Genomic DNA, 111,488 nt, shown 5'->3' on the forward strand with positions numbered 1-111,488 from the left:
TCATCGTGGTCAATATGGCCTTCGGCGCGGCGCGGGCGAACTTCACCGGCTATCTGGCGGGTTGCGCCCTGGGCGTGCTGCCGAAGACGGCGCTGGTGGCCTTCTTCGGCGGATCGGTGATGGCGGCGGTGTCGGGCGACGGGGTCTGGACCTCGCTGATCCTGGCCGGCGTGGCCGTGGTCTGGCTGGGGCTGATGCTGGTCGTGCGGGAATGGGTGAAGCGGCGCGAGGCGGCCAGGGGCGACTGAATTTCCCGTGGTGAGCGAACGGCGTCGGAGCGGTCACCCCCTCGTGATCGTCGGGTGAGGGCAAGGCCGGATCGGGGCTTGTAATCGCCTCATCTTGCGGGCAAACGGGCCACGGCCAGTCAGGCGTGGACGATCAGGATGCGGTGCGTATGGGGATGCGCGCAGCGGGGCGTCGCCCGTCGGACCCAGGACTGAACGGACGCCCTTCGCAACGCGACTTACGGTAACGAACCCCCCATGAGCTTTTCCCTCTTCGGCGCCATTTCCAACGACATCGCGATGGATCTGGGGACCGCCAACACCCTGATCTACATGAAGGGCAAGGGCATCGTCCTGAACGAGCCCTCGGTGGTGGCGCTGAGAAACGTCGGCGGCCGCAAGATCGTCCATGCCGTGGGCATCGAGGCCAAGCAGATGCTGGGCCGCACGCCGGGCCACATGGAAGCCATCCGCCCGATGCGCGACGGGGTCATCGCCGACTTCGAAGTCGCCGAGGAGATGATCAAGCACTTCATCCGCAAGGTTCACAACCGCAAGGGCTTCGTGAACCCCAAGATCATCGTCTGCGTGCCGTCGGGCGCCACGGCGGTGGAGCGCCGCGCGATCAATGATTCCTGCCTGAACGCCTCGGCCCGGCGCGTCGGCCTGATCGATGAGCCGATGGCCGCCGCGATCGGCGCCGGCCTGCCGATCCACGAGCCGACCGGCTCGATGGTCGTCGACATCGGCGGCGGCACCACCGAGGTGGCCGTGCTGTCGCTGTCGGGCATCGTCTATTCGCGTTCGGTCCGCGTCGGCGGCGACAAGATGGACGAGGCGATCATCAGCTACATGCGCCGCAACCATAATCTGCTGATCGGCGAGACCACCGCCGAGCGCATCAAGAAGGACATCGGCACCGCCCGCATGCCGTCGGACGGCGAGGGCCTGGGCATCGAGGTCAAGGGCCGCGACCTGATGCAGGGCGTGCCGCGCGAGGTGCGGATCTCCGAGCGTCAGGCGGCGGAAGCCCTGGCCGAGCCCGTCAGCCAGATCGTCGACGCCGTGAAGGTGGCCCTGGAGGCGACCCCGCCGGAACTGGCCGCAGACATCGCCGACAAGGGCATCATGCTGACCGGCGGCGGCGCCCTGCTGCGCGGCCTGGATGCGGAAATCCGCGACCACACCGGCCTGCCGGTGTCGGTGGCCGATGATCCGCTGTCGTGCGTCGCCATCGGCTGCGGCCGGGTGCTGGAGCATCCGCGCTGGATGAAGGGCGTGCTCGACTCGGCGCTGTAAGCGGCGACGTCGACTCTCTCGAAGCTCGGCCGCAAATCCTTGTGACAGCGGCCGAATCGTCAGTTTCCTTATGGCCCGGATTTTGCGATAGCCTGCCGATCCGGCGGCCGTTGCGAGCCGTCTCCGTTCCTCATTCCTGGAAAGATCGCCGTGGCGTTTCGCGACGGACCGTTCGAGAACATCAAGGTGCCGCTGGTCTGGACGGCTGCGGTGGTCGCGGTCGTGGGCGTGGTGGCCGCCTTGCTGCTGATCTTCAGCGATCGGCGCGATCCGGGCGCGCCTGACGCCTATGCGCCTGTGCGATCGGGCTTCAACGCCGCGGCCGGGCCGGCGGCGGGAGTGCTGGCGGCGCCCGTGCGTTGGGCCGGCGCCCTGAGCGATGGGGTCAAGAGCTACTTCTTCGCCGTATCGGAGAACCGCCGTCTGCGCGCCGAGGTGGCCTCGCTGCAGCCTTGGCGCGACCAGGCGATCGCCCTGAAGAACGTCAACGCCCGCTATGAGATGATGCTGGGTCTTCGGACTGAGCCTGCGGTGGCGATGGTGACGGCCCGATCGGTTTCGGACTCTCGCGGCCCGTTCGTCAACGCCCGACTGATCGACGCCGGGACCTCCAGGGGGATCAAGGTCGGCAACCCCGCGATCAACGAGCATGGACTGGTCGGCCGCATCGCCGGGGTCAGCGGCGGGGTCAGCCGCATGCTGCTGGTCACCGACGTCGCCAGCCGCATTCCGGTGCTGATCGATCGCACCGACGCCCGCGCGGTGATGACCGGCGACGGCAGCGGCAATCCGCGGCTGGAGTACAATGTGCAAGGCCCCGGCGCGATTCAGGCCGGCGATCGGGTGCTGACGTCCGGCGACGGCGGGGGCCTGCCCCGCGGCGTGCCGATCGGCGTTGCGGCCAAGGGGATCGACGGCACCTGGCGGGTCAAACTGTTCAGCGATCGCGGCGCGATCGACTATGTGCGGGTGCTGCTGTTCGAGGATTTCGGCCAGTCGGTCGATCCCGACAGCCTGAACGCGCCGCCGCTGGCGGGCATGCCGGCGGCGCGAACGCCGGCCTCGCCCTCTGCGGCGCCCCCCGGTCCGGCGACGCCGGTCCCCAGTCGGACGGTCGTCCCGGCCGTGCGTGTGCCGGGATGAAGCGGCCGGTCGCCGTAAGGGTCGTCGGCCCGCTGCACTGGATCGTCATTCCCAGCCTGATCGTCCTCGCCGTCACCTTCCTGCTCGCCACGCCGTTCCAGTTGTTCGGCTTCCGCCTGCCGGAGCCCGCGGCCCCGATGGTCCTGGCCTTCGCATGGCCGCTGATCCGGCCGTCGATGATCGCACCGGTGGTCCTGTTCGGCCTGGGGCTGTTCCTGGACCTGCTGTGGGGCGGCATGCTGGGCGTCTGGGCCCTGTCGTTCCTGGCGGTCTATGTCCTGGTGCTCCTGTCGCGGAACCTGCTGGCGGGGCAGGAAGGGGTCATCCACATGGTCTGGTACGGGTGCTGCACCCTGATGGCCTTTATGATCGCGTTTCTGGTGGTGGCCTTTGACGCCCACAACGCGCCCAGCCTGTTCGGCCTGATCGGACAGATCGTGCCGACGCTGCTGCTGTGGCCGGCCGCAGCCTGGATGATCGAGCGGTTCGACGACGGCGACGTGCGGTTCCGATGAGCAGCGAACCGTCCATCTATTTCACCGACGCGAATGAGCGGCAGGGCTCGTTCCTGAGGCGCACCTTCGTCCTGGGCGGGGCGACGGCTCTCGGCGTGACGGCGCTGATGCTGCGGCTGGGCCAGCTTCAGGTCGTACAGGCGAACGAATACGCCACCCTGGCCACGAACAACCAGTTCAACTTCCGTCTGACGCCGCCGCCGCGCGGGCGGATCCTGGATCGCAACGGCGTGGTCATCGCCGGCAACCGGCCCAGCTTCCGCGTGCTGGTGGTGCGGGACGAGACAAAGGACCTGGACCAGACCCTCGACCTGCTGGGCCAGTTGCTGCCCGACACGCTGAACCGCCGCCGGGCCATCATCCGCGACGTCAACGCCGCCCGACCGTTCAGTCCGGTGCCGGTGAAGTCGGACCTGAACTGGGAGGAGTTTTCGCGCGTCAATCTGTACGCCAACGAGCTGCCGGGCGTGATGGCGGACATGAACCAGGCGCGGTTCTATCCCTATGGCGGCGCCTTCGCCCATGTCATCGGCTATGTGGCCAAGGTCGCGGACCGGGACATCAAGGCGATCCGCGACCGGGGCGAGGAGCCCCAGCCGATCCTCTACAATCCCGGCTATCGCATCGGGCGGTCAGGCATCGAGAGGTCGCTGGACAAGGACCTGCAGGGCGTCGCCGGCGGCACGCGGGTCGAGGTGGACGCGCGCGGTCGCGTCGTGGCCGAGGACGTCGGCGGCTCGCGGCCCGCCGTCAATGGCAAGGACGTGGTCCTGACGCTGGACGCCGATGTGCAGAACCGGGCGCTGGAGGTGTTCGACATCGAGAGCGGCTCGGCCGTCGTCATGGACATCCGCAACGGCGACATCCTCTGCATGGTCTCGGCGCCGTCGTTCGACCCCAACCTGTTCGTCGGCGGCGTGCCGACGCCGATCTATCGCGCCCTCGCCGACTATGAGCGCAAGCCCCTGCTCGACAAGGCCATCGGCGGCACCTTTCCGCCGGGGTCCACGTTCAAGCCGACCACAGCCCTGGCGCTGCTCCAGGCCGGGGTTGACCCGTCCATCACCGTCACCTGTCGCGGCAGTTGGCGGACCGGCAACCGCACACAGCGGTGCTGGGGCGTGCACGGCGTGCAGAACATGCACGATGCGATCAAGAACTCCTGCGACGTCTATTTCTACGCCCTGTGCAACCGGGCGGGTGTGGACGTCATCCGCGACACGGCGCGCGAGCTTGGGTTCGAGCAGGTGTTTGACATCGGCGTCGGCAATCAGAAGCGCGGCCTGCTGCCCAGCACCGAGTGGAAGCGCCGGACCTTCCCGCGCGATCCGGTCTGGCATCCGGGGGAGACGACGTCGGTCGCCATCGGCCAGGGCGCGGTGACGGTCAACTGTCTGCAACTGGCGGTCATGACGGCCCGGCTGGCCAATGGGCGCAAGGCCCTCAAACCACGGCTGATCAAGTCGATCGGCGGGGTCGAGCAGCCCAGCGGCGCGGCCGTGCCCGACCTGCCGTTCCCGCGTGACCACATCGAGCTGGTCCGTCAGGGCATGATCGCCGTGGCCAATGACCGGTCCGGCACCGCCTATCGCCAGAGCCAGCTGGGCCTGGGCGACATTCAGATGGCCGGCAAGACCGGGACGGCCCAGTCGCGGGACTATGGCTCCGGTCCCCGGAAGTCCGATATCTGGGCGCTGAAGGACCACAACCTGTTCGTCGCCTTCGCTCCGGTGGACGCGCCCCGCTATGCGGTCGCCGTCATCGTCGAACATGGCGGCAAGGGCGGCGCCACGGCCGGCGCCCCGCGCGCGCGCGAAATCATGCGAACGGCCCTGCTGAAGGATCCGGAGATGCTGGAGCGCATCCAGCGTCCGCCCCCGCCCGAACCGGTCGGCGACGCCACCGGGGACGACGCCGACTTCGGCGCCGCGCCGGAGCAGGCGCAGTCCACTCCGGCGGATCGCAGCGGCTCGACCGTGCCGACGCCGGAGCTGTTGCGGCCTGATGACGGAGGCCCGCAATGACCGCCTCGGCCCTGACCCGTCCCGGCGAGCGTGAACGCCTGTCGACCAAGATTTCCGAGATCGACTGGCGGTTGGTGACGCTGATCTGCGTCATCGCCGGCGTCGGCATCGCCATGCTCTATTCGATCGCCGGCGGCCAGTGGCGTCCCTGGGCATTGAATCAGCTGATCCGCTTTGTCGGGCTGGTGGGCGTCATGCTGTGCCTGGCCCTGGTCCATCCGCGCTGGTGGTTCCGCGCGGCCTACCCGGCGTATGCGGTGCTGCTGGTGCTGGTGCTGATGGTCGAGTTCACGCCTTTGGGCCACAAGGCCGGGGGCGCCGAGAACTGGCTGAACCTGGGCGTCATCCGCATTCAGCCGGCCGAGTTCGTCAAGCTGGGGCTCGTTCTGGCTCTGGCCCGCTGGTATCACACCCACAGCGCCGAAGAGGCGCGATGGTCGTGGAAGCTTCTGATTCCGGCCGCCATCGTCGGCGCGCCGTTTGTCCTGATCGCCAAACAGCCGGACCTGGGTTCGGCCATGATCGTCGGTTTGACGGGCGCGGTCATCATGTTCATGGCGGGCCTGAGCTGGCGCATCATCGCCGCCGCCGCCATCGCCGTGATGGCCATCGTGCCGCCCTTCGTCATGTTCGGCATGCACGACTATCAGCGCAATCGCGTGCTGACCTTCCTGAACCCCGAGAGCGACCCCTCCGGCACAGGCTACAACATCATCCAGTCCAAGATCGCGCTGGGCTCCGGCGGCCTGCTGGGCAAGGGCTACGGCCTGGGCAGTCAGAGCCAGCTGGAGTTCCTGCCGGAGAGGCAGACCGACTTCATCTTCTCCACCGTGGCCGAAGAGTTCGGCTTTGTCGGCTCGTGCTTCCTTCTGGCCTGCTATCTCGGGGTGATCCTGATCTCGCTGCGGATCGCCTCCCTGGCCCACAGCCATTTCGGCCGCGTCGGCGCGGCGGGAATGACCGCCTTCTTCGCCCTGTTCGTCATGATCAACGGGGCGATGGTGATGGGTCTGGCGCCCGTCGTGGGCGTGCCCATGCCCCTGCTGTCCTACGGCGGATCGTCGATGATGACCCTGATGATCGCCTTCGGTTTCATCCTGTCGATGCGCGTTCACCGCTACACCGAACTGCCGAAGGGGCAGGGGCTGTTCTAGGCTTCTGGGTCCCTGAACCGTTGACCGGTCCGGGGACCCGCCGTTCAGTCAAAGAGCGGCCGCCCAATCCGTCGCGCGGACCAGGCTGTCGATGATGCCCGGCTCTGACGAAGCGTGGCCGGCGTCGGGGATGACGTCCAGCTTCGCTTCGGGCCAGGCGCGATGCAGGTCCCAAGCGCTGGTCATGGGCGTCACCACGTCGAACCGCCCCTGGGCGATCCAGCCGGGGATGTGGCGGATGCGGCCGACGTTCTCGAGGATCCAGTTCTCGGACGGGAAGAAGCCGTCGTTGGTGAAATACCAGCACTCGATCCGGGCGAAGGCCAGGGCGAAGGCCGGATCGGCGAACTTCTCGGGTCGGGCCGATGGGCCCTCAACGCTGACGGTCTCACCTTCCCAGCTGGACCAGGCCACGGCGCACCGTTCCCGCTCGGCGCGATCCGGCCCGGTCAGGCGACGATAGTAGGCGCCCATCAGGTCGTTGCGTTCGGCTTCGGGTATGGGCGCCAGATACCGTTCCCAGGCGTCGGGATAGAGCTGCGACGCGCCCTCCTGATAGAACCAGCGGACTTCGGATTTCCGCAGCAGGAAGATGCCGCGCAGCAACAGCGCCGAAACCCGCTCCGGATGGGTGATGGCGTAGGCCAGCGACAGGGTCGATCCCCACGAACCGCCGAACACCGCCCATTTGTCGACGCCGCAACGCTCGCGCAGGCGTTCGATGTCCTCGATCAGGGTCCAGGTGGTGTTGTCCGACAGATCGGTGTCCGCCGCGTTCGGCGTCGACTGTCCGCAGCCACGCTGGTCGAACAGGATGACGCGCCAGCGAGACGGATCGAAATAGCGTCGCATGCCGGGATTGACGGCGCCGCCGGGACCGCCGTGCAGGACGACCACGGGCCGACCCTGCGGATTGCCGCATTCCTCGTAATAGATGCGGTTGCCATCGCCGGTCTCCATCCACCCGGACGCGAAGGGCTCGATCTCGGGATAGAGCTCACGGCGGGGCGTTTCGGGCGCGGTGAAGGCCATGCGGTCGAGGTCTCGAATCAAGGCTACAGGATCAGCGGACGCCCGCCTTGCCCCGGAATGCGGCAAGGGCGAGCAAAAGCCAAGCGCCGATCATCAGCACGCCGCCGATCGGGGCCACGGCGCCGAAGGCCGGCGTCGAGGTCCAGCCGATCAGGGCCAGAGCCAGGCAGAAGACCCAGCCGCCCAGCAACGCGAGCGCGCCCGCGATCTCGACCAGGCGGGACCGGCCGGGCCACGCGGCGCAGGCCAGGCCCAGCAGGGCGTGAACCATCAGATAATGGCCGCCGGTGTTGAGCAGGGTCTTCACCGCCGGCCCGGCCCCGTGGGCGGCGAAGGCGCCGATGAGGACGGCCAGGGCGCCGGACAGGGCGGCCACGACGGCCAGAGGGCGATGCAGGGTCATGGCGGGAAACTAGCGCACGATGCGGTCGCCGTCTGCTATCTGGCCGCATGACCTCCTCCCGCCGCATGGCGCTGCAGTATGTCCTGCTGTTCGGGGCCAACGGCGTGATCCTGCCGTTCGCCGGCCTGTGGTTCCATGCGCAAGGGTTGGACGGCGCGCGCATCGGAGTCCTGCTGTCCGCGCCCATGCTGGGGCGGCTGGTGACCGGCCCCCTCATCGCCGTGTGGGCGGACGGCTTCCGCCGACGTCGCACGGCTCTAGCTTTTCTGGCGGCGACAGCGGCCGCCGCCTATGGCCTCACCGGATGGGTCGAAGGCTTCGCCGCCTGGACCGCTCTGTGGTTCGTCGCCGCCACCTGTTCCGCCGCCCTGATCCCGCTCAGCGACGCCCTGACGGTCCGGCTGTCTCAGAAAGAAGGCTTCTCCTTCGCCTTCCCGCGAGGATGCGGCTCCGCGGCCTTCATCGGCGCGAATGTGGTCATGGGCGCGGTCCTGACCCGCACCGGGGTCGACGCGATCCTGATCTGGATCGTCCTGGCCAATCTGCTGATGGCCGCGTCGGCCCGGTACGTCCTTCCGCCGGAGCCGGTGTCGGACGGCCCGCCGACGCGCAAGCGCGATCGGTTCCGGGGCATGGGCCAACTGGCCCGCGACCCGGTGTTCATGGGCGCGATCCTGGCGGTGGGCTGCGTCCAGTCCAGCCACGCCCTCTACTACGGCTTTTCGGCCATCGTCTGGAAGGCGCAGGGAATCGGCGAAAACCTCATCGGCCTGCTGTGGGCCTTTTCGGTGGTCGTCGAGGTGGGTCTGATGTGGTGGGGCGAGCCTTGGCGACGCGCCAGGGGCGTCGGTCCCCTGACCCTTCTGGCGGTCGGCGCAGGGGCAGGGATCGTGCGCTGGGTCGCCCTGTCGTTCGCCCCACCGCTCTGGCTTCTTTGGCCGCTCCAGACGTTGCACGCCCTGACGTTCGCCGCGACCTTCCTGGCGGGGGTCGAGCTGGCGGCGCGACTGGCTCCGCCGGATCCGCGCACCGGCGATCGTCAGACGGCCGCCCAGACCCTGGGCTCCATCCTTTCGGCCGGGGTGCTGATGGGCCTGGCGACGCTGGCGGCCGGGCCGCTGTATGACGCGATCGGGGTCCGGGGCTATTGGGCTATGGCGGGGATGGCGGCTTGCGGCGCGATCGGCGCCTTCCTGCTTCGCCGGACCCGTGCGGCGGTCAGCCGGTCCGGCCGCGAGGCAGAGGCGACAGATTTCGCGCGATCGCAGCCGCCGCCGCCTTGACCCCCTTGGCCACAGCCGCGGGCCCGACGTCCATGGGCGCGCGCAACAGGGCGACGGCGCGGGTGTCGGTCTCCTCGCTCAGGCTGTTCAGGACGGAATAAAGCAGAAAGCTGCCGACATCCTCGTCCTCCTCCGAACTGGCGTCGACGGCCAGTCCCGCCTCGCGCATGGCCTGGACCATGTCGGCGACGGGGGCCGTGGTGCGGGCCGTGGCCGGGCCGGTCGGGATCAGACGCGCCGACCCGTCCTCGGTGCGGTTCTCGGCGCGCAGCTGGATGCGGAAACGCTCCGATCGACGTGTGCGGCCGACCAGCAGAATGGCGCGACAGTCGGCGGAGCGCAGGCGCTCGGCCAGGTCGGCCGCCAGGCTGCCGGGCGCATCGGCGGCTACCGGCACGGTGCGCGCGCCGTCCGGGCTCCAGGGCGTGCCCGAGAGATCTTCGGCCAGGTCCCAGCCGTCATCGGCCGCGTCATAGGCGCAGATGACGATCGACGGCCTGCGATCGGGTCGGGTCTCGGTAGAGGAGATCATGAACCCTGCGGTCGTGTGACGGTAATGTGACGAGCGCCGCATAGGTGTCGGCGCCGGAGCCCCTGCGTCAAGCCGAAATCGTCGTTCGAGGTCAGCCCATGTCTCCCACGGCGGCGTCGAGCAGCAGGAAAGCGCGGCCCGCATCGGTGGCGAGCGCCGCCAGGGCCGAGGCGCGATCGCGTCCCTGTTCCTCGATCATCCGGCCGTAAGCGCGGACATAGCGTTCGCAATCAGCGCGCAATTCCGTGTCGGACAGCACGCGGCGGGAGACGCTCCGGACAGCGGCCGGAGCCACGCGGCGCACGATCTGGCGTGCGCGCTCTCCGTCCCGGCCGGCGAGCGCCTCCGCCGCCTCCTCGACGCGGGAGCGCGGCAACAGGGCGTTGGGATCGACCCCCATCCGCCGTATGGCGGCGGTGATCCGATCGGCCATGGCCTCGGCGTCCGCGGCCGAGACGCCGTCTCGGGCAGGACGGGAGGACGGAGGCGGCGCCGCCGGAGCCTCGTCGACCAGATCGTTCCAGTCCATCGCGTCGCCGCGCCCAGGACGTGCGGGCGCGGGGCGGATGTCGAAGGTGTCCGTGGGCTCGAGGCGCAGGCGGCCCCGCAGCGGCGCGGGATCGGCGGGTTCGCCGCCGCGCCCCGGCCGGTCCTCGACGATGCTGAGCGGCGTCGCCTCGCGCCGACGGCCGGGAGACGCGTCTCCGGACACCACCCCCATCAGACGCACCGCCTCGGTCAACATGTCGTAGTTGCGCCGGACGCGCTCCTGGAACGCCAGGTCCAGCGCCTCGGTGTCCTCGGCCGCCTTGCGCGAGGCGGCCGCTAGGGCGGCCAGCCCCTGTTCGACCGTCGATTGCACTTCCTCGGCGCGGCTGCGCGCCTCTTCGGGCAGGCGCGAGGCGCGTTCGTCCATCTGGCTGACGGCGGTCTCGATTTCCGCCAAGGCCTTGGTCATGCGGTCCATGGTGCGTTCCAGGCGCTCCACGGCGGTCTCGCCGGCGGCGTCGACCAGCTCCGCCGTCTGGGAGACGATGCGGCGTGCGCTTTCGACCCGCGCCTCGGCGGCCTGGTCGGCCTTCTGGGCGGCGTCGAACAAGGCTTCGCCGAGGCGATCGGCGCGCAATTGGGCCTGGTTGGCCGCATCGACGGCCTGACCGCGCGCCTCCTCGGCGGTGGCCTGCATGACGGCCAGGGTGCGGCGGGTCTCCTCGACCAGGGTGTCGCGCGCTTCGGCGGCCAGGGCCTCGAACCGGTCCAGCGCCGTCTTGGTGGCGGCGTCGAAGCCGTCGGCCTCGCGCTGGGACATGTCGACCAGGGCGCGGAACTGGTCGGTGGCCGCCTCCACCAGGTCCTTCAGGCTTTCGACCGAACGGCCCGAGGTTTCATCCAGGGCGTTGGCCGCCGAACGGGTCGCGTCCAGTTGAGCGATCAACTGGGCCCGCTGGCTCTCGACCTGGGCGGAGAAGTCCTCCTGATCGGTGCGCAGGGCGTAGGCGGCGGTGACCAGGGCGGCGCGCTGCTGGCCCAGGCCTTCCTCGACCGACTGAATCTGTTCGGCGACGCCTGAGCCGGTGTTTTCGAGGCGCAGCGTCTGGCGGGCCAGGTCGTCGGCCGCCAGACGGGCGGCGTCCTGGGCCTCGCCGGCGGCGGCGGCCATGTCGGCGGCCCGGGCGGCGAGGGCGGCTTCGGCTTCGCGCAATTGGGTCTGGGCCAGGTCGGAAGCGTCCACGATCATGCGGGACTGCCGCTCGACCGCATCCAGCACATTGCCCGACTGGGTGTCGAGGTGCAGGCCCAGCGCCTGCATCTCGTCCCGTTCGACCGCCAGGCTCTCGGTCATCTTGCGGGCGGTGCGGACCGCGGTTTCGGCGGCCTCATTGAGGCGAGCCGTCTCCTCGGCCAGGGCCTGCCGCAGCAGCGTCATGTCGGTGCGGGCCCGCTCGGCCGCCAGGCTGGCCTGGTCGATGTCGGCGCGCAGCGTCTGCAGCACCTGGCCGGTCTCCTGAGCCGCGAGCGCCGTCGGAGCGACCAGGGCCTCGGCCAGACCGCGCGCCCGCCGGGTCTCGGCGGCCAGTCCTGCCCCCTGGCGCACGGCGCTGGCCAGGAGGAAGGCCAGTCCGACCGGCGCCAGCGCCAGCAGGACGTAGACGGCGATACGCAGCGGGTCGGGCGTTCCCCCCGCCGCGCCGATCTCATAGGCCGCCAGCGCCGCGACGCCGCCGACCCAGAGGGCCGAAGCCAGCCCGGCCAAGCCATAGGCGTGCCGCGCCGCGCCGATCAGTTCCGCCTTGCCCTTGATCGTCGGCAGGACCGCCGGCGCTGCGGCCTCGGCCGGGGCGTCCGGCACCGGCGCAGGTTGATACGGAGCCGGGGGCGCGTCGGCGCTTTCGGCGAAACTCGGCGTCACGACCGAAGCCGCCTGTTGAGCGACGGGAGCCGGTTCCATAGGCTCGGCGAACTCCAGCGCGGCGGCGCGCTGCTCAGCCAGGCGCTGCTCCTCCGCCAGTCGCCGCTTCTGACGTTCCGACATCGGTCGTTCCCGCGTCGGCGACACCTTGACGGTGGAGGGCTCGACCGACGCCGAAGGCTCGACCGGCGCCTCTGCGGGTTCCGCCTCGACCCCTGATGCGGCCCCGTCGGAAGCCGCCTCGTCGGCGTCAGCCATCGGCCCGGCGGCTTCCGGTTCAGGATCAGACAGGTTGAGGGGCGGCCGCTGGCGGGATTTCATCAGGCGTCGTCTCGATCACTGGGGCGCCCGGCCGCCACGAGGCGCTCAGGCGGCGAGACCCTAACGGTTCAGGGCGCATCCGCAAACCCGAAGGCGACGATACAGCCGGGGAAATATGACGCGGTCGAGACGCGCGATCAGCAGCTGGGCGCGGCTGCGGGCTCTGAGACCGTCACGGCGCTGGACGGGGGCGGCGGGCAGTCCACGACGCGGTGCACCTCGCGTTCGGCGCGCGGCGCCGAGGTGAAGTCCACGCCGAGCTGGTGCAGGGCCGCCGCAGCCAGCAGAGCGAGGAATCCGACAAGGAGATCGAACAGCGCCTGCATGACAACCCTCCCTGTCCCCGGACCGAATAGATCGGCATTATGCGCGCAAGCGCGGCCGTTTTCAATCGGCCTCGGCGCCGGCCTTATGGCCGGCGGACCGCATCGAGAGTGAATCGGCCCATGCACGATCGTCATCTTCCGACGTCAGAACGGAACCCATGTCGCTGAGCGCGGAATCGCCCCTGCTGGACGCCTATGACGGCAGTCTGCTGACGGCGGACGACACCGTCTGGCGCACGGCCACGGCGGATCGGCTGGCGGTGCTGATGGAGAACGAGGCCTATTTCGAGGCCCTGTCCTCGGCGCTCGACAAGGCGCAGCGGTCGATCGTGGTGCTGGGCTGGCAGTTCGACCCCCGCACGCGGCTGGATCCCGAATCTGCGATGGGCGAGCGCCACAACGAGATCGGACACAAGTTGCGGATGCTGGTCCGGAGCCGGCCCGAGCTGGACGTGCGGCTGCTGATCTGGAAGTCGCCCCTGCTGATCGCAGCGTCCCAGGGCTTTTATCCGCACAAGGCGCAACGCTGGTTCCGCAAGCGGATGGTCGAGTTCCGCATGGATCAACCGGGCATGATCGGCGCCTGCCACCATCAGAAGGTGGTGGTGATCGACGACGCCGTGGCCTTCTGCGGCGGGGGCGACGTCGCCACGGATCGCTGGGACTCCGAGCACCACTATGACGACGATCCGCGTCGGTGCATGCCCTCGGGAGTCATCGCCCCGCCGCGACACGAAACCATGGCGGTGGTGTCCGGTCCGGCGGCGCGCGCTCTGGGAGACCTGGCGCGGGAGCGTTGGTTTCGCGCCACCTGGGAACGGACGTTGCCGGACGACGCCGCGCACGATCCCTGGCCGGACGGCGTCGAGGTGCAGATGCGCGACGTTCCTGTCGGCATCGCCCGCACGGAGCCTCACACAAGAGCGCGGGCCGAGGTGCGCGAGAACGAACGGCTCCATCTCGAAGCCATCCGCCGCGCCAGGCGTCTGATCTATATGGAGAACCAGTATTTCACCAACCCGACCATAGCCGCCTGCCTGGCCCAGAGGCTGAGGGAGCCGGACGGTCCGGAGGTGGTGCTGGTCTCGACAGCGGCCAGCCCAAGCTGGTTCGACAAGATGACGATGGACACGGCGCGGTCGGAGGTCCTGTATCGGCTCGAAAGCGCCGACGAACACAACCGCTTCTTCGCCTTCGCCCCGCGCACGCCGCAGGGCGGACGGATCATCGTCCACGCCAAGGTGACGGTGATCGACGACAAGCTTCTGCGCATCGGCTCGACGAATCTGAACAACCGGTCGATGGGGCTGGACACCGAATGCGACGTGGCGATCGAGCCCGAGTATGACGCCGGACGCCGCGCGATCCGCGACTTCCGGCACCACAGTCTGGGACATTTCATCGGGGTGGACGGCGCGGCCTTCGCCCAGGCCGAGGGCCTGATGAGGTCGGTCGGAAAGGCCATCGAGACGTTCGACACCGGTCGAATGGAAGCTCTCGGCGCGATCCCGCCCTCGTCGATCGAGCGGTTCATCGCCGAATGGCAACTGGGCGATCCGTCCTCGGCCGACAACGCCTGGCGGCCCTGGAAGCGACGCAACCCCTCGCAACGTCAGGCCGGCGGCGAGTTCAGCCAGCTCAGAGGGCGCGACTGACGCGACGACCTCTGGTCCGATCAGGCCGCGGCGTCCTGCTCGATCTCGAAGTCCACGATCAGGGGCAGGTGATCGGACGCTACACGGGCCAGCGGCGACGCCGGAACCTTGGCGCCGGTCACACGGATCTGCGGGCTGACGAAAACGTGGTCGATCCGGATGGCGGGGAAGGACGACGGAAAGGTCTTGAGGCTGGGTTTCAGACCCAGACGCCGCTGGGCGTCGTCCAGCTTCCGCACCAGGGTCTGGTAGGGTCGTGTGATGGAGGTGGCGTTGAAGTCGCCACACAGGATGGTGGGCCCGGCGCCCTGTGGGCCGCCCAGCCAGTCCCGGCTGATCAGGGCCGCCGCCTGAAGTCTCTGTTCGCGCGGCACCAGGCCCAGATGGGTGTTGACGACGTTCAGCCGGGCGCCTCCGATCTCGATCGCCGCCCATACCGCCCCGCGCGGCTCCAGCCCCGGGATGCCCCTTACCGTCGGCAGCGGCCCCTTCTTCACCAGCGTCTCGGGCCAGGGGGTCAGCAGGGCGTCGCCGTACTGTTCGCTCTCCACCGCGATGGCCGGATTGAAGTGGAAGGCCATGGCCAGCCTTTCGGCCAGTTCGGCGCACTGGTCTACATGGCCGGTGCGGGCGCGACGCACGTCGAGCTCCTGCAGGCAGACGATGTCGGGTTCGTGCTCGGCGATGACGGCCGCGATGCGGGCGACATCCAGCCGCTTGTCGACGCCGAGGCAGCGATGGACGTTGTAGGTCAGGAGACGGGGCATGAGGCGCCCGGCTCTGCACCCGGATTGCGACAAGCGAAAGACGCTTGGACGGCGCTCACATCTCCACCAGACGATTGGGCAGTTCGTCGGCGTCGCGGGGACGGGGAGGGAAGTGCGCGGCCAGCACCGCGCCGACCTGGCCGATGGCCGCCTCGAATCCTTCGGCCGGTGCGCCTCGCCTCAGGGCGTGGGTCAGGCGACCGACCGCCTCGGCCCAGACGTCTTCCTCGACCCGGCCGTGAATGCCCTCGTCAGCCACCACCTCGACCTGCCGATCGTCCAGCGCGGCGAAGATCAGGACCCCGGTCCTCGCCTGGGTCAGGTGCAGGCCGTGCGACAGGAATTGCGACATCGCCGCCCGGCGAACCCGCGCGCGACGCAGCGCCGGCGGCGTCAGCAAGCGTTTGACCGCCGGGATCGACGCCAGGGCGAAGGCGCCGCCGAAGATCAGGGCCTGCAGCATGGCGTAGGCGGCCAGGGCCTGTCCGACGACCTGGTCCCGGGCGGCGAGCTGGCCCGCCTCCCAGCTGTCGGCGACGCCCGGCAGCCAGGCCGCGTCGAAGCCGAGCGGGATCAGGGTCAGCGGCGCCAGCAGGGCCGCTCCCGCCGCCCAGCCCAGGGCCACATCATGATACGAGGACACCCGACGCGCCAGGACGCAGAAGATCTCTCCCGAGGTCTCGCGCTCGGCCAGAAGGATGGCGTGCGACACCCGCGCGCTGTCTTCGGCGGTCAGGACCGTCTTCACCATCCGCCGGACGCGCCCCCGCCGCCGAAACTCCCGCCGCCGCCCCGGAATCCCCCGCCGCCTCCGCCGAAACCGCCCCCGCCGAAACCACCGCTTCCGAAACCGCCGCTCCGCCGGCCGCCGTCCTTCATCGCCTCGGCCGCCGCCCAGACGAGGATCGATCCCCAATCGGTCGAACGACGTCGGCGTCGTCCGCCCCCGCGCAAGGCCGACAGCAGGATGGCGACGATGAACAGCAGCACGAGACCCACCAGGATCGCCGGTCCCACCGGGAATCCGGCCCGGGCCGGCGCCAGCTGGGCGGACCGCGCGGCGGCCTCGGCCGGATCCATCTCCAGCTGGGCGATGATGGCGTCCACTCCGGCGGCGATGCCGCGCTCATAGCCGGCGACCCGGAACGCGGGCAGGATTTCAGTCTGGATGATGTGGTTCGACATGACGTCGGTCAGGACCGGCTCCAGGCCATAACCGACCTCGATCCGAACCTTGCGTTCGTTCGGCGCCACGATCAGCAGGGCGCCGTTGTCCTTGTCCGCCTGCCCCAGCCCCCAGGCCCGGCCCAGCTGGTAGCCATAGTCCTCGATCTCGCGGTCCTGCAGCGATGTCAGGGTGACGACGACCAGTTGATCGGTTGTCCGCGCCTCAAGCCCCGCAAGCTTGGCGTCGAGGGCCGTCTCCGCCTCGGCGGAGAGCAGATGGGCTTCATCGACGATCCGCCCGGTCAGGGCCGGAAAATCAGGCTTGGACTGCGCCTGGGCGAACGAGCACAGCAGCAGAACGCCGAGCGCCAAAAGCAGGCCGACGATCCCGCCGACCCCGGCTGTCCGCCTCCAGGACGTGGAAATCATCAACGACCCGGCGCAGCGCCCGGCGTCACCTGGGGCTGGCCGCCGCCCGGTGCGGCCCCGGCCGGCGCTCCGGCCGGCCCGAAGTTGAAGTTCACCGTCGGCGCGGACTGGGCCTCGGCCGAGGCGGTGAACAGCTGCATCTCCTTGTTCCCCGACTGGAATGTCTTGGCCCAGATGATCGAGGGGAAGGTGGCCAGCGTCGTGTTGTAGTCGCGCACGGCTTCGTTGTAGTCGCGCCGCGCGATGGTGATGCGGTTCTCCGTCCCCTCCAGTTGCGACTGCAGGTTCAGAAAGTTCTGGTTCGACTGGATCTGCGGATAGGCCTCAACCGTGGCGAGCAGGCGCGACAGGGCGCCGGTCAGCTGGCCCTGGGCCGCCTGATAGGCCTGGAAGGCGGAGGGGTCGCTGAGGGTCTCCGGGCTGATCTGCACCGACGTCGCCCTGGCGCGCGCCTCGACCACCTCGGTCAGGATGGTTCTTTCGCTGGTCGCGGCGCCCTGGACCGTGGCGACCAGGTTGGGGATCAGATCGGCGCGGCGCTGATACTGGCTCTGGACGTCGGCCCAGGCGGCCTCGGCGCGCTCGCGCTTGGTCGGAATGGTGTTGTAGCCGCATCCGGCGACGGCCGGGGCCAGCACGACCACGGCGGCGACGGCGGCCAGGCGGGAAGGGGCGAGAGCCATGGGCGACTTCCTCCGGCCTTCCCGAGCGGAAGGCGAGTCGGACTATCGGACCGCGTCGGCGCCTCGGCAAGCCATGGAGGAAGGAAAGGCCCTTAGTCCGCCGAAGCCGGGGCCAGATCCTCGGCCGCGACCCCCAGCGTGCGGCAGGCGGCGACATAGGTGTTGGCCAGCAGGCAGGCGATCGTCATGGGCCCGACGCCGCCGGGCACGGGCGTGATCGCGCCGGCGACCCGTGCGGCCTCCGCATAGGCCACGTCGCCGACGAGCCGCGTGCGTCCCTCGGCGGCCTTGACCGGGTCACTCGATGGAACGCGGTTGATCCCGACGTCGATGACGGTCGCGCCCGGCTTGATCCAGTCGCCCCGGATCATCTCCGGACGCCCGACGGCCGCGACCAGAATGTCGGCCTGACGGCACAGGCCGGGCAGGTCGCGGCTGCGCGAATGCGCCACGGTGACGGTGCAGTTCTGCGCCAGCAGCAGCTGGGCCATCGGCTTGCCGACGATGTTGGAGCGGCCGACCACCACCGCATGAAGGCCCGACAGGTCGCCCAGCGCGTCCTTCAGCAGCATGATGGACCCGAGGGGCGTGCAGGGAACCAGGCCCGGTTGCCCGACGGCCAGCCGACCCGCGTTGACCACATGGAAGCCGTCGACGTCCTTGTCCGGCGAAATGGCGTCCAGGACGGCGTTGGCGTCGATGGCGGCCGGCAGCGGCAGTTGGACCAGGATCCCGTGAATCCCGGTGTCGGCGTTCAGTTCGGCGATGAGGGCCAGCAGTTCCGCCTGGGTCGTGGATTCCGGCAGGCGGTGGGTGTCCGACCGCATGCCGGCGGCCAGGGTGCGTTCGCCCTTGTTGCGGACATAGACCTGACTGGCCGGATCCTCGCCGACGATCACCACCGCCAGTCCCGGAACGATCCCGTGGGCGGCCTTCATCCGGGCGACGGCGGCGGTGACACGGTCGATCAGACCCTGGGCGAAGGCCTTGCCGTCGATGGGGCGCGCGGCGGCGTGCGTGTCCGACATGGGTCGGGCCTTTCGTCAGGTTTCGTGCAATGGGCGGCGATTTACAGACGTCACGGATCGGCGTCTATGTTGGCAAGCTGTGCATCAGGAAAGTTCCATGACCCGTCTTCACCTCGCCGCCTCCATCAGCACCCTCGCCCTGTTCTCGGCGACCCTTGGTGCGGCGACTTTCGGCGTGGCGAGCGCAGCCGTCGCCCAGACCACGCCGATCGGCGTCGGCGACCGGGTGACGGGCGTGCTGGACGCCTCGGACGCCGTCGAAGGCGGAACCGAGGACGGCTATCGGTATGAGGACTACGCCTTCACCGCCCGCGCCGGCCAGCGGCTGGAGGCGGTGCTGACTTCGGACGCGTTCGACGCCTATCTCGAGGTCTTCGGGCCAGGTGAAACGGACGAAGCCTTCGCCAGCGACGACGACGGTCTGGGGGAAGGCACCGGATCGCGCCTCCGATTCGTGGCGCCGGAGGCGGGGACCTATCGCCTGAGGGCGCGCCCCCTGAGCGGAACCGACGGCGGGGCCTATGCCCTGAGCCTGATCCAGCGCCCGGCCCCGCCGCGTGCGCCTCGGCCGCAGGGCGTTCGGATCGGCCGCACGGTGTCGGGCGAACTGACGGCGCGGGATCCGGAGACCGACGACGGCGCTCGCTATGACGGCTACGCCCTGCGGCTGAAGGCGGGGGAACGTATTGAGCTGCGCCTCGAGGCCGACGATTTCGATCCGGTGGTCCGCATTGGACGGATGGTCGACGGCGCCTTCGTCGAGTCCGCCTCCAATGACGACGATCCGGCGGGCGGACTGCATTCCCGTCTTGTTTTCACGGCCCCGGCGGACGGCGAGTTCATCATTCGCGCCGAGGGTTTGAACGACTCGGCCGAAGGCGACTATGTGCTGAAGATCGAGCCGGGACCGCCGGGCCTGGCCGCCAAGCCGATCGCACTGGGCGAGGAGGTCGAGGGCGAGCTGAATGACGACGACGGCGCCAACGACGACGGCGAGCGCGCCGACGCCTACGCCTTCACCGCGACGGCCGGCCAAAGGGTCGAGATCACCCTCAACGCCACGGATTTCGACGCCTATCTGGAGTTGTTCGGTCCGAACGGCGTCAGCATCGGCGAAGATGACGACGGCGGAGACGAGGGCACCAATTCGCGTCTGGTCCGCACCCTGGCCGAGGCCGGGACCTACACGATCCAGGCGCGGGCGTTGGACGGCGAAACGGGCGCAGGCCCCTACACGCTGAAGATCGTCGAGGCCGCCGCACCCCCCGCGCCCACGTCCCTGGCGTTCGGCCAGACGGTGCAGGGCGAAGTCTTGGCCGACGGGCCGCGCGACAACGAAGGGCGCACCTATGTCGCCTATCGGTTCCAGGGCACGGAAGGCAGCCGTGTCCAGGCCATCGTCCGGTCCGGCGATTTCGACGCCTATGTGCAGCTGGGCCGCGCGGGTTCCGAAGACGATTGGGAATCCCTGGCCAGCGACGACGACGGTCTGGGCGAGGGCACGGATGCGCGTCTGACCTTCAAGCTCCCCGACAGCGGCGAGTACGAGCTGCGCGCCTCGCCCCTGAGCGGCGGTGAGAAGGGGCTTTTTTCGATCGAACTGCTGGACAAGGGCCCCCAGCCGCTGCCGGGCTCGATCCTCGTCGGCGCCTCGGCGCGCGGAGCCCTGTCGGACAACGACGCCATTGATAACGAGGGCGTGTTCTTCGACGCTTATCGGGTGACCGTCGCCGCAGGCGACAAGGTCAATCTCACCATGGTTTCCAATGATTTCGACGCCTATCTTGAGATTGGTCGAGAGAAAGCGGACGGATCGTGGGAGACGGTGGCCAGCGACGACGACAGCCTGTCGGACACCCATGCCCGGATCGAATGGACGGTCGAACGCGCCGGACAGTACGTGATCCGCGCCCGGTCCTTCGGTCCCGGCTCCACCGGCGCCTACACCCTGACGGTCGAACGCAAGCCCTGAGGTCAGTTTCCGTCACGCCGCGATCCTGCCCGTCGTTGCTAGGATGCGCTTGCAACGACGGAGGCGACGATGCGTGCGACGGTCTTGCTGGCGACACTGACGGCCCTTGCGGCGGCTGACGCCCGGGCGCAGGCGGTGTCCTTGCCGCGTGGCGACGACCGCGTGGCGGCCCTCGGCGAACGCTCGCCCCAGCGGAACGGAGCGCCCTATCTGTGCTTCAACCTACTGCCGCCGGGCCGGACGCGCGTCGTGGTCAGCGGGGCCTTTCCTGTGCGCCTCGATCTCTACGAGACCGCCGATTGCTCAGGCACGCCACGTCTCAGTCGTGCGGGCCGCGTCAAGGATGACGCGGTCTGGGCGGAGGCGGATACGGGGGTCTACCAGAGGCGCTCGGTGGGCATCAGCAGTGCGGACGCGACGCGCGGCATCTTCGTATTGAAGTCCGATGTCGGCGGCGGACGTGTCGGCGCTGCCTCGGAAGTCGGCGTCGTGACGGCGGACGATCGCCAGGCGACGCGTGTGGGCAGCCTGTCATCGCCGCTGCCGCCCGGACCCGTTCACCGCGCGCCGGGGTTCGAGTCCACAAACGAATATTGCCGGGCGGCGCATGGCGCCATCGCTGCCTATCGCGACAGTCGCTCGGCCCAGCGCATACCTCTGTCCAACCTTTCGGCCGCGGAACACCGGCGCCGACGGAACCTGTTTCGGGTCGAGGGAGAAACGGCGCGTATGCTGGCCGACGCGCGTGAGAGCCTGTTCAGTTCCAGTCTGGTCCTTTTCACGACACCCTTCGCCACAAGCGAGGACTCAAAGACGCAGACCACCGGAATAATGCTCACCGCCGCCGCCTGCGATCAGCGCCTCGGCCTGACGCCGATCACGAACGTCGTCAGCCGCTGAACCTCATCGACCGGATGGCAGAAGGTCGCCGACAAAGGGTCGGTAACGGCCGGCCATGACGCCCTGGGCCGCCCGGGTGATGTCGGGCGCGAAATAGTGGTCCTGGGCATAGGCGGCGGCGGCCTCGCGCACGATGGCCCAGACCTGCTCCAACGCGGACGAACTGGTCAGGGGGCGGTGGAACTCTATCCCCTGCGCCGCCGCCAGCAACTCGATCCCTACCACGGTCGCGGTGTTGGCCGCCATGTCCAGCAGACGCCGGGCCCCGTGCGTGGCCATCGAAACGTGGTCTTCCTGGTTGGCGCTGGTCGGCACCGTGTCGATGACGCAGGGATGGGCGACCATGCGGTTCTCGGCCACCAGGGCCGCAGCCGTGACCTGGGCGATCATGAAGCCGGAATTCAGGCCGCTCTCCCGGACCAGGAAGGCGGGCAGGTCGCTCATCTTGGGATCGACGAGGATGGACGTCCGCCGCTCCGAGATATTCCCGATCTCGCACAAGGCCATGGCCAACTGGTCCGCGGCGAACGCCACGGGCTCCGCATGGAAGTTGCCCCCTGACAGGACGTCGCCGTCCTCGAAGAAGACCAGCGGGTTGTCTGTCACGGCGTTGGCCTCCCGCTCCAGCGTCGCCGCGGCCTGGACGATCTGATCCAGCACCGCGCCCATGACCTGGGGCTGACAGCGCAGGGAGTAGGGGTCCTGCACCTTGGCGTCGCCTTCCAGATGCGACGCGCGAATGGCCGATCCCGACATCAGCTCTCGCAGACGGGCGGCGACGGCGATCTGGCCGGGCTGACCGCGCAGGGCGTGGATGCGGGCGTCAAAGGGGGCGTCCGAGCCCTTCAGCGCATCGACCGACAGGGCCCCGGCGGCCAGACCGGCGGCGAAGGCGTCCTCGGTCGCGAACAGGCCGGCCAGCGCCAGAGCGGTCGAACACTGGGTGCCGTTCAGCAGGGCCAGGCCCTCCTTCGGGCCGAGCGTCAGAGGCGCCAGCCCGACCCGGGCCAGGGCTGCGTCCGCCGTCAGGGCCTGGCCGTCATGCCGCGCTTCACCGACGCCCAGCAGGATGCAGGACATGTGCGCCAGCGGCGCCAGGTCTCCGGAGGCGCCGACCGATCCCTTCGACGGTATACAGGGCAGGACGTCGGCGTTCACCAGGGCGATCAGCGCCTCCAGCGTCTGGCGGCGAATGCCTGATGCGCCTTTCGACAGGCTGGCGATCTTCAGCACCATCAGCAGGCGGACCACGGCGTCATCCAGCAGCGGGCCGACGCCGCAGGCGTGGCTCAGGACGAGGTTCTTCTGAAGGGTTTCAAGATCTTCCGCCGCAATGCTGGTGTTGGCCAGCAGGCCGAAGCCAGTGTTGACGCCATAGACGGTGCGCCCCTGGGCGACGATGTCGGCGATGGTCGCGGCGCCCTTTTCGACGTCCGCCCAGGCGCCGTCGGCCAGCGACACCTTCACCGGCGCGGCGAGGACGCTGCGCAGTTGTGCGAGCGTGAGGGGAACGTGGCCGAGTTCGAGGGGCATTGTCGCTTCCGCTGGGTCTTCGACAGGTCGCTCAGGACCTGTCCGCCGTGATTGAGTTCAGTGCGCTCGCCGCCGCGTCACCCAAAGGCCGAACAGGGCGGCGATCGGGAACATCAGCACGCCATAGACGGCGGCCGGCAACGACATGTCGGGTCGCCCCAGCACCCCCTGCGCGATCACGATGGCCAGGGTGGCGTTGTGGATGCCGACCTCGAAGGCGCTGGCGACGGCCTGCGGCTTTTCGATCTTCAGCAGGCGCGGGACGACGTAGCCGACGGCCAGACTCAGTCCGCAGAAGGCGACCGAGACGCCTCCCAGAAGCAGGAAGTTGGACATCAGCAGATCAAAGCTTCCGGCGACCGATCCGGCGATCACCAGAACCAGTATGGCCACGGAGGCGATGCGCACGGGCTTGTCCATCGCCTGGGCGAATCCGGGCCTCAGCGCCCGGACGGTCATCCCCAGGGCGACGGGGGCCAGGACGATCAGGAACACCTCCAGCGTCTTGGCGAACTGCAGGCCGACGCTCAGGTCGCCGGGCTTGAAGATCGCGATCGCCAGATTGGTGAGGACCGGCAGGGTCACGACCGCGATGACCGAGTTGATCGCCGTCAGCGAGATGTTCAGGGCGACATCTCCCCGGAACAGGTGGCTGTAGAGATTTGCCGTGGTTCCGCCCGGCGAGGCCGCCAGCAGCAGCATCCCCACCGCCAGGATCGGCGGCAGCCGGAACAGCAGCACCAGGCCGAAACAGATCGCCGGAAGCAGCAACAGCTGACAGGCGAGGGCGACCGCAGCGGCCTTGGGCTGCCTGGCCACCCGAATGAAATCGGCGGGCGTCAGGTCCAGCCCGAGGCCGAACATGATGATCCCGAGCGCGAGCGGCAGGGCGACGGCGGCGAATTCCATGCGGGGTCCTCAGGCGCGTGACGGATGGGCGGACACTAGGCCAGGCTCGGCAGGTTGAGACCCTGCTCTTTCGCGGCGTCCCTGGCGATGTCGTATCCGGCGTCGGCGTGGCGCATGACGCCCGTGGCCGGGTCGTTCCAGAGCACGCGCTCCAGCCGCTTCGCCGCCTCCGGCGTGCCGTCGGCCACGATGACCACTCCCGAATGCTGGCTGTAGCCCATGCCGACGCCGCCGCCGTGGTGCAGCGACACCCAGCTGGCGCCCGAGGCCGTGTTAAGCAGGGCGTTCAGCAGCGGCCAGTCGGACACCGCGTCCGACCCGTCCATCATGGCCTCGGTTTCGCGGTTGGGGCTGGCGACCGAGCCGCTGTCCAGGTGGTCCCGGCCGATGACGATCGGCGCCGACAGCTCGCCCGAGGCCACCATCTCGTTGAACATCAGGCCCGCACGGTGGCGATCGCCCAGGCCGATCCAGCAGATGCGGGCGGGCAGGCCCTGGAAGGCGATGCGCTCTCCCGCCATGTCCAGCCACCGCAGCAGCCCGGCGTTGTCCGGAAACAGCCGCTTCATCGCCTCGTCGGTCTTGCGGATATCCTCCGGATCGCCGGACAGCGCCGCCCAGCGGAACGGACCGACGCCACGGCAGAACAGCGGGCGGATGTAGGCGGGGACGAAGCCGGGAAAGTCGAAGGCGTTCGCCACGCCCTTGTCGAAGGCGACCTGGCGGATGTTGTTGCCGTAATCGACGGTGGGGACGCCCATCTGCTGAAACGCCAGCATGGCCTGGACGTGATCGACGATCGAGGTCGCGGCGGCCTCGCGCACGGCGGCCGGGTCGGTCTCGCGTTTCGCCTCCCAGTCGGCGACGCTCCAGCCCTTGGGCAGATAGCCGTTGGCCAGGTCGTGGGCGCTGGTCTGGTCCGTGACCAGGTCAGGACGCGCGCCTCGCCGGACCAGTTCCGGCAGGATGTCCGCAGCATTGCCCAACAGGCCGATGGAGATGGGCTTGCCGTCGGCCAGCGAGCGATTCAGAAGCTCCAGCGCCTCGTCGATACTGTTGGCCCGGACGTCCAGATATCGGGTCTTCAACCGCATCTCGATGCGGCTGGCCTGGCATTCGACGGCGATGCACGACGCGCCGGCCATGGTCGCCGCCAGGGTCTGGGCGCCGCCCATGCCGCCAAGGCCGGCGGTCAGAATCCATTTGCCCGACCAGTCGCCGCCATAATGCTGGCGACCCGCCTCCATGAAGGTCTCATAGGTGCCCTGAACGATGCCCTGGGTGCCGATGTAGATCCACGATCCGGCCGTCATCTGGCCGTACATGGCCAGACCCTTCTGATCCAGTTCGTGGAAATGCTCCCACGTCGCCCATTTGGGCACCAGGTTGGAGTTGGCGATCAGCACCCGCGGCGCGTCCTCATGGGTGCGGAACACGCCGACGGGCTTGCCCGACTGGACCAGAAGGGTCTCGTCCTCGCCGAGCGCGCGCAACTGATCGACGATGCGGTCGAAGCTGGCCCAGTCCCGCGCGGCGCGGCCGATGCCGCCATAGACGACCAGGTCTTCGGGCCGCTCGGCGACCTCGGGATCCAGATTGTTCATCAGCATCCGCAGCGCGGCCTCGGCCTGCCAGGTGCGGGCTGTCTTTTCGGGTCCGCGCGGGCTGCGGACCACGCGGCTGTTCAGAGTGCGGTCGATCATCGTGAGGCTCGCTGGGCGTGGGCGAAATCAAGACAGGCGGTCAGGACGGCGGACAGGGTCGGCTGCAGGCGGGCGGCCTGTTCGGGACGCCACGGCGCCGGCCAGTTTGTCGTGTCCAGGGGACCGGCGGGGTCGTCCATATAGCCGCGATCCGCCAGCTCCATCTGGATCGCATGAACCTCGGCGTCCGGCCGGCCATAGTGTCGCGTGGTCCACCCGCCCTTGAACCTGCCGTTGACGACGTGGCCCAGGTCCGAGACGGCGCAGGCGGCTTCCACCGCTCGGGTCAGGGCAGGGGCGCAGGTCGTCCCGCCGTTGTCGCCGATATTGAACTGGGGCAGTTCGCCCTCGAACAGGCGCGGCACCACCGAGCGGATTGAATGGGCGTCATAGAGGACGACGGGGCCGTCCGCTCCCAGTCGTTCCAGCTCCTGCGTCAGGGCGGCGTGGTAGGGGTCGAAGAACAGAACACGGCGGCGGTCGATCTCAGCCTGATCCGGCTCCAGCCCGGGCCGATAGAGGGGCTCGCCGTCGAAGGTCTCCGTGGGGCACAGTCCGGTGGTGGTCATTCCAGGATACAGGGAGGCGCCGGACGGGTCACGATTAACATCGATGACGCTACGACTGATGCTCGTCCGGACCAGCGTCGCGCCCATGTCGGCGGCGAAGGCGTAAAGCCGATCCACCCACCAGTCGGCGTCTTTGCGCGCCAGCCAGGGCGAGATCATTCCGGCCAGGATGTCGTCGGGAATGTCCGTCCCCGTGTGGGGCAGGCCGATCACCAGAGGCGCCTCGCCGCGTTGGACGGTCAGCCAGTCGTGCGTCGCCATTTCCGCCTCCTGCCGTCTGCGCCTCGCCATCGCCACGGTCTGTGGTATGTATAGACATATTGATCCATGGCCTGAGAGGTTGTCCAGTGCCGATGCCGTCAGACACCGCCCACAGCCTGTGGTTCGACCACGCCCTGCTGCCGGACGGCTGGGCGCGCAGGGTGCGGCTGACGATGGCGGACGGCGTGATTTCGGCCGTCGAAGCCGGAACAGAGCGAGGAGCTCATGAGACCGACCACGGCGTGGCCCTGCCCGGCGTGGCCGATCTGCACAGTCATGCCTTCCAGCGCGCCATGGCGGGCCTGACCGAGGGACGCGGGCCGGCGAGCGCGGGCGGCGAGCGCGACGACTTCTGGTCCTGGCGCGCGCTGATGTACCGGTTTCTGGACCGGGGCGGGCCGGAAGAGATCGAGGCCATCACCGCCTACGCCTTTATGGAAATGCTCGAGGGTGGCTTCACCCGCATCGCCGAATTCCACTATCTGCACAACGACATCGACGGTCGGCCCTATGCCGATCCGGCCGAACTGACGGCGCGGATCGTGGCGGCGGCCGAGGCGACGGGGATCGCCCTGACGCTGCTGCCCGTCTTCTACGCCCATGCGACATTCGGCGGCGCCGCGCCCAGCCAGGGGCAGCGGCGATTCATCACCGATCTGGATCAGTTCGCGCAAAGGGTCGAGGCGGGGCGGCGTCTGACCGCGCGCCTGCCGGACGGCGTGGTGGGCGTGGCGCCCCACAGCCTGCGTGCGGTGACGCCGGACGAACTCGCGCACATGCCGGCCCTGGCGGGCAATGGGCCGATCCACATCCACGTGGCGGAGCAGACCAAAGAGGTCGAGGACTGTTTGGCCTGGTCGGGGCGGCGACCGGTCGAATGGCTGCTGGACCATGCGCCGGTCGATCCGCGCTGGTGTCTCATTCACGCCACTCACGTAACGGAGCCGGAGTGGCGCGAGATCGCCCGTCGCGGGGCTGTGGTCGGCCTGTGTCCCATCACCGAGGCGAATCTGGGCGATGGCGTCTTCCCGGCTGCGGCCTATGCTGAGGCCGGAGGACGGTTCGGGATCGGCACCGATTCGAACGTCCAGATCGGCCTGTCCGAGGAACTGCGGATGCTCGAATACAGCCAGCGTCTGAGCCTGCGCGGCCGCGCCGTCATGGCGGACGCCGCCCGCTCGACGGGGCGCGCCCTGTTCGATCGCGCCCATGCAGGCGGCGCCCAGGCCTGCGGCGTGGCGGCGTCCGGTCTGGCGGTCGGCGCCCCGGCGGATGTGCTGGCTCTGGATCATGGCCGCATCGCCTTTGCAGGACGAGACGGAGACGCCCTGCTGGACAGCTGGATCTTCGGCGGCGATCGCTCGGCCTTGCGCTCGGTCTGGCGGCGTGGACGCCAGGTCGTCATCGACGGACGACACATCGCCCGCGACACCATCGAGGCCCGCTTCCGGCGCGCTCTGGCGAGCGTGGTCCAGGCGTGAACGCCCCCTTCACCCTGCATCGGCGGATCTATGCCGATCTCGAGGCGAACATCCTTTCGGGGGACTGGGCGCCGGGCCAGCGCATCCCGTTCGAGCACGAGCTGACGCGCCGATACGGATGCTCGCGGATGACCGTGAACAAGGCGATTTCGGAACTGGCCGATCGCGGCCTGGTCACCCGTCGACGTCGCGCCGGCACCTTCGTGGCCCAGCCTCGCGCCCAGTCCGCGGTTCTGTCGATTCCGGACCTGAAGGCCGAGGCCGAGGCGCGGGGCCAGACCTACGGCTATGAACTGCTGACACGGCGCGTCCGTGAACCGGTCACCGACGAGGAGTTCGATCTCGCCTCCGGCGGACAGGTGCTGGAGCTCAGGTGTCTGCACACCGCCGATGGCATGTCGCTGGCGCTGGAGCGGCGCGTCATCTCCCTGGTCGTGACCCCGGAGGCGGAGACGGCGGATTTCGAAACCCTGCCGCCCGGCGGCTGGCTGCTGGATTTCGCGCCCTGGACGGAGGCTGAGCATCGGATCAGCGCGGTGGCCTGCGGCGGCGCCGACGCGCGTCGGCTGGCGCTGAAACCCGGCGCGCCCTGCCTCTTGCTGGAACGCCGTACCTGGCGCGACGGGCGGCCGGTGACGCGGGTGTCGCAGCTGTTCCCAGGCGATCGCTATGATCTGGTCGCGCGCTTCTCGCCGGCGCGGGGCGAAGGGCGGTGATCGCCGATCGCCTGATCTTCGACTGCCATGTGGCCACCATGGAGGCGGGCGGCGCCGCCTACGGGGCCATCGAGGACGCCGCCATCGTCATTTTCGACGGGCGGATATCCTGGGTGGGGCGTCGATCAGACCTGCCGTCGATGGAGGCGCATCACATCGACCGGCTGGACGGACGCTGGGTGACGCCGGGCCTGATCGATTGCCACACCCATCTGGTGTTCGGCGGGGACCGTTCGGGCGAGTTCGAGCGGCGGCTGGGCGGCGCCACCTATGAGCAGATCGCGCGTGAGGGCGGCGGCATCGTCTCGTCCGTCGCCGCCACCCGTGCAGCGTCCGAGGACGAACTTTACGCCTCCGCCCTGACCAGACTGGAAGGCCTCAAGACCACCGGCGTCACGACGGTGGAGATCAAGTCCGGCTACGGCCTCGACCGCGACAGCGAGCTGAAGATGCTGCGCGTCGCCCGCCGGATCGGCCGGGAGGCCGGCGTTCGGGTCCGGACCTCCTATCTCGGGTTGCATGCCCTGCCGCCGGAGCATCGCGCCGAGGGCGGGCGCGAGGCCTATCTGGATCTGGCCGTCGACGAGATCCTGCCGATGGCTCACGCCGAAGGCCTGGTCGACGCCGTCGACGCCTATTGCGAGCCCATCGCCTTTTCGGTCGGGGAGACGGCGCGGCTTTTCGACAGGGCCCGTGACCTGGGTTTGCCGGTCAAGCTGCACGCTGACCAGTTGTCCGACGGCGGCGGCGCCGCCCTGGCCGCACGTTACGGGGCCCTGTCGGCGGACCACATCGAATATGCGAGCGAGGCGGGCGTGGCCGCCATGGCAGAGGCCGGGGTCGTCGCGGTCCTGCTCCCCGGCGCCTATCTCATGTTGAGGGAGACGACGCCGCCCCCGGTCGATCTTCTGCGCCGGCATGGCGTCGATATGGCGGTGGCGACCGACTGCAATCCCGGCACTTCGCCCGTTGCGTCGATGACGGCGGCTCTCAACCTGGCCTGCGTGCAGTTCCGCCTGACGCCGGAGGAGGCGCTGGCGGGCGCGACGCGCATCGCGGCGCGCGCCCTGGGCCTGTCGGACACGGTCGGCCGCATCGCGCCATGCCTCGCCGCCGACCTGGCGGTCTGGGACGTCTCTCGACCCGCAGAGCTCTGCTACTGGCTCGGCAAGCCCCTGCTGGCGCGACAATATGTGGCTGGAAACCACCTAGGGTAGAAATGCCCCGGTCGATAACGTAGTATGCTGTCTCGTCCGAATCGGAGACGGCCATGCTGCGACATCATGAACTTCACCGATCCAGCGACCTGGCGGAGTGCGCGCTGGTCCTGGCGATGGGTGTTCTTCTTGGGGCTCAGGCCCTGCTTGCCGCACTGGGTGTCGCCGCCCTGATGTGATCGCGGGTTCCGCTTTCTCGAAGACGGCGCTGTGCTACTGACCGGCGGGGCAGGGAGGCGCGGCATGGCGCAGACGCGGACGGACATCGTCATCCTGGGCGGAGGTCACAACGGTCTCGTCTGCGCCTTCTATCTGGCGCGCGCTGGCTTGAAGGTGACCGTGCTGGAACGTCGCAGCGTCGTCGGCGGGGCGGCGGTGACCGAGGAATTCCATCCCGGCTTCCGCAACTCCACCGCCAGCTACACCGTCAGCCTGCTGAACCCGAAGGTCATCGCCGAGATGGATCTGGCGCGGCACGGACTGCGTGTGGTCGAGCGGCGCATGGCCAACTTCCTGCCTCTGCCGGACGGGCGCTATCTGGCGGCGGGCGACGGGCGCACCCGGGCCGAGGTCGCCAAGTTCTCGGCGCGCGACGCCGATCGACTGGACGCCTATGGCGCGAGGTTGGAGGCGGTGGCCGAGGTCTTGCGCGCCGTGGCGCTCGAAGCGCCGCCGAACCTGACCGAGGGCGGCTGGGTGCAGGCCCTGCCGGAACTGTTGAAATCGGCGACGCTGGGACGGCGGCTCGGCGCCCTGGGGCTGACCGGGCGCAGAGACCTCATCGACCTGTTCGCCAAGTCCGCGGGGGACTGGCTGGACGGCTGGTTCGAGAGCGATCCGATCAAGGCCCTGTATGGCTTCGACGGGGTCGTGGGCGCCTATGCCAGCCCCTACACGCCCGGCACCGCCTATGTGCTGCTGCACCATGTCTTCGGCGAGGTGAACGGCAAGAAGGGCGCCTGGGGCCACGCCGTTGGAGGCATGGGCGCCATAACCCAGGCCATGGCCGCCGCCTGCGCCGAGCAGGGCGTCGATATTCGCCTGGACAGCCCCGTCTCCGAGGTCCTGATCGAGAAGGGCAGGGCGGTCGGAGCGGTGACCGAGGCGGGTCAGGTGTTCCGGGCCGATCGCGTGGTGTCGAACCTTCACCCCCGCCTGCTGTTCGACCGCCTTGTCGACCCTGCGGTGCTTCCTGCCGATTTTCGTGAACGGATGAGCCGTTACGCCTCCGGCTCGGGCACCTTCCGCATGAACGTCGCCCTCAGCGAACTGCCGCGCTTCACCGCCCTGCCTGAACCGGGAGATCACCATACGGCGGGCGTCATCATCGCGCCCAGCCTGGCCTATATGGACCGCGCCCATGCCGAGGCGCGCCTGCACGGCTGGTCGCGCGAACCGATCGTCGAGATGCTGATCCCGTCCACCCTCGACGACAGCCTCGCCCCGCCCGGACAGCACGTCGCCAGCCTGTTCTGCCAGCACGTGTCGCCCGATCTGGCGGACCAGGATCGCGACGCGGTGGCGGACCTGATGATCGACACCGTCGATCGCCACGCCCCGGGTTTCAAGGCGTCCGTGCTGGGACGGCTGGCTTTGGGGCCGCGCGATCTGGAGCGGCGCTTCGGCCTGATTGGCGGCGACATCTTCCACGGGCGGCTGACCGTGGATCAGCTGTTCAGCGCACGGCCTGTGCCCGGCCATGCGGACTATCGCATGCCTGTGCCCGGCCTCTACCTGTGCGGCTCCGGCGCCCATCCGGGCGGCGGCGTCACCGGCGCTCCCGGTCGCAACGCGGCGCGCGCCGTGCTGAAGGATGTGGGGAGACTCCGCGGATCAGGCCTTTGAGCCGATGGCCTTGAACAGGGCAGCCTGGACTGCGCTTTCGGTGAACGGCTTCTGCAGGGTGATCCGGCCCTTCCATTCGTCCGGCAGACCGCCCTCGCCATAGCCGGTCGAAAACACGAACGGCAGATTGCGGGCGGCCAGGGCCTCCGCCACCGGAAAGATCTCGACGCCCGCGACGTTCACGTCCAGCAGGCCGCCGTCAAGGTCATCGCGCGCCGCGACGACATCCAGGGCCTCTGCCACGCTGGAAACCGGCCCGACGGTTTCGCACCCCAGGTCGTCCAGGATCGTTTCCAGCAGCATGGCCACCAGCGACTCGTCCTCGACCACCAGGATGCGGCGTCCCTTCAGATCCCCGTCCATCACGCCATTTCCCCCTCAGCCGGCGAACGGTCCAACGAGACCGACATGTTCACGACCAGGCCGCCGGGGGCGTAGTCGGTTTCCAGCGAGCCCGCCAGATCGTGGCGCAGATTTCGCTCGATCAGCCGGGCGCCGAAGCCGCGCCGTTCGGGCGCGCTGACGGTCGGTCCGTCCGCCTCGCGCCACGACAGGGTCAGGCGGCGATCATGCTGATCGGCCACCGACCAGTCGATCATCACCCGCCCCTCGGGCACGGACAGGGCGCCATATTTCGCGGCGTTGGTGGCCAGTTCGTGGAAGATCATCCCCAGGGACAGCGCCTGGGCCGAATCCAGGTGCACGGCGGGTCCGGTCAGGCTGATGCGGCTGGGCCCATAGGCCTCGGTCTCGTGCCGCAGGACGTCGCGCAGTTCCGCGCCTTCCCAGTGCCGACGGGTCAGCAGGTCGTGCGTATGCGACAGCGACATCAGCCGCGCCTGGAAGCTCTGGGCGAAGGCGCGAGGGTCTGCATGCGATCGCGCCGTCTGAATGGCGATCGACTGCACCGTCGCCAGGGTGTTCTTCACCCGGTGGTTCAACTCGTCGATCATCAACTTCTGGCGCTCGGCCGCGCGCACGTCGTTGGTGACGTCATGGCCCTGAACGAAGATGCCGACGACCTTTCCGTCATCGTCCCGGATCGGCTGATAGATGAAGTTCAGGAAGACCTCTTCCAGGGCCGCGCCGGGCACGCGTTGCAACTGGACCCGGCTTTCGCGGCCCTCATACGGTTCGCCCGTCTGGAAGACGTGGTCCAGGAACTCGAAATAACCCTGGCCCTGCAGTTCCGGCATCGCCTCGCGCACCGGCTTGCCCATGATGTCGCGGTGGCCGATCAACTGGCCATAGGCGGGGTTGTGCATCTGGAACACATGGTCCGGTCCATCCAGCACAGCTATGAAGCCCGGCGCCTGCATGAACAGCTCCAGCAGGCGACGCCGCTCGAACTCCAACTCGCGGTTGGCCTGTTGAACCTCTGCGGCGCGGCGCAGCACCGCGCCCCCAACAACGACATCCAGCGCCGAAACCTCTGGTTCCCCGCCGTGCAATGACTCTTGCTCCGCTCTCAAGCGGCGCAACGCCTCCAACTCGGTTACATCGGTCGTGTGCTGCAGCAGATAGACGACCTGCCCTGCCTTGTCTGTGATCGGCGTATGCGTCGCGCTCCACAACCGATCCTCGAACGCCAGTTCGCCGCCGGCCTGCGGACGTTTCATGGCGAACGGAACCAGCGCCAGATGATCCGGCGAGCGTGTGCGGATGGCCCGTTCCATCGATTCGCGAACCTGGCGGACGTTCGCAGGCGCCTCCGCGCTGTCGCCGGCGGTAAAGGCGCCGAAGATGGGTTGTCCGATGATGGCGTCACGCTGGCTGCTGGTCGCGGCGAGATAGGCCTCGTTGCACCCGGCGATATGCAGGTCGGGCGTCAGCAGGACGTAAGGGTTGGGCGAGGCGTCGAACACGGCGGCCAGATCGACCGCCAGTTCGTGCGAAATCACCAGTTCCTTCAAGTCACAAGCCCCCGACGTCTGGGCAGGAACGCGGTATCGCAAAGAGGGTTGCATCGCCGTGCTGAATTTCATCGCCATCCGGCGACAAGGGTTCACAGAACCGGACGGAGCCCTAGTCTGACGTCATGTCCTTCACTGCCCTGATCGCCGCCGCCATGACGATGACCTTGAACACATCGGCGCCTCTCCCGGCGGACGGACCGCCGGTCGCCCGAGTCGGCGAAGGGGTTCTGGTCGGCGCGCGCGACGACGGGATCGAGAATTTCAAGGGCGTGGCCTATGCCGCGCCGCCGGTCGGCGAGTGGCGATGGCGGCCGCCCCGGCCGGCGCCGGCCTGGACCGGGCCGCGCCAGGCGACGGACCTGGGCCCGATCTGCATTCAGCCGCCGTCGAACGGCGACAACGGCGTCGGTCCCCTGCCGATGAGCGAGGACTGCCTGACGCTGAACGTCTGGGCCCCCGAAAGCCGGGATGGACCTCTGCCCGTGATGGTCTGGATCCACGGCGGGGGCTACAACAACGGGTCAGGCACGGCGGCCCTCTATGAGGGCGCAAACCTCGCCCGGCGCGGCGTCGTTGTGGTGACTATCAACTACAGGCTCGGGCGGCTGGGTTTCTTCGACCACCCGGCTCTCGCCGCCGAACGACCGGCGGGCGAGGCGGCCGGGAACTACGGCGTCATGGACATGATCGCGGCCCTGGAATGGGTGCGCGACCACATCGAGGCTTTCGGCGGGGATCCGGGGCAGGTGACGATCTTCGGCGAATCCGCCGGCGGGGTCGCGGTCAGCCAGTTGATGATCTCGCCCCGGGCGAGGGGCCTGTTCCACCGCGCCGCGATCCAGTCCGGCCTGGGACGCCAGGAAGGCGCCGTCCCCGGCGACCTCGACCCGCTCTCGCCGCGCTCGACGCGTGCGAGAGGCGCGGCCTGGGCCGAGGCGGCCGGCGTGACGCCGACGGCCGCCGCTCTCAGGGCGGTCCCGGCGGAACGCCTGCTGGAGCCGGCGCCCAACTTCTTCGGCGGGGATCTGATCCTGACGGACGGCGTCGTGGTCCCAATGGATGTGGAGGCCGCCTTCGCCGCCGGCCGCCAGGCGCCGGTGCCTCTGCTGATCGGGACCAACAGCGCCGAGTTCTGGTGGATGAAACCTTCGGACCTGACGCCTTACGGCGCCTTGGACGACAACCTTTCGGATGCGGCGCGAGCGGCCCTGGTCGAAGCCTATGGCGGGCAGGAGGGCTATGACGCCCATCTCGTCTCGGATCTGGTGTTCAACGAGCCGGCGCGCCGCCTGGCCAGACTGCACGCGGCGGCGGGCCAGCCGACGTTCCTCTATCGCTTCGATGTCGTCTCCCTGGCCATGCCCGAGCCCCATTCCGGCGCCACCCATGCGTCGGAACGCCAGTACGTCTTCGACAATCTGACGGCCTCGCCCTGGGCGACCGACGACATGGACCAGAGGGCGGCCACCCTGATGGCCGACTACTGGGCGGCCTTTGGTCGCACCGGAGACCCGAACGGCGGCGGGCGGCTGATGTGGCCCGACCTGCGGGCCCGTATCGACGAATTGATCGAGTTCGGGAACGCGGGGCCGCGCGTCCTGCCCGTTCCGTTCGCCCGGCGGCTGGACCTTATCGAGGCGCTCTACACGGCGCGATCCGGCGGGGACTGATCGTTTCCACGCCGTGTCCGCATGTGGCCGAAGTGAGGCGCTTGCGAGGCGAATGCGGCTGTGGCATGTAACCGCTTACACGTAACCGATTACATTCGGCGCTGACGGACTTTCGCCAAGGAAGCCGGCACAGCGGACAGCAGGGGAAGACGCCGGCTTGAACCGCCAGGATCGCCACGACCATATCGCCGCGAGGCCGTCATGAAGGCGGCCACGATCCGTGACGTCGCGGCCCATTCCGGCGTTTCGGTCGCCTCGGTGTCGCGCGTGCTGAACGGCGCCGGCCCGGTGACCGAGGCGACCCGCCAGCGTGTGCTCAAGGCGGTCGAGGCGCTCGGCTATGTGCCGCACAGCGGCGCCCGCAGCCTGTCCACCAGCCGAACCGACACCGTCGGCGTGATTCTGCCCGACCTCTTCGGCGAGTTCTTCTCGGAGCTGATCCGCGGTCTCGACCTCGCCGCACGAGGCCACGGGCTGCACCTCATCGTCTCCAGCTCGCACGGCGACGCCGACGAGGCCTCCGCGGCGATCCGCTCGATGCGCGGGCGGGTGGACGGATTGATCGTTCTGTCGCCGCATCTGGACGACTTCGGCCTCTCGGCAACGGCCGGCCGGATGCCCGTCCTGATGATGAACGGCGGACCGGTGGGCGGCCTGCCGTCCATTGCAGTCGACAACCGGGGCGGGGCCATGGCGGCGGTCCAACATCTGGTCGAGATCGGCCGTCGCAAAATCGCCCACGTCTCCGGCCCGGCCGGAAACCTGGAGGCCGAGGCCCGGCTGGCCGGCTATTCCGAGGCCATGGCCGCTGCCGACCTGTCGCCGCGCGTCGTCGACGGCGACTTCACCCAGGCCGCCGGCTATGAGGCCGCCGTCGCGCTTTTCCGGGCCGAAGCCCGTCCCGACGCCCTGTTCGTGGCCAACGACACCATGGCGATCGGCGCCCTGCTGGCGCTTCAGGACCTGGGGCTGCGCTGCCCCGAAGATGTCGCCGTGGTCGGCTTCGACGACGTCCCGGTGGCGGCTCTGGTGCGGCCCGGCCTCACCACCCTGCGCGTGGACATCGCCGGGGTCGGCCGCCGCGCCCTGGATCGCCTCGTCGGTCTGATCCGCCAGCCGGACGCCCCGGGCGCCGAGGCCCAGGAAACCGTCCGCCCCTCTCTCGTCGTGCGGGGCTCCAGCCGCGCCGACGTCTCGCCTAACGCCTCAACCATGACCGGACCGGGCATCGTCCCGGCCGGCGCAACCACGCTTGGGAAAACCTAAGGAAATCCAGGATGAACACCCGTATTCGCACCCTCGGCGCGGTCTCCGCGCTGGCCATGGCGGCCCTGCTGGCAAGCGCCGGCGCGGCGTCTGCGCAGGCCACCAACACCACGCTTCGTGGCTCCGTCTTCGATGGGGCGACGGCCGAGAGCGGGGGCTCGATCACCGCTCGTGACACGGCGACCGGGTTCATCAGCCGCGGCCGCATCGGCGCCGACGGGCGTTATGTCCTGCCCGGCCTTCGGCCAGCGACCTATGAGGTCACTGTTACGACCGACGACGGCCAGACGGCGACGGACCTTGTCACCCTCTCGGTCGGCCAGACTGTCACCCTGGATCTCGATGTTGCAGGCGCCTCCGCGCCGACGGCAGGCGCTGATCAGGTCGCCGACATCGTGGTGACCGGGCGTCGTCTGCTGGAAGTCCGCACCTCGGAAGTCGCCACGACGGTCAGCCAGGCGCAGATCAACAACCTGCCTCAGATCAACCGCAACTTCCTGAACTTCGCGGCCCTGGCCCCTGGCGTCCGGGTGACCGAGGGCGAAAGCGAACGCACGATTTCCGCAGGCGGCCAGACGGCTCAGGCGATCAACGTCTTCATCGATGGCCAGAACCAGAAATCGACGATCATCGACGGCGGCGTGGCGGGACAGGATGACAGCCGCGGCAATCCGTTCCCCCAGGCGGGCGTCCAGGAATTCCGCGTCATCAGCCAGAACTTCAAGGCTGAGTACGAACAAGCTGGCTCATCCATCATCACATCGGTGACCCGGTCCGGAACGAACGAATTCCACGGCGAGATCTTCGCCACCTACCAAAATCAGGACTGGATCGAACAGGACGTCTTTGCTCAGCGTCGCGGCGCCGTTAAGCCGGATCTGACGCGCGAACAGTACGGCTTTGCCCTCGGTGGCCCGATCCTGCGCGATCGGCTGCACTTCTTCGTCACTTACGAGCGCAAGGACGAAGGACGCGCAAACGGCGTGTTCCTCAATCGCACGGAATACAATGCGTTGTTTGCCGATGAACTCGGTAACTTCGCAGCTCCGTTCGAGCAAGACTTGGTCTTCGGCAAGCTTTCCTGGCAAATCAACGATCGGCAACGCCTGGAAGTCAGCGGCACCTATCGCGACGAGGCCGACATTCGCAGCTTTGGCGGCCAGACAAGCTTTGATCGCGCCGAGCAGACGAATACCGACGTTCGTTCGATCGTGACGCGCCATACCTATCAGGGCGATCGGTTCCTGAACGAGTTCAGCTACGATTACTTCTCGTACACCTATAATCCTCGGGCGCTGAACTTCAGCGAATACGGACGGACCTTCGCGCTTTTCCGTGACGCCAACACCAACCTCGCCGGATTCCAGTTCGATGTGAACTCGCGCGAGGCGACCGTCTTCACGACTGGCGGTCGTAGCGACAATCAGGACATCCAGCAGGAAAGCCACACGTTCAAGAACGATCTGACCATCCCCGACCTGCAATGGATGGGCACGCACACGATCAAGGCCGGCGTCAAATATTCGATGCAGACGTATTCGGTGAACAAGCAGTTCGGCCGAAACCCTCAATTCACCTATGACCTCACCGGCATCACGGGCCTTGGCGGCCCGAACATTCCCGTCGCGGTCACCCTCGGCACGTTCGTTGAACCCACCGAGGCCGAGAACAACGTCATCGGCCTGTATCTGCAGGACGACTGGCAGATCACCGACAAACTGGAGTTGAACCTCGGCATTCGGTGGGACTACGAGGACAACGCCTTCAACAACGACTATCGGACGCCCGACAGCATTCGTAATATGCTGGCCGCTATCCAGAATCTGCCGAACTATGACTTCCCGTCGTACTTCGACTACACCAACTATATCTCGGACGGTAAGCGCGACGCCTTCACCGGCGCCTTCCAGCCTCGCATCGGATTCAGCTACGATGTGTTCGGGGACGAAAGTACTGTGGTCTTCGGCGGAGCGGGCCGTTACTACGATCGTCTCGGGTTCAACTTCGCTTTCGACGAGCGGTTCAAGCCGTTCCAGTTCACTCGCCAAGTGTTCTTCTCGCAGACTGGCGGGATGGTCAGCGGGGTCAACACCGTTGCCTGGAACCCGTCTTACCTGACGCCGGCGGGGCTGGACCCGCTGCTCGCAGCGACGCCGGGGGCCGGCGAGGTCTTCCTGGTGAAGAACGACGCCGAACCGCCGGTGACCGATCAGTTCAACTTCGGGCTCCGTCAGCGCCTGGGGATTTTCCAGGCGTCGGCGACGCTGTCGTACACCAAGACGAAGAACCTGTCGGCCTGGTACATCGCCAACGCCGGCGATGAGACGGGCAACCGCTTCGGTGGTCCAAGCCCGACTTCCGTCGGCTTCCCGCAGTTCCGCAACGCGATCTTCTTCCAGAACCAGGACAAGGAGGCCGAATACAAGGCCCTCTACATCACGCTGGACAAGAACTACGATCGGGCGTCGAACTGGGGCTTCAATCTCGCCTACACCCTGTCGGAAGCGACGCAGAACGGCAGCCGCGACAGTGGTACGGCCGGCTTCGACTTCGACTACAACGTCCCGGCCCTGTCGCCTGAGTACCCGTCCAACACCGACGAACGCCATCGTATCGTGGCTTCGGGGATGGTGGGGCTGCCCTATGACTTCATGCTCTCCGGCATTGTCACCCTGGGCTCCGGTCTGCCGTTTAACGTCTTCAACTGCCCAGACGCTACGAACCCCAACATCTGTTGGAATGGCGGACGGCCCGAGAAGCACGCCTTCCTGCCTGGGCTGAACTTCGCTTTCCGCCAGGTGGACCTGCGCCTGACCAAGACCTTCGAAACGTTCGAAGGTCAGGAGCTTCAGCTGATCTTCGACGCCATCAACGTCTTCAACTTCGACAACTATTCCGGCTTTGAAGGCAGCTTCACCAGCCCGCGTTTCGGTCTGCCGAACTCGGTCTTCTTGCCGACCCGCAGCTTCCAGGTCGGCCTGCGCTACACCTTCTGACCGCTCTCTGAGCAACTGGCCGCCTCCGCTCGCGCGGGGGCGGCCTTTTCTTTTTGTATGTTCGATTTCGCTTTAAGAGGTTTCGCCATGGATCGTCGCACCTTCCTGATGGGATCGACTGTGGCGGGCGTGGCCGGCTCGGCCTTCGCCACGACGGCTGCGGCGGCCCAGACGCGGGTTTCGACCGCCCGACCGAGGATCAATCGCCTGGACCCCGAGATCGACGAGCTGCAACGCCGGACCTTCGACTGGTTCGTGAAGGTGACGGATCGCGCCACCGGTCTGACGCCCGACCGCTGGCCGACCAAGAGCTTCTGTTCCGTGGCCGCCGTCGGCTTCGCCCTGGGCTGCTGGCCTGTGGGGGTCGAACGCGGCTGGATGACACGGGCCGAGGCGCGCGAGCGCACCCTGATAACCCTGCGCAACTTCTGGACCCTGCCCCAGGGGGCGGGCGAGACCGGCATCGCGGGCCACAAGGGCTTCTTCTACCACTTCCTGGACATGGAGACCGGTCACCGCTTCGGGCGGACCGAGCTGTCCACTGTCGACACCGCCCTGTTTATCGGCGGCGCCCTGTTCGCCGCGCGCTTCTTCAACGGTCGCCACGCCGACGAGGCCGAGATCCGCGACCTGGCCCAGAAGCTGTACGAGCGGATCGAGTGGGACTGGGCCGTGGTGCGGCCCAACCGCATCTCCATGGGCTGGCACCCAGAGACAGGGCACATCCCCCACGACTGGTGGATCTACAACGAGGGCATGCTGCTGCTGCTGTTGGCGATCGGCAGCCCGACCCATCCGGTTCCGCCGGCCGTCTGGCACGAATGGGCCTTCGCCTATGAGCAGAGCTGGACCGACAAATGGGGCGACTGGCACCTGCAGTTCGCGCCGATCTTCGGCCACCAGTACAGCCATATGTTCATCGACTTCCGGGGCGTTCAGGACGCATGGATGCGCGGCAAGTCGGCCATGGACGGCGTGGCCTATGACTATTTCGAGAACAGCCGCCGCGCGGTCTACGCCCAGCAGAAGTACGCCCACGACAATCCGGGCGGCTGGGCCGGCTACTCCAGCGCCATGTGGGGCCTGACGGCTTGTGACGGGCCGGGCGATTTCAAACAGACGATCGCGGGGCGCGAGCGCGAGTTCTTCTCCTATTCGGCGCGCGGACCCGGCGACCGGGACGACGGCACCATCGCTCCGACGGCGGCGGCGGCCTCGATCGCCTTCGCGCCGGAGATCGTCGTGCCCTGCGTCAAGGCGATGAAGGCCTGGGGCGGCGACGCCCTGTACACCGAGTACGGCTTCCTCGATTCCTTCAACCCGACCCTGACCCAGCGCGACGGTCCGTTGCAGCACGGCCGGATCGTGCCGGGCCTGGGCTGGATCGACGGCGACTATCTGGGCATCGACCAGGGCCCGATCGTCATCATGACCGAGAACCACCGCTCGGGCCTGCTGTGGCGGCATATGCACGGCGAGCCAAATCTGCGGCGTGCGATGCAACTGTCGGGCTTCACCGGCGGGTGGCTGGACGCATGATCAGGACCGGGCCGGATCGCAGACATGCGCTCGGCCTGATCGGCGCCGGGGCGGCGGCCCTTTCGGGGTGCGCCCCGCGTGACCATCGGCCGACGCTGCAGTTCTGGGCGATGGGCAACGAAGGCTCGGCGGTGCCCAAGATCCTGCCCGAGTTCGAGGCCCAGACCGGCGTGCGGGTCGTCGTCCAGCCCCAGCCCTGGACCTCGGCCCACCAGAAACTGCTGACGGCCTACGCCGGCGACTCCCTGCCGGATGTGAGCCAGATCGGCGCCACCTGGATTTCCGAACTGACGGCCATCGGCGCCCTGTCGCCGACCCCGGCCGAGGCGGCGGACCTGCTGACCGACCAGTTTCCGGCGGTTCTGGACACGGCCAATATCGACGGCCGGTCGATGGCCACGCCCTGGTACGTGGACACCCGGCTCATCTACTGCCGGACCGACATCATGGCCCGCGCCGGCTATGACGCCATGCCGACGGACTGGGCCGAATGGAAGCGCTCCATGCATGCCGTCAAGCGCGCGGCGGGGCCGGGAAACTATGCAATCCTGTTGCCGGTCAATGAGTTCGAGCAACTTCTGACCTTCGGCTTGCAAGGCGCCGATCCGTTGCTGCGCGACCATGACAGTCGGGGCAATTTCTCCAGCCCATCGTTCGTCGCGGCCCTGGCCTTCTACAAGAGCCTCTTCGACGAAGGCCTCGCGCCGCTGGCCTCTTCGACCCAGATCTCCAATGTCTGGACCGAATTCGGGCGGGGCTATTTCACCTACTACTTCTCCGGTCCGTGGACGATCGGCGACATGAAGACCCGGCTCGATCCGGCGATCCAGCCGCACTGGACCACGGCCGGCGTGCCGGGTCCCGATGGGCCTGGCGCCTCGGCGCCCGGCGGGTCCGCCCTTGCGGTGTTCAAGTCGAGCCGCAACCCCGAGGCGGCCTGGAAACTGATCCGCTACCTCTCCGACCCTGTGGTCCAGGCGCGCTTCAACGTCCTGACCGGCGACCTGCCGTCGCGCACCTCGGCCTGGAACGCCCCGGCGGTCGCGTCCGACCCCTATATCGCCGCCTTCAAGGGGCAGTTGGCCCGCGCCAAGGCCCTGCCCAAGGCCCCCGAGTGGGAGCGGATTTCGGCCGAGATGCAGATCGTCGCCGAGCGGATGGTTCGCGGCGAGTACACCCCGGAAAGCGCGGGCCGCGAGATCGACCGCCGCGTCGACCGCATCCTCGAGAAACGCCGCTGGATCCTGGACCGGGAGGGCAGGGCATGAGCGTCGCCAGAAACGCCGACGTCGCGCGCCGTGAACGCGCCGCCTGGATGTTCGTCGCCCCGGCCCTGATCGCGGTGGGGGTATTCTTCGCCATTCCGGTCTTCGCCGCCCTGCTGCTCAGCCTGACGGACTTCGACATCTACGCCCTGGCCGATCTGTCGAACCTCCGTTTCGTGGGCCTGCAGAACTATGAGCGGCTGCTGACCAATCCGCTGTTCTGGGGGGCGATGAAGAACACCGGCCTCTTCGCCGTCCTGGGCGTGCCCCTGTCGATCGCCGCATCGCTCGGCGCGGCCGTGATCCTGAACGCGCGCGTCGTGAAGTGGCGGCCCATCTGGCGGGTCGTGTTCTTCGCCCCCTTCGTGACGACGCTCGTCGCCACGGCGGTGCTCTGGAACTATCTGCTGCACACCAGATACGGCGTCATCAACTGGGCCATCGGGGCGTTCGGCATGCCCCCCGTCGATTGGCTGGGCGACCCCTCGACCTCGATCCCCGCCATCCTGATGTTCGTGGTCTGGAAGACCTTCGGCTACAACATGCTGATCTTCCTGGCCGTGCTCCAGACCGTGCCTGACGACCTGTACGAGGCGGCCCGGATCGACGGCGCCGGGCCGTGGACCCAGTTCCGCAACGTCACCCTGCCGGCCATCGCGCCGACCCTTTTGCTGGTGTCGATCATCTCCGTGGCGGGCTTCTTCCAGCTGTTCGCCGAACCCTATGTCATGACCCAGGGCGGCCCGGCCCAGTCGACGGTCACCGTGCTGTATTTCATGTACGAAGAGGGCTTCAAATGGTGGAGCCTCGGCTCGGCCTCCGCCGTGGCCTTCATCCTGTTCCTGTGCATCTTCGCGGTGACCCTGGTGCAGCTGTGGGTGTCGCGACGCCTGGGCGGAGATCACACGTGAAGCCGCGCGCGATCCTGCTGAATCTCCTCGTCGCGGCCATCGCCCTCGTCGTGGTCTTCCCCCTGGCCTGGATGTTGTCGGTCAGCTTCATGTCGACGGGCGAGGCCGCCAACTTCCCGCCGCCGCTGCTGCCGAAGCAATGGACGCTGGAGCACTACCGCGACCTGTTCGTGACCCAGGGCATGGGGCGCTACATGCTGAACAGCCTGGGTCTGGCGACCCTGGCCACCCTGCTGGCGCTGGCCTTCACCGTCCCGGCCGGCTACGCCTTCGCCAAGCTGAGGTTCCGGGGGCGGGACCGCATCTTCCAGCTTCTGATCGGCGCCCTGGTGATCCCGGCCCAGATCGGCACCCTGCCGCTGTTCCTGATGCTGAAATCGGTCGGGCTGGTGAACACCTGGCCGGGCGCCCTGGTGCCGTGGCTGGCCTCGATCTTCGGCATCTTTCTGATCCGGCAGTACGCCCTCTCGATCCCGGAAGAGATGCTGGAGGCCGCGCGCGTCGACGGCGCGACCGAGGGTCAGATCTTCCGCCGCGTCGTGCTGCCGACCATGACGCCGATCCTCGTGACCCTGGCCCTGTTCGTCTTCCTGGGCAGCTGGAATGACTTCCTCTGGCCGTTGATCATTCTGACGGATCAGTCGAACTACACCCTGCCGGTGGCGCTGGCGGCCCTGTCACGCGAACATGTGCAGGACATCGAACTCATGATGGCCGGCGCGGTCGTCACGGTGGCGCCGGTGCTGGTCCTGTTCCTGGCGCTTCAACGGTTCTACATCCGGGGCATGCTGGCCGGCAGCGTGAAGGGATAGAACCCGATGCCGCTCATCCCGGCGAAGGCCGGGATCCAGTGCTTTCGTGAGGCACGGGTGCGCGGGATTGATTTCAGTGGGAGCCGGCCGGCGCCGGTCGCCCAAAGAACTGGGTCCCGGCCTTCGCCGGGATGAGCGGAGTTTTTGATGCGTCTGGTCTCGGTCCTAGCGGCGATCTTCACCCTGTCGGCTGCTCCGGCCCTTGCTCAGGAAACGGCTTCTCCTGCGCCTGTCGATACGACCTCCGCTCTCAATCTCGATCTCCCGGCCGAGCCTGCCCCGCCGCCCGTCACGGTGCTGGACGATTTCGCCGACCTGGCGCCCTGGACCGCCGACGCCTCGACCGATGTGTCGTCCGCCATCACAGCCGTCCCCGGGCCGGACGGCTTGCCGGCCATGCGGCTGACCTACGATTTCAACGGTCGCTCCGGCTACGCCTTCGCCGCGCGCGCCATCCCCCTGACCGTCCCCGAGAACTACGAAATTCGCTTCCGCGTCCGGGGACAGGGGCCTTCAAACACCTTCGAGATCAAGTTCGCCGACGCCTCGGCCGAGAACGTCCACTGGCGTCAGGTGACACGCTACGTCTTCCCTGACGGCTGGACCGAGTTCGTCATCAAGAAGCGTCAGGTCATCTGGGCCTGGGGTCCGAACCCCGACAAGACGTTCCGGGGCGCCGAGCGGATCGAGTTCGTGGTCACGGCCGGGGAGGGCGGAAGGGGCTGGATCGAGGTCGCTGACTTGCGTCTGCGCGAACTGCCGCCTGAACCTTCCACCCCGCCTCAGCCCCTCGCGACGGCCTCGAGCGAGGCGGAGAACGCGCCCGGCGCTCTCGCGGTTGATGGCGACTCCGCGACGGCCTGGCGCACGACGGACGTCGGCGCCCAGACCCTGACGCTGGACCTCGGCTATGAGCGAGAGTTCGGCGGCGTCACGCTGAAGTGGGCCGAAGGCGGCTCGGCCGCGCGCTATCGTCTGTACGGCTCGTCCGACGGCGCGACCTGGAACGAGCTGGTCCGGGTGGATCAGGGGGACGGCGGGACCGACTGGCTGCGTACGCCCGAAGCCTCCGCCCGCTGGGTGAAGCTCGACCTGGAGGCGCCGCCCGCCCGCGCCGCCGGCACGGCCGGGCAGATGGGGGCCGGTCAACGCGGCGACCGCGCCCAGGCCGCCTATGCGTTGAACGAGTTCAGCCTTCAGTCGCTGGCCTTTGGCGAGACCGAGACGAAATTCCTGATGGCTGTGGCGGCCCAGTCGCGCCGCGGCCTCTATCCTCGCGGCTTCCGGGGCGAACAGCCCTACTGGACCCTGGTCGGCGTCGACGGCGGCGGCGAGAGCGGCTTGATCTCCGAGGACGGCGCCATCGAGCTGCGACGGGGCGGACCGTCGATCGAACCCTTCGTGCTGGACAACGGGCGTCTCGTCACCTGGGCCGACGTTCGGATCGAACAGGGACTGGTTCAGGACGATCTGCCGATCCCGACCGTCACCTGGACTCATGAAGGCTGGATGCTCAAGGTCACCGCCATGGCCGAGGGTGATCCGGCGAACGCGCGTCTCTATGGCCGATATGAGCTGACCAACACCTCCCGGCGGCCCCAGACCCTGACCCTGGCGCTGGCCGGGCGGCCGATGCAGGTCAACGGCCCGGTGCAGTTCCTGGCCGTGCCGGGCGGCGCCAGTCCGCTGTCGCAGATCCGTTGGACCGGCTCGGCCTTGCAACTGGGCGATGGAACCGTCTTCACCTCGGCGCGTCCGGATCGCGTGGTCGGAGCGGCCTTCGAGGCGGGCGCCGATCCCCAGTCCCTGCTGGCGGGCGCCGCCGGCCAACCAGGCGAGACGCCGCTGGCGGTCCAGGACGTGGCGAAACTGGCGTCGGCGGCCCTGCTCTATGACCTGACGCTTCAGCCCGGCGAGACACGGACCCTGGGCTTCGTCAGCCCCTTCCGCAACGAGTACGCGGACATGCCGACGATCGACTTCGAAGGTGTCGAGCGTCGTCTGGTGGCGGAATGGCGCGAAAAGCTGGACCGGTTCGACCTGATCCTGCCGCCCCAGGCCCAGCGGATCGAGGACACGATGAAGACCTCGCTGGCGCACATGCTGATGTCGCGCCAGGGGCCGATCCTCCAACCCGGAACCCGCAGCTACAACCGTTCCTGGATCCGCGACGGGGCGATGATGGCCGAGGGTTTGAATCGGCTGGGGCATGCTGACCTGTCGGCCGCCTATCTGCGTTGGTACGCGCCCTACATCTTCGCCAACGGCAAGGTCCCCTGCTGCGTCGACGCACGCGGCGCAGATCCGGTGCCGGAGAACGACAGCCACGGTGAGTTCGTCTTCCTCGCCGCCGAGACCTGGCGCTACACCCGCGATCGCGCCCTGCTGGAAAGCGTCTGGCCCCAGGTCCAGGGCGCGATCACCTATATGGACCAGCTGCGCGCCTCGACCCGGACGGCCGAGAACCGCACCCGCGACAATCGGCACCTGTTCGGCCTTCTGCCGCCGTCGATCAGCCATGAGGGATATTCGGACAAGCCCGCCTGGTCCTACTGGGACGATTTCTGGGGTCTGCTCGGCTACAAGGACGCCGTTTTCATCGCCGAGACCCTGGGGGACCGGGCGGCCGCCACCCGGATCGCGGCCTCGCGGGATCAGTTCTCGCGAGACCTGCGCGCCTCGATCAGCGGCACGGCGGTCCGGCACAGGATCGACTGGATCGCCGGAGCGGCCGACCGGGGCGACTTCGACGCCACCTCGACCACCATCGGCCTTTCGCCGGGCGGGGAGCAGGCCAATCTGCCCCAGGGGCTGCTGCGCCGGACCTTCGAAAAGTACTGGGAGAACTTCATCGCCCGTCAGTCCAATGCGACCGCCTGGAAGGACTATACCCCTTACGAGCTGCGCAACGTCGGCGCCCTGACCCGTCTCGGCCGGCGGGATCGGGCCATCCAGGCTCTCGATTTCTTCTTCGCCGACCGTCGTCCCGCCGCCTGGAACGGCTGGGCGGAGGTGGTCGGTCGCGACCTGCGTGAGCCGCGCTTCATTGGCGACATGCCCCACGCCTGGATCAGCTCGGACTATATCCGCTCGGCCCTCGACCTGTTCGTCTATGAGCGGGACAGCGACCACGCCCTGATCCTCGCCGACGGCGTTCCCCACGACTGGCTGGACGCCGACAGCGGCGTCGGCGTTCGCGACGTGCGCACCGCCTACGGTCCGCTCAGCTATCAGCTGCTGCGCCGGGACGGCGCCATCGTCCTGACGATCATCGACGGCGTTCAGGCGCCGGGCGGCTATGTGCTGCGCTGGCCGCAGGGGACGCCGCTGCCGACCCGAACCCGCATCGACGGACGCAACGGCAAGTGGGACCTTGGCGAGCTGAAAATACCCGCAGGCGCCCGGCGGGTGGAGCTGCGATAGGGCTTCCCGCCTCGACCCGACGACGTGTGAGGGCTACGACGTGCGAGCCGCCCCTCGGGGCCCCAAGCTGAGTGTGTTGCCGATGCGACTGTGGTTCCGTTCCGATCGCGGCCAGCCTGAGCCGTCTCCCGAGGCCGCGCCGCGACCGGACGCCCAGGTCGGGCAGGCCGCCGCCACCTCGCACTGGGACGGCATGTACGAGACCATCACGCGTTCCGCCTGGACCCAGAACCCCATCGTCGGGCGCGCCATCTATGAGCGGATGACGGACGAGGCCGGCTTCTGGCTCGACTGGGTCTTCACCCGCCGGCTCAAGCCGGTCGATCGGCTGCTCGCCATCGGCTGCGGCGACGGCGTGCACGAGCTGTTCCTGGCCCGGGCAGGACACGCAAAGGCCATCGACGCCTTCGATGCCTCGCCGGTCGCCATCGAGCGCGCCGGCGAGACGGCGCGCGCCGAAGGGCTGTCCATCGACTTCTCGGTGCGGCTGTTTGAGGAATTCGCCGCCGCGCCCGGCCCGGACGATGTCTACGACGCCGTTCTGTTCTCAGGTTCGCTGCACCACGTAACCGACATCGAGGGCGTCCTGTCCGCCGTCCGTCGGGTGCTGAAGCCGGGCGGCCGGGTGATCGTCAACGAATACTGCGGGGCCTGCTATCAGCTGTATTCCCGGCGCCAGGTGGACATCGTGGACCGCGTTCTGGCCTCAACGCCGGCCGCCTTTCGGGCGTCCGACCGCCTGGAGATGCCGACCATCGACATGATCATGGCGGGAGATCCGACGGAGGGCGTGCGGGCGTCGCTGATCCCGCTGCTGGTGCCGGCCTATTTCGAGCCGGAGTACGAGCGGTTCCTGGGCGGGGGGCTGCTCCACCCGATCTTCACCTGCCTGAATGCGACCAAGGTCAATGACGGGTCGCCGGAGAGCCAGGCCTATGTCGAAATGCTGGTCCGGATGGACGATGAGCTGACCCGCGCCGGGGCGCTGGGGCACGACTTTATGTTCGGGATCTATCGCAACCGCTGAAAGGCGCGGCCATCGGTGTCGAACAGGTGCGCCTGATCCGACGGGATCGCCAGGCGGATCTCCTGACCGGCCTTCAGCCCGGCGTCGCCCGGCGCCAGCAGCGTCAACGCCGTGCCGGCATAGTCCGCATAGGCATAGGTCGCATGCCCCAGGGTCTCGACGAAGGTGACTGTCGCCGCGGCGCCCTCATCGGTGGTCAGCGACAGGTGTTCCGGCCGAATGCCCAGGGTCACAGGGTCGCCGATCTTGGCTCCGGCGGCGTCGACCGCAACGATGATCTCATTGCCGGCCGCCGTGCGGACGGCGGCGCCGCTCGCCGTCTTCCCGACGACCTCGCCAGGGATCAGGTTCATCTTCGGGCTGCCGATGAAGCCGGCGACGAACAGATTGGCCGGATGCTCATACAACTCCATCGGCGCCCCGACCTGCTCGATGACCCCCGCGTTCAGGACCACGATCCGGTCCGCCAGTGTCATGGCCTCGACCTGATCGTGGGTGACGTAGATCATGGTCGTCTTCAGCCGCTCGTGCAGGGCGGCGAATTCATAGCGCATGCGCACACGCAGGGCGGCGTCGAGATTGGACAGGGGCTCGTCGAACAGGAAGACCTCCGGTTCGCGCACGATGGCGCGGCCGATGGCGACCCGCTGGCGCTGACCTCCGGACAGGGCCTTCGGCTTCCGATCCAGATAGTCGGAGATGTTCAGGGTCTCGGCCGCAGCGGTCACCCGGCGGGCGATCTCGGCCTTGTCGACCTTGGCCAGGGTCAGGGCGAAGGCCATGTTCTGCCGCACCGTCATGTGCGGATAAAGCGCATAGGACTGGAACACCATGGCGATGCCCCGGTCGGACGGGGACAGGTCGTTGACCACCTGGTCGCCGATGGACACGGTCCCGGCTGACAGCTCTTCCAGACCGGCGATGGTCCGCAGCAGGGTGGACTTGCCGCAGCCCGAAGGGCCGACGAAGACGATGAATTCGCCGTCCCGGATATCCAGGTCCACGCCCTTCAGCACCTCGACGGCGCCGAACCGCTTCTTCACGCCTTCCAGCCGCACTCCGGCCATACGCATTCCACCCGACAGCTCTTGTTTTGCCGTCACCGTAAACGGTTACATCGTCGGGGTGAAGCGGGACTTGCCCCCCGGTCACAACGCGACGGACAGATCGGCGCGTCAGCCCCGCGACTTCCTGGCCTTGAACGGTTTGGGTCCGGTCGGCTTGCCCCGCGCGTCCTTGGGCGCCCAGGGACGGTCGCCGCCGGCCGGCTTACCCTTGGGCTTGCCCTTCCACGGCTGATCGCCGGCCGTGGGCGAGGCCGTCTCGGCGCGCGGGGTCCAGGGCTTCTTCTTCTTGTCGACCCAGGGCTGCTTGCCTTCCGGGGTCGGCGTCAGCTTCGTGCGCTTGATCCATTTGCCGTCGGAGTCGACCGGACGCGCGGGCGCAACGTCAGGCGTCTCGGCGGCGGGGCGGGGCGCCCAGGGCTTTTTGGGCGCGTCTGCGTGAGGGCGAGGCGGACGCGGCGCACGAGCCGGGCGGTCGTCGCCGTCATCCCGGCGAGCACGGGGGGACTTGTCCCAGCGGCTGACGGGCCTTTCCTTCGGACCGGGCGCGACGGCCGTCTCGATCGTCATGCCGTCCTCAAGTCCGCGCGCGATGGCGGCCCGGAAGCGATCCTCGGCGTCCTTGACGATCTCGAACTTGGTTTCGCGATCGAAGATGCGGATGGCGCCGATCTCGGGCTTGGACACGCCGCCGACGCGACAGATCGTGGGCATCAGCCATTTCGGATCGGCGTTCTTGTCGCGACCGATGTTGATCCGGAACCAGGCCATCTCGCCGCCACGGGCGAAATCGGTCAGCGGCCCATCCTTCTGGCCGCGATCGTTGCGGCCGGTCGACTGGGCGCGCGCCATCCGCTCGTCGTCGCGGACGTCCTCCGGCGCGGGCAGCTTCTGGCGATAGAGACGGATCAGGGCCGCGGCGACCTGTTCCGGCGACGACCGCTCCAGCAGTTGGCGACCCAGGGCCAGGTTCTCGTCGTCGGCGGGGGCGGTCAGGACCGGGTCGGACATCATCCGCTCGTGATCCTTGGCCTCGATCATCTCCGCGGTCGGCGGCCCTGACCATTCCGCGGTGATCCCGGCCGATTGCAGCATCAGCTCGGCCTTGCGGCGACGGGCGTAGCTGACCATCAGGACCGAGACGCCCTTCTTGCCCGCACGGCCCGTGCGGCCCGAACGGTGCAGCAGGGTGGCCTTGTTCACCGGGATCTCGGCGTGGATCACCAGCCCCAGATCGGGCAGGTCAATGCCGCGCGCCGCCACGTCGGTCGCGACACACACCCTCGCATGACCGTCGCGCAGGGCCTGAAGCGCCTCGGAACGCAGGTTCTGGGTCAGTTCGCCGGACAGGCCGACGACCGAAAAGCCGCGTTCGCGCAGCGACGACGTCAGGTGCTTCACCCGCTCCCGCGTGTTGGCGAACACCAGGGCGCCCGGCGCCTCGAAATAGCGCAGGACGTTGACGACGCCGTGCTCGATCTCGTTCGGCTGGACGCGGATGGCCTTGTATTCGATGTCGCCGTGCGGGGCGTTCTTCGAGGTGGTGTCGATCCGCAGGGCGTCGTTCTGGTACGTCCGGGCCAGGGCGACGATGTCCTTGGCCAGGGTGGCCGAGAACAGCAGGGTGCGGCGTTCGGACGGCGCGGCGTCCAGCAGGAAGGTCAGGTCCTCGGCGAAGCCCATGTCCAGCATCTCGTCGGCCTCGTCCAGCACGACGGCGCGAAGCTCCGACAAGTCCAGGGCCCCGCGCTCCAGATGGTCCTTCAGGCGGCCGGGCGTGCCCACGACGATGGCGGCGCCGCGATCCAGCACCCGGCGCTCGGCGCGCGGGTCCATGCCGCCGACGCAGGTGGCGATGCGCGCGCCGGCCGAGGCGTAGAGCCACTCCAGCTCCTTGGACACCTGCAGCGCCAGCTCTCGCGTAGGAGCGATGACCAGGGCCAGCGGCGCGGCGTTGTCCGCGATCCGGTCCGCGTCACCGATCAGGGTCTCGGCCAGGGCCAGGCCGAAGGCGACCGTCTTGCCCGATCCGGTCTGGGCCGAGACCAGCAGGTCCCGGCCGCCTTCGGCCTCCAGCACCGCCGCCTGGACGGGCGTCGGCTCGATGTAGCCCCGCTCCGAAAGGGCGCGTTCGAGGGCGGGATGGCTGGCGGGAAAGGGCATGAAGGAAACCGGAACGGCGCGCCGAACGGCGGCGCGCGACAAGGGACAAGCAGGCGAAGCGGGGAGGGCGGCGTCCATGCGCCCGCAAAGTGGCCGAATGGTGTTGGGCGAAGGCGGCGGAAGGCGAAAGCGTCGTATCAGAAACCGAAAGGCGCGCCCGGCGACGCCTGATGACAGAATTCCTTGACTGGGTCAGTCTCGGATTCAGGGGGAAGATACATGCTCAGGACGATTCTGTCCGCCACCACGGCCTTGACGATGCTGGCGCATCCTCTCCTGGCGACCTCCGCCTTGGCCCAGGATCGGATCGCGCCCGGCGCGCCCATCACGGGCCGGTTGCAGTCCGGCGACGAGACTCTGAACAGCGGCGAATACCGCGACGCCTATCGCTTCAGTGGAACGGCGGGCCAGCGTGTCACCTTCCGGCTCACGTCCAACGACTTCGATCCCTACCTGATCGTGTCGGGGCCGAACGGATTTTCGGAGGGCAATGACGATCTGGAGAGCGGTGACACCACCGCCGGACTGGACCTGACCTTGCCGACGACCGGCGACTATTTCGTCTCGGCCACCAGCTACCGGTCGGGCGAAACCGGCCCCTACATCCTGTCGATGACCCAAGGCGGCGCACAGGCCTCAGGCGCCGGGTCCACATCACGTCTGACCCAGCCCACGCGTCCCCGCAGCGGCGCCCAGCTCAGCAATCTGAACAGCCGGCGCGGCCAGCCTGCACGGGCGACCCCGGCGACGTCCAACGGAGTGCTGTCTCCGGGTTCAGCGGTCGCGGGGCGACTGGCGTCCGGCGACGGGACCTTGCCGTCCGGCGAATTCGCCGACGGATGGACGCTGAACGTCCGGTCCGGACAGTCCTACACCGTCCGGCTCAACTCTTCGGACTTCGACCCCTATCTGATGGTCCGGGGCCCGGGCGAACTGCGCGAGGACAATGACGACGACGCCTCGGTGCGTGGCTCGAACGCCAGCCGGATCACCTTCACCGCCCCCGCTGACGGCGTGGTGACCGTTTCGGCGACCAGCTACCGTCCCGGCGAAAGCGGCGCCTATCAGCTTGCGGTCGAGGCCGGGGACGGCGCGACGTCGGCCCGGCCCCGCACCCCGGTGACCGCCGAGGCCGCCATCCGACTGGGCGAAACCCGACAGGGGAGGCTCGCCGCCGGCGCCCGCACCCTGCCGACCGGCGAATTTGTCGACGACTTCGCCTTCGAGGGCCGTCGCGGCCAGCAGCTCGAGCTGCGCCTGAACTCCAGCGATTTCGACCCTTACGTCCAGATCTCGGGCCCGGACGGCTTCTCGCGATTCAACGACGACTCGGAAGACGGAGGGATCAACAGCCGCCTCCTGGTCACCTTGCCGACCGACGGCCGTTACGTGATCTCCGCCACCAGCTTCCAGGGCGGAGAAACCGGCGCCTATACGCTCAGCGTGGCCGACGGCGTCGACTATCAACCGGCGGCCCCGGTCGCGCCGGGCGTCCAGGCCGCGGCTCAGGCGGCCGACATCACGATCGGCCAGTCGGTCGAGGGCGTGTTGCAGGCGGGGGACCAACTCTTCGAATCCGGCGCCTATGCCGATCAGATCCGGTTCGTCGGTCGCCGGGGCCAAAGGGTCTCGGTAGACCTGACCTCGTCCGCCTTCGACGCCTTCACCGCCCTGACGTCGCCTTCGGGCGTCAGAGTCGACAACGACGACGCGGCCGGAGGCGAGGGCACCGACAGCCGGCTGGAGACCGTGCTGACCGAGGACGGCGTCTACACCGTCTCCGTCACCTCCTTCTCGGTGGGCGAAACGGGGTCCTACCGCCTCAGCGTCCAGTCGAGCCGGGGCACGGCGCGCCAGGCGGCGGTGCCGGACGGTCCTCGCGTCTTCGCCGTGATGGTCGGCATCTCGGACTATGCCGGCGCGGCGTCCAACCTCCGCTATACCGACGAGGATGCGCTGAAGCTTTCCGAGGCCTTGCGGCGCGAGGGCGTTCTCAATCCGGCCAGCATTACCCTGACTGACGCCGAGGCGACGGTGGAAGGCGTTCAGGCGGCGTTCCGGCGCGTGGCGGCCGAGGCCGGGCCGGAGGACATGTTCCTGTTCTTCTTCTCGGGGCATGGCGGCCAGACCGATCCGGGCGCGCCGTCCGCGACCGAGCCGGACGGCCGCACCGAGTTCATCTCCCTCAGGGACGGCCGTATCACCGACGCCGACATGGCCGAGATGTTCGGATCCCTACGGACCCGCCTGTCGCTGCTGGTTCTGGACAGCTGCTTCTCCGGCGGATTTGCGCGCAACGTCGTGTCCAAGCCCGGCGTCATGGGCCTCTTCAGCTCAGAAGAGGACCTGACCAGCGCCGTCGCCTTCAAGTTTTCCGCGGGGGGCTATCTGTCCCACTTCCTTCGGACAGGGCTCGGGGGCGAGGCCGACACGGACCTGGACCGCATGGTCACGGCCGGAGAGTTGACCACCTATCTGCGCCGACAGTTCGTGCGTGATGTGGACGGCGTCGAATCCGAAACCGTCGACGGCCAGCGCAGCTACCAGAACCTCGTCGTGGATCGGGGCGGGGTTCAGGTCGATGATGTGGTGCTGCGCCTGACGCCGGTCGGCGAAACGGCGACCGGCGCCCACTGATCCCCCCGCCCGACGGCAAAAGGGGCGCCGCATCTCTGCGGCGCCCCTTCCGGCTTCTGAGGAGCCCCCCGGCCCCTGATCATCCGGCCCGAAGACCGGATGCGCCTTACTGGAACTGGGCGTCCGACTGAAGCGTCGGCTGGCCGTAGTGAATGCGCACGTCGCGATCGCCGTCACGACGGCCCCCGCCGTGGCCGCCGCCATGCCCGCCGCCCGGCACGACCACCTGGCCCGAGCCGCCGCCATAGGCGACCTCGCAGCAGTCCTCGGGCGGCGGCCGGTTCGGATCCGGCTCGACGAAGTGAACTTCCGGCGGCGCGACCGTGACTTCGGACGGCCGGACCTTCACGTTCGGCGCTTCCAGATAGATTTGGGCGGGCGCCACATTGACCGGCGGGGCGTCGACGATCACCGGCGGGCCCTGAACATAGACGCGCTGCGGCGGCACATTGACCGGCGGGGAAACGATCCGCACGCCCTGGGACTGCAGATGCACCGGAGCCGAGGGCCGCACCGAATAGAAGGGCGCCTGAACCACCGGGGCCGAACAGGGCAGGCAGTTCGGATACGGCTGCGGCATCGGATAGGGTTGCGGAACCGGATAGGGATGCGGGGCCGGGACCGGATAGGGCTGAGGCACGGGATAGGGCTGGGGCGCCGGGGCGCAGCCGACCGGATAGCCGTGGCCGCCGCCGTATCCGCCGCCCGGGTGACCTCCATAACCGCCGCCCGGATGGCCGCCGTAGCCGCCGCCGTGCCCGCCGCGGCCGTAGCCGCCGGACTGGCCGTAGGCGTAGCCGTAGCTGTAGGACGAGCTCTGCGAATAATAGCCGACGCTGGCGCACGGATCGACCGGACGCTGCGAATACCGGCTGGACGACACCACGCGGCCGAAGCCGCCGACCTGATAGCCGAAGGGCGCGCTCGGCCCGGCGATGCCCGCCAGCTCCAGACCGGCGTTGCCGCTGGGGCCCATGGGCGAATAGTAGTCGCCGCCGCTCACGCCGCCCCAGCCGCCGCCGAAGCGATGCTGTCCATAGCCGCTGTACGAACGGGCGTTCAGATAGGAGCCGCCGCCCGCGCCGCCCCAGGCGTTCGCGTTGCTGTTCGCGTTGACATTGTTGTTCACATTGACGTTGACGTTGTTGTTCCAGTTGCCGGACCAACCGCCACCGCCGTTGTGACCGCCGCCACCGGACCAGCCGCCGCCCTTGCCGCCGCCCCAACCGCCGCCGTGGCCGCCGCCTCCGGACCAGCCGCCGCCACCGCCGTGGCCGCCACCGCCGCCTCCGCCACAGGTGCTGCCGCACCCGCCGCCGGAGCTCCCACCGGAGCCTCCGCCGTAGTTGCCCGCCTGGGCGCCGCCCGCCGCTGCGGCGGCGAGGGTCATGGTCGCGGCTATAATGATGATCCGGTTCACAACGGTTCACTCCGATCTATGTGAACCGTCCTAGAGCAAGACGCGGGCCGGTTGTGCCGGTTGCACCCGACGCGCGCTCGGTAACCATGTTAACGCGCCCGTCAGGCGAATAATGGCAGCCCCCAATATCGGCAGGGGTGTTAAATCTAACCTTGGCAGCGAAGCTTGAATACTTAGCTCGCCTAGCGCGGGATTCAACTGAAGGATCGGCGACGCCCTGTGGGCCGCACGAAGCTCAAACCCAGTCAGAGCGGGCTTTTGAAGGCTGACGAAAGGGGGCGGATGGTGGATGCGACAGGGATTGAACCTGTGACCCCCTCGGTGTGAACGAGGTGCTCTCCCGCTGAGCTACGCATCCATATCCGGATCGTCGAACGCCCTGGGGCGCGACCGGGAAGGCGGCGGACTTAGCCCGCCGCCGGCTGGAGCGCAAGCGTCAGATTCCGGTCGCCTTGACCAAATCCGGCTGTTCCGTCTCGGGATCGCCGGGCAGCCAGGCCACCCGCCCGTCATAGATGTCCCGATTCAGCACACCCTCTTCGCGCGCGACCAGAACAGGGACCACCATCTGGCCCGTGACATTGGTTGCGGTGCGGATCATGTCGATGATGCGGTCGATGGCGACCAGATAGCCGATCCCTTCCAGCGGCAGGCCTGCCGTAGACAGGGTCAGGGTCAGCATGACGATGCTGGTTCCGGGCACTCCGGCCGTGCCCAACGAGCCCAACACCGCCGTCAGTCCGATCAGGATGTATTGCGTCAGGCTCAGCTCGATCTGGAAATACTGGGCGATGAAGATGGCCGCGATCGCGGGATAGATGGCGCCGCACCCGTCCATCTTCACATTGGCGCCCAGGGGCACGGCGAAGGCGGCGTAGGATTGCGGCACGCCCAGCCGCTCGACCGTCTGTCTGAGGGTGATCGGCAAGGTCCCCAGCGAGGACGAGGTGGCGAAGGCCGTCTGCTGCGCCGCGAACGCGCCCCGGAAGAAGCTGACGACGCCGAGGCCGTGCGCCTTCAACAGGATCGGATAGACCACGAGGATGTGGAACAGGCAGGCCGCATAGATGGCGACAATGAACTTGCCCAGCGGCAGCAGCGCCTCCCAGCCATAGCCGCCCACGACGGATCCGATCAGGCCGAACACGCCCAAGGGAGTCAGCTGTATCACCCAGCGGGTGATGCGGAACACCACGGCCGCGCCCTCGTCGATCACCCGCCGAACCGACTGCGCCCGGTCGCCGAGCGCCGCCACGGCCACGCCGACCAGCGCCGCGAAGACCAGCACCTGCAAGACCTTGCCCTCGGCCAGCGCCTGGAAGGGGTTGCGCGGCACGATGCCGATCAGAACATCCAGCGGCGTGGGAATCTCGCGCTCGCGCACCTCGCCCAGCGGCAGACCCGCCAGCCCTGCACCGGGGTTGAACAGATGCCCGAAGGCGACGCCGACCAGGACGGCCAGCAGGGAGGTGATGGCGAACCAGACCAGGGTCCGCACCGCCAGCCGCACCGCGCCCTCGGCGTCGCCGTCGCCCAGCCGCGCCACCGAACTGGCGATGGCGAACAGGACAAGAGGGATCACCACCATCCGGATCAGGTTCAGATAGACGTCCCCGATCGGCTGCAGCCAAGTTACCGCAGCAGGCCCCAGCGCCAGGCCGGCCAGCACGCCCGCCGCCAGCCCTCCCAGGGTGCGCTGCCACAAGGGTATGCGGAAGAAGCTGGCGGTCATCGGGGCGGCCTCGAAACGGAGAGGCGGCCTATCTGTAGGTGGAGGGGCGAACGGGCAACCAGATGCGCCCCTCCGCGCCCCGAGATTTTCTCACGCCGCCTTCAGCAAAACTGATCGCGCCCTCCTCGGGGCGAGAAGGCCCGCGGAGGTCGCGAGTGGTCAGTGCCGCCCGTTCAGGATTTCGAACACCTGGGCGTAGTCGCCGCGCCGTTCCGCTTCGCTGAGGAACTTCACCCGCTCCACCATGATCTCGTCATGGCCGGCTTCGAACAGGGCCAGGCTCTCGGCGGTGAAGTCGGCCAGGGGCATGGAGTTGGGATTCTCGGCGTGGCCGGGCATCAGGTCGGTGGCGACGGCGGGCGGCGCCCATTCGATGACGCGGACCGGAGTGTCCTTCAGTTGATGGCGCAGGGACTGGCTCCAGGAATGGATGGCCGCCTTGGTGGCGTTGTAGGTCGGCGTCATGGCCAGCGGCACGAAGGCCAGACCGGAGGAGACGGTGACGACGGTGGCGGACGGCTTCGACTTCAGGTGCGGCAACAGGGCGGCCGTCAGCCGGATCGTGCCCAGCAGATTGATGGCGATGATCTGTTCGGCGACGGGCAGGTCGATCTCGTGTTCCGCGACCATGATCCCGGCGTTGTTGATGACGACGTTCAGATCGGGATGGTCAACGGTGACCCGGCCCGCGAAAGCCGTGATGTCTGCTGGGTTCTCCACGTCCAGAACGGCCGTGGCCATGCCCGGGTTGGCGGCGGCGACGGCGTCCAGCGCGGCCTGTCGGCGGCCGGCGATGATGACCTTGGCGCCGCGCGCGTGCAGGGCCTCGGCCATGGCCTTGCCGATGCCCGAGCCGCCGCCGGTGATCAGGATGGTGTCGTTGCGGGTGTCCATGGCGTGTCTCCTTCGAACTTGGAACGCGATGGCGGTCGATCTATAACCGACACTCTCTATTGGAAAGTAGGCACCGGAATGTGCCATACGCACCGAAAGGAAACCAATGCCCGCGCCTGCCTATGTTCCTCCGCACGACTACCCCCCTGTCGATCCGCGCGTGGAGGCCCTGGTCAATGAGGTGATCGGCCGGGTCGCTGACAAGTGGACCATGATCGTGCTGGAGGTCCTGACCGAGCACGGCGAACAGCGCTTCACCCGCCTCGGCGAGCTGGCGGGCGGCATAAGCCAGAAGATGCTGACCCAGACCCTGCGCCAGATGGAGCGCGACGGCCTGCTGATCCGCACCGTGCATCCGGTCGTGCCGCCCAAGGTCGAATACCGCCTGACCGACCTGGGCTTCAGCCTGTCCGAAGCCTTCTGCGGCGTATGGCAATGGGCGGAGAAGAACCTGGACCGCATCGAGGCGGCGCGTCAGGCCTTCGACAGCGCCCGCATGACATAGAAATCCGACAGCAGGCCATCCACGGCCTCTTCCAGATCCTCGAAACTGTCGATCAGGACGTCGCCGCCCAAATCTTCGGGCGGGATCGGCGTATAGCCATAGGTCACGACCACGCAGGGCATCCCGGCGTCGCGGGCGGCCTCGGTGTCGGGTGCGGCGTCGCCGATCATCACGGCCTTTGACGGGTCGCCACCGGCCATGGCGACGGCCTCCTTCAGATGGGCGCCGGAGGGCTTGCGGGCGCTGACCTTGTCCGGGCCGACGACGGCGGCGAAATGCCGGACCAGGTCGATCTTCGTCAGCAGGCGTTCGGACAGGTCGGTCCGCTTGTTGGTCGCCACCACCAGGATCGCGCCCCGCTCCTTGAGCCGCTCCAGCGTCTCCACCACCCCGTCGAAAGGCCGGGAATGGTCGGCGATGTGGTCGATGTAGTCGGCGATGAAGGCGTCGAACAGGGCCGGGTCGCGCGCCGCCTCGACCGGCGCGCCCGCCTGTTCGAACCCATGCTGCAACAGCGCCCGCGCCCCGCCGCCGATCAGGGCTGAGGCCCCCTCCATCGGAACCTCGGGCAGGCCCTTCTGGACAAGCATTCTGTTCAGCGTTCCGACCAGATCGACGTGCGTCTCCACCAGGGTGCCGTCCAGATCGAAGGCGAGGGTCCAGCCCTCCAGGTCGCGGTCGGTCATCGGCTTACGGTTCCCGTCGAGGGCTGCACATTGTAGAGGCGGACGACGCCTAGCCCCCGGATCGATTCATGACCAGACGCGCCGCCATCATCCTCGCCGCCGGACAGGGCACGCGGATGAAGTCCCCCCTGCCCAAGGTGCTGCATCCGGTCGGGCATCGCGCCATGCTGGACCACGCCATCGACGCGGCCGAGGCTCTGGGCTGCGAGCGGATCGTGGTGGTGGTCGGGAACCACTCGCCCGAAGTCCGCGCCCATGTCGTCAAACGGCTGGGCGAGGCGGCCATCGCGGTTCAGGACCCGCCACTCGGCACCGGCCACGCCGTGCGGGCGGCGGAAGGCGCCCTGGCGGACTTCGACGGTCAGGTGGTCATCACCTATGGTGACGTGCCCCTGCTGAAGGCGGCGGACATCGAACCGGTGTTCGGGCCCGGCGCGGGCGTGACCGTCATCGGCTTCGAGGCGCGTGAGCCGGGCGCCTATGGCCGACTGGTGATCGAGGGCGAGGCCCTGACGGCCATCACCGAGGCCAAGGAGGCGTCGGCCGAGGTTCTGGCCATCACCGCCTGCAACTCCGGCGTCATGGCGGCGCCGTCCGGTCTGCTGTTCCGCCTTCTGGCCGAGGTGACCAATGAGAACGCCAAGGGCGAATACTATCTTACCGACGTGGTCGAACTGGCGCGTAGGGCCGGAGAGCCCACGCGGGCGGTGTTCGCCTCGGAAGACGCGGTCATGGGGGTCAACGCCCAGGCCGAACTGGCCCAGGCCGAGGCCCTGTTCCAGAAAGTGCAGCGCGAGACCTTCCTCGCCGCCGGGGTGACCATGCCGGCGCCGGAGACTGTGCATTTCAGCTGGGACACCGAGATCGGGGCCGGAACGACGGTGGATCCCTTCGTGGTGTTCGGCCCGGGCGCCAAGATCGCGGGCGGGGCGCGCATTCGCAGTTTCAGCCATATCGAGGGCGCAGCGATCGCCTCGGGCGCCGAGGTCGGTCCCTATGCCCGGCTGCGCCCCGGCGCGGATCTGGCCGAGGGGGTCAAGATCGGCAACTTCGTCGAGGTCAAGAACGTCCGCATGGAGGCGGGCGCCAAGGCCAACCACCTGTCCTATCTGGGCGACGGCTCGGTCGGGGCCGGGGCCAACATCGGGGCGGGCACGATCTTCTGTAACTACGACGGCTTCTTCAAACACCGGACGACGGTGGGCGAGGGGGCCTTCGTGGGCTCCAACAGCGCCTTGGTGGCGCCGGTGACCATCGGGGCGGGGGCCATGGTGGGCTCGGGCTCGGTCATCACCAGCGACGTCGCGCCGGGCGACCTGGCTCTGGGGCGAGGCGTCCAGAGGGCCAAGACCGGCTGGGCCGCACGCTTCATGGACACCATGCGGGCGAAGAAGGCGGCGAAGGGCAAATGAGCGACGCACAGAAACAACGCGCCGGTGAGGCCGCCGCCCTGCGCGTCGAGGCCGGCATGGTCGTCGGTCTGGGCACCGGCTCGACCGCGGCCTGGTTCGTCAAGGCGCTGGCGGCCCGCAATCTGTCGGGTCTGCGCTGCGTGCCGACGTCGGAACGAACGGCCGATCTCGCGCGCGAACTGGGCCTGACCCTGTCGACGCTGGAAGACACGCCCCGCATCGACCTGACGGTGGACGGCGCCGACGAGATCGGCCCCGGCCTGGCCCTGATCAAGGGCGGCGGCGCGGCCCTGCTGCGCGAGAAACTGGTGTGGGAGGCGTCTGACCGCTGCATCTGCATCGCCGACGCCGCAAAGGTCGTGCCGGTGCTGGGCGCCTTCCCCCTGCCGATCGAGGTGGTGGCGTTCGGGCACAAGACCACCGGAAACCGGATCGCCGACGTGCTGATCGATCACGATATCCAGATGCCGGCCCGCCTGCGTCAGGCCGATCGGGGCGTCGTCCGCACCGATGGCGGCAACGTCATCTATGATGCGAAATGCGTGGCCATCCACGACCCGGCGCGCCTGGCCGACGACCTGAAGCTGATCACCGGCGTCGTCGAACACGGCCTGTTCCTGGACCTTGCGGATCACGCCATCATCGGCACGGACGCCGGGGTGGAGACGCTGGAGCCTTGAACCCGCAGGGTGCGAGCCGGATCGCTTGAGGCAGGGACCAGATCAGTCCGAGCCTGTCGGTCCGGTTCAGTCTTCCTCGTTGTCCTGCGCCCTGCGAATATCCGCGTGGGCGCGGCGGATGGTGGAGGCGACCTCCAGGCGGTTCGACCCGACATTGCGGCGGTTGCGCTCGGCGGAATAGAGGCCCTTGAGATAGGCCAGGTCCCAATCCGTCAGGCTCGCGGCGTCCGAAGGATGGTCGAAGATGTTGAGGATCGACGAATAGTCCCCCGTGTCCGCGTTCGGATCGATCTGGGCCAGAGAGATCATGGCGATGTAGTCGGCCAGCTGCAGGGCGGAGACCTCGCCCACCTTGTTCGCGTCAACGACCACCACGACACGATTCAGGTTGTCGACGATCTGGGTTCGCATCATCGACACGGAATCCACCATGATCACCGGGGCGAAATCGATGGTCTCGGTGCACATGTTGCGACATTCACCGGGCAGGCGCACGGCGCGTTCCCCGGTCTCGGAATCGACCGGGACGCTGACGGCCCACCACCGCACAGGCTTCTCGCTGGTGCGGAAGGCGTTCAGCGCCGACCGTCCCTGATCCATGCCGGACGCCCCGGTGCGAAACGCGCGCGGGCTTCGGTCGATCATGGCCGCCGCGACTTCGGACGGCGTGTCCGTGGCGACGATCAGGACGTTGGGCGCGCATCCGGGCTGCCCGGTGCGCAGGCCCAGGTCCTCGGCGACGGTTGAAACACGGTCTGCGATGTACTGGGCGGCCTCGGCCTGAAGATTGGCCACGCCCACACAGATGGGGTCATCCCATCGCGCCAGATTGCGGCCGTACACGGGCTTGGCGACCTCGCGCACATAGTTGCGGATCATCTGCTCGAGGGGGCGGCCGACGACCTCGATGTCTTCCAGGCGAGCCGGCGCGTCGGTGTCCGGCGCGGGCGCGGAGACCTGGGGCGGGACCGCCGTCGCCTGCGCGCGCGGCGCATCGATCCCGGCCGGCGCCGCGACGCTCAGAAGCGTGGCGAGCATCAGTGACATCATGGCGGCGGCCTTTCCTGGATTGAGTGCACAAGGTAGGACGGAATTCGTCGTTTCTGAAAGCGAATTAAACGCCGGCTCCGTGAGCCCTGGGGCGCGATTCCTTCGCCTCCGAACCCTTGCCGTAACGGGCCGTCGCCACTACTTCCGGCCCATCCTTGACGGACGAAGCGGGCGGCGATCTGGACTCTCCAGACTCTCTCGACTCCGTTTTCAGCGGCGCCTCCGGAGATCGACATGCCCGCCTACGACTACGACCTCTTCGTCATCGGCGCGGGTTCGGGCGGGGTGCGTGCGGCCCGGCTGACGGCGCTGGGCGGCAAGCGGGTGGCGATCGCCGAGGAATATCGCGTCGGCGGCACCTGCGTGGTGCGCGGCTGCGTGCCGAAGAAGTTCATGGTGATGGCGTCGGAGGTCAGCCACGCCCTGGAAATCGCCGAGGGCTACGGCTGGTCGTTCGACAAGGCCACCTTCGACTGGCCGACCTTTCTTCAGGCCAAGGATGTCGAGATCGCGCGCCTGTCGGGAATCTATGCGGCCAATCTGGGCAAGGCGGGAGTGGACCTGGTCCATGGCCGCGCCGTGCTGAAGGACGCCCACACGGTCGAGATCGTCGGCAAGGACCAGACCTTCACGGCCGAGAAGATCCTGATCGCCACCGGCGGCCGTCCGTGGAAGCCCGAGGGTCTGCCGGGCGTCGAGCACGCCATCACTTCGGAAGAGGCTTTCCACCTGCCGGAACTGCCGAAGCGCATCCTGATCGCAGGCGGCGGCTACATCGCGGTCGAGTTCGCGGGCATCTTCGCGGGCCTGGGTGTTGAAACCACCTTGATTTATCGCGGCCCGAACATCCTGCGCGGCTTTGATGACGACGTGCGCGCGCATCTCGCCGGCGAGATCGAGAAGCGAGGCATCAAGGTCATCCTGGGCTGCCAGCACGCCGCGATCGAGAAGACCGAGACCGGACTGGTCAACCGCCTCGAGAACGGCATGACGATCGAGACCGATGTGGTGATGTTCGCCACGGGTCGTGTGCCGCACGTCAAGGATCTGGGCCTGGAGGCGGCGGGTGTCGAACTGAACGACCAGGGCGCGATCAAGGTCGATGGCCTTTCGAAGACCACGGCCGACAACATCTGGGCCATTGGCGACGTGACCGATCGGATGAACCTGACGCCCGTCGCAATCCGCGAGGCGGTGGCCTTCCACGAGACCGTCTATCGCGACAACCCCCAGGCCTTCGACTACGAGGCGGTCGCCACTGCCGTGTTCAGTCAGCCGCCTGTGGGCATTGTCGGGCTGACCGAGGCCGAGGCCCGGCATTCCTGCGCCGAGGGCGTGGACGTCTACCTGACCCGCTTCCGGCCGATGAAATACGCCTTCACCGGATCGGACGAGCGCGTGCTGATGAAGCTGGTGGTCGACGCCGACAGCCAGAGGGTCGTGGGCGTCCATATCGTCGGCCCGGAAAGCCCGGAGATGATCCAGCTGGCGGCCATCGCCGTGAAGGCCGGTCTGACCAAGGCCCAGTGGGACGCCACCTGCGCGGTCCACCCGACCATGGCTGAGGAACTGGTCACCCTGAAGGATAAACAGTCTCCCGCGCACATGAGCGCCGGTTAGGGCGATTTCATTGTCCGGAAGGGCCGAAAAGAGTAAGGAGCGCGGCATGACGACGCGTTGGACCCCCACTTCTTGGAAGACAAAACCCGGCCTGCATATGCCGAACGACTATCCGGACGCACGCGCGCTCCAGATGGCGGAGGATGAACTGCGCGCCCTGCCGCCGCTGGTGTTCGCCGGCGAGGCCCGCCGCCTGACGGCCGAGCTCGCACGGGTCGAGGCCGGCGAGGCCTTCCTGCTGCAGGGCGGGGATTGCGCCGAAAGCTTCAAGGAATTCTCGGCCGACAACATCCGCGACACCTTCCGCCTGCTGCTGCAGATGGCGGTCGTCCTGACGTTCGCCGGCCGCAAGCCGGTGGTGAAGGTCGGGCGCATCGCCGGCCAGTTCGCCAAGCCGCGCTCGGCGCCGACCGAGGTGATCGACGGGGTCGAACTGCCGTCCTATCGCGGCGACAACATCAACGGCATGGCCTTCACGCCGGAAGAGCGGGCGCCGGACCCCCAGCGCCTCATCCGCGCCTATCATCAGTCGGCCTCGACCCTGAACCTGCTGCGCGCCTTCGCCAGCGGCGGCTATGCCGACCTGCACAACATCCACCGCTGGACCCTGGGCTTCGCCGACCATGGCGCGGGCGCCCAGTATCGCGAGCTGGCCGAAAAGATCACCGAGGCCCTGGCCTTCATGGAGGCCGTCGGCGTCACGCCCGAGACCCATCCCGACCTGTCGCGTGTCGAGGTCTTCACCTCGCACGAGGCCCTGCTGCTGAACGTCGAGACGGCCCTGACCCGCATCGACAGCGGGTCAGGCGAATGGTTCGACACCTCGGCCCACATGCTGTGGATCGGCGAGCGCACCCGTCAGCTGGACGGCGCCCACATCGAGTTCATGCGCGGCATCAACAACCCCATCGGGGTCAAGTGCGGCCCGACCATGGAGCCGGACGATCTGCTGCCGCTGATCGACGCCCTGAACCCGAACAACATCCCCGGCCGCCTGACCCTGATCGGCCGCTTCGGACATGAGAAGGTCGGCGACCGCCTGCCGCGTCTGATGCGGGCGGTGAAGGCGGCGGGCAAGCGTGTCGTCTGGTCGATCGACCCGATGCACGGCAATACGCTCAAGGCCGCCAACGGCTACAAGACGCGGCCGTTCGACCGGGTTCTGGGCGAGGTGAAGGGCTTCATCGAGGTGGCCGAGTCCGAGGGCGTTCACCCCGGCGGCGTGCATCTGGAAATGACCGGCCAGAACGTCACCGAATGCATCGGCGGCGCCACGGCGGTGACCGAGGACGACCTGTCCAGCCGCTATCACACCCACTGTGACCCGCGCCTGAACGCCGACCAGGCGCTGGAGCTGGCCTTCCTGGTGGCCGAACGGTTGAAGCAGGGGCGGATCAGCCGGTCGCAGGCGGCGTAAACGGGGGGAACAGCGGCGCGACCAGGGCGATCGTCGCCTCGGCCTCGGCGCGGTCGGGGGTCTCATCCTCGAGGCCATAGCCGCTCATCTCGCCGCCCCAGTTCTGAACCACGATCCCGTCCGGTCGCGACAGGACCGTCACGCCGCGATAGTAGACGCCGTAGTCGACCTCCTTCTGCGGCGACAACCAGGCGATCTGCCCCCGGATCGGGACGATGCTTTCGTCCCGCCACAGCGCCCGGGCCCCGTATCCAGTGCAGTTGATCAGCACCTTTTCGGGCAGAGCGGCGATCTCCGCCGGGGCATGGAACTCCCGCATTTCGATACGCCCGCCGTTCTGCAGGAACTCCTCCATCAGCCGATGGGCCAGCTCGGTGACGTTGAACTGCATCTCGGTCCCGAACCGCACTCTGGGAGCGGGGAAGGGCGTCGATCCGGAAGGCAGTTCGACGCTTCGGGGAATGATGTCGCGAAGACGCGGTGCGTAGTGAGCGAACTCGATCGGCTCCGGATCGCTCGCCGTCTTCAGTGGTCTGGGTGCGCGCTGGCCGTCGTTGACGATGTAGCGATCACTGAACACAACCGGATCGCCGTCCGTGCCCAGATAGGTCTGGAAGGTCGCGAAAGAGTCCCGCGCCATCCGCTCCCACTGGTCGGCGAAGCCGGTCGAGACCTTGGCGGTGTCGGCGACGCGGCTGTCCGGCGACCATGTCCCGGTGGCGCGCATGGACCGCGTGAAGGGCATGCGCTCCCTGGCGTAGATCACCACGCGCGCGCCGAGCCGCTGCAGTTGAAGAGCCGATGTGACGCCCAACGCGCCGCAGCCGATGACCGCGATCTGCGAAGGCCCGCCCGCGAGGGCCAAGGCCTTGGCGGCGGCGACAGCGCTCGATCCCCAGGACAGCGACCAGCCGCTGCCGCCATGGCCGTAGTTGTGAACCACCATGGTGTCGCCGACACGCTCGACGTCGAGGCGAGGCCCTTCGGCGCGGAACGGGCGGGTGCAGACTGTGGTCCGGATGATCCGTTCAGGCCGCATCAGGATCGGCGCGATCCGCTTTGACGCAAAGCTTGGGCGCAGGGGAGGGACGCTTGGGGCCGTCGTCGCGCAGGCCGAAAGCAGGCTCGTCGCGCCCAGACCGCCCAGACCGGACAACAGCGCGCGACGATCCGTGAGCTTGATCCTGTTCATCGCGGTCTCCGGGCGGTGCTGGGATCCGACGCTAGACCAAGGCGGACCCGTCTCGCCACCGAATGACCTTGGTTGACGGCTTGTGGTCCGTGAAGCGTCGGCGCAAATGCGTGCGAAAGCGTGAGGAACCGCCCATGTCCGAATCGATCGGCCGCCCCCAGAACGACGACCGGCCCGGCCGTCTGGCCTTCCAAGGCGCCTACGGCGCTTTCAGTCACGAGGCGTGTCTGGCCCTGCGGCCCTGGGATGAACCGATCCCGTTCGACACTTTCGAGGAGGTGATCGAGGCGGTTCAGTCCGGCGATTGCGACGGCGCCCTGATCCCGGTTGAGAATTCCTCGATCGGCCCGGTGGAGCCCGCCGCGACCCTGGTGCGCGAGACCGGCCTCACGCCGCTGGTCGATGTCTGGCGCCCTATCCGGCATGTGCTGATGGCCGTCAGCGGCGCCCGCCTTTCGGACATCAAGTCGGTCGAAAGCCACCCCATCGCCCTGGCCCAGTGCGAGCAGACCTTGCGGACCATGGGCCTGCCCGCCGTCGTCGCCTTCGACACGGCCGGAGCGGCGAAAGCTGTTGCGGCGGCCGGCGACCGCAGCCGGGCGGCCTTAGGGCCATCAGCGGCGGCCGAGGTCTATGGCCTGTCGATTCTGCGTCACGATCTTCAGGATTCGGCCGACAACCGCACGCGTTTTGTCCTGATCGCGCTCGACAAGGGTTGACGGCGCACGATCCTTGCGGGCTTAGAAGGAGGCGGATCGTTTCCTGATCCGGCAACCGGCCAGAAACCGTTCAAAGCCATGTCTGCCTCGCGCGCTGTCCTCTCGACCCTTTCGACCCGTTCGCGCGCGGTTGGCGGCTTTTATTTCGGCTCGCTCTATTTCGGCTTTCGATACGCCGGCTGAGGCCTCGAGCGCTTCTCGCTCCTGACAGCCTCGCCGGCGACCGCTCTGGACCAGAGCGGCGGCGCACTCCTGCATCCCTATCGAAATTTTCTGTTTTCCGAGCCGTATCATGTCTTCTTCCAACACCACGACCGCCAAGCCCAGCCATATCCAGCAGGTCTGGCCCGAGATGAACCCCGCCGAAATGACGCCTGAACAGACCGCCCTGGCCGAACTGCGCCGTGAGATCGATCTGATCGACGACCAGTTGCTGGAGCTGTTCGAGCGCCGCCTGGCCATCGCCGCCACGGTCGGCAAGGCCAAGGATGCCCCGCACGGGCCTCACACCAAGCTTCGTCCCGATCGCGAACAGACCGTTCTGGGTCGAATGACGAGCCAGTGCGAGCCTCAGAACGCAGAGGCCGTCTCCGGCCTGTGGCGCGAGATCGTCGGCTGGGGTCTGGCGCGCCAGGGCCAACTCCAGGTCCAGGTCTGGTCACCGAACGAACCCACCCGCGCCTTCGACGGCGCGCGCCAGCGGTTCGGCATGGCGGCCGACATCCGCATGGTCCGCACCGCTCAGGAAGCCCTGGCTTTCGCGGCCGAGGGCAAGGGCGTCGCGGTTCTGGCCATCAACAACGACGACGACTGGTGGACCGGCTTGCGTCGCGATTGGTCCGGCCTGTCGGTGTTCGACGGTTTCGGCACCGGCGGCGGCCAGCCCACGGCCCTGGCCGTCGGCAAGATCGATCCGCCGGCCCTGCCCAAGGGACGTCGGGTGGTGGTCAGCGCCGGCGGCGATGCGGGCGACGGCGGCGGCGCCCGTCGCTGGGGCCTGTCAACGCACCACGGCTGGACCCTGGCCCTGACCGACGCCGAGCACCTGTCGCCCGGCGACGCCGAGGGTTGCGTGGGCGCGATCGGCTGAAGGTTAGGGGTAGGGGCGAGGTTGCAGGGATTAGGGCGCGGGCGCGATCGGCATGATCCCCTGAAACCTACAACCTGAAAGCTGGCCCCTCACACCGCCATATTGTCGATCAGCCGGGTCCGGCCGATGCGCGCAGCGGTCAGGATCCTTGCATCGCCCTCAATGACGCCGGACGGGAAGGCGGCCAAGTCCTCCGCCCGGCGGATGGCGACATAGTCGATCGTGTCGAACCCGGCCTTCAGAATGGCGTCATAGGCCTCGCGTTCGGCTCCGGCGATGGGGCGGCCGGCGCGGGCCTTTTCTCCGGCTTGGCGCAAGATGACGTTCAATCTCCGTGCCACGTCCAGTTCCTCGGCGCTCAGGTAGGCGTTGCGGGACGACAGGGCCAGGCCGTGTTCGTCGCGGACAGTCGGGACGCCGACGATCTCCGTCGGTATGTCGAGATCCAACGCCAGCCGACGAACCACCATCAACTGCTGCCAGTCTTTCTCGCCGAAGACGGCGATATCGGCCTGGGCCTGGTTCAGCAGTTTGGCCACGACCAGGGCGACGCCGCCGAACATCTGGGGTCGGAAGGCGCCTTCCAGTCCCTGGGACGGACCGCCGGTTTCGGCGTCACCGACGGTGATGCGGGTGACGGCGCCCGCGGCGTACATCTCGTCGACCGTGGGGGCGAACATCAGGGCGCAACCGGTCTGGTCCAGAAGTTTGGCGTCGCGGTCCTGCTGACGCGGATAGGCTCCGAGGTCTTCGTGGGCGGCGAACTGGGTCGGATTGACGAAGACGCTGGTCACCACGCGGTCCGCCCGCTTGAGGCCTTCGGCGACAAGGTGCAGGTGTCCCGCGTGCAGCGCTCCCATCGTCGGGACCAGGGCGACGGTCAGGCCCTGTGCGCGCCACGCCCGCACGGCGGCGCGCAGATCGGCGACCGTGCGCACGATGCGAAAAGCGTCGAGAGAGGCGGTCATGGTTATCGCATTAACCCTTGAGTTTAAGCCTGTTCGTGAACGCGGCCTCAAAGCCCGTTCGCTAGGGTGGGCTTATGACGTCCGGCAGAATGCTCCGTCCAGCCCTGGCTCTCGTGCTGGGATCGCTCGTCACCTCGTGCAGCGGGGTGGAGGGCGACGCTGACCGTTTCGAAGCCATGGCGCGACAGGTCGCGGCCATCCCGGTGGACGGCGCGGAACGGCCCGCCACCTCAGCGGAACTGGGTCTGCGTCCGGCCTTGTCGACGGATCGGCCGGTGACCGTCTCAACGGTCGGCTTGAAGGTCGAGGTCATGGACCCGCATGAACTGTGGGACGCCCGCGACGGCCTGCGGCGTCCGTTCGCACCGACAAGGGAAAAGGTGAAGATCGAGGTCCGGCCTCAGCATGCGACGGCCGTTGCAACGCCGCCCGCTGCGACACAACCCGCGACAGGAACCGCGACCACCATCCAGTTGGGCGCCTATTCCAGCCTCGAAATCGCCCGCGCCGCATGGACCGACGCCCGCGCGGCGTCCGCCGCTCTGCGAGGCTTGACGCCCGAATTCGCGACAGTCCAGGTCAACGGCAAGCCTTTCGTGCGCCTGCGGGTCAAGGCGCCGGTCGCTGAAAAGGGCGCGATCTGCCGTGCGCTGGAAATCTCCGATCCCTGGTGTTTGCGCGGCGTCTGACGTCGCCTGTCCACACCGCAGGAAGTCTCTGCCCTTAACCTTTCGTTGACCTGAGACGGCGGCCGTCCGATTCTGGCAGCGACGGGCGTCCGACTGAGTCGCGTTCGCTCACGGCGGCTTCGGCCATTCAACGGAACGCAGACATGACGCAACCTCTCGTCATCGTGGTGGGCAATGAGAAGGGTGGGGCCGGCAAGTCGACCCTGGCCATCCATATCGCCGTCGGCCTGATGCATGCCGGACATCGCACGGCCATCATCGACCTGGATCTGCGCCAGCGGTCGATGTCGCATTTCTTCGCCAACCGGGCCGCCTGGACAGCCGCCAACGGCCATAGCCTGCCGATGCCGGTCGAGCCGGATCTCGGCGACGGCAAGGCCCTGGCCCGCGCCCCAGAGGATGAGCAGGTCGCCAGGTTCGAAGCCGCATACGCCGAGGCCCAGAAGTCGGGGGTCGAAGCGATCCTGATCGACACGCCTGGCGGCGACACGGTCCTGTCACGGCTGGCTCATGCCCGCGCCGATCAGATCATCACGCCCATGAACGACAGCTTCGTGGATTTCGACCTGTTGGGTCAGGTGGATCCGGTGACGCTCGATCTGATCAAACCTTCGATCTACTCCGAGAGCGTGTGGGAGGCACGCAAGCAGCGCGCCGTTGCCCAGGGCCGCCATGCGACGATCGACTGGCTGGTGGTCACCAACCGTCTGGCGGTGGCAGAGGCGCGCAACCGGCGCCGCCTCGAGGAGCGGATGGACACCCTGGCCAAACGGGTCGGTTTCCGCGTCGGACCGGGCCTTCGCGACCGCGTAATCTACCGCGAACTCTTCCCCTTCGGTCTTACGGTCGCCGATCTGTCGATCGACATTCGTCCCGTGGCCGTCTCTCTGGCCCATGTCGCGGCGCGCCAGGAGATGCGCAATCTCATGCTGGCCATGGGCCTAGAGGGCGCCAATATCGAGGGCTCGGGCGGTCTCGATGTTGCGGCCTAGATCGGCTTCGGCCGGTTCTGACGCATGACCTGGGTGCTGCTGGGCGGCGTGGCGCTCTGGACGCTCTACAGGCTGGGGAGATCCAGCGACCAGCCCGGGCGAGCGCAGTGGCGTGTGGCCGCGACGATTCTGGGTGGTGTCATGCTGGCCGGCGCCGTTCTCGCGGCGGCGCGATCGGCCTGGCTGTTGGCGGGTACGCTGGCGGCTGTCGGCGGCTATTTCCTGCTGGAGACCCGCACGCGCCCCATCCGTTCGCCACGCCGCGAGGAAGGCCTGTCCGAGGCCGAGGCGCGCGCCACGCTCGGGCTCTCTGCTGACGCCGGACGTGCCGAGATTCAGGCAGCCTGGAAACGGCTGATGGCCCGCGTTCATCCGGATCAGGGCGGAGCTGAAGGTCTGGCCGCGCGTCTGAACGCCGCCCGCGACCGACTGCTCAAGAAAAAATAGACCCGATCAGTCCGGCCGGATCACCGCACAGGTCACGCGACGCGCCGACAGGGCGGTGCAGGCGTCCCGAGCCGCCTGTTCGGTCAGGCCAACGAAGCGCGAGCGATACCAGTCGCCGGCGGTCTGGACCGTCCGCTCGGCGCCAGTGAACTGGCTGCGGAAGCGGCGATTGATCTCGCCCAGCCAGTTGCGCGCGACGCGCTCGTCCTTGAACGCGCCGACCTGAACGGCCCAGCGGCCCGCAGGCGCCCTGGCGGCGGCCGGCGCCGTCCGGGGCGCGGCCCTTGGTGCGGACGGGCGGGCAGGGGCGGCGCCCGAAGCTCCGCCGTTCAGCGAGGCCGTGAGGCTGGCGGCGGGCCGATCGGAGGGAACGCGCGCCGACACGTCGGGCACGCCAGCGACATGGATGGGCGACGACGGACGCGGCGTGGAAACAGCGGCGGCATAGGCCATTTCTGTCGGAGAGGCAGACGGCGATCCGATACCGGTCTCTTCTTCCTCCGCAGGTCCGAGCGACGCATAGGCCACCGCGCCGTCAGAGGCCGGGTTGGTGCTCAGACCAAAGCCGCGCTGTTCGAAGAAGCCCTGGGCGTACTGCAACGGTTCGCCGGCGGCGCGGCGTTGCTCCAGCTCAAAGCCGGTGTTCATCAGTTCCGACACATGGGCGTTTCGGGTGGCGCTTGAGCGTCCGCCCAGAACAACGACGATCAGCCGGCGATCGCCCCGAACGGCCGAAGCCGCCAGATTATAGCCCGAGGCGTTGGTGAAGCCGGTCTTGAGCCCGTCGTAACCCAGGCCAGAGGTCAGCAGGCCGTTGGTGTTGCGATAGTTCCGGCCGTTGTAGGCCCAGTCGTGCTGGCCGAAATAGGTGTAGTACTGCGGATAGTCGCGCATCAGCGCCCGCGCCAGCGTCGCCAGGTCGGCGGCCGTGGTCACCTGACGGCTGTCCGGCAGGCCGTTCGGATTGACGTAGCGCGTCTGGCTCATGCCCAGTTGATGCGCCTTCATCGTCATCATGGCGGCGAAGCGCGATTGTGAGCCGCCGATATGTTCGGCGATGGCCATGGCCATGTCGTTGGCCGATCGCACCGCCGTCGCGCGCATCGCGTCGTCGAGGCTGATCGTCTGACCGGCGGCCAGGCCGAGTTTCGATGGCGCCTGGGAGGCGGCCAGAGGCGATATGGTCAACTGGTCCGACAGCGAGACCCGGCCCGTGCTCAAGGCCTCGAACGCGAGATACAGGGTCATCATCTTCGTCAGGGACGCCGGATAGCGTCGGTCCTCGCCGTGGCGAGAGAAAAGGGTCTCGCCTGAGACCGCATCCACGACAATCGCCGCATAGCGTGCATTCTCGCCAGACTGGGCCTCGACCCGCGTCAGGGCCGGCGCTGCGCTCAGGGCGACCGAAACCGTCAGGGCCAGCAGTACGGCGAGAAGGCGGCGGAATCGAAGGGTCATGAGCGAACGCAGGCCTCACGGTTCAGGGGACGTCGCGACCGGCGCCGCGCGGGAATCCCGATACGGCCCCCCGGCCCCGTCAGATCGGTCCTAACATGCCGACGGAATGTTTCATGGTGGTTAATCAGGTCTCAACGCAGATTTGAACGGTCTGCACCTGACGGGCGAGGTGATCGACGATCATATTGTGCGCTGCACAAAAACCCCTTGACCTCTCTTCGCACTTGCACCATATGGACCCCAACGACGGGAACAGCCCGTCGATCAGATAGAGTTCCAGGAGAGTTTCATATGGCCGACACCGCTGAAGCCGTGAAGAAGACCGTCGAAAAGAACGCCGCCGCCGCTACCGCCCAGGCTGAAAAGATACAGGCCGCCGGCGCCCAGGCGTTCCGTGAAGGTCTGGAGCGCACCACCGCCTCGTTCGGCGAGTTGAACGCCGAAGGCAAGCAGAACCTCGACGCCGTGGTGGCCTCGGCCGCCGCCGCCCAGAAGGGCGCCGAAGCCCTGAGCCAGCAGGCCCTGTCGTACGGCAAGACCAGCTGGGAAACCGGCGTCGCCGCCGCCCAATCGCTGGCCAAGGCCCGCTCGGTGCAGGAGCTGATCGAGCTGCAGACCAGCTACACCAAGTCGGCGATGGAAGCCTATCTGTCGGAAGTCACCAAGGCGACTGACGTCTTCACCGCCTCGGTGAAGGACAGCTTCAAGCCGATCAACGAGCGCGTCACCGCGACCGTCGAAAAGTTCCAGGCCGCTCGCTGAGTGATCTGACCCGTCAGTAGCGTAACGAAAGGCCCGCCGGAGCGATCCGGCGGGCCTTTTCGTCATGATCAGGCTTCTTCGTCATCCGGCCTCGCGCCGCCGAACAGCTCCAGATTCAGCCAACGGGCGTCGGACACCACGCAGGGCGACCCCATGCGCACGTCCCATATGGCGTGGCGATCCGTCTCGTCCCCGCCGACATGCCACGGCTCGGCCAGGTTCGTTTGCAGCCGGGTCCATGCGGCCGGCATGTCGTCTGCCTCGAGCAGCAGCATGACGCCGTACTGGTCCTCGAACTTGTAATAGGGATTGACCCGGCACTGGGTGACCCGCGCCTCGCGCGCCACGACCGCGATCAAGTCGCGCGCCACATCAAAGGCCCGGTCATAGCCGTCGGCCCGCACATAGGCCTGCAGAAACATCTCCCATCTCGCCAAGGCCTGACCTCCATCCCTGGACGACAGAATGATCCGCGTCCGTCGTGCGGACCATAGCCCGCAGATCGGCGTCAGGTACCGAAAGGGCGGCGATTTCGATCTTCGGCGCCGGGGAATTCAACCGTCATGAACGGGTCGTGAGGGCGGCGAGGGTTGCCGTCGCTTCAAAACCGCCCAACACTCCCTATCTAGCGTTTCGACTCCCCGAAATAGCGGACAAAGAATGCCTATCCGTCGGCCAGGTGAGGGACAGGGTCAGGGCCTCGGCTCCGGGACCGCTGTCGTCACCGAGACCAAACCCAAGGTTCAGAAGCCCTCGCTGTATCGGGTGCTGATCCTCAACGACGATTACACCCCCATGGAATTCGTCGTCTATGTGCTGGAGCGGTTCTTTCAGAAGGACCGCGAGGCCGCGACCCGTATCATGCTGCATGTGCACCAGCATGGCGTCGGGGTCTGCGGCGTCTACACCTACGAAGTGGCCGAAACCAAGGTCGCCCAGGTGGTCGAGACGGCGCGACGCCACCAGCATCCCCTGCAATGCACGATGGAAAAGGACTGAGAGGAACCTCCCCATGCCCTCGTTTTCCCGTCCTCTCGAAGAGACCCTGCACCGCGCCGTCCACTATGCGAACGAGCGCCGGCACGAATACGCCACGCTCGAACATCTGCTGCTGGCCCTGATCGACGATCCTGACGCGGCCAATGTGATGAAGGCTTGCAACGTAGACCTGTCGGCGCTGAAGTCCGCTCTGACCCTGTATGTCGACACCGACCTGGCCGCCCTGGCCACCTCGGACGGCGAAGACGCCAAGCCGACCGCAGGATTTCAGCGTGTCATCCAGCGCGCGGTGATCCACGTCCAGTCATCCGGCCGCGAAGAGGTGTCCGGCGCCAATGTTCTGGTCGCCATCTTCTCGGAGCGCGAAAGCCACGCCGCCTACTTCCTGCAGGAGCAGGACATGACGCGCTACGACGCGGTCAACTTCATCGCCCACGGCATCGCCAAGAAGGCAGGCGCCGCTGAAACGCGCCCCGCCCGAACGCCCGGCCAGTCGCCGGAAGAAGCCGAAGACGCCGCCGCCGCCAAGACCGGCGGAGAGGCGCTTGAGGCCTATTGCGTCGATCTGAACGTCAAGTCTCAGCAGGGCAAGATCGACCCCCTGATCGGTCGTCAGGCCGAGGTGGAGCGCGCCATCCAGATCCTGTGCCGCCGCACCAAGAACAACCCCTTGCTCGTCGGCGATCCCGGCGTCGGCAAGACGGCGATCGCCGAAGGGTTGGCGCGCAAGATCGTCAACCACGAGGTTCCGGCCGTGCTGGAAGGAGCGACCATCTACAGTCTCGACATGGGGGCGCTGTTGGCGGGCACCCGCTATCGCGGCGACTTCGAGGAACGGCTGAAGCAGGTCGTCAAGGAACTGGAGAACCACGAGAACGCCATCCTCTTCATCGACGAGATCCACACGGTGATCGGCGCCGGGGCGACCTCCGGCGGGGCCATGGACGCGTCCAACCTGCTGAAACCCGCGCTGGCGTCCGGGAGCCTGCGCTGCATGGGCTCGACCACCTACAAGGAATATCGCCAGCATTTCGAGAAGGACCGGGCGCTGGTCCGTCGCTTCCAGAAGATCGACGTCAATGAGCCGACGGTCGAGGACACGGTCAAGATTCTCAAGGGGCTGAAGGCCTCCTATGAGAGCCATCACAAGCTGCGCTACACCGACGCCGCCATCCGCTCGGCGGTCGAACTGTCGGCCCGCTACATGACCGACCGCAAACTGCCGGACAAGGCGATCGACGTCATCGACGAGGCGGGCGCCAGCCAGATGCTGCTGGCGGAGTCCAGGCGCAAGAAGGTCATCGGTCAGAAGGAGGTCGAGGCCGTCATCGCCAAGATGGCCCGTATTCCGCCCAAGTCGGTCTCCAAGTCCGACGTCGAAGGCCTGCGGGAACTCAAGGCTGACCTCAACCGCGCTGTCTTCGGCCAGGATGCCGCGATCGAGCAGGTGGCGTCGGCCATGAAGCTGGCGCGTGCGGGTCTGCGCGATCCGAACAAGCCGATCGGCAGCTTCCTGTTCTCGGGGCCGACCGGCGTGGGCAAGACCGAGGTGGCCAAGCAGCTCAGCCAGACCCTGGGCATCGAGATGCTGCGGTTCGACATGTCCGAATACATGGAGCGTCACACCGTCAGCCGGCTGATCGGCGCCCCTCCGGGCTATGTCGGTCATGACCAGGGCGGGCTGCTGACCGACGCGGTGGATCAGCATCCGCACGCCGTCGTCCTGCTGGACGAGATCGAGAAGGCTCACCCCGACGTCTACAACATCCTGCTCCAGGTCATGGACAATGGCATGCTGACCGACGCGGTCGGCAAGAAGGTCGATTTCCGCAACGTGGTCCTGATCATGACCACTAATGCCGGCGCCGCCGACAACGCTCGCGCCTCCATCGGTTTCGGCCGGGGCAAGGTCGAGGGCGAGGACGACAAGGCTATCCAGCGCCTGTTCGCGCCGGAGTTCCGCAACCGCCTGGACGCCATCGTGGCGTTCAAGTCGCTGGATTCCGACACGATCAAGTCGGTGGTGACCAAGTTCATCCTGCAACTGGAAGCTCAGTTGGCCGATCGCAACATCACCATCGAACTGACCGACGAGGCGGCCGACTGGCTGGCCAAGAACGGCTTCGACGAACTGTACGGCGCGCGTCCGCTGGCGCGGGTCATTCAGGACTCGATCAAGAAGCCTTTGGCCGACGACATCCTGTTCGGGCACCTGACCAAGGGCGGTCACGTCAAGGTGGTTCTGACCGACGGCAAGATCGCCTTCGACATCGCCGAACCCTCAGCCGCCTCGGTCAAGGCCAAGCAGGCGGCCGACGAGATTGCTGATTAGGGCGAGCAAGCCAGACCGAAATCTGGCCTCGGGTTGAATCGATCCGAAATGATTTCGGTCTGTGCTCGCAGGTCAGGCGTTCGGATTGCGCTCTGACGCGAGCATCTCTCGCAGACCATCCCTCGGCATCAGGCGAACTTCAGGCAAATGACCTACACTCTCTTCGGCATTCCCAACTGCGACACCGTCAAGAAGGCGCGGGTGTGGCTGGATGAGAACGGCGTGGCCTATGGGTTTCACGACTACAAGAAGGCGGGGATCGACGAGGGCTCGCTTCGGCGTTGGGTCGGGGAGCATGGGTGGGCCGTGATCCTGAACCGGGCGGGGACCACGTTTCGTGCCCTGCCGGAGACCGACAAGGCCGATCTGGATGACGACAAGGCGATCCGGCTGATGCTTGCCAATCCGTCTATGATCAAGCGACCGGTGCTGGACTTGGGGGACCGTCGTCTGGTCGGTTTCAAGCCCGAGATCTATGCGGCGGCGCTGAAGGGCTGAGGGCCGAGGCCTCAGCCCTCGACGCGGGTGTCGGGGCGGTCGTGGCCGTCGGCGCGTTCGGTGATCCATTCGCCGGCCGAGGTTTCGAACTCGATCCAGGCCGTGGCGTCCGAGACGCGTTGCTCGCGTGAGGCCCGGACCGCCGCGGCGCGGGCGGCGCCGGCGTTGGGGAAGGTCTCGGAATAGGTGTCGCCGAGCCGGTAAGCCCAGCCTCCGTCATGTTCGACGATGCGATAAACGACTTCGGTCATATGCCCGGTCCTGACATTCTAGGCGGGCATGGCCGCCTTGAGCCGCGCCCTCATGGCCGTCAGTTGATAGGTCAGGCCGACAATGAGCAAGAGCAGTATGGTCAGTTGGAAGGTGACGACCAGGGGCGCCACCGGGCCGGCGGCGAACGGTTGTTCTGCCGGCAGGCGGGTCAGGGTCTCGGTGACGCTGGGCAGGAACAGGGTGAAGGTCGCGACGCTGAGGGCCGAGGTTTCGATCCACCAGCGGTGTCTGGCGAGGGGCCGGACCTTTCCGACCAGGGCGCCGACGGTCAGGGAAAGGACGCTGAGCGCGGCGACGGCCGCGCCGGGCGGCGTCTTGACCACCAGAACGCCGGTCAGGGCGCCGATGAACATGAAGACCAGCCACAGCTTGCCCAGCCTCGTTCCCGGCGGAATGCGCCCGTGGCGCGCCAGGAGCCAGAGCGACAGCGGTATGGCCGGTATGCTGCCGAGCGTGTGAAACCACCCCAGGGCCGACAGTTCGGGCAAGGCCATCGCGATCCCCCAATCACGCGTTTCCAACTTTTGCATCAGGCGCGTCGAACGCGGAATTGTCGATGGCGGGGGCGCCGCGCACGAAAATTTGCATGGCCCTGCATCCGATGCGGCGACCGGCGACGACTGTCCTATGAAGGCGGTCGAGAGGGATCGCGAGGGAGATGACGATGCTGAACCTGTTCTATGCCTTCTGGTGGTTGATCCTGCCGATCGGGGGGATGTTGTATGCCGCCTTTCACAGCTGGATGAAGTACCGCCAGCAGCGCGCGACGCTGGATATCATCCGCACCTATGCCGAGCGGGGCGAACAACCGCCGGAATCCCTGCTGGCCCGGCTGGACGCGCAGGATGCGGCGGAGGCCGGCGCGTCGAGCGGCGCGCCGCGCACGGCGGCCCACTACTGGTCGCTGGTGGGACTGTTCGGGGTGATGGCGGCTGGTTTCGCGATCGGATCGTTCATGGGCGTCGACCGCAACAGCGGCGCCTTTCTGATCGTGGCGATGGTCATGGCGGCGGTCGCGGTGTGGTCCGCCGTCAACGCCCTGTTCCTGTCGCGCCGCTGATCCGCGCGGCGTGGGGCGGGGAGGCGGCGCGTGTCGAGGCTGGGGGAGGAGGAATGGATCCGGGCCGCCCGCGCCGGGTCGGCCCCGGCCTTCGCCCGACTGGTCGGCGCCCACCAGTCGGCGGTGCGCGCCTTCCTGCGTCGCACCCTGAGCGGCGGCTGGGGGGAGGCGGACGATGTGGCGCAGGAGACCTTCGTCTCCGCCTGGCAGGCCTTGCCCCGGCTGCGCGACGATCAGGGGTTCCGCGCCTGGCTGCTGGGCATCGCCTGGCGGCGGGCGCAGGACCGGATTCGGCAGGCGCGCCGGGGCGCGGCGCGGGATCAGGCCTGGCTGGAGATGACACCGGCCGTGGACGGCGCTTCGCCCGCCGATCGCCTGGCCGTGCGTCAGGCCCTGGCCGATCTGCCGCCGGACGTGCGCGCCAGCGTCGCCCTGTGCCTGGCGGACGGATGGTCGCACGCCGAAGCGGCCCAGGCCCTGGGCTTGCCGTTGGGCACGGTGAAGTCCCATGTTGCGCGTGGACGGGCGCGTTTGCTCGTCGCGCTCGGAGGCTGTGATGACGCCTGAAGAGAAACTGGCCGCGCTTTTCGCAGCGGAAGCGCCGCCCGCGCGCGATCTGGCGTTCGAGGCGCGGGTGGCCGAGCGCATCGCCGCGCGGCGGGCGCTGGGCCGCAGCCTTGCCGCCGCACCTATGGCCGTGGCCGCCGCCGCGGCCCTTTGGGGGATCGGGCAGGCCGCCCCCGAGGCGTTCGCCATGTTTCGGCCGGACGTCCTGGCCGGATGGCTGACGGCGGCCGGGGCGGGGGCGGCGGGCCTGATCTGGCTGTCGCGGCGGTTCAGCGCAGCCTGATCGTCGCCTGAACCCCGAAGTGGTCGGACGGATATTCGCCGCCCGTGGCCACATCGCCGATGCGGGCGGCCGAGACAGGCGCGAAGGCCTCCCGTTCGGCGAAGATGTGGTCGATTACCCGGTTCGGATGACCCTTGGCCGGATTCAGGGTCGTATCGGTCGAGTTCGACGGCAGGGCGCTGAAGAAGCGGGCGCCGGTCAGGGTCGCCAGGCCGGCGTCCGACTGCTGGGCGTTGAAATCGCCCATGACCACGAGGGGCGTCCCGTCCTGAGGCAGCCAGGACAGAAGGTCGGCGATCTGGCGCGCGCGGACCGCCTGGGCGTCCTGTTGCCAGGCCAGATGGGTGTCGACGATATCGATGAGACGGCCGTGGGCCTGAACGCGAACCCGAAGGGCGGTGCGGTAGTCGTCCAGCGGCTCCAGCTTGCGCGAGGCGTCCTCGACGATCGGCAGCCGGGTCAGTATGGCGTTGCCGTACCGACGCGGCGCGCCTTCCGGATCGGTCGAGACGAAGCGCACCTGGTAAGGCCGGTCTGGAGTGGAGATGGCCGCCGCCAGCGTATGGGCCTGGTTGGGCAGGCCGACGTTGGCGTCCTCGAGCACCTCCTGCAGGCCGATGACGTCGGCGTCGGCGGCCCGAAGCGAGGCGACCAGCAGCGGCTCGCGCGCCGCCCAGTCGCCCATATTGTGCCAGATGTTGAAGGTGACCAGACGCAGGAGCGGGTCAGCGGCAGGGCCGCCTGTCGCTACGGTTGCGCAGGCGGACAAGGGGACCAGGGGCATGGCCGCGAGCGGAAGAGCGGCGCGGATCAGATCGCGGCGGGTGGTCATGCGGTTCCTCCATTCCCCGATGTAACCGGTTTCACGAACCTTACGAACATTTCACCCCGGCGTCTGCATCCATGGGGACATCTGCCTGCCTCTTGTTCTCAGAAGCCCCGGACATCAGGCTCGGGGTCACAGGAAAACAGAGATCATTCCCATGGAACTGACGCCTATCCTCATCGTCCTCATCATCTTCTCCTCGATCGTGGCGATCATCCTCGGCCCCGGCTATTTCAAGAGCCGCGAGAAACAGGCCATGCAGGAGATCGTTCGGGCCGCCATCGACAAGGGCGAGCCGATGCCGCCGGAAATGATCGACGCCCTGACCAAGGAGGCCAAGTCGCGCATTCCGTCGGCGGCTCGCGACCTGCGCGTCGGCGTCATTCTGGTGGCGGTCAGCATCGGCATCGCCCTGTTCGGCTACGCCTTCAGCTTTGTCGGCGGCATCGAGGAAGCGAAGGCCGTCTATCCGATCGTCGGCATGGGTGCGATCCCGGGCGCCGTGGGCGTGGCCTTCATCATCCTGAGCTTCTTCAACAAGAACAAGGACTGAGGGCGGTCTGACGCCGGGGGAAATCAGATGTCCCTATCCTTGAAGGACAGGCACGACGTGGAGCTGGCCGCCCTGGCGGCGGCCGGCGGGCGACGGGAGTTCGGCGAACTGGTCCGTCGTCACGGTACGGCGGTCCGGGGCCTGCTGCGCCGCATGGGCGCCCAGGCCAGCGAGGCGGACGACGTGGCCCAGGACGCCTTCATCGCGGCGTTTCAGCGGTGCGGCGAGTTCCGGGGCGAAGGTCCCTTCGCCGCCTGGGTCAAGCGGATCGCCGCGCGGCTGTATCTGAAGCGGCGGGCCCGCGAGGCCCGCTATGTGGACGAGGTCGCGATCGAGGAGGCGGTCGCGCCGGTCGACACGCCGGGCCGACTGGACCTGGACGAGGCGCTGAAGACGCTATCGGAGGTGGAACGCATCTGCGTCAGCTTGTGTCACGGCGCCGGCATGTCACAGCCGGAAATCGCCGCCGCCATGAATCTGCCGCTTGGAACGGTGAAGTCTCATGTCAAACGTGGTCTGGATAAACTCCGCGCCCGGCTTGCGCCGGAACCGAACGGAAGGGCGGCTCATGTCGGATGAATTCGATCCCGGGATCGAGCGACTGTTCGCGCAGACGCCCGCCATGCCCGACGCCGAACTGTTCGCCGCCCGCGTCGAGCAGCGGCTGAACAAGGGGTCCGCCCTGCGCGCCCTGGCTTTGACCGCCGCCGGGGTGGTGGGGGGCACCATCGCGGTTCGGGAATCTCTGGGCGTCAACTTCCACTTCCGCCCGTCCGGGGCGGACCCGGTCGCCGAGGCGTCGCAGAACGCGGCGAGCGGGGCCGGAGACCTGATCCAGGGCGTTCTGGGCCAGTGGGGCATGGCGGATGCGGCGCAGTCGCTCTTGCCTGCCGGGTCCCTGGGCGGCATGCAACTGTTCTGGATCACGGCGGCGGTGGTGATCGGTCTGGCCGCCGTCGGGGTCGTGCGACTGTCGCAGGAGGCCTGAGTTGTCGAGCCAGAAGCAGGAAAGCGTCCGCCGTCTGGCGGCGCCGGACATCACCGGGCGCAAGGGTGGGGATCCTATTGTCTGCCTGACCGCCTATGACGCGCCGACGGCGGCCCTGCTGGACGATCATTGCGACCTGCTGCTGGTCGGCGACAGCGTGGGGATGGTGGTTCACGGCCTGCCGAACACCGTCGGGGTGACGCTGGAGATGATGATCCTGCACGGCCAGGCGGTGATGCGGGGATCCCGTCGCGCCATGGTCGTGGTGGACATGCCGTTCGGGAGTTACGAGGGCGGCAAGGAACTGGCGTATGAGAACTGCGCCCGCGTCATGAAGGAAACGGGGGCACAGGCGGTGAAGCTGGAAAGCGGCCCGACCGTGCCGGAGACCATCGCCTATCTGGTTCAGCGCGGCATTCCGGTGATGGGCCATGTCGGCCTGCGTCCGCAGGCGGTGCTGACCGAGGGCGCCTTCAAGGCCAAGGGGCGCAATGACGAGGAGCGGCTGAGGGTCATCGCCGAAGCCGAAGCCACGGCCGACGCCGGGGCCTTCGCGATCGTGGTCGAGGGGACCGCCGAGCCCGTCGCGCGCGAGATCACCGCCGTCATCGACAAGCCGACGATCGGCATCGGGGCGTCGGCCGCCTGCGACGGCCAGATCCTCGTCACGCCGGACATGCTGGGCCTGTTCGACTGGACGCCCAAGTTCGTGCGCCGCTACGCCGACCAGCGCACGGAGATCAACGACGCGGTGGCGCGGTACGCGGCCGATGTGAAGGCCCGCCGTTTTCCTGCCGAAGTCGAGACCTACTTCTCGAAAAAGCCGGTCGAGTCCTGACCACCGCATTGCGGTCGGTCGGTCGCTCTTGGGGGTTCCTCTCGCGGGGCTAACCCACTAGGGTCGCGCCGGTTTTGCCAGGCAGATTTGGGGCGACGTTTCGTGGTTGATGTCTTCGAGCAGGTCGAGGAGGAGCTCCGCTCCGACCGCTACAAGCGCTTGTTCCGCACCTGGGGGCCCGTCGTGGCCGGGGTCCTGGTGATCGCCCTGGTCGCCGCTCTGGGCTGGTGGGGCTGGGATTCGTGGCAAACCAGCCGCGCCGCCAAGGGCTCCGTCGCCTATGCGCGCGGCATCGAGGCGCTTCAGGCCGGCAATGCGGCCGGCGCCCGCGCCGCCTTCGTCGAAGCCGCCGAGCAGGGTAACGGCGCCTACAAGGCCCTGTCCCTGAATCAGCAGGCCGGTCTGGCCCTGTCCGAGAACAAGGACCAGGAGGCCATCCGCCTGTTTGACGAGGCGGCGAAGGCCGCCGGTGATCCGTTGCTGGCGGATGTGGCCCGGCTGAAGGCCGCCTGGATCCTGATGGACCAGCCGAATGCGCCGCTGGCGGACATCGAAGCCCGTCTGAGCCCCCTGGCCGAAGAGAACCGTCCGCTGCGGCCCTTCGCCCAGCAGGCCATCGCCATGGCGCGCCTGGCCAACGGCAAGCCCGCCGAGGCGCGCGCCGCCCTGGTGCAACTGACGCTGGGTCAGGACGTGCCGGACGTGGTGCGCCAGACATCCCAGACCGCGATCGACGCCATCGACAGCGGCATTCTGGGGAACCTCAACGACATCCTGGCGGCCCAGCGTAATCTGCCGGCGCCGGCGGCTCCCGTCGCGCCTCCGGCCATGGCGGCGCCCGCCCAATGACGACCGTTTCCCGAAAGACCTCCATGAAGCGTGCATTGACGGTCGCCCTGACCTGCGGCCTGGCCCTTACCGTCGCCTCCTGCGCGGCGCAGCGTCGTCTCCTGCCGTTCGGCCTGGGCGGTGGCGAGGAAAAGGGCTCGGTCGCCACCGAGGGCCAGCGCGTGTCGGTGCTGACGTTCGATCAGCAACTGGCCCCGTCAGCGGCGCTTTCCGGACGTGATTTCTTCCTGCCGGGTCCCCAGGCTGCGTCTTCGTGGCCATCTCCTGGCGGAACGGCGGAGAATTCGGTCGAGCATGTGATCGCCGCGCCGGAGTTTTCGATCGCGTGGAAGCGGAACATCGGCTCCGGCTCGGGCAAGACCCGCCAGGTGATGGCGCCCGTGGTCGCCGACGGCGGCCGGGTGTTCGTCATGGACGGCGAGTCGACCGTCACAGCCGTGGACGCCCAATCGGGCGCGGTGGTGTGGAAGGCCGACGTCCGTCCCGATGAGCGTGAACGCGGCCAACGCCGTCTGGGCATCCTGCCGGGCGGCTCCCGTCCCGCGAGCGGCGGCTTCGGCGGCGGCGTGGCGGTAGGCGGCGGGCGCGTCTTCGTCGCGTCCGGCTATCGCTCCATGTCGGCGCTGGACGCGGCGACGGGCGCGGTGGTGTGGAGCGTCAATGTCGACTCGCCGATCCACGGCGCGCCGACCGTCGCCGGTTCGCGCGTTTTCGTCGTCGATATCGACAATCAGCTTTTCGCCTTCGATGCCGCGACCGGTGAGCAGGACTGGTCATATCGGGGCATCAGTGAGCCGGCCCGCATCATGCGCGCCTCGTCTCCGGCGGTGGTCGGCGACACCCTGGTCGCGCCGTTTTCGTCGGGCGAGGTGGTGGCGTTGCGGGCGACGACCGGTCAGCCGGTCTGGCAGCAGGTCCTGTCGCGCACCAGCCGCACCAGCGCCCTGTCCGAACTGCGCGACATCGCCGGGCGGCCCGTGATCAGCCGGGGCTTCGTCTATGCGGTCAGCCATTCGGGCGTGATGCAGTCCATGGACATCCGCACCGGCCAGCCGCGCTGGTCCGTGCCGGTCGCCGGGGTCAACGCGCCCCTGCCGGCAGGCGACGTGGTCTATGTGGTGTCCAAGTCGGGTGAACTGGTGCTGCTGAACCGCGAGACGGGAGCGGTCTACTGGACCAAGGACCTGAACGACGGGCGGGTCCGTCAGGAGGGCGGGTTCCTGGGCTTCTGGGACCGCACCGTACGGCCCGAGTGGTCCGGTCCGATCCTGGCCTCCAACCGGCTGGTTCTGGTCAATTCTGACGGCGAGGCCGTCGGCTTCGACCCGAAGACGGGCGCCCAGGTGGCCTCCGTTCGGCTGGGCGCGCCGGCCTATGTGGCTCCGTCCGCCTACAACGGCGCCCTCTACATCCTGACCGATCGCGGCGAGTTGGTCTGCCTGCGCTGACGCGCAGTTAGGCGACCCAGCCGATTCTGAGCTAGAAGGCCGACATGGCGTTGAAAGTGGCCATTGTCGGCCGGCCCAATGTGGGCAAATCCACCCTGTTCAACAGGCTGGTGGGAAAGCGGCTGGCCCTGGTCGATGACCGGCCGGGCGTGACTCGCGACCGCCGGTACGCCGACGGCAATATCGGCGATCTGGACCTGACGCTGATCGACACCGCCGGCTATGAGGATGTCGTCGACGACAGTCTGGAGGCCCGGATGCGCGAGCAGACCGAGGCCGCGCTGGAAGACGCCGACGTGCTGATGTTCATGATGGACGCCCGCGAAGGCGTGACGTCGCTGGACCGGATCTTCGCCGATCGTCTAAGGAAGCAGCCCAAGCCCGTCATCCTGCTGGCCAACAAGTCCGAGAGCCGTGAGAGCGGCGGCGGGGTCGGCGAGGCGCACGGTCTGGGCTTCGGCGAGCCGGTGGCGATTTCGGCCGAACACGGCGAGGGCATGGCCGATCTGTACGCCGCCCTGGTCGCGGCCAGCGCCGATATCTTCGTCGAGGAGATCGACGAGCCTGACAAGCCGATCCGCATCGCCATCATCGGCCGCCCGAACGCCGGGAAATCGACGCTGATCAACCGCCTGATCGGCGAGGATCGCCTGCTGACCGGTCCGGAGGCCGGAATCACCCGAGATTCGATCTCGGTCGACTGGGTCTATGAAGGCCAGAACATCCGGCTGGTGGACACCGCGGGGATGCGGCGCAAGGCGCGGGTTCAGGAGAAGCTGGAGAAGCTGTCGGTCGCCGACACCATCCGCGCCATCACCTTCGCCGAGGTGGTGGTCCTGATGATGGACAAGGACAACGCCTTCGACGTGCAGGACCTGCAACTGGCCGATCTGGTCGAGCGGGAAGGCCGGGCGCTGATCTATGTGGCGTCGAAGTGGGATCTGGAAGAGAACCCGCAGGCGCGCATGGCCGAGCTGAAGCGGATGGCCGACGACAAGCTGCCGCAGCTGAAGGGCTCGCCGTTCGTGGCCCTGTCGGCGCACAGCGGACGCGGCGTCGAGCGGCTGATGCCCGCGGTGCTGAAGGCCTATGAGACCTGGTCGGTCAAGGTGAAGACCAAGGACCTGAACGACTGGCTGTCGATGGCGACCCAGCGGCATCCGCCGCCCGCCGTCGACGGAAAGCGGATCAAGACCAAATATATGGCCCAGACCAAGGCCCGACCGCCGACCTTCGTGCTGTTCGCCAGCCGGGCGGCGTCCTTGCCGGATCACTATCTGCGCTATCTGACGAACTCCCTGCGCGAAAGCTTCGACCTGCCGGGCACGCCGATCCGTCTGACGATCAAGTCCAACTCGCCCAACCCCTATGCAGAGGGCGGGGCCAAGTCGGGGCCGGAACGGTACAAGGGCGACGCCAAGACGGCGCCGCGTCGCGTGCGCAAGGCCGAGAAGGAAGAGGCCCTGTCCAACCTGCCCGGCAAGGCGCTGGAGCAGAAGAAGACCCGTGTCGCCAAGCCCCGGATCATCGGCGCGGTGAAGGCCAGCGCCTCGAAGAAGGCGGGCAGCAGCGTGGCCGCTCCCAAGTCCGCACGCGGCGGGGCGCGGCAGGTCTCAAGATCGGGCCGCATCCGCAGCGGGCAGAAGGGCCCGGCCAAGCGGAAGTAGTCCGGCGTCAGACCAGGGCGGCGGCCGAAACCCCAGCGGACCATTCCTTGAAGCTGACCGTCAGGGGCGGCGTCAGATCGCCGCGCGCCAGTTCGACGATCAGCGGGGCGATCTCGGAGGGATGTGGCAGGGTCTCGGGGTCTTCGCCCGGAAAGGCCTGGGCGCGCATGGCCGTGCGCATGCGGCCGGGATCGACGATCGAGACGCGGACATTGGTGGTTTCGATTTCGTCGGCCCAGCATTTCATCAGGGCCTCGGCGCCGGCCTTGGTCGCGGCGTAGGCGCCCCAGAAGGCGCGTGGCGTGGTTGCCAGGCTGGAGGTCAGGTGGATGGCGCGGCCGGCGTCCGACATCCTCAGCAGCGGCTCCAGCGAGCGGATCAGGCGATAGACCGCCGTCAGGTTGGTCTTCTCGATCTTGGCGAAACCACGCGGTTCGGCGTGAGCCACGGGCGTCAGGCCCGCCGCGCCCAGGGTGGCCGCCGTATGCACCCAGACGTCCAGCCGTCCGAAGCGCTCGAAGATCGCGCCGCCCAGCCGGTCGATGCCGCCGCCGTCCACGAGATCGAACGGGACCAGGGTCGCGTGCTTGCCGGTGGCGGCGAAGATGGCGTCGTCCAGATCTTCCAGCCCACCCTGGGTGCGCGCCGTGGCGACGACATGAGCGCCGGCCTTGGCCAGGGCCAGTGCGCTCTCATAGCCGATGCCGCGCGACGCGCCGACGACCAGGGCGATGCGGTCTTTCAGGGGAAGCTGGGACATGGCGCCTGATAGCCCGCTGGACGCGGACGAGAAAGGTCGAAAGCTCAGTAACCGTCAGCCGGCTGCCACAGGCTGAAGCTCATGCCCTGGTCGTCGCAGCAGACGCACGACAGGCCGGTGGCGCTTTCGGCGGGAATGGCCGCCTTGCCGCCGAGGTCGGTTACGCGGGCGCATGCCGCCGCGATGTCATCGACCCGGAAATACAGGTTTGGATAGTCGCTCTTGCGTTCGACCTTGGTGAAGCCGAAGGGCGGCTGGCTGTCGCTCACATGGGCGTAGGTCGGCTTGGAGGCGTCGTCGTCGAACGACCAGCCGAACAGGGCGCCGAAAAAGGCGCGGGCCTTGGCGATGTCGACGGTGTCGAGGGTGAAGTAGCCGAGCTGGACCATGGTCCAGCTTAAGCGCTCACCAGCAGGGAAAGTTGCCTCGCCACCTGTTCACGGCCGCCTTCCTCGATTTCGCGGTCGGTCAGACGCGTCGGATAGTCGCCGGTGAAATAGTGGTCGGTGAATTGGGGCTGGGCGGCGTTCCGGCCGGTTTCGCCCATGGCGCGATAGAGGCCGTCGACGGACAGGAAGCCGAGGGTGTCGACCTCCAGATACTGGCGCATCTCCTCCATGGACTTGTTGGCGGCGATGAGCTGATCGCGCTCGGGCATGTCGATGCCGTAGAAGTCCGGATAGAGGATCGGCGGGCTGGCCGACCGCAGATGCACCTCGGTCGCGCCTGCGGCACGGACGGCCCGAACCAGCTTCACCGACGTCGTGCCGCGCACGATGGAATCATCGATCAGGACGACGCGCTTGCCCTCCAGCACGCCGCGATTGGGGCTGTGCTTCATGCGTACGCCCTTTTGCCGCGCGCCCTGGCTGGGCTGGATGAAGGTGCGGCCCAGATAGTGGCTGCGGATGATGCCCATTTCGTACGGAATGCCGCTTTCCTGGGCGTAGCCGAGGGCAGCGGGCACGCCGGAGTCCGGCACGGGGACCACGACGTCGGCCTCGACCGCATGTTCCAGCGCCAGGCCGCGGCCCATGCGTTTGCGCACGTCATAGACCGAGCGGCCGTTCACAACGCTGTCGGGGCGCGAGAAGTAGACATATTCGAACAGGCAGGGGCGAGCTGCCCGGGTCGGGAACGGCTTCAGCGAACGGAAGCCTTCGTGGTCGATGACGATGACCTCGCCGTTTTCCACATCGCGCTCGAAGGTCGCACCGATGGTGTCCAGGGCCGCCGTCTCGGACGCCAGGACCCAAGCGTCGCCCAGCCGACCCAGCACCAGGGGCCTGATGCCCAAGGGGTCGCGCGCGCCGATCATCTTGGTGCGGGTCTGGGCCACCAGGGCGTAGCCGCCTTCGATCCGCGCCAGGGCGTCGATGAAGCGATCGACGATCTTGGCCTTACGGCTGCGGGCGATCAGGTGGAGGATGACCTCGGAATCCGAGGTGGACTGGAAGATCGAACCCTCGCCGACCAATTGGTTCCGCAGATAGTGGAAGTTGGTCAGGTTGCCGTTGTGGGCGATGGCGATGCCGCCCTGGTCGAGGTCGGCGAACATCGGCTGGATGTTGCGCAGGAAGCTGCCGCCGGCGGTGGAGTAACGGGTGTGGCCGACCGCCGCGGGGCCCGGCATGCGTTCCGACAGGTCAGAGCCGCCGAAGGCCTCGCCGACCAGCCCCTGATGGCGCTCGGTATGGAACCGCTCGTCCTTCACGCTGGCGATGCCGCAGGCTTCCTGGCCTCGATGCTGGAGCGCATGCAGGCCCAGGGCGACGATGCTGGAAGCCTCGTCGTCGGAAGCCCCCCAGACGCCGCAGACGCCGCACTCCAGCCGGGGCCGATCGTCATCGGCCTCGCGATGATGTTCGCGATGGACGACGGGGTCCGAAATCACGTGGTCGAGGCTGCGCATCGTGGGGCTCCGATGACAGGCGGAATTCAGGGGGCGGCGGATGGCGGCGAAGTATTGTCTGATTGAGGTTTCGGCAAGGCGGTATCGTCGGAAAAACCTCGGCGAACGGAAGAATCGACGACCGGGGCCAGGGCGTCCGCGCCGCGACCTATGCCGGGCAGGACGGCCTGGATCGCGCGCGCCGCCCCGGCCGTGACCGGTTGCAGCCAGGCGTTGGTGAGCCACCCGGGGGTGCGTTCGCCGGGCAAGGCCGCGACGATGACCAGATGCACGGCGCCCAGCAGCACCAGGGCGCGCCCCGTGCCGATGACCGTGCCCAGACCGTGATCGAGGGCGCCGAGCTGGGGGCTGGTGCGGGCCTGTTTGGTGATCATCGCCCCAACGATCCGGATGCCGAAATAGAGGATCAGGAAGGTCAGGATGGCGGCGAAGATGGTTCCCGCCCAGTCGGGGTTCACCAGCGCCCGGCCGATTCGCGACGTCAGAGGCAGGCTGATGAGGGCCAGGATCGCCGCGAGGACGAAGCTGAGCAGGGTGACGATCTCGCGCGCGCCGCCGCGCACCCAGCCCGAGGCCGCAGAGGCCAGGATGACGATGATCGCCAATGCGTCGAAGCCGGTCACGGTCGTGGAGGTTCCTCAGCGGTTGGCCGGGACATCAATACCGGTTTTGCGAGATTCTATCGACCGCTTCCGTAAGCCGGGTGACGGTCGACAGATTCAGGTCGCCGCCCTTGGCCGCAAGGGGAGGGCAGAGGGCCTGGTCGAAGCCGAGTTTGCGGGCCTCGCGCAGGCGGGCCTCGGCCCGGCCGACGGCGCGCGCTTCGCCCGACAGGCTGATTTCACCGAAGACCACGCAGCCCTGTGGCAGGGGCATGTCGGTGGCCGAGCTGATCAGGGCGGCGGCGGCGGCGAGGTCGGCGGCAGGCTCGTTGACCCGCATTCCGCCGGCGACGTTCAGATAGACGTCGCGGTCTCCGAATCCGAGGCCGCAGCGCGCCTCCAGCACCGCCAGCACCATGGCCAGGCGGCCGGAATCCCAGCCGACGACCGCCCGGCGGGGCGTGCCGTAGGCGGACGGCGCGACAAGGGCCTGGATTTCGACCAGGACCGGCCGCGACCCCTCGATGCCGGCGAAGACGGCGGCTCCCGCCGCGCGCTCCTTGCCTTCGCCCAGAAAGAGCGCCGAGGGGTTGGCGACCTCCTTCAGGCCCGCATCGCCCATCTCGAACACCCCGATCTCGTCGGTGGCGCCGAAGCGGTTCTTGCCCGCGCGCAGGATGCGGAACGGATAGCCGCGCTCACCCTCGAAGGTCATGACGGCGTCGACCATGTGTTCGACCACGCGCGGGCCGGCGACCTGGCCGTCCTTGGTGACGTGGCCCACAAGCACCACAGCGACGCCCTGATTTTTGGCGAGCCGAACCAGTTCGCCGGCGCAGGCGCGGACCTGGACGATGGAGCCGGGGCCGCTGTCGTGGACGTCGGACCACAGGGTCTGAATAGAGTCGATGATGACGATGTCGAACCGCTCGCGCTTCAGCGTCGACAGGATTTCCCGCAGGGCCGTGGCCGAGGCCAGGTCGACCGGGGCATGAGCCAGACCCATGCGTTTGGCGCGGGCGCGGATCTGTTCGATGGCCTCTTCGCCCGAAATATAGGCCACGCGCGAACCGGCAAGGGCCGCACGGGCGCAGACATCCAGCAGCAGGGTGGACTTGCCGACGCCGGGGTCGCCGCTGAGCAGGATGGCGGAACCCGGGACCACGCCGCCGCCGCAGACGCGATCGAATTCGCCGACACCGGTTTTGATGCGCGGAGGCTCTGGCGTGTCGGACGCCAGGGTCTCGAAGCTGAGACCACGGCCCCGCGCGCCGCCGGCCGGCTTCAGGGCGCCGGGCGGGGCGCTGCGGCTTTCCTCGACGATGACGTTCCACTGGCCGCAAGCCGAGCATTGCCCGGCCCATTTGCCGTGCACGGCGCCGCACGCCTGGCATACGAAAATCGCGCTGTCCTTCGCCATATCGGCTTCCTAGCAGCAAGCGACCGGGCCCGCGCGGACGCAATCGAAGGCTGCGACCGATTTTGACGCCGAAAATGCGCGCCTTCCGGTTGAAACCGTCGTGAAGGCCGGTCCAGTATCGTCGTCATTCCAGTTTCAGGCCAGATTCCGAAAGACCGCCCCCATGACTGAAGCCAATCCGCCCGCCCTGGATCCCAACCTGGTCGCGAGGGTCAAGGGGATACTGATGCGGCCCCAGTCGGAGTGGCCGATCATCGACGACGAATTCGCCACGATCGGCGCCTTGATCCGCAACTACGCCGTGCCGCTGGCGGCGATCGGCCCCATCGCGGGGCTGATCAGCGGCGTCGCCTTCGGGGGGGGCGATTCGGTTGTGGGACTGCTGATCGCTGCGGTTCTCGGATACGGCCTGGCCTTGCTGATCGTCTTCGCCCTCGGCCTGATCATCGACGCCCTGGCGTCCAGCTTCGGGGGCGCGCCGAACCGGGTTCAGGCGATGAAGACCGCCGTCTATTCCTCGACGGCCGGCTGGGTCGGCGGCGTGGGACAGCTCGTGCCCGGTATCGGCTGGCTGTTGAGCCTGCTGGCCTCCTGCTACGGGGTCTATCTGCTGTATCTGGGCCTCAGGGCCGTGATGAAGAGCCCTCAGGACAAGGCGGTGCTGTACACGGTGATCGTCATCATCGCCCTGGTGGTCGCCAGCATGATCGCAGGCTTCATCATCGCCGGCGTGACGCTGGGACTGGTCGGCGGCGCGGTCGGCATGGCCGCGATCAGCAACCTGTAGGCGCGGGCATCAGCCCAGGTAGCGACGGGGCACGCGGGGCGTGATCGAGGTGATCAGCTCATAGCTGATCGTCCCGGCCGCCGTCGCGGCGTCGTCCAGCGGCCGGTTTGCCCCGAACAGTTCCGCGCGATCGCCGACCGCCGTGTCGGGCGCATCGGTCACATCAACGGCGATGACGTCCATCGACACCCGGCCGACGATGGGGCGAAGGCCGTCGTTCAGCCAGACCTGCCCAGAGCCGCGCCCGGTGTAGGATCTCAGCACGCCGTCGGCGTAGCCGGCGGCGACCGTCGCGATGCGGGTCGGACGATCGGGCTTGAAACCGCACGAATAGCCGACCGTCTCGCCCACCGGCACGTCGCGGACCTGGACGACTTCGGCCGAGAAGGTCGCCACGGCTGCGATGCGCGGGTCCGGCCGACCCTCCGGCCCTCCGCCATAGAGACAGACGCCTGGCCGCACCGCGTCGAAGCCGAAGTCGTCGCCGAGGAAACAGCCGCCCGAGTTGGCGAAGGACTTCGGGGTGTCCGGGTAGCGGTCGGCGATCCCCGCAAAGGTGTCGCGCTGTCGCCGGTTCATCGGGCTTTGGGGCTCGTCGGCGCAGGCCAGATGGCTCATCACCAGGGTCAGGCCTTCGGATGGATCAGGCGCGTTCTCCGGGCGGAAGCCGAGGCGGTTCATGCCCGTGTCGATCTGCAATCCCCAGGCGCCGCCGTTCGCCGCGGTCCAGGCCTGGAGCTGGCCCGGCTGATTGACGACCGGTCGCAGATCGGCGGCTTTCAGGTCCGCGATGACGTCACCGTGGCAGCCGTCGAGGACATAGATGATCGCTTCTGGGCCGAGCGCGGATCGCAGAGCCACGCCCTCGGCCGCCCGGGCGACAAAGAAGGTGCGCGCGCCTTCAGCGATCAGCCGGCGCGCGCAGGCGGCCGCGCCCAGGCCGTAGGAATCGGCCTTCACCACAGGATGGACGGGCCGGCCGCTGACGGCGGCGAGCGTGTGGTAGTTGCGGGCCAGGGCGTCGAGATCGACGGTGAGAACGGCGGGCGCTAGGTCGTAAAGGGCGGGGGAGGCGCTCATCCGCGCCTTATGCCGCATGTTTCGTGCCCGTCACGCCCAAAATTGCCGGGTCAGGCGAGAAAATCGACCTGAGCTGTATGGCTACTCCGGAATATCGCTGAAGGCGCTGAAGCCGCGCGCCAGGTTGCCGAACTTCACCGTGTCGTCGTGGAAGGCCAGTTTGACGATGCCGATGGGGCCGTGGCGCTGCTTGCCGATGACGACCTCGGCCGTGCCCTTCACCCGGTCCATGTCTTCCTGCCATTTGAGGTGCTCTTCGGAGCCCTCGCGGGGCTCGGCGCGACCCAGGTAGTAGCTCTCGCGATAGACGAACATGACGCAGTCGGCGTCCTGCTCGATCGAGCCGGATTCACGCAGGTCAGAAAGCTGAGGGCGCTTGTCGTCGCGCGACTCGACCTGGCGACTGAGCTGCGACAGGGCGATGATCGGGACGCCCAGTTCCTTGGCAAGGGCCTTCAGGCCGCCGGTGATCTCCGACACCTCCTGCACCCGGTTCTTCTGGCCGTTGCCCTCGCCGACCGTGACCAACTGCAGATAGTCGACGATGATCAGGTCCAGGCCGTGCTCCATGCGCTTCAGGCGTCGGGCGCGGGCGGCCAGCTTGGAGATCGACAGGCCGCCGGTGGCGTCGATGTAGAGGGGGCTCTCGCCGATTTCGATGGCGGCGTCGCGCACCTTGCCGAAGTCCGAGGCGTCGATCTCGCCCTTGCGCAGCTTGTCGGACGACACGCCCGAGGCGTCGGCCAGGATACGCATGGCCAGCTGTTCGGCGCTCATTTCCAGGGAGTAGAAGGCCACGACCCCGCCCGAAACGGTCTTGCGGCCCTCGGGCGTCGGCTCCCACCGATAGCTGCGCGCCACGTTGAAGGCGATGTTGGTGGCCAGGGCGGTCTTTCCCATCGAGGGACGGCCGGCGAGGATCAGCAGGTCGGAGGGATGCAGGCCGCCCAGTTTCTGGTCCAGATCATCCAGGCCGGTGGCCAGGCCCGCCAGTTTGCCGTCGCGCTGGTAGGCCTCGGCCGCCATCTGAACTGCGCCGGACAGGGCATTGGAAAAACTGACGAAGCCAGATGACGGCTGTCCGTTCTCGGCCAGCGAGTAGAGGGTCAGTTCGGCCTGTTCGATCTGGTCAATGGCGGCGCGTTCGGGGTCGGGCGCCTCCTTGATGATGTCGCCGCCGACGCGGATCAGTTCACGCCGCAGCGCCAGATCATAGACCACGCGGGCGTAGTCGGGGGCGTTGGCGCCGGGCGGCGCCCGATCCATCAGGTCTGCGAGATAGCGCAGACCGCCGAACTCGGCGAAGGCCGGATCCTGCTTGAACCGCTCCATCAGGATGGTCGGTTCGGCCAGCAGGCCCTGGCGAATGTGGTCCTCGATGGCGTCGTACAGACGCTGGTGGAACGGTTCGTAGAAATGGGTCCCGCGCAGCCGGTCGCTGAGCCGTTCGAACACGCCGTTGTCGAACATCAGCGCGCCTAGGAGCGCCTGCTCGGCCTCCAGGTTGTGGGGCATGGACGGCACGGCGACGGCGTCAGGGGAGAAGGGGGCGAAGGCGTTCATTTCGGTTAACGCCATAGCCGTTGCATGCTCCTGCGTCAGAGCCGGTCACGGAGATGAACGGGGACAGTTTCGCCGCGCTGTGGACCGTCCGGAATTCCCCTTTTCCGGACATCGGAAGCGGGGCTTCAGCGGCGAGGGCAGGGATAGTTGGCGACCGTCCAGTGACGGACGCCGTCCGCCACGGTCATGGTGCGGCGCTGGGCGGCCGGGATGGCGTTCAGATGGCCCAGGAACTGGCCGCTGTTGATGCTGATCTTCTCCGGCGGACAGGCGGCCGTGGGCCGCCCCGCGGCCATGTCGCGACGCATCGGCTCCAGCACCGCCGTGAAGGCGTTCTGCGATTCGCGCATCAGTCGGCGGGCGTCGGATCGCAGCAGGGCGGTGGGATTCATCGGGATGCGGTTCGCCGTGGTGACGAACTCCTCCAGCGTCATCGGCGGCGGTGAGGCCAGGGCGGCGCCGCTGAACGTCAGCAGGACGAGCGTAGAGGCGAGGAAGAGGCGACGCATCGGCGAGCTCCGAATATCCAGGACGCCAGCTCGGCCGTCCTCTCGCGGCCGAATCAAGGCCGGCAGGCCTGGAAAGAAAAAGGGCGCGTCCCGGAGGACGCGCCCTTGATCGTCTTCATCGAGCCGGAAGGGATCAGGCTTCGAAGCCCAGGCCTTCCTGTTGGCCGGCGCCGCCTTCGATCAGGTCCTGAGCGGCCTGTTCGGCGGCTTCGCGCTCGTCCGAGAACTGGGACGCGATGACGTCCTCGCCCTTGGCCTGACGCTCGGCTTCATCGGCCGAACGCGCGATGTTGATCTTGACCGTGGCGGAGACCTCGGCGTGCAGGCGTACCAGCACTTCGTGGACGCCCAGGGTCTTGATCGCGGTGTTCAGGACGACCTGCGACCGTTCGACCTTGCCGCCTTCGGCGCGGATGGCCTCGGCGACGTCGCGGCCGGCGACCGATCCGTACAGCTGGCCGGTTTCACCAGCCTGGCGGATCATGACGTAGGACTGACCGTCGATCTTGTCGGCGATCTTCTGGGCGTCGGCCTTGTTGCGGTCGTTGCGGGCCTCGATGGCCGCGCGATCCAGTTCGAACTTCTCCAAGTTCTTCGAGGTGGCGCGCAGCGCCTTCTCGCGGGGCAGGAGGAAGTTGCGGGCGAAGCCGTCCTTGACGGTGACGACGTCGCCGATGGCGCCGAGGTTCTCGACGCGTTCAAGCAGAACGACCTTCATCTTACTTCACCACATACGGCAGGAGGGCCAGATAGCGGGCGCGCTTGATGGCCTTGGCCAGTTCGCGCTGCTTCTTCTGAGAAACGGCGGTGATGCGCGAGGGCACGATCTTGCCGCGTTCGGAGATGTAACGCTGCAGCAGCTTCACATCCTTGTAGTCGATCTTCGGCGCACCTTCGCCCGAGAACGGGCAGACCTTGCGGCGACGATAGAACGGACGGCGCGGGCCGGCCGAGGGGTTCACCGGCGTGCCGGGGACGTTGTTGCGGGTGGCGTCAGTCATGATCCCGGCTCTCCTTACGCTTCGACGTCTTCGCGGGGACCGCGTTCACGCTCGCGCTCGCGCTCGCGTTCACGACGGGCCAGCAGCGGCGACAGCTCGAGGTCCAGTTCTTCGACGCGGACGGTCAGCCAGCGCAGGACGTCTTCGTTGATCGACAGCTGACGCTCGACCTCGGCCATGGCGGCCGGAGGGGCGTCGACGGCCAGCAGCGAGTAGTGCGCCTTGCGGTTCTTCTTGACCCGATAGGTCAGGTTGCGCAGGCCCCAGTACTCGATCTTGGCGACCGAACCGCCGCCGGCGACGATCAGGTCCTTGATGGTGTCGTTGAGGGCTTCGGCCTGTTGCGCGCTGATGTCCTGGCGCGTCATGACCGTGTGCTCGTAAAGAGCCATTCGTCATCTCCCTTGGCGGACGTCGGCGTGGACCGGCCGGGGAGCCGATTCACGATGGTTCCTGAGGCGGCGGGACGGACGGTTTCCGGCCCCTTTGGCGTTCCGCATCAGGACCGAAGCCCTGGAAAGCGGGCGCGTATAGGGGAAAAGGCCCGGACTGGCAAGGCCGGAGGCGCTGTTGGCAGCTGTCGAGAAGCCGGGCAGGCTGGCCGGGATGGAGACGCGGCGATGACCGATCAGAATGCAAGTCCGCCGGAGCGGCGCGGCCGCTGGTCGTTGATCGGTCCAGGCATCGTTGTGGCGGCGACGGGCGTGGGGGCCGGCGATCTGGTGGCGACCCTGATCGCCGGATCGCGCTTCGGCTACGCCCTGCTGTGGGCGGCGATAGTGGGGACGTTGCTGAAGATCGCCCTGGCCGAGGCCGTGGGGCGCTGGACCCTGGCCAGCGAGCGCACGGTGTTCGACGGCTGGTCCAGCCTGGGGCGGCCCCTGGTCGGTCGGCTGAACTGGGCGGGCCTGTATTTCGGGGTCTATGTCGTGGTCTGGGGCTTCGTCTACGGAGCGGCGGCCATGACCTCGACGGCCCTGCCGCTGGCGGCGTTGTTTCCCGTTCTGGACCTCAAGGCCTGGGGAATGCTCAGCGGCGTCGCGGGGCTGCTGTTCGTCTGGTTCGGCGGCTACGGCCTGTTCGAAAAGGTCATGACGGCCTTCGTCGGTCTGATGTTCGTGACGGTGGTGAGTCTGGCCGTCCTGGTCGCGCCGGACATTCCGAAGCTGCTGACCGGACTGTGGCCGGCGCTGCCGCAAGGGTCGCTGTTCTACACCCTGGGCCTCATCGGCGGGGTGGGCGGCACCATCACCATGGCGGCCTATGGCTATTGGTTGAACGCCAAGGGGTGGAAGGGCTCGGGCTGGATGGCGACCATGCGGCTGGACAACCGTGTCGCCTATCTGGTGACCGGCGTGTTCGTCATCGCCATGCTGATCGTCGGGGCGGAGTTGCTGCACGCCGCCGGCATCGCCTTGCAGGGCGGCGATCGCGGCCTGCTGGATCTGGACAAGGTGCTGCGTGAACGGTTCGGCGGCCCGGTTTCGGTTCTGTTTCTCGTCGGCTTCTGGGCGACCAGCTTTTCCAGCCTGCTGGGTGTCTGGCAGGGGGTCAGTCTGATGTTCACCGATTTCGTCACCCACGCGCGCGGCCGGGCCGGTGATCCGTCTGCGCGGAGCGAGCGCACCCGGTCGTTCCGCGCCTATGCCCTGTGGCTGACGTTTCCACCGATGATCCTGCTGTTCATGGACCGGCCGTTCGGCCTGATCGTCGCCTATGGCGTCCTGGGCGCGTTGTTCATGCCGTTCCTGGCGGGGACGCTGCTCTGGCTGCTGAACAGCGGGCGCGTGCCGGCTGAATGGCGCAGCGGGTGGCTGTCCAACCTGATGCTGGGCGCGGCGGCCGTTCTGTTCGCTGTCCTGGCGGGGCGCGAACTGATCGGACTGATGAGCTAAAGGCAGAAGGCGACGGCGTCCTGAAGCCAGACCGGGACGCCAAGTCTGAGCCACAGCCAGCCGCCCAGGACGGTGAGGGCGACTCCGCCGACCGCCAGCCAATGTGGCGCGCGCATCTTCATGCCGTCGCTCCGGCGGGCCGGGTCAGCGGCTGTTCACGGATCGGCAGATTGACGGCGGCGGCGAGGAAGGCGAGGGCGATCGAGGCGGCCCAGATCAGGTCGTAGGAGCCGAAGGCGTCGAACGCCAGGCCGCCGCCCCAGGCCCCAAAGAAGGCGCCGACCTGATGACTGAGGAAGACGATCCCGGCCAGGGCCGACAGATGGCGCACGCCATAAATCATGCCGATCAGACCGTTGGTCAGCGGGACGGTCCCCAGCCACAGGAAGCCGAAGGCCGAGGCGAACATCAGGGCGCTGACCGGCGTCAGGGGGACCAACAGGAAGGCGATGATGATGACGCCACGCAGGGCGTAGAGCAGGGCCAGCAGCGCCTTCTTCGAGCCCCTGGAGCCCCACAGGCCCCACAGCCACGACCCGGCGATGTTGAACAGCCCGATCAGAGCCAGGGCCGCCGCGCCGATGCCGGCCGAGAGGCCGCCGTCGCGGATATAGCCCGGCAGATAGGTGCCGACGAAGGCGATGTGGAAGCCGCAGACGAAGAAGCCGGCGTTCAGGCACCAGAAGCTGGGGTGGGCGAAGGCTTCCTTCAGCGCCTGCTTCAGCGGCGGGCCGTCGGCCGCTGTCGCGGCAGGGGGGCGGCCTGACACAGCCGGAGCCAGGGCGACGATGATCGCGATCAGCCCCGCCAGGGCCAGCAGGGCGCCGCGCCAGTCCAGGGCGTCGATCAGGCCTTGAGCCGCCGGCACGACCAGGAACTGGCCCAGAGATCCGCCGGCTGTGACGACGCCGAAGGCCATTGTCCGCTTCTCGGGCGGCACGGCGCGGCCGACGGCGCCCATCATGACCACGAAGGTGATCCCGGTCATCGACAAGCCGACCAACAGGCCCAGTCCGATCATCACGCCAGCGGCGCTGGCCGCTGTGGCCGCGACGATCAGGCCCAGGACGTAGACGGCCGCGCCGACGACCGCCACGCGCCCCGCGCCATGCTTGTCGGCATAGGCGCCGATGAAGGGCTGGGCCAGGCCGAACAGCAGGTTCTGGATCGCCAGGGTCAGGCCGAACATCTGGCGGCCGATCTCCAGATCGAGGCTCAGCGGCGTGAGAAACAGGCCGAAGGCCTGCCGAACGCCCATCGCAAGGGTGACGATCGCGGCGCCGGCGGCGACCATGATCCAGGCCCGGCGGGACAGGGCGGGCGCGGTGTCAGACAAGACGTTCGACCTCGCGCAGCAGGGCGATCAGTTGGTTTCGACGGGTGCCCAGAATGTTGGAGACGCCGGTCTGGGCCCTGGTCCACGCGGGGGTCGCTTCAGCCAGCAGGGCTCGACCCTCTTTGGTCAGGGTCAGGTGCTGACCGCGCAACCCTTCGACCTTGCCGGACGTCAGGGCGCCGGAGCGGATCAGGGGCTGAACGATGCGCCACAGGCCGCTTTTCTCGTGCGCTGTCGCTTCGGCCAGCTCGGCGAGCGTGGGCGTGTTCAGGGCGGCCACGGTCCGAAGGACGCTGAACTGGGTCACGGTGACGCCTGTGGGGGCCAAGGCCTCATCATAGGCGCGGGTCAGGGCGCGGGACGCTCTTCGCAGCCGAGCGCAGACGCAGGGCTGGTTGTCGGAAAGTGATGTTGCTTGCGTCATTGCATATGCAATATTGTTTTCGGATCAGACTGACAAGGCCGGTCGCGGTCGGGTCGCGGGAGGATGACTTGCCCTCGCGTCGGCTTGGGCCTACCCCTCGCGCCCGGAATCAACGGCGTCAGGACGATTTTCATGACCCTCGCACTCCTGTTTCCCGGACAGGGTAGTCAATCGGTCGGCATGGGCGCGGCCCTGGCCGACGCCTTCCCCAGCGCGCGCGAAGTCTTCGCCGAGGTGGACGACGCCCTGGGGCAGAAGCTGTCGATGCTGATGCGCGAGGGGCCCGAAGATCAGCTGACCTTGACCGAGAACGCCCAACCCGCGCTGATGGCTGTGTCGCTGGCGGCGATCCGGGCGTTAGGGGCGGAATTCGGCGTCGATGTGTCGAGGGCCGGCTTTGTCGCGGGCCACTCCCTGGGCGAGTACTCGGCCCTGGCGGCGGCGGGCGCCCTGAGCATCGGGGATACGGCCCGGCTGCTGAAATTGCGCGGGCAGGCCATGCAGCGCGCCGTTCCGGTGGGGCAGGGGGCCATGGCCTCCCTGATCGGCCCGAAGACCGATCTGGCGCTCGCCGAAGCCGCCGCTGTGGCCGGGGCTGAGGTCGGCGTCTGTGTCGTGGCCAATGACAACAACGCCGGCAACATCGTCATCTCCGGCGAGAAGGGGGCCGTGGATCGGGCGATCGAAAAGGCCAAGGAACTCGGCGCGCGGGCGATCCCCCTGAACGTCTCGGCGCCCTTCCATTGCCCGCTGATGCAGCCGGCCGCCGATGAGATGGCTGTCGCTCTGGCCGATGCGAAGATCGTCGCGCCGCTCGTGCCGGTGGTCGCCAATGTCACCGCCCGGCCGGAGAGCGATCCGGAAGCGATCCGTCGCCTGCTGGTCGAGCAGGTCACCGGGCGGGTTCGCTGGCGCGAATCGATGGAATGGCTGGCGACTGAAGGAGCGGTGACCCGTTTCGCCGAGGTCGGCTCGGGCAAGGTGCTGACCGGTATGGCCAAGCGCATCGCGCCGGACGTGGAAAGCATGCCGTTGAACACGCCGGAAGATCTTGAGGCGTTCGCGAAGGGGCTCTGAATATCCGGCGAAAGCCGGATCCGGTTCTCTGGGCGACGAGCATATGAGTTTGCGCAGGAGCGGCGATCCCGGCCATCCTGCGTATGAAAGCACTGGGTCCCGGCTTTCGCCGGGATGAGCGGAGGATGAAATGTTCAATCTCACCGGCAAGACCGCCCTCGTGACCGGGGCGACCGGCGGCATCGGCGGGGCGATCGCCCGGGCGCTGCATGCCCAGGGCGCGACCGTGGTGCTGTCCGGCACGCGCGAAGCGGTGCTCCAGGAGATCGCTTCCGAATTGGGTGAGCGCGCCTTCGTGGCCGCCGCCAACCTGTCGGACGCCGAATCCGTCGACGGGCTGATCGGTCGGGCGGAAGAGGCGGCAGGCGCGCCGCTGGACATCCTGGTGGCCAACGCCGGCATCACCAAGGACGGTCTTCTGATGCGAATGAAGGACGACGACTTCGAGCAGGTCATCAAGGTCAATCTGGAAAGCTATTTCCGCCTGACCCGCGCGGCCATGAAGGGGATGATGAAACGCCGCGCCGGCCGCATCATCGGCGTGACCTCGGTGGTCGGCGTCACGGGCAACCCCGGTCAGACCAACTATTCGGCCTCCAAGGCCGGGATGATCGGCTTTTCCAAGTCGCTGGCCCAGGAGGTCGGCAGCCGGGGAATCACCGTCAACTGCATCGCGCCGGGCTTCATCGCCTCGCCGATGACCGATGTGCTGAACGATCAGCAGCGCGAGACCATCCTGACCAAGATCCCGGCCGGGCGTCTGGGCGCGGGCGAGGAGATCGCCGCCGCCGCCGTCTATCTGGCGTCGGACGAGGCCGCCTATGTGACGGGCCAGACCCTGCATGTGAACGGCGGTATGGCGATGATCTGAGACGGGGTGTGAACGCAACGACCGCGCCGTCGCGGCGTTCACGACCTGCAACAGGCTATTTCAACCCACGGCGGCTGTGCTAAACGCGGCCTCAACGGCGGGTGAAACCGCCGCCGGGGGCTTGCGCCGCCGACCTTGCCGTCATACGGCAGTGATTGAGAAAACCGCCGCCGTTGCGGCATCAGAAGGCAGAGACACCATGTCCGACATCCTCGAACGCGTCCGCAAGATCGTGATCGAACATCTGGACGCCGATCCGGGCAAGGTCACGGAAAAGGCTTCCTTCATCGACGACCTGGGCGCTGACTCGCTCGACAACGTCGAACTGGTCATGGCCTTCGAAGAAGAATTCGACATCGAAATTCCGGACGACGCCGCCGAGCACATCCAGACGGTCGGCGACGCCGTGAAGTTCATCACCGAGAAGACCGCGGGCTAAGCCCGTCGTCAGATCGACGTCACATGATGGCCGCCCGGCCTTCCCTAGCGGAAGGGCTCGGCGGCCATTATTGTTTCTGGTCTTGAGTTAACGGGAGCGCGATTCATGCGGCGCGTCGTCGTCACGGGGCTTGGCCTCGTCACCCCCTTGGGCTGGGGCGTGGAACACAGCTGGAAGGGCATCGTCGAGGGGCGTTCGGGCATCGGTCCGATCACCGGCTTCGACACCACCGGCTATGGCTGCACCATCGCCGGCGAGGTGCCCTCGGTCGACGGGCGCGGCGGCGGCGGCCCTGATGTTCCGGGCAGTTTCGACCCCGACCTGATCATGTCGGCCAAGGACCGGAAGCGCGTAGACGACTTCATCCTGTACGGCATCGCCGCCGCCGATGAGGCGCTGAAGGACGCGGGCTGGACGCCGGAGACCGATGAGGACAAGGAAGCGACCGGGGTCATGATCGGCTCCGGCATCGGCGGCCTTGGCCCCATCGCCGACACCGCCATCGTGCTGAAGGAACAGGGGCCGCGCCGCGTCAGTCCGTTCTTCATCACCTCCGCCCTGATCAATCTGGTCTCGGGGCAGGTGTCGATACGGCATGGGCTCAAGGGCCCGAATCACTCGGTCGTCACCGCCTGCGCCACCGGCGCCCACGCTATCGGCGATGCGGCCCGGATGATCTCGCTGGGCGACGCCGACGTCATGGTCGCGGGCGGCGCCGAGGGTTCGATCGTGCCGATCGGCATCGCCGGGTTCCTGGCGTGCAAGGCTCTGTGCACGGCCTACAACGACACGCCGGAGAAGGCGTCGCGCCCCTATGATCGGGGCCACGCCGGCTTCATCATGGGCGAGGGCGCGGGTGTCGTGGTGCTGGAGGAATACGAGCACGCCAGGGCGCGCGGGGCGAAAATCTACGCCGAGGTCGTGGGCTACGGCATGAGCGGCGACGCCTATCACATCACCGCGCCGTCCGAAGACGGTGAGGGTGGTCTGCGGGCCATGAAGGCGGCGCTGAAGCGGGCCGGATTGCAGCCGACGGACATCGATTACGTCAACACGCACGGCACCTCGACCATGGCCGACTGGATCGAGCTGAAGGCCGTCGAGGGCCTGATGGGCGACCACGCCCCGAACGTCTCGGTGTCCTCGACCAAGTCGATGACGGGGCATCTGCTGGGGGCCGCCGGCGCCATTGAGGCGGTGTTCAGCATCCTGGCCATCCGCGACCAGGTCGTGCCGCCGACGATCAACCTGGATGACCCGGAACATGAAACCGCCATCGATCTGGTCGCCCATACGGCGCGGCCCCGGACGATCGACGTGGCCATGTCCAACAGCTTCGGCTTCGGCGGCACAAACGCCTCGGTGATCTTCAAGAAGGTCGATTGATGACCAAGGCGCCGCGCCCGCCCCGCACGTCCGCCGCGCCGGGCGCCCGACGGGCGCGATCGGGGTTGATGGTCGCCCTGCTGGCGGCCTTCGGCACCTTCAGCCTGTTCCTGATCGCCGCCCTGGCCTGGGGCTGGAGCGTCTATTACGCGCCGGGGCCGTCGGCCCGCAGCGGCGACGCGACCATCGTCACCCTGCCGTCCGGTTCGGGCGTCTCGGCCATCGCGGCGACGCTGAAGGAGGCGGGCGTCATCCGGTCGATCGACATGTTCAAGGCGGCGGCGACCCTGACCGGGGCCGACCGGCGTCTGCGCGCCGGCGAATACCAGGTCGACAGCCGCACCTCCCTGCGCGGCGTGCTGAAGTTGCTGACCGACGGCCGTGTCGTGCGCCACTATGTGACCATCCCCGAAGGCTGGTCGTCGGCTCAGGCCGTGGATATCCTGAACGCCAAGGACATCCTGACCGGCGCGGTTCAGGTTCCGGAAGAAGGGAGCCTGTGGCCCGACACCTATGAGGTGTCGCGCGGAGAGAGCCGCGCCGCCGTCATTGCGCGCATGCAGGCCGCCATGGACCGCAATCTGGAGAGCCTGTGGGCGCAGCGCAGTCCCATGACCGTCGTCCGCTCGCCGGAAGAGGCGATCATTCTGGCCTCCATCGTGGAGAAGGAGACCGGAGTCGCCGCCGAGCGCCCGCGCGTGGCCGCCGTCTTTTCCAATCGCATTCGATTGGGCATGCGGCTGGAGAGCGATCCGACCATCGTCTACGGCCTGACCAAGGGGCGGCCGCTGGGGCGCGGCATCCGGCAGTCCGAACTGGCGCGCGACACGGGCTACAACACCTATCTGATCTCCGGCCTGCCGCCGACGGCCATCGCCAATCCCGGCAAGGACGCCATCGCCGCCGTCCTCAACCCGCCGCGCAGCGAAGACCTGTTCTTCGTCGCCGACGGCACGGGAGGCCACGCCTTCGCCAGCACCTTCGACGAGCACCTGGCCAATGTCGCCCGCTGGCGCGAGATCGAACGGCAGAGGGCGGGGGCGACGCCGGGGGCCGCAGCGCCGGCCGTCCCGCCGGTTCAGGCGCCGCCGCCGGATGCACCGGCGCAGGGCGAGGCGATCATCACCCTGAACACGCCCGCAGGCGGGCGCTAGGATGTCGTCGCGCCTCTCGGGCATGACCGGGTTCGCGCGGGCGGACGGAGCGGCCGAAGGCTGGACGTGGTCGGTTGAAGCGCGGTCGGTGAACGGCCGGTCTCTCGAAGTCCGCTTTCGCGGGCCGCCGGGATTTGATGGACTGGAGCGCACGGCGAAAAGGTCGGCGCAGGCGCGTTTGCATCGCGGACAGGTTAATCTGGGGCTGCAGGCCCGGCGCGCCGCGTCGGGCGGCGCGGACATCCGCATCGATGAGGGCCTGCTGGACCGGTACCTCGAACTGGCCAATCATCTGGCGGAGCGCGGCGCCGTGCCTCCGTCGGCGGATGGTCTGCTCGCCCTGCGCGGCGTGGTCGAGGCCGGTGAGGATGATCTCGATACCGAGGCCCGCGAGCGGCTGGAAATGGCCATGGCCGAGACGCTGGACCAGGCCCTTGCAGCCCTGAAGACGTCACGCGACGCCGAAGGCGCGGCCCTGGCGCCCGTCATCGTCGGCTTCATTGACCGGATCGAGACTCTGACCGCTCAGGCCGAGACGGAAGCCGGGACCCAGGTCGAGGCGATCCGGGCGCGATTCGCCCGCCGCATGGCGGAACTGGCGCCCGAGGCGCCCGGTCTGGACGAGCGGATCGTGCTGGAGGCCGCCGCCCTGGCGACCAAGGCCGACGTGCGCGAGGAACTGGACCGGCTGACGGCTCACGTCGCCTCTGCGCGGGCCCTGTTGCAGCAAGCCCCCGCCGGACGAAAACTCGACTTCCTGATGCAGGAATTCATGAGGGAGGCGAACACCCTCTGTTCGAAATCGGCTACCACCGCGCTCACGGGAATCGGCCTGGAGCTGAAGGCCGTCATCGAGCAACTGCGCGAACAGGTTCAGAATGTCGAATGAGCGTACGCCCCGCCGTGGCGTCCTGCTGATCGTGGCCAGCCCTTCGGGCGCGGGCAAGACGTCGTTGTGCCGCCGCCTGATGGCGGACCACAAGAACCTAGAGCTGTCGGTCTCCATGACCACGCGCGGCATCCGGCCGGGCGAGGTGGACGGCCGCGACTACAACTTCGTCAGCCGTGAAGAGTTCGACCGACTGGTCGCCGCCGACGCATTTCTCGAATGGGCCGATGTCCACGGCAATTGTTACGGCTCCCCGCGCGCGCCGGTGGACCGCGCCTTGGCCGAAGGGCGGGACGTTCTGTTCGACATCGACTGGCAGGGCGCGCGCGATGTGGCGGAGAAATGCCCCGGCGACGCCGTGCGGGTCTTCATCCTGCCCCCAAGCCTGGCCGAATTGCGTCGTCGCCTCGTCACGCGGTCTCAGGACTCCGAGGATGTGATCGAGCGCCGGGTTGCCAACGCCAAGGGCGAAATCGAGCATTGCGGCGAGTTCGATTACATCCTGGTCAATGAGGATTTCGACCGATCCTACGCCGATCTGGCGCACGTCTATCATGCGGAACGCACGCGTCGCGAGCGCAACCTGTGGGTCGACGACTACAAGGCGGCTCTGCTGCGAGAGGTGGTCTGAGGACGCTCTTCCCCTTCCTCCACGGAAGGATTCACGAAATCTTGGCCGTTGGTCCCGTACGCGTTCTGGCGTGAGGGTAATCATGCGTTTTCCGGACGACGCCGCGCCGCACCTGAGCATCAGCGCCAGGGAGCGCGCTCGCCAGATTCCGGTTCGTGTCTTTCTGGCCGGGCTGATGGCTGCGGCTCTGCATCAGGTCGGGCTGGGCGCCTGGATGGGGGCGTGGGCCGCCGCGTTCCTTGCGGTTCAGGGATTCGAGATCTGGGCGCTGGCGCCCTTCCGAAAGCATATGGAGACGGTCGGCCGCGCGCGCGGCGTCTGTGCGATAGCCTCGACCACACTGATGGCCCTGTTGCATGCAGCGGTCGCCCTTGTGATCTGGGCCGTCGGGGACGCCGTGCCCGCCACGCTCGCGGTGATGATCCTGGCGGGCGGCCTGCTGACCAATGTCGCCTCGGGCATCGGTTCGCGAGCCGTGTTCCTTATCGGTGGCGGGCCTTATCTCGCCGCTATCGCCCTGATGCCCGTGATCAAGGCGGTGGACGGCGATTTCGCCGATGTGGCGCTGATGACCGGATGCGGCCTGCTGTTCGTGGGCGCCATCCTGAACGTCTATGGTCGTGTCTACGGGGCCCGTCGGGCGGAGCTCGACGCGCGAACCTCGGCCGAGGAGCGGCTGGAGCAGGCCCAAGCCGCGATGGCGGATCGCGCCGCCATGGCCGCCATCGTCAGCCACGAACTCCGCACCCCCGTCAGCGCCATCCTCGCCGGCGCCCATGTGATCCGGCAGAGCGAGACCCCCGACCGGATTCCTGAAACCGCCGATCTGATCATCGACGCCGGTCGTCTGATGACGGGAATGCTCAACGACCTGCTGGACCATTCCAAGATGGAAGCCGGAGCGATGTCGTTCGAAAGTCGGGATTTCGAACTGAACGGCTTCCTGCGTGAGGCGGCCCAGTTCTGGGCCGCGCCGGCCCAGGAGAAGGGTCTGACCCTTATCAGCCCGTCGATGGGAGAGCCGATCTGGCTGCGGGGAGACCCGTTCCGTCTGCGCCAGATCATCAACAACCTGATCTCCAATGCGATCAAGTTCACCGCTGAGGGCGAGGTCCGGCTGGACGCAGATCTGGGTGACGGCGGGGCCGGGATGCGCCGCCTGACGCTGACGGTGGCCGATCAGGGCCGCGGCATCGCGCCGGAGGCGATGCAGCGCTTGTTTTCGCCCTTCGCCCAGGGCTCGGCCGAAGTCGCCCGGACTTATGGCGGGACGGGACTGGGGCTGACGGTGAGCCGGGATCTGGCGCGCGCCATGGGCGGCGACCTGACCGCCGCGAGCGAGGAGGGGCGAGGCGCCGTCTTCTCCCTGTCGCTGGTCCTGCCGGAAGGCGTGCCGGTGGAGGCGACCGACGACGAGGTCATGGCGCCCGCGCCGGAGCGACGCCTGAAGATTCTTGCGGTCGACGACCATGAGATCAACCGCCGCACCCTTGCTCTGGTGCTACAGCCACTGGATGTCGATCTGTCCATGGCGTCCGACGGCCATCTGGCGCTGGATCTGCTGGCGGCCCAGCCGTTCGATGTGGTGCTGATGGACGTCAACATGCCAGGCATTGACGGCCTGGAGACGACGCGTCGTCTTCGTCAGTCCGCCGGCGTGAACGCCGCTGTGCCGGTGATCGGCTTCAGCGCGGCAACCGAGCCCGCGCATGTCCAGGCCTGCCTGGCCGCGGGGATGACCGACTGGCTGGCCAAGCCGTTGGAGCCGAAGAGGTTGTATGAGGCCCTGCACCGGGCCAGTCGCGCGCCCTTGGCCTCTGACGTCGCCGCCTGAGTTCAGGCGAGAGCCGCGAACCAGGGACGCATCCGTTCCAGAGCCTCTCGCACCTCGGCGGTGGACACCGCGAAGCTGAAGCGCATGAAGCGGTGGCCGTTGACGGGGTCGAAGTCCACCCCGGGTGCGGTCGCCACCCCCGTGTCGCGCAGCAGGCGTTCGCAGAAGGCCAGGCTGTCGTCGGTCAGGTGGCCGATGTCGGCCCAGATGTAGAAGGCCCCGTCCGGCGGCGCGATCGACCGCAGACCGAGAGCCGGCAGAGCCTCCAACATCAACTGCCGATTGGCGCGATAGGTGGCGATGTGACCCTGGAGCACGTCGTCGCTGTCCATGGCGGCCAGGCCCGCATGCTGCGCCAGGCTGGGAGGGGTCAGGAACAGATTGCCGATCAGCGCCCGCACCGTCTCGATGCGGTCGTCCGGGACGAGCACCCATCCGAGCCGCCAGCCCGCCATGCTCCAGTATTTCGAGAAGCTGTTGATGACGGTGGCGTCCGGCGCGAACTCCAGCATCGAAGGCGTCGATCCGGCGTAGGTCAGACCGTGATAGATCTCGTCGGAGACGACGCCGATATTCCGCCGACGACAGACCTCGGCGATCGCCGCCAGTTCATCCGGCGGAATGATCGAGCCCGTAGGGTTGGCCGGGCTGGCGATGATGACGCCGTCCGGCGGGGGCTCCAGCGCCTCGAGCGCCGCGGCCGTGAGCTGAAACCGCTCTGACGGCCCGCAGTCGATCTCGACGGGCGTCATATGCAGGGCGCGCACGGTGTTGCGGTAGGCGACATAGCCGGGGCGGGCCATGGCGATCCGGGCGCCCGGCCGGAACCGGCTCGACAGGGCCAGAACCAGGGCCGGAGAGGCGCCGCAGGTCAGGAACAGCCGCTCGGGCGCGACGTCCAGATCGTGACGGTCGCGATACAGCCGGGCGATCCGCGCCTTCAGCGGGGCGCTTTCCCAATAGCCCATGCCGTCCGCGTCCAGCACCTGATGTGCCACGGCGATGGCGGTGGGCGGCGCGCCCGTCGAAGGCTGGCCGAACTCCATATGGATGATCGAACGGCCCTGGCCCTTCAGCTCATGGGCGATGCGCGACAGGCCGATGGCGCGGAAAGGTTCGACGTCTGTGGTCACGCGCTGCGCTCCTGTCTGTCCAGAGCGTCCGCCAGACGCAGAAATCCGTCCAGGTCGATGACTTCGGCGCGAGCGTCCGGTTCGATGCCTGCCGCCTCGCACAAAGCCGCGCCGCCGAGTTGTTTCAGGCTGGATCGCAGCATCTTGCGTCGCTGGCCGAAGGCGGCGGCGGTGATGCGTTCAAGCCGTTTCAACGTCGCGGCGTCGGGCGTTTCGGCGTGGGGAACGAGATGCACGACCGCGGAGGCCACCTTGGGCGGCGGCGTGAAGGCGGCGGCGGGCAGGTGCATGACGATCCGGGCTTCGCAGACGGCCTGGCTGATGACCGCCAATCGGCCGTAAGCGTCGTCGCCCGGTGCAGCCACGACCCGTTCGGCGACCTCTTTCTGGAACATCAGGGTCAGGGCATGCGGGCGCCACGGCCCCGTCAGCCATTTGATCAGCAGGGCCGTGCCGACATTGTACGGCAGATTGGACACCAGGTGCGCCGGCCCGGTGGCCAGTTCGGCCTCGCGCACCTTAAGGGCGTCACCCTCGACGATCGACAGCCGGCCCGACCCGTCGTCGAGCTCGTTCAGGAGTGGGATGAAACGTGGATCCTTCTCGACCAGGATCACGGGCCCGGCGTCGCTTTCTAGCAGGGCGCGGGTCAGGCCGCCGGGACCGGGGCCGACCTCGATCACGGCCCGGCCGTCGAACGGTCCGGCGAAACGCGCGATCTTCCGCGTGACATTCAGGTCCAGCAGGAAATGCTGGCCGAAACTCTTCCTGGCCAGCAGGCCATGGGCCTCCAGCGATTCGCGGATGGGGGGCAGATCGTGCGTCACCCGGACGGTCTAGCCCGCCGCGCGGCCCGCCGCCATCTCGCCCGCCATGCGGATCGCGGCGATCAGGCTGTCAGGGCGAGCGACACCCTTGCCCGCGATGTCGAAGCCTGTCCCGTGGTCAGGCGAGGTCCGGACGATCGGCAGGCCAAGGCTGACGTTGACGCCGCCCCAGAAGTCCAAGGTCTTGACCGGGATCAGGGCCTGATCGTGGTACATGCACAGGACGGCGTCATAGGTCGCGCGCGCCTCGTCATGAAACAGGGTGTCGGCGGGCCTGGGATCGGTGATGTCGATCCCTTCGGCCCTGAGGTCCTCAGCAGCAGGGCTCAGCACCTCGATCTCCTGAAGTCCCAGGGCCCCTCCCTCGCCGGCATGCGGGTTCAGTGCCGCCATGGCCAGGCGGGGTTGTGCGATGGCGAAGTCGCGCTTCAGCGCCTCATGGACCACGCGGGCCGTGCGCCGCACCCGCTCTGAGGTGACCAGTTGTGGAGCCTGGTCCAGCGCGACGTGGATGGTCACCAGACAGGCCCGCAGATCTCGCGCCGTCAGCATCATCACCGGACCGCGCACGCCGTTGAATGGGACATCTGCGGTCAGTTCGGCGATGAACTCGGTGTGGCCCGGAAACCGGAAGCCGGCCGCGTAGAGCGGCGCCTTGGCGATGGGCGCGGTCACCAGACCTGAGGCCTGACCGCCCAGCACCAGGTCTACGCCGGTCTCGATCCAGTCGGCCACGGTCGGCGCATTGGCGGGGTCAGGACGACCGGGCGTCACAGCGGCGGGCAGCGGACGGTCGATGACGGGCAGGGCGGTTCTGCCGACGGACGTGGCCTCGGAAGGCTCCATGACCG

At 68.0% G+C, this 111,488-nt stretch carries 106 protein-coding genes and 1 tRNA gene (2 of these 107 cut by a window edge); 59 read left to right on the forward strand and 48 right to left on the reverse strand.

Annotated features, from left to right (window positions below; translation table 11 throughout):
• The 6 genes from ACO2Q1_RS03230 to rodA all read left to right on the forward strand — a co-directional run.
• Positions 1-248 carry the end of a TVP38/TMEM64 family protein gene (locus tag ACO2Q1_RS03230; protein WP_423328102.1) on the forward strand. It extends 466 nt beyond the left edge of the window, so the window shows 248 of its 714 coding nt (coding positions 467-714); its start codon lies beyond the left edge, outside the window; its stop codon occupies positions 246-248.
• A gap of 237 nt (positions 249-485) precedes the next feature.
• On the forward strand, positions 486-1,526 hold the full coding sequence (locus ACO2Q1_RS03235) for a rod shape-determining protein (RefSeq protein WP_423328103.1): 1,041 nt from the start codon (positions 486-488) through the stop codon (positions 1,524-1,526).
• Positions 1,527-1,676: 150 nt separating this feature from the next.
• Entirely contained in the window at positions 1,677-2,669 is a 993-nt protein-coding gene (gene mreC, locus ACO2Q1_RS03240) for a rod shape-determining protein MreC (RefSeq protein ID WP_423328104.1), read from the forward strand.
• The gene (locus tag ACO2Q1_RS03245) at positions 2,666-3,184 is read left to right on the forward strand and encodes a hypothetical protein (protein WP_423328105.1); all 519 of its coding nucleotides are present in this window, start codon (positions 2,666-2,668) and stop codon (positions 3,182-3,184) included. The genes mreC and ACO2Q1_RS03245 overlap by 4 nt, the downstream gene beginning before the upstream one ends.
• Positions 3,181-5,208: a penicillin-binding protein 2 gene (mrdA, locus tag ACO2Q1_RS03250; protein ID WP_423328106.1), complete on the forward strand. Its 2,028-nt coding sequence runs from the start codon at positions 3,181-3,183 to the stop codon at positions 5,206-5,208. The genes ACO2Q1_RS03245 and mrdA overlap by 4 nt, the downstream gene beginning before the upstream one ends.
• Positions 5,205-6,362 carry a rod shape-determining protein RodA gene (gene rodA / locus ACO2Q1_RS03255; RefSeq protein WP_423328107.1) on the forward strand — a complete coding sequence of 386 codons (1,158 nt, stop codon included), beginning with the start codon at positions 5,205-5,207 and terminating at the stop codon, positions 6,360-6,362. The genes mrdA and rodA overlap by 4 nt, the downstream gene beginning before the upstream one ends.
• Positions 6,363-6,410: 48 nt before the next feature.
• Here rodA and pip read toward each other — a convergent pair whose 3' ends face one another.
• Together pip and ACO2Q1_RS03265 are read right to left on the reverse strand one after the other, a co-directional pair.
• On the reverse strand, positions 6,411-7,394 hold the full coding sequence (pip, locus tag ACO2Q1_RS03260; RefSeq protein WP_423328243.1) for a prolyl aminopeptidase: 984 nt from the start codon (positions 7,392-7,394) through the stop codon (positions 6,411-6,413).
• Positions 7,395-7,425: 31 nt separating this feature from the next.
• Entirely contained in the window at positions 7,426-7,797 is a 372-nt protein-coding gene (locus ACO2Q1_RS03265) for a DUF423 domain-containing protein (protein ID WP_423328108.1), read from the reverse strand.
• Positions 7,798-7,844: 47 nt separating this feature from the next.
• Between ACO2Q1_RS03265 and ACO2Q1_RS03270 the strand changes: the two genes are divergently transcribed.
• Positions 7,845-9,080, forward strand: a complete 1,236-nt coding sequence (locus ACO2Q1_RS03270; RefSeq protein WP_423328109.1) for an MFS transporter — start codon at positions 7,845-7,847, stop codon at positions 9,078-9,080.
• Here the strand turns inward: ACO2Q1_RS03270 and ACO2Q1_RS03275 are convergent.
• From ACO2Q1_RS03275 to ACO2Q1_RS03285, 3 genes are all read right to left on the reverse strand, one after another.
• Positions 9,016-9,612, reverse strand: coding sequence for a hypothetical protein (locus tag ACO2Q1_RS03275; protein WP_423328110.1), 597 nt, complete (start codon positions 9,610-9,612; stop codon positions 9,016-9,018). The two genes, ACO2Q1_RS03270 and ACO2Q1_RS03275, sit on opposite strands and share 65 nt — an antisense overlap.
• A gap of 91 nt (positions 9,613-9,703) precedes the next feature.
• A complete protein-coding gene (locus tag ACO2Q1_RS03280; protein WP_423328111.1) occupies positions 9,704-12,343 on the reverse strand; it encodes a tipN in 2,640 nt (879 codons plus the stop codon).
• Between the two features lie 137 nt (positions 12,344-12,480).
• Entirely contained in the window at positions 12,481-12,669 is a 189-nt protein-coding gene (locus ACO2Q1_RS03285; protein ID WP_423328112.1) for a hypothetical protein, read from the reverse strand.
• A gap of 158 nt (positions 12,670-12,827) precedes the next feature.
• Between ACO2Q1_RS03285 and ACO2Q1_RS03290 the strand changes: the two genes are divergently transcribed.
• Positions 12,828-14,324, forward strand: coding sequence for a phospholipase D-like domain-containing protein (locus tag ACO2Q1_RS03290; RefSeq protein WP_423328113.1), 1,497 nt, complete (start codon positions 12,828-12,830; stop codon positions 14,322-14,324).
• 20 nt (positions 14,325-14,344) lie between these two features.
• Here ACO2Q1_RS03290 and ACO2Q1_RS03295 read toward each other — a convergent pair whose 3' ends face one another.
• The 5 genes from ACO2Q1_RS03295 to folD all read right to left on the reverse strand — a co-directional run bounded on the left by ACO2Q1_RS03295 (position 14,345) and on the right by folD (position 18,398).
• Positions 14,345-15,091 (reverse strand): endonuclease/exonuclease/phosphatase family protein, encoded by a 747-nt coding sequence (locus ACO2Q1_RS03295; RefSeq protein ID WP_423328114.1) that lies wholly within the window; start codon positions 15,089-15,091, stop codon positions 14,345-14,347.
• Positions 15,092-15,146: 55 nt separating this feature from the next.
• The gene (locus ACO2Q1_RS03300) at positions 15,147-15,842 is read right to left on the reverse strand and encodes a TPM domain-containing protein (protein ID WP_423328115.1); all 696 of its coding nucleotides are present in this window, start codon (positions 15,840-15,842) and stop codon (positions 15,147-15,149) included.
• Positions 15,836-16,687, reverse strand: coding sequence for a TPM domain-containing protein (locus ACO2Q1_RS03305; protein ID WP_423328116.1), 852 nt, complete (start codon positions 16,685-16,687; stop codon positions 15,836-15,838). The genes ACO2Q1_RS03300 and ACO2Q1_RS03305 overlap by 7 nt, the downstream gene beginning before the upstream one ends.
• Positions 16,687-17,370, reverse strand: a complete 684-nt coding sequence (locus ACO2Q1_RS03310) for a LemA family protein (protein ID WP_423328117.1) — start codon at positions 17,368-17,370, stop codon at positions 16,687-16,689. Before ACO2Q1_RS03310 ends, ACO2Q1_RS03305 begins: the two co-directional genes overlap by 1 nt.
• A gap of 92 nt (positions 17,371-17,462) precedes the next feature.
• Positions 17,463-18,398: a bifunctional methylenetetrahydrofolate dehydrogenase/methenyltetrahydrofolate cyclohydrolase FolD gene (folD, locus tag ACO2Q1_RS03315; protein ID WP_423328118.1), complete on the reverse strand. Its 936-nt coding sequence runs from the start codon at positions 18,396-18,398 to the stop codon at positions 17,463-17,465.
• Between the two features lie 97 nt (positions 18,399-18,495).
• Between folD and ACO2Q1_RS03320 the strand changes: the two genes are divergently transcribed.
• Together ACO2Q1_RS03320 and ACO2Q1_RS03325 are read left to right on the forward strand one after the other, a co-directional pair.
• The gene (locus tag ACO2Q1_RS03320; RefSeq protein ID WP_423328119.1) at positions 18,496-20,370 is read left to right on the forward strand and encodes a pre-peptidase C-terminal domain-containing protein; all 1,875 of its coding nucleotides are present in this window, start codon (positions 18,496-18,498) and stop codon (positions 20,368-20,370) included.
• Positions 20,371-20,439: 69 nt separating this feature from the next.
• A complete protein-coding gene (locus ACO2Q1_RS03325; RefSeq protein WP_423328120.1) occupies positions 20,440-21,270 on the forward strand; it encodes a hypothetical protein in 831 nt (276 codons plus the stop codon).
• A 3-nt stretch (positions 21,271-21,273) separates the two neighbouring features.
• Here ACO2Q1_RS03325 and hutH read toward each other — a convergent pair whose 3' ends face one another.
• Genes hutH through hutG form a run of 4 tightly spaced genes read right to left on the reverse strand, consistent with a single transcriptional unit; the run spans position 21,274 to position 26,245 of the window.
• Positions 21,274-22,803 (reverse strand): histidine ammonia-lyase, encoded by a 1,530-nt coding sequence (hutH, locus tag ACO2Q1_RS03330; RefSeq protein ID WP_423328121.1) that lies wholly within the window; start codon positions 22,801-22,803, stop codon positions 21,274-21,276.
• Between the two features lie 57 nt (positions 22,804-22,860).
• Positions 22,861-23,712 (reverse strand): bile acid:sodium symporter family protein, encoded by an 852-nt coding sequence (locus tag ACO2Q1_RS03335; RefSeq protein WP_423328122.1) that lies wholly within the window; start codon positions 23,710-23,712, stop codon positions 22,861-22,863.
• A 35-nt stretch (positions 23,713-23,747) separates the two neighbouring features.
• The gene (gene hutU, locus ACO2Q1_RS03340; protein WP_423328123.1) at positions 23,748-25,415 is read right to left on the reverse strand and encodes a urocanate hydratase; all 1,668 of its coding nucleotides are present in this window, start codon (positions 25,413-25,415) and stop codon (positions 23,748-23,750) included.
• Positions 25,412-26,245, reverse strand: coding sequence for an N-formylglutamate deformylase (gene hutG, locus ACO2Q1_RS03345; protein ID WP_423328124.1), 834 nt, complete (start codon positions 26,243-26,245; stop codon positions 25,412-25,414). The genes hutU and hutG overlap by 4 nt, the downstream gene beginning before the upstream one ends.
• 92 nt (positions 26,246-26,337) lie before the next feature.
• Between hutG and ACO2Q1_RS03350 the strand changes: the two genes are divergently transcribed.
• The 5 genes from ACO2Q1_RS03350 to ACO2Q1_RS03370 all read left to right on the forward strand — a co-directional run bounded on the left by ACO2Q1_RS03350 (position 26,338) and on the right by ACO2Q1_RS03370 (position 31,504).
• Entirely contained in the window at positions 26,338-27,726 is a 1,389-nt protein-coding gene (locus ACO2Q1_RS03350; RefSeq protein ID WP_423328125.1) for a formimidoylglutamate deiminase, read from the forward strand.
• Entirely contained in the window at positions 27,723-28,442 is a 720-nt protein-coding gene (gene hutC / locus ACO2Q1_RS03355; RefSeq protein WP_423328126.1) for a histidine utilization repressor, read from the forward strand. The genes ACO2Q1_RS03350 and hutC overlap by 4 nt, the downstream gene beginning before the upstream one ends.
• The gene (gene hutI, locus ACO2Q1_RS03360; protein WP_423328127.1) at positions 28,439-29,659 is read left to right on the forward strand and encodes an imidazolonepropionase; all 1,221 of its coding nucleotides are present in this window, start codon (positions 28,439-28,441) and stop codon (positions 29,657-29,659) included. The genes hutC and hutI overlap by 4 nt, the downstream gene beginning before the upstream one ends.
• Positions 29,660-29,712: 53 nt before the next feature.
• Positions 29,713-29,838: a hypothetical protein gene (locus tag ACO2Q1_RS03365; RefSeq protein ID WP_423328128.1), complete on the forward strand. Its 126-nt coding sequence runs from the start codon at positions 29,713-29,715 to the stop codon at positions 29,836-29,838.
• A 64-nt stretch (positions 29,839-29,902) separates the two neighbouring features.
• Positions 29,903-31,504 (forward strand): phytoene desaturase family protein, encoded by a 1,602-nt coding sequence (locus ACO2Q1_RS03370; RefSeq protein ID WP_423328129.1) that lies wholly within the window; start codon positions 29,903-29,905, stop codon positions 31,502-31,504.
• On the opposite strand, the gene ACO2Q1_RS03375 is transcribed toward ACO2Q1_RS03370, so the two are convergent.
• Complete coding sequence (locus tag ACO2Q1_RS03375; protein WP_423328130.1) at positions 31,493-31,867, reverse strand: response regulator; 375 nt, start codon at positions 31,865-31,867, stop codon at positions 31,493-31,495. The two genes, ACO2Q1_RS03370 and ACO2Q1_RS03375, sit on opposite strands and share 12 nt — an antisense overlap.
• Positions 31,867-33,405: a sensor histidine kinase gene (locus ACO2Q1_RS03380; RefSeq protein WP_423328131.1), complete on the reverse strand. Its 1,539-nt coding sequence runs from the start codon at positions 33,403-33,405 to the stop codon at positions 31,867-31,869. The genes ACO2Q1_RS03375 and ACO2Q1_RS03380 overlap by 1 nt, the downstream gene beginning before the upstream one ends.
• Positions 33,406-33,542: 137 nt before the next feature.
• On the opposite strand from ACO2Q1_RS03380, the gene ACO2Q1_RS03385 reads away from it, so the two are divergent.
• The 9 genes from ACO2Q1_RS03385 to ACO2Q1_RS03425 all read left to right on the forward strand — a co-directional run bounded on the left by ACO2Q1_RS03385 (position 33,543) and on the right by ACO2Q1_RS03425 (position 48,329).
• Complete coding sequence (locus ACO2Q1_RS03385) at positions 33,543-35,090, forward strand: carboxylesterase/lipase family protein (protein ID WP_423328132.1); 1,548 nt, start codon at positions 33,543-33,545, stop codon at positions 35,088-35,090.
• A gap of 201 nt (positions 35,091-35,291) precedes the next feature.
• Entirely contained in the window at positions 35,292-36,356 is a 1,065-nt protein-coding gene (locus ACO2Q1_RS03390; RefSeq protein WP_423328133.1) for a LacI family DNA-binding transcriptional regulator, read from the forward strand.
• Between the two features lie 56 nt (positions 36,357-36,412).
• Positions 36,413-39,352: a TonB-dependent receptor gene (locus ACO2Q1_RS03395; protein WP_423328134.1), complete on the forward strand. Its 2,940-nt coding sequence runs from the start codon at positions 36,413-36,415 to the stop codon at positions 39,350-39,352.
• 87 nt (positions 39,353-39,439) lie between these two features.
• The gene (locus ACO2Q1_RS03400; RefSeq protein WP_423328135.1) at positions 39,440-40,891 is read left to right on the forward strand and encodes a glucoamylase family protein; all 1,452 of its coding nucleotides are present in this window, start codon (positions 39,440-39,442) and stop codon (positions 40,889-40,891) included.
• Complete coding sequence (locus ACO2Q1_RS03405; protein ID WP_423328136.1) at positions 40,888-42,159, forward strand: extracellular solute-binding protein; 1,272 nt, start codon at positions 40,888-40,890, stop codon at positions 42,157-42,159. Before ACO2Q1_RS03400 ends, ACO2Q1_RS03405 begins: the two co-directional genes overlap by 4 nt.
• Positions 42,156-43,067, forward strand: a complete 912-nt coding sequence (locus ACO2Q1_RS03410; RefSeq protein WP_423328137.1) for a carbohydrate ABC transporter permease — start codon at positions 42,156-42,158, stop codon at positions 43,065-43,067. Before ACO2Q1_RS03405 ends, ACO2Q1_RS03410 begins: the two co-directional genes overlap by 4 nt.
• Complete coding sequence (locus ACO2Q1_RS03415) at positions 43,064-43,879, forward strand: carbohydrate ABC transporter permease (RefSeq protein ID WP_423328138.1); 816 nt, start codon at positions 43,064-43,066, stop codon at positions 43,877-43,879. Before ACO2Q1_RS03410 ends, ACO2Q1_RS03415 begins: the two co-directional genes overlap by 4 nt.
• 147 nt (positions 43,880-44,026) lie before the next feature.
• The gene (locus ACO2Q1_RS03420; protein ID WP_423328140.1) at positions 44,027-47,302 is read left to right on the forward strand and encodes a discoidin domain-containing protein; all 3,276 of its coding nucleotides are present in this window, start codon (positions 44,027-44,029) and stop codon (positions 47,300-47,302) included.
• 82 nt (positions 47,303-47,384) lie between these two features.
• Positions 47,385-48,329: a class I SAM-dependent methyltransferase gene (locus ACO2Q1_RS03425; protein WP_423328141.1), complete on the forward strand. Its 945-nt coding sequence runs from the start codon at positions 47,385-47,387 to the stop codon at positions 48,327-48,329.
• Here the strand turns inward: ACO2Q1_RS03425 and ACO2Q1_RS03430 are convergent.
• A complete protein-coding gene (locus ACO2Q1_RS03430; RefSeq protein WP_423328244.1) occupies positions 48,314-49,396 on the reverse strand; it encodes an ABC transporter ATP-binding protein in 1,083 nt (360 codons plus the stop codon). The genes ACO2Q1_RS03425 and ACO2Q1_RS03430 overlap by 16 nt on opposite strands.
• Positions 49,397-49,504: 108 nt before the next feature.
• Positions 49,505-51,556 (reverse strand): DEAD/DEAH box helicase, encoded by a 2,052-nt coding sequence (locus ACO2Q1_RS03435; RefSeq protein WP_423328142.1) that lies wholly within the window; start codon positions 51,554-51,556, stop codon positions 49,505-49,507.
• A 219-nt stretch (positions 51,557-51,775) separates the two neighbouring features.
• Between ACO2Q1_RS03435 and ACO2Q1_RS03440 the strand changes: the two genes are divergently transcribed.
• Positions 51,776-54,193: a pre-peptidase C-terminal domain-containing protein gene (locus ACO2Q1_RS03440; protein WP_423328143.1), complete on the forward strand. Its 2,418-nt coding sequence runs from the start codon at positions 51,776-51,778 to the stop codon at positions 54,191-54,193.
• A 106-nt stretch (positions 54,194-54,299) separates the two neighbouring features.
• Here the strand turns inward: ACO2Q1_RS03440 and ACO2Q1_RS03445 are convergent, their stop codons facing one another.
• The 4 genes from ACO2Q1_RS03445 to ACO2Q1_RS03460 form a co-directional block, all read right to left on the reverse strand.
• On the reverse strand, positions 54,300-55,583 hold the full coding sequence (locus tag ACO2Q1_RS03445; protein ID WP_423328144.1) for a hypothetical protein: 1,284 nt from the start codon (positions 55,581-55,583) through the stop codon (positions 54,300-54,302).
• Positions 55,584-55,896: 313 nt separating this feature from the next.
• Positions 55,897-55,971 (reverse strand) — tRNA-Val (locus tag ACO2Q1_RS03450).
• 78 nt (positions 55,972-56,049) lie between these two features.
• The gene (locus ACO2Q1_RS03455; RefSeq protein ID WP_423328145.1) at positions 56,050-57,345 is read right to left on the reverse strand and encodes a dicarboxylate/amino acid:cation symporter; all 1,296 of its coding nucleotides are present in this window, start codon (positions 57,343-57,345) and stop codon (positions 56,050-56,052) included.
• A gap of 159 nt (positions 57,346-57,504) precedes the next feature.
• Entirely contained in the window at positions 57,505-58,239 is a 735-nt protein-coding gene (locus tag ACO2Q1_RS03460; RefSeq protein ID WP_423328146.1) for an SDR family oxidoreductase, read from the reverse strand.
• Between the two features lie 106 nt (positions 58,240-58,345).
• Between ACO2Q1_RS03460 and ACO2Q1_RS03465 the strand changes: the two genes are divergently transcribed.
• Positions 58,346-58,744, forward strand: coding sequence for a winged helix-turn-helix transcriptional regulator (locus tag ACO2Q1_RS03465; protein WP_423328147.1), 399 nt, complete (start codon positions 58,346-58,348; stop codon positions 58,742-58,744).
• On the opposite strand, the gene ACO2Q1_RS03470 is transcribed toward ACO2Q1_RS03465, so the two are convergent.
• Positions 58,714-59,430 carry an HAD-IA family hydrolase gene (locus ACO2Q1_RS03470; RefSeq protein WP_423328148.1) on the reverse strand — a complete coding sequence of 239 codons (717 nt, stop codon included), beginning with the start codon at positions 59,428-59,430 and terminating at the stop codon, positions 58,714-58,716. The two genes, ACO2Q1_RS03465 and ACO2Q1_RS03470, sit on opposite strands and share 31 nt — an antisense overlap.
• A gap of 68 nt (positions 59,431-59,498) precedes the next feature.
• Here ACO2Q1_RS03470 and glmU point away from each other — a divergent pair, with 68 nt between their 5' ends.
• Positions 59,499-60,842, forward strand: coding sequence for a bifunctional UDP-N-acetylglucosamine diphosphorylase/glucosamine-1-phosphate N-acetyltransferase GlmU (gene glmU / locus ACO2Q1_RS03475; protein WP_423328149.1), 1,344 nt, complete (start codon positions 59,499-59,501; stop codon positions 60,840-60,842).
• Positions 60,839-61,522 (forward strand): ribose-5-phosphate isomerase RpiA, encoded by a 684-nt coding sequence (rpiA, locus tag ACO2Q1_RS03480; RefSeq protein ID WP_423328150.1) that lies wholly within the window; start codon positions 60,839-60,841, stop codon positions 61,520-61,522. The genes glmU and rpiA overlap by 4 nt, the downstream gene beginning before the upstream one ends.
• 66 nt (positions 61,523-61,588) lie before the next feature.
• On the opposite strand, the gene ACO2Q1_RS03485 is transcribed toward rpiA, so the two are convergent.
• Positions 61,589-62,560 (reverse strand): hypothetical protein, encoded by a 972-nt coding sequence (locus ACO2Q1_RS03485; protein WP_423328151.1) that lies wholly within the window; start codon positions 62,558-62,560, stop codon positions 61,589-61,591.
• A gap of 246 nt (positions 62,561-62,806) precedes the next feature.
• On the opposite strand from ACO2Q1_RS03485, the gene gor reads away from it, so the two are divergent.
• Positions 62,807-64,192 carry a glutathione-disulfide reductase gene (gor, locus tag ACO2Q1_RS03490; protein ID WP_423328152.1) on the forward strand — a complete coding sequence of 462 codons (1,386 nt, stop codon included), beginning with the start codon at positions 62,807-62,809 and terminating at the stop codon, positions 64,190-64,192.
• Between the two features lie 46 nt (positions 64,193-64,238).
• Positions 64,239-65,609, forward strand: coding sequence for a class II 3-deoxy-7-phosphoheptulonate synthase (locus ACO2Q1_RS03495; RefSeq protein ID WP_423328153.1), 1,371 nt, complete (start codon positions 64,239-64,241; stop codon positions 65,607-65,609).
• Here ACO2Q1_RS03495 and ACO2Q1_RS03500 read toward each other — a convergent pair.
• Positions 65,587-66,801 carry an FAD-dependent oxidoreductase gene (locus ACO2Q1_RS03500; protein ID WP_423328154.1) on the reverse strand — a complete coding sequence of 405 codons (1,215 nt, stop codon included), beginning with the start codon at positions 66,799-66,801 and terminating at the stop codon, positions 65,587-65,589. The two genes, ACO2Q1_RS03495 and ACO2Q1_RS03500, sit on opposite strands and share 23 nt — an antisense overlap.
• 134 nt (positions 66,802-66,935) lie before the next feature.
• On the opposite strand from ACO2Q1_RS03500, the gene ACO2Q1_RS03505 reads away from it, so the two are divergent.
• Both ACO2Q1_RS03505 and ACO2Q1_RS03510 read left to right on the forward strand, forming a co-directional pair.
• Positions 66,936-67,520: a prephenate dehydratase domain-containing protein gene (locus tag ACO2Q1_RS03505; protein WP_423328155.1), complete on the forward strand. Its 585-nt coding sequence runs from the start codon at positions 66,936-66,938 to the stop codon at positions 67,518-67,520.
• A gap of 292 nt (positions 67,521-67,812) precedes the next feature.
• A complete protein-coding gene (locus ACO2Q1_RS03510) occupies positions 67,813-68,610 on the forward strand; it encodes a chorismate mutase (RefSeq protein WP_423328156.1) in 798 nt (265 codons plus the stop codon).
• A gap of 89 nt (positions 68,611-68,699) precedes the next feature.
• Here the strand turns inward: ACO2Q1_RS03510 and panC are convergent, their stop codons facing one another.
• The gene (panC, locus tag ACO2Q1_RS03515) at positions 68,700-69,578 is read right to left on the reverse strand and encodes a pantoate--beta-alanine ligase (protein WP_423328157.1); all 879 of its coding nucleotides are present in this window, start codon (positions 69,576-69,578) and stop codon (positions 68,700-68,702) included.
• A gap of 89 nt (positions 69,579-69,667) precedes the next feature.
• Here panC and ACO2Q1_RS03520 point away from each other — a divergent pair, with 89 nt between their 5' ends.
• The 3 genes from ACO2Q1_RS03520 to ACO2Q1_RS03530 all read left to right on the forward strand — a co-directional run bounded on the left by ACO2Q1_RS03520 (position 69,668) and on the right by ACO2Q1_RS03530 (position 71,706).
• Positions 69,668-70,267 carry a hypothetical protein gene (locus ACO2Q1_RS03520; RefSeq protein WP_423328158.1) on the forward strand — a complete coding sequence of 200 codons (600 nt, stop codon included), beginning with the start codon at positions 69,668-69,670 and terminating at the stop codon, positions 70,265-70,267.
• Positions 70,268-70,410: 143 nt separating this feature from the next.
• Positions 70,411-71,259, forward strand: coding sequence for a division plane positioning ATPase MipZ (locus tag ACO2Q1_RS03525; RefSeq protein ID WP_423328159.1), 849 nt, complete (start codon positions 70,411-70,413; stop codon positions 71,257-71,259).
• Positions 71,260-71,283: 24 nt separating this feature from the next.
• Positions 71,284-71,706 (forward strand): molecular chaperone DnaJ, encoded by a 423-nt coding sequence (locus tag ACO2Q1_RS03530; protein WP_423328160.1) that lies wholly within the window; start codon positions 71,284-71,286, stop codon positions 71,704-71,706.
• A 6-nt stretch (positions 71,707-71,712) separates the two neighbouring features.
• Here ACO2Q1_RS03530 and ACO2Q1_RS03535 read toward each other — a convergent pair whose 3' ends face one another.
• Complete coding sequence (locus tag ACO2Q1_RS03535; protein ID WP_423328161.1) at positions 71,713-73,164, reverse strand: D-alanyl-D-alanine carboxypeptidase; 1,452 nt, start codon at positions 73,162-73,164, stop codon at positions 71,713-71,715.
• A gap of 291 nt (positions 73,165-73,455) precedes the next feature.
• Between ACO2Q1_RS03535 and ACO2Q1_RS03540 the strand changes: the two genes are divergently transcribed.
• The gene (locus ACO2Q1_RS03540) at positions 73,456-73,926 is read left to right on the forward strand and encodes a phasin family protein (protein ID WP_423328162.1); all 471 of its coding nucleotides are present in this window, start codon (positions 73,456-73,458) and stop codon (positions 73,924-73,926) included.
• 68 nt (positions 73,927-73,994) lie between these two features.
• Here the strand turns inward: ACO2Q1_RS03540 and ACO2Q1_RS03545 are convergent, their stop codons facing one another.
• A complete protein-coding gene (locus ACO2Q1_RS03545; protein WP_423328163.1) occupies positions 73,995-74,363 on the reverse strand; it encodes a hypothetical protein in 369 nt (122 codons plus the stop codon).
• A 223-nt stretch (positions 74,364-74,586) separates the two neighbouring features.
• Between ACO2Q1_RS03545 and clpS the strand changes: the two genes are divergently transcribed.
• The 3 genes from clpS to ACO2Q1_RS03560 all read left to right on the forward strand — a co-directional run bounded on the left by clpS (position 74,587) and on the right by ACO2Q1_RS03560 (position 77,755).
• Positions 74,587-74,925: an ATP-dependent Clp protease adapter ClpS gene (gene clpS, locus ACO2Q1_RS03550; RefSeq protein ID WP_423328164.1), complete on the forward strand. Its 339-nt coding sequence runs from the start codon at positions 74,587-74,589 to the stop codon at positions 74,923-74,925.
• 13 nt (positions 74,926-74,938) lie between these two features.
• Positions 74,939-77,257 carry an ATP-dependent Clp protease ATP-binding subunit ClpA gene (gene clpA, locus ACO2Q1_RS03555; protein ID WP_423328165.1) on the forward strand — a complete coding sequence of 773 codons (2,319 nt, stop codon included), beginning with the start codon at positions 74,939-74,941 and terminating at the stop codon, positions 77,255-77,257.
• A gap of 147 nt (positions 77,258-77,404) precedes the next feature.
• The gene (locus ACO2Q1_RS03560; RefSeq protein ID WP_423328166.1) at positions 77,405-77,755 is read left to right on the forward strand and encodes an arsenate reductase; all 351 of its coding nucleotides are present in this window, start codon (positions 77,405-77,407) and stop codon (positions 77,753-77,755) included.
• Positions 77,756-77,766: 11 nt separating this feature from the next.
• Here ACO2Q1_RS03560 and ACO2Q1_RS03565 read toward each other — a convergent pair whose 3' ends face one another.
• Together ACO2Q1_RS03565 and ACO2Q1_RS03570 are read right to left on the reverse strand one after the other, a co-directional pair.
• Positions 77,767-78,006, reverse strand: a complete 240-nt coding sequence (locus tag ACO2Q1_RS03565; RefSeq protein WP_423328167.1) for a hypothetical protein — start codon at positions 78,004-78,006, stop codon at positions 77,767-77,769.
• Positions 78,007-78,024: 18 nt separating this feature from the next.
• Entirely contained in the window at positions 78,025-78,522 is a 498-nt protein-coding gene (locus ACO2Q1_RS03570; protein WP_423328168.1) for a hypothetical protein, read from the reverse strand.
• A 170-nt stretch (positions 78,523-78,692) separates the two neighbouring features.
• Here ACO2Q1_RS03570 and ACO2Q1_RS03575 point away from each other — a divergent pair, with 170 nt between their 5' ends.
• Genes ACO2Q1_RS03575 through ACO2Q1_RS03585 form a run of 3 tightly spaced genes read left to right on the forward strand, consistent with a single transcriptional unit; the run spans position 78,693 to position 79,938 of the window.
• On the forward strand, positions 78,693-79,088 hold the full coding sequence (locus tag ACO2Q1_RS03575; protein ID WP_423328169.1) for a hypothetical protein: 396 nt from the start codon (positions 78,693-78,695) through the stop codon (positions 79,086-79,088).
• Positions 79,089-79,118: 30 nt separating this feature from the next.
• Entirely contained in the window at positions 79,119-79,655 is a 537-nt protein-coding gene (locus ACO2Q1_RS03580) for an RNA polymerase sigma factor (RefSeq protein ID WP_423328170.1), read from the forward strand.
• Positions 79,645-79,938 (forward strand): hypothetical protein, encoded by a 294-nt coding sequence (locus ACO2Q1_RS03585; RefSeq protein ID WP_423328171.1) that lies wholly within the window; start codon positions 79,645-79,647, stop codon positions 79,936-79,938. Before ACO2Q1_RS03580 ends, ACO2Q1_RS03585 begins: the two co-directional genes overlap by 11 nt.
• Here ACO2Q1_RS03585 and ACO2Q1_RS03590 read toward each other — a convergent pair.
• Positions 79,925-80,770, reverse strand: coding sequence for an endonuclease/exonuclease/phosphatase family protein (locus tag ACO2Q1_RS03590; protein WP_423328172.1), 846 nt, complete (start codon positions 80,768-80,770; stop codon positions 79,925-79,927). The genes ACO2Q1_RS03585 and ACO2Q1_RS03590 overlap by 14 nt on opposite strands.
• Positions 80,771-80,921: 151 nt before the next feature.
• Between ACO2Q1_RS03590 and ACO2Q1_RS03595 the strand changes: the two genes are divergently transcribed.
• The 7 genes from ACO2Q1_RS03595 (at position 80,922) to der (ending at position 87,107) form a co-directional block, all read left to right on the forward strand.
• Complete coding sequence (locus ACO2Q1_RS03595; protein ID WP_423328173.1) at positions 80,922-81,317, forward strand: DUF6249 domain-containing protein; 396 nt, start codon at positions 80,922-80,924, stop codon at positions 81,315-81,317.
• Positions 81,318-81,344: 27 nt separating this feature from the next.
• Positions 81,345-81,896: an RNA polymerase sigma factor gene (locus ACO2Q1_RS03600; RefSeq protein ID WP_423328174.1), complete on the forward strand. Its 552-nt coding sequence runs from the start codon at positions 81,345-81,347 to the stop codon at positions 81,894-81,896.
• Positions 81,886-82,305, forward strand: coding sequence for a hypothetical protein (locus tag ACO2Q1_RS03605; protein WP_423328175.1), 420 nt, complete (start codon positions 81,886-81,888; stop codon positions 82,303-82,305). The genes ACO2Q1_RS03600 and ACO2Q1_RS03605 overlap by 11 nt, the downstream gene beginning before the upstream one ends.
• Before the next feature lies 1 nt (position 82,306).
• Complete coding sequence (gene panB, locus ACO2Q1_RS03610) at positions 82,307-83,143, forward strand: 3-methyl-2-oxobutanoate hydroxymethyltransferase (RefSeq protein ID WP_423328176.1); 837 nt, start codon at positions 82,307-82,309, stop codon at positions 83,141-83,143.
• Positions 83,144-83,245: 102 nt separating this feature from the next.
• Positions 83,246-83,992: a tetratricopeptide repeat protein gene (locus tag ACO2Q1_RS03615; RefSeq protein WP_423328177.1), complete on the forward strand. Its 747-nt coding sequence runs from the start codon at positions 83,246-83,248 to the stop codon at positions 83,990-83,992.
• A 23-nt stretch (positions 83,993-84,015) separates the two neighbouring features.
• A complete protein-coding gene (locus tag ACO2Q1_RS03620) occupies positions 84,016-85,440 on the forward strand; it encodes a PQQ-binding-like beta-propeller repeat protein (RefSeq protein WP_423328178.1) in 1,425 nt (474 codons plus the stop codon).
• A 44-nt stretch (positions 85,441-85,484) separates the two neighbouring features.
• Positions 85,485-87,107, forward strand: coding sequence for a ribosome biogenesis GTPase Der (gene der / locus ACO2Q1_RS03625; protein ID WP_423328179.1), 1,623 nt, complete (start codon positions 85,485-85,487; stop codon positions 87,105-87,107).
• 7 nt (positions 87,108-87,114) lie between these two features.
• On the opposite strand, the gene ACO2Q1_RS03630 is transcribed toward der, so the two are convergent.
• The 5 genes from ACO2Q1_RS03630 to radA are packed head-to-tail and all read right to left on the reverse strand — an operon-like array spanning position 87,115 to position 91,801.
• A complete protein-coding gene (locus ACO2Q1_RS03630) occupies positions 87,115-87,867 on the reverse strand; it encodes an SDR family NAD(P)-dependent oxidoreductase (RefSeq protein ID WP_423328180.1) in 753 nt (250 codons plus the stop codon).
• Positions 87,868-87,911: 44 nt separating this feature from the next.
• On the reverse strand, positions 87,912-88,256 hold the full coding sequence (locus ACO2Q1_RS03635) for a VOC family protein (protein WP_423328181.1): 345 nt from the start codon (positions 88,254-88,256) through the stop codon (positions 87,912-87,914).
• A gap of 8 nt (positions 88,257-88,264) precedes the next feature.
• A complete protein-coding gene (gene purF, locus ACO2Q1_RS03640; RefSeq protein WP_423328182.1) occupies positions 88,265-89,779 on the reverse strand; it encodes an amidophosphoribosyltransferase in 1,515 nt (504 codons plus the stop codon).
• Between the two features lie 26 nt (positions 89,780-89,805).
• Positions 89,806-90,402, reverse strand: coding sequence for a CvpA family protein (locus ACO2Q1_RS03645; protein ID WP_423328183.1), 597 nt, complete (start codon positions 90,400-90,402; stop codon positions 89,806-89,808).
• Between the two features lie 34 nt (positions 90,403-90,436).
• On the reverse strand, positions 90,437-91,801 hold the full coding sequence (radA, locus tag ACO2Q1_RS03650; RefSeq protein ID WP_423328184.1) for a DNA repair protein RadA: 1,365 nt from the start codon (positions 91,799-91,801) through the stop codon (positions 90,437-90,439).
• Positions 91,802-91,964: 163 nt separating this feature from the next.
• On the opposite strand from radA, the gene ACO2Q1_RS03655 reads away from it, so the two are divergent.
• Complete coding sequence (locus ACO2Q1_RS03655; protein ID WP_423328186.1) at positions 91,965-92,588, forward strand: Yip1 family protein; 624 nt, start codon at positions 91,965-91,967, stop codon at positions 92,586-92,588.
• A 9-nt stretch (positions 92,589-92,597) separates the two neighbouring features.
• Here ACO2Q1_RS03655 and alr read toward each other — a convergent pair whose 3' ends face one another.
• The 6 genes from alr to rpsF all read right to left on the reverse strand — a co-directional run bounded on the left by alr (position 92,598) and on the right by rpsF (position 97,133).
• Positions 92,598-93,668 carry an alanine racemase gene (gene alr, locus ACO2Q1_RS03660; protein WP_423328187.1) on the reverse strand — a complete coding sequence of 357 codons (1,071 nt, stop codon included), beginning with the start codon at positions 93,666-93,668 and terminating at the stop codon, positions 92,598-92,600.
• An 81-nt stretch (positions 93,669-93,749) separates the two neighbouring features.
• Positions 93,750-95,231 (reverse strand): replicative DNA helicase, encoded by a 1,482-nt coding sequence (locus tag ACO2Q1_RS03665; protein WP_423328245.1) that lies wholly within the window; start codon positions 95,229-95,231, stop codon positions 93,750-93,752.
• A 125-nt stretch (positions 95,232-95,356) separates the two neighbouring features.
• Entirely contained in the window at positions 95,357-95,740 is a 384-nt protein-coding gene (locus ACO2Q1_RS03670; protein WP_423328188.1) for a hypothetical protein, read from the reverse strand.
• 133 nt (positions 95,741-95,873) lie between these two features.
• Entirely contained in the window at positions 95,874-96,458 is a 585-nt protein-coding gene (rplI, locus tag ACO2Q1_RS03675; protein WP_423328189.1) for a 50S ribosomal protein L9, read from the reverse strand.
• A 1-nt stretch (position 96,459) separates the two neighbouring features.
• Positions 96,460-96,741 (reverse strand): 30S ribosomal protein S18, encoded by a 282-nt coding sequence (rpsR, locus tag ACO2Q1_RS03680; protein WP_423328190.1) that lies wholly within the window; start codon positions 96,739-96,741, stop codon positions 96,460-96,462.
• Positions 96,742-96,755: 14 nt separating this feature from the next.
• Positions 96,756-97,133, reverse strand: a complete 378-nt coding sequence (gene rpsF / locus ACO2Q1_RS03685) for a 30S ribosomal protein S6 (RefSeq protein WP_423328191.1) — start codon at positions 97,131-97,133, stop codon at positions 96,756-96,758.
• A 228-nt stretch (positions 97,134-97,361) separates the two neighbouring features.
• On the opposite strand from rpsF, the gene ACO2Q1_RS03690 reads away from it, so the two are divergent.
• Positions 97,362-98,636, forward strand: a complete 1,275-nt coding sequence (locus ACO2Q1_RS03690) for an Nramp family divalent metal transporter (RefSeq protein ID WP_423328192.1) — start codon at positions 97,362-97,364, stop codon at positions 98,634-98,636.
• Here ACO2Q1_RS03690 and ACO2Q1_RS03695 read toward each other — a convergent pair.
• The 3 genes from ACO2Q1_RS03695 to ACO2Q1_RS03705 are packed head-to-tail and all read right to left on the reverse strand — an operon-like array spanning position 98,633 to position 100,300.
• Positions 98,633-98,758, reverse strand: coding sequence for a hypothetical protein (locus tag ACO2Q1_RS03695; RefSeq protein ID WP_423328193.1), 126 nt, complete (start codon positions 98,756-98,758; stop codon positions 98,633-98,635). The genes ACO2Q1_RS03690 and ACO2Q1_RS03695 overlap by 4 nt on opposite strands.
• Positions 98,755-99,972, reverse strand: coding sequence for an MFS transporter (locus ACO2Q1_RS03700; RefSeq protein ID WP_423328194.1), 1,218 nt, complete (start codon positions 99,970-99,972; stop codon positions 98,755-98,757). The genes ACO2Q1_RS03695 and ACO2Q1_RS03700 overlap by 4 nt, the downstream gene beginning before the upstream one ends.
• On the reverse strand, positions 99,965-100,300 hold the full coding sequence (locus tag ACO2Q1_RS03705) for a MarR family winged helix-turn-helix transcriptional regulator (RefSeq protein ID WP_423328195.1): 336 nt from the start codon (positions 100,298-100,300) through the stop codon (positions 99,965-99,967). The genes ACO2Q1_RS03700 and ACO2Q1_RS03705 overlap by 8 nt, the downstream gene beginning before the upstream one ends.
• A 228-nt stretch (positions 100,301-100,528) precedes the next feature.
• Here ACO2Q1_RS03705 and fabD point away from each other — a divergent pair, with 228 nt between their 5' ends.
• The 8 genes from fabD (at position 100,529) to ACO2Q1_RS03745 (ending at position 108,677) form a co-directional block, all read left to right on the forward strand.
• Positions 100,529-101,473 (forward strand): ACP S-malonyltransferase, encoded by a 945-nt coding sequence (fabD, locus tag ACO2Q1_RS03710; RefSeq protein WP_423328196.1) that lies wholly within the window; start codon positions 100,529-100,531, stop codon positions 101,471-101,473.
• A 130-nt stretch (positions 101,474-101,603) separates the two neighbouring features.
• A complete protein-coding gene (gene fabG, locus ACO2Q1_RS03715; protein WP_423328197.1) occupies positions 101,604-102,344 on the forward strand; it encodes a 3-oxoacyl-[acyl-carrier-protein] reductase in 741 nt (246 codons plus the stop codon).
• A gap of 199 nt (positions 102,345-102,543) precedes the next feature.
• Positions 102,544-102,783 carry an acyl carrier protein gene (locus ACO2Q1_RS03720; protein ID WP_423328198.1) on the forward strand — a complete coding sequence of 80 codons (240 nt, stop codon included), beginning with the start codon at positions 102,544-102,546 and terminating at the stop codon, positions 102,781-102,783.
• A 105-nt stretch (positions 102,784-102,888) separates the two neighbouring features.
• Complete coding sequence (gene fabF / locus ACO2Q1_RS03725) at positions 102,889-104,169, forward strand: beta-ketoacyl-ACP synthase II (protein ID WP_423328199.1); 1,281 nt, start codon at positions 102,889-102,891, stop codon at positions 104,167-104,169.
• Positions 104,169-105,323, forward strand: a complete 1,155-nt coding sequence (gene mltG, locus ACO2Q1_RS03730) for an endolytic transglycosylase MltG (RefSeq protein ID WP_423328200.1) — start codon at positions 104,169-104,171, stop codon at positions 105,321-105,323. The genes fabF and mltG overlap by 1 nt, the downstream gene beginning before the upstream one ends.
• A gap of 1 nt (position 105,324) precedes the next feature.
• The gene (locus ACO2Q1_RS03735) at positions 105,325-106,212 is read left to right on the forward strand and encodes a YicC/YloC family endoribonuclease (RefSeq protein WP_423328201.1); all 888 of its coding nucleotides are present in this window, start codon (positions 105,325-105,327) and stop codon (positions 106,210-106,212) included.
• Positions 106,202-106,843 carry a guanylate kinase gene (gmk, locus tag ACO2Q1_RS03740; RefSeq protein WP_423328202.1) on the forward strand — a complete coding sequence of 214 codons (642 nt, stop codon included), beginning with the start codon at positions 106,202-106,204 and terminating at the stop codon, positions 106,841-106,843. Before ACO2Q1_RS03735 ends, gmk begins: the two co-directional genes overlap by 11 nt.
• An 82-nt stretch (positions 106,844-106,925) precedes the next feature.
• Complete coding sequence (locus ACO2Q1_RS03745) at positions 106,926-108,677, forward strand: ATP-binding protein (protein WP_423328203.1); 1,752 nt, start codon at positions 106,926-106,928, stop codon at positions 108,675-108,677.
• A 2-nt stretch (positions 108,678-108,679) separates the two neighbouring features.
• On the opposite strand, the gene ACO2Q1_RS03750 is transcribed toward ACO2Q1_RS03745, so the two are convergent.
• The 3 genes in view from ACO2Q1_RS03750 to pdxA are tightly spaced (at most 9 nt apart) and all read right to left on the reverse strand, a layout consistent with a single transcriptional unit that may run on beyond the window.
• On the reverse strand, positions 108,680-109,810 hold the full coding sequence (locus ACO2Q1_RS03750) for a pyridoxal phosphate-dependent aminotransferase (RefSeq protein WP_423328204.1): 1,131 nt from the start codon (positions 109,808-109,810) through the stop codon (positions 108,680-108,682).
• A complete protein-coding gene (rsmA, locus tag ACO2Q1_RS03755) occupies positions 109,807-110,637 on the reverse strand; it encodes a 16S rRNA (adenine(1518)-N(6)/adenine(1519)-N(6))-dimethyltransferase RsmA (protein WP_423328205.1) in 831 nt (276 codons plus the stop codon). The genes ACO2Q1_RS03750 and rsmA overlap by 4 nt, the downstream gene beginning before the upstream one ends.
• A 9-nt stretch (positions 110,638-110,646) precedes the next feature.
• On the reverse strand, positions 110,647-111,488 hold the 3' portion of the coding sequence (gene pdxA, locus ACO2Q1_RS03760) for a 4-hydroxythreonine-4-phosphate dehydrogenase PdxA (protein ID WP_423328206.1). The gene runs 157 nt beyond the window's last position; only the last 842 of its 999 coding nucleotides appear in the window; its start codon lies off the right edge, out of view; its stop codon occupies positions 110,647-110,649.

Origin of the sequence: Brevundimonas sp. VNH65 (assembly GCF_049445955.1) — a bacterium.
GTDB lineage: Bacteria > Pseudomonadota > Alphaproteobacteria > Caulobacterales > Caulobacteraceae > Brevundimonas.

Bases quoted from the DNA above. Each gene is read 5' to 3' on its own strand.
- ACO2Q1_RS03235 (WP_423328103.1), top strand. From the start codon at position 486: ATGAGCTTTTCCCTCTTCGGCGCCATTTCCAACGACATCGCGATGGAT.
- ACO2Q1_RS03245 (WP_423328105.1), top strand. From the start codon at position 2,666: ATGAAGCGGCCGGTCGCCGTAAGGGTCGTCGGCCCGCTGCACTGGATC.
- mrdA (WP_423328106.1), top strand. From the start codon at position 3,181: ATGAGCAGCGAACCGTCCATCTATTTCACCGACGCGAATGAGCGGCAG.
- rodA (WP_423328107.1), top strand. From the start codon at position 5,205: ATGACCGCCTCGGCCCTGACCCGTCCCGGCGAGCGTGAACGCCTGTCG.
- pip (WP_423328243.1), bottom strand. From the start codon at position 7,394: ATGGCCTTCACCGCGCCCGAAACGCCCCGCCGTGAGCTCTATCCCGAG.
- ACO2Q1_RS03265 (WP_423328108.1), bottom strand. From the start codon at position 7,797: ATGACCCTGCATCGCCCTCTGGCCGTCGTGGCCGCCCTGTCCGGCGCC.
- ACO2Q1_RS03270 (WP_423328109.1), top strand. From the start codon at position 7,845: ATGACCTCCTCCCGCCGCATGGCGCTGCAGTATGTCCTGCTGTTCGGG.
- ACO2Q1_RS03275 (WP_423328110.1), bottom strand. From the start codon at position 9,612: ATGATCTCCTCTACCGAGACCCGACCCGATCGCAGGCCGTCGATCGTC.
- ACO2Q1_RS03280 (WP_423328111.1), bottom strand. From the start codon at position 12,343: ATGAAATCCCGCCAGCGGCCGCCCCTCAACCTGTCTGATCCTGAACCG.
- ACO2Q1_RS03285 (WP_423328112.1), bottom strand. From the start codon at position 12,669: ATGCAGGCGCTGTTCGATCTCCTTGTCGGATTCCTCGCTCTGCTGGCT.
- ACO2Q1_RS03290 (WP_423328113.1), top strand. From the start codon at position 12,828: ATGTCGCTGAGCGCGGAATCGCCCCTGCTGGACGCCTATGACGGCAGT.
- ACO2Q1_RS03295 (WP_423328114.1), bottom strand. From the start codon at position 15,091: ATGCCCCGTCTCCTGACCTACAACGTCCATCGCTGCCTCGGCGTCGAC.
- ACO2Q1_RS03300 (WP_423328115.1), bottom strand. From the start codon at position 15,842: ATGGTGAAGACGGTCCTGACCGCCGAAGACAGCGCGCGGGTGTCGCAC.
- ACO2Q1_RS03305 (WP_423328116.1), bottom strand. From the start codon at position 16,687: ATGATTTCCACGTCCTGGAGGCGGACAGCCGGGGTCGGCGGGATCGTC.
- ACO2Q1_RS03310 (WP_423328117.1), bottom strand. From the start codon at position 17,370: ATGGCTCTCGCCCCTTCCCGCCTGGCCGCCGTCGCCGCCGTGGTCGTG.
- folD (WP_423328118.1), bottom strand. From the start codon at position 18,398: ATGTCGGACACGCACGCCGCCGCGCGCCCCATCGACGGCAAGGCCTTC.
- ACO2Q1_RS03320 (WP_423328119.1), top strand. From the start codon at position 18,496: ATGACCCGTCTTCACCTCGCCGCCTCCATCAGCACCCTCGCCCTGTTC.
- ACO2Q1_RS03325 (WP_423328120.1), top strand. From the start codon at position 20,440: ATGCGTGCGACGGTCTTGCTGGCGACACTGACGGCCCTTGCGGCGGCT.
- hutH (WP_423328121.1), bottom strand. From the start codon at position 22,803: ATGCCCCTCGAACTCGGCCACGTTCCCCTCACGCTCGCACAACTGCGC.
- ACO2Q1_RS03335 (WP_423328122.1), bottom strand. From the start codon at position 23,712: ATGGAATTCGCCGCCGTCGCCCTGCCGCTCGCGCTCGGGATCATCATG.
- hutU (WP_423328123.1), bottom strand. From the start codon at position 25,415: ATGATCGACCGCACTCTGAACAGCCGCGTGGTCCGCAGCCCGCGCGGA.
- hutG (WP_423328124.1), bottom strand. From the start codon at position 26,245: ATGGCGACGCACGACTGGCTGACCGTCCAACGCGGCGAGGCGCCTCTG.
- ACO2Q1_RS03350 (WP_423328125.1), top strand. From the start codon at position 26,338: ATGCCGTCAGACACCGCCCACAGCCTGTGGTTCGACCACGCCCTGCTG.
- ACO2Q1_RS03365 (WP_423328128.1), top strand. From the start codon at position 29,713: ATGCTGCGACATCATGAACTTCACCGATCCAGCGACCTGGCGGAGTGC.
- ACO2Q1_RS03370 (WP_423328129.1), top strand. From the start codon at position 29,903: ATGGCGCAGACGCGGACGGACATCGTCATCCTGGGCGGAGGTCACAAC.
- ACO2Q1_RS03375 (WP_423328130.1), bottom strand. From the start codon at position 31,867: ATGGACGGGGATCTGAAGGGACGCCGCATCCTGGTGGTCGAGGACGAG.
- ACO2Q1_RS03385 (WP_423328132.1), top strand. From the start codon at position 33,543: ATGTCCTTCACTGCCCTGATCGCCGCCGCCATGACGATGACCTTGAAC.
- ACO2Q1_RS03390 (WP_423328133.1), top strand. From the start codon at position 35,292: ATGAAGGCGGCCACGATCCGTGACGTCGCGGCCCATTCCGGCGTTTCG.
- ACO2Q1_RS03395 (WP_423328134.1), top strand. From the start codon at position 36,413: ATGGCGGCCCTGCTGGCAAGCGCCGGCGCGGCGTCTGCGCAGGCCACC.
- ACO2Q1_RS03400 (WP_423328135.1), top strand. From the start codon at position 39,440: ATGGATCGTCGCACCTTCCTGATGGGATCGACTGTGGCGGGCGTGGCC.
- ACO2Q1_RS03405 (WP_423328136.1), top strand. From the start codon at position 40,888: ATGATCAGGACCGGGCCGGATCGCAGACATGCGCTCGGCCTGATCGGC.
- ACO2Q1_RS03410 (WP_423328137.1), top strand. From the start codon at position 42,156: ATGAGCGTCGCCAGAAACGCCGACGTCGCGCGCCGTGAACGCGCCGCC.
- ACO2Q1_RS03420 (WP_423328140.1), top strand. From the start codon at position 44,027: ATGCGTCTGGTCTCGGTCCTAGCGGCGATCTTCACCCTGTCGGCTGCT.
- ACO2Q1_RS03425 (WP_423328141.1), top strand. From the start codon at position 47,385: ATGCGACTGTGGTTCCGTTCCGATCGCGGCCAGCCTGAGCCGTCTCCC.
- ACO2Q1_RS03430 (WP_423328244.1), bottom strand. From the start codon at position 49,396: ATGGCCGGAGTGCGGCTGGAAGGCGTGAAGAAGCGGTTCGGCGCCGTC.
- ACO2Q1_RS03435 (WP_423328142.1), bottom strand. From the start codon at position 51,556: ATGCCCTTTCCCGCCAGCCATCCCGCCCTCGAACGCGCCCTTTCGGAG.
- ACO2Q1_RS03440 (WP_423328143.1), top strand. From the start codon at position 51,776: ATGCTCAGGACGATTCTGTCCGCCACCACGGCCTTGACGATGCTGGCG.
- ACO2Q1_RS03445 (WP_423328144.1), bottom strand. From the start codon at position 55,583: ATGACCCTCGCCGCCGCAGCGGCGGGCGGCGCCCAGGCGGGCAACTAC.
- ACO2Q1_RS03455 (WP_423328145.1), bottom strand. From the start codon at position 57,345: ATGACCGCCAGCTTCTTCCGCATACCCTTGTGGCAGCGCACCCTGGGA.
- ACO2Q1_RS03460 (WP_423328146.1), bottom strand. From the start codon at position 58,239: ATGGACACCCGCAACGACACCATCCTGATCACCGGCGGCGGCTCGGGC.
- ACO2Q1_RS03465 (WP_423328147.1), top strand. From the start codon at position 58,346: ATGCCCGCGCCTGCCTATGTTCCTCCGCACGACTACCCCCCTGTCGAT.
- ACO2Q1_RS03470 (WP_423328148.1), bottom strand. From the start codon at position 59,430: ATGACCGACCGCGACCTGGAGGGCTGGACCCTCGCCTTCGATCTGGAC.
- glmU (WP_423328149.1), top strand. From the start codon at position 59,499: ATGACCAGACGCGCCGCCATCATCCTCGCCGCCGGACAGGGCACGCGG.
- rpiA (WP_423328150.1), top strand. From the start codon at position 60,839: ATGAGCGACGCACAGAAACAACGCGCCGGTGAGGCCGCCGCCCTGCGC.
- ACO2Q1_RS03485 (WP_423328151.1), bottom strand. From the start codon at position 62,560: ATGCTCGCCACGCTTCTGAGCGTCGCGGCGCCGGCCGGGATCGATGCG.
- gor (WP_423328152.1), top strand. From the start codon at position 62,807: ATGCCCGCCTACGACTACGACCTCTTCGTCATCGGCGCGGGTTCGGGC.
- ACO2Q1_RS03495 (WP_423328153.1), top strand. From the start codon at position 64,239: ATGACGACGCGTTGGACCCCCACTTCTTGGAAGACAAAACCCGGCCTG.
- ACO2Q1_RS03500 (WP_423328154.1), bottom strand. From the start codon at position 66,801: ATGAACAGGATCAAGCTCACGGATCGTCGCGCGCTGTTGTCCGGTCTG.
- ACO2Q1_RS03505 (WP_423328155.1), top strand. From the start codon at position 66,936: ATGTCCGAATCGATCGGCCGCCCCCAGAACGACGACCGGCCCGGCCGT.
- ACO2Q1_RS03510 (WP_423328156.1), top strand. From the start codon at position 67,813: ATGTCTTCTTCCAACACCACGACCGCCAAGCCCAGCCATATCCAGCAG.
- panC (WP_423328157.1), bottom strand. From the start codon at position 69,578: ATGACCGCCTCTCTCGACGCTTTTCGCATCGTGCGCACGGTCGCCGAT.
- ACO2Q1_RS03520 (WP_423328158.1), top strand. From the start codon at position 69,668: ATGCTCCGTCCAGCCCTGGCTCTCGTGCTGGGATCGCTCGTCACCTCG.
- ACO2Q1_RS03525 (WP_423328159.1), top strand. From the start codon at position 70,411: ATGACGCAACCTCTCGTCATCGTGGTGGGCAATGAGAAGGGTGGGGCC.
- ACO2Q1_RS03530 (WP_423328160.1), top strand. From the start codon at position 71,284: ATGACCTGGGTGCTGCTGGGCGGCGTGGCGCTCTGGACGCTCTACAGG.
- ACO2Q1_RS03535 (WP_423328161.1), bottom strand. From the start codon at position 73,164: ATGACCCTTCGATTCCGCCGCCTTCTCGCCGTACTGCTGGCCCTGACG.
- ACO2Q1_RS03540 (WP_423328162.1), top strand. From the start codon at position 73,456: ATGGCCGACACCGCTGAAGCCGTGAAGAAGACCGTCGAAAAGAACGCC.
- clpS (WP_423328164.1), top strand. From the start codon at position 74,587: ATGCCTATCCGTCGGCCAGGTGAGGGACAGGGTCAGGGCCTCGGCTCC.
- clpA (WP_423328165.1), top strand. From the start codon at position 74,939: ATGCCCTCGTTTTCCCGTCCTCTCGAAGAGACCCTGCACCGCGCCGTC.
- ACO2Q1_RS03560 (WP_423328166.1), top strand. From the start codon at position 77,405: ATGACCTACACTCTCTTCGGCATTCCCAACTGCGACACCGTCAAGAAG.
- ACO2Q1_RS03565 (WP_423328167.1), bottom strand. From the start codon at position 78,006: ATGACCGAAGTCGTTTATCGCATCGTCGAACATGACGGAGGCTGGGCT.
- ACO2Q1_RS03570 (WP_423328168.1), bottom strand. From the start codon at position 78,522: ATGGCCTTGCCCGAACTGTCGGCCCTGGGGTGGTTTCACACGCTCGGC.
- ACO2Q1_RS03575 (WP_423328169.1), top strand. From the start codon at position 78,693: ATGCTGAACCTGTTCTATGCCTTCTGGTGGTTGATCCTGCCGATCGGG.
- ACO2Q1_RS03585 (WP_423328171.1), top strand. From the start codon at position 79,645: ATGACGCCTGAAGAGAAACTGGCCGCGCTTTTCGCAGCGGAAGCGCCG.
- ACO2Q1_RS03590 (WP_423328172.1), bottom strand. From the start codon at position 80,770: ATGACCACCCGCCGCGATCTGATCCGCGCCGCTCTTCCGCTCGCGGCC.
- ACO2Q1_RS03595 (WP_423328173.1), top strand. From the start codon at position 80,922: ATGGAACTGACGCCTATCCTCATCGTCCTCATCATCTTCTCCTCGATC.
- ACO2Q1_RS03600 (WP_423328174.1), top strand. From the start codon at position 81,345: ATGTCCCTATCCTTGAAGGACAGGCACGACGTGGAGCTGGCCGCCCTG.
- ACO2Q1_RS03605 (WP_423328175.1), top strand. From the start codon at position 81,886: ATGTCGGATGAATTCGATCCCGGGATCGAGCGACTGTTCGCGCAGACG.
- ACO2Q1_RS03620 (WP_423328178.1), top strand. From the start codon at position 84,016: ATGAAGCGTGCATTGACGGTCGCCCTGACCTGCGGCCTGGCCCTTACC.
- der (WP_423328179.1), top strand. From the start codon at position 85,485: ATGGCGTTGAAAGTGGCCATTGTCGGCCGGCCCAATGTGGGCAAATCC.
- ACO2Q1_RS03630 (WP_423328180.1), bottom strand. From the start codon at position 87,867: ATGTCCCAGCTTCCCCTGAAAGACCGCATCGCCCTGGTCGTCGGCGCG.
- ACO2Q1_RS03635 (WP_423328181.1), bottom strand. From the start codon at position 88,256: ATGGTCCAGCTCGGCTACTTCACCCTCGACACCGTCGACATCGCCAAG.
- purF (WP_423328182.1), bottom strand. From the start codon at position 89,779: ATGCGCAGCCTCGACCACGTGATTTCGGACCCCGTCGTCCATCGCGAA.
- radA (WP_423328184.1), bottom strand. From the start codon at position 91,801: ATGGCGAAGGACAGCGCGATTTTCGTATGCCAGGCGTGCGGCGCCGTG.
- ACO2Q1_RS03655 (WP_423328186.1), top strand. From the start codon at position 91,965: ATGACTGAAGCCAATCCGCCCGCCCTGGATCCCAACCTGGTCGCGAGG.
- alr (WP_423328187.1), bottom strand. From the start codon at position 93,668: ATGAGCGCCTCCCCCGCCCTTTACGACCTAGCGCCCGCCGTTCTCACC.
- ACO2Q1_RS03665 (WP_423328245.1), bottom strand. From the start codon at position 95,231: ATGAACGCCTTCGCCCCCTTCTCCCCTGACGCCGTCGCCGTGCCGTCC.
- ACO2Q1_RS03670 (WP_423328188.1), bottom strand. From the start codon at position 95,740: ATGCGTCGCCTCTTCCTCGCCTCTACGCTCGTCCTGCTGACGTTCAGC.
- rplI (WP_423328189.1), bottom strand. From the start codon at position 96,458: ATGAAGGTCGTTCTGCTTGAACGCGTCGAGAACCTCGGCGCCATCGGC.
- rpsR (WP_423328190.1), bottom strand. From the start codon at position 96,741: ATGACTGACGCCACCCGCAACAACGTCCCCGGCACGCCGGTGAACCCC.
- rpsF (WP_423328191.1), bottom strand. From the start codon at position 97,133: ATGGCTCTTTACGAGCACACGGTCATGACGCGCCAGGACATCAGCGCG.
- ACO2Q1_RS03690 (WP_423328192.1), top strand. From the start codon at position 97,362: ATGACCGATCAGAATGCAAGTCCGCCGGAGCGGCGCGGCCGCTGGTCG.
- ACO2Q1_RS03695 (WP_423328193.1), bottom strand. From the start codon at position 98,758: ATGAAGATGCGCGCGCCACATTGGCTGGCGGTCGGCGGAGTCGCCCTC.
- fabD (WP_423328196.1), top strand. From the start codon at position 100,529: ATGACCCTCGCACTCCTGTTTCCCGGACAGGGTAGTCAATCGGTCGGC.
- fabG (WP_423328197.1), top strand. From the start codon at position 101,604: ATGTTCAATCTCACCGGCAAGACCGCCCTCGTGACCGGGGCGACCGGC.
- ACO2Q1_RS03720 (WP_423328198.1), top strand. From the start codon at position 102,544: ATGTCCGACATCCTCGAACGCGTCCGCAAGATCGTGATCGAACATCTG.
- fabF (WP_423328199.1), top strand. From the start codon at position 102,889: ATGCGGCGCGTCGTCGTCACGGGGCTTGGCCTCGTCACCCCCTTGGGC.
- mltG (WP_423328200.1), top strand. From the start codon at position 104,169: ATGACCAAGGCGCCGCGCCCGCCCCGCACGTCCGCCGCGCCGGGCGCC.
- ACO2Q1_RS03735 (WP_423328201.1), top strand. From the start codon at position 105,325: ATGTCGTCGCGCCTCTCGGGCATGACCGGGTTCGCGCGGGCGGACGGA.
- gmk (WP_423328202.1), top strand. From the start codon at position 106,202: ATGTCGAATGAGCGTACGCCCCGCCGTGGCGTCCTGCTGATCGTGGCC.
- ACO2Q1_RS03745 (WP_423328203.1), top strand. From the start codon at position 106,926: ATGCGTTTTCCGGACGACGCCGCGCCGCACCTGAGCATCAGCGCCAGG.